Here is a 115,343-nt window from a genome sequence, read left to right as displayed (position 1 = left end):
TTTTGGAAAGTGGGCTGGACAGTGCACTGACTGCGGTGAATGGAACAGTCTGGTTGAAGCGCCAAATGTCAGTATGCCACATCATAATAAAAATACGACTAAACCTAATGCTAGCCGTGCTACGCCTCGTGGCACTAGCGCGCCAGCTGGAAATTACTCTGGTACTCATAGTGCCGTCATGCCTCTCAATGCGGTCAGTGTCACGTTAGATACTCGCTTGCCAACAGGTATCAGCGAGTTTGATCGTGTGCTTGGTGGCGGTCTGGTTGCAGGTTCCGTCGTATTGATCGGGGGCGACCCTGGTATTGGTAAGTCAACAATCTTGTTACAGACAGCGACCAATATGGCGCGTGCCGATTCACTGGCAGGTAGTGCGTTATATGTCACTGGTGAAGAATCACTAGCGCAGGTTGCTATGCGGGCTAAGCGTTTAGATTTGCCTGCTGACAGATTACGAGTATTGGCTGAAACCAATGTTGAAACCATTTGCGCCGCACTGACACAAGAACAGCCTGCCATCGCTATTATTGACTCTATTCAGACTATCTATACTGACGCGATCAATTCAGCACCAGGAGGCGTCAGCCAAATTCGAGAGTCGGCTGCGATTTTGACGCGCTATGCTAAGCAAACTGGTACAGCGCTATTTTTAGTGGGTCATGTGACTAAAGAGGGTACGCTAGCAGGGCCACGCGTACTTGAGCATATGGTTGACACGGTATTGTACTTTGAAGGTCAGTCTGATTCACGCTTTCGAATGATTCGGGCGGTCAAAAACCGTTTTGGTGCAGTCAATGAGCTAGGTATCTTCGGTATGACTGACATGGGGCTCAAAGAAGTTGCCAATCCATCGGCAATATTTTTAAGCCGCTATGATAAACCTGTCGCAGGCTCTGTGGTTATGGTGAGTCGTGAAGGCACAAGACCGTTGCTGGTGGAGGTGCAGGCATTGGTTGATGATTCGCAAGGACAACCGAGACGTATGGCTCTAGGCTTAGATTTTCAGCGATTGTCTATGCTATTGGCTGTCATGCACCGTCATGGCGGTATTCATACTAGCGGACAAGACGTATATGTCAACGTGGTTGGTGGGGTCAAAGTGATCGAGACAGGGTCAGATTTGGCGGTGTTGTTGGCTTGTGCGTCTAGTATCAAGGAAAGAGCATTGCCATCTTCACTGGCTGTATTTGGTGAGGTAGGGTTATCTGGAGAGATTCGCCCAGTACCCAACGGACAAGAGCGTTTAAAAGAAGCCATGAAACATGGTTTTAAACACGCCATTATTCCGAAGGCCAATGCACCTGCCAAGGATGCTCCACAATTTAAAGGTATTAATGTAATTGCTGTAGAGCGTCTGGATGATGCGATTGAAAGTGCCTTTGAGTTGTAAGCTCATCCATAGTGAGTTCAATATAAAAACGATATAGCGTGACGGGATCTTATCTTTAAACGAGAAGTTTTGCAGCCTGTGTCTGCGAAACCACAGCAAGCAAGAAAAATTTATACCAGTTCAGCGTTGGCATACCCAGCATTACAATACCATGTATCTGTTTTATTTAGAATCGACTACACTTATTTTTATGATAAGCATCAGTCATAAAAAGAGCACCTAACTACCAATGAAGTTAGGCGCTCTTTTTTTGCTCTGGTTTATAACCATGAACCTGAAACGATAAACTATGGACCTGAAACACGCTCGATAGCAACGTTACCAACACCTTTGCTCGTGATACCTAGACGTTTAGCAGCACCATAAGACAAATCCATTACACGGTTACCGTGAAATGGACCACGATCATTGACTTTTACCACGACGCTTTTGCCGTTTGTCTTATTGGTCACTTTAACGTAACAGTTAAGTGGCAATGAGCGATGAGCCGCTGTCAAAGCATTCATATCAAAGGTTTCGCCACTGGCTGTTTTACGACCATGGAACTTACGACCGTACCAAGACGCCAAGCCAGTTTGCTTAAATTTACTCACTGAGTTAGAAGCTACCGCGGTAAGACGTTCCAGTACATCTTCATCATTACTGGCCAGCGTAGTATCGCTTGCTAATAGAGAGCTGTTGAGTGCTAGTGAAGTGGGTTGACGCGCTGATTTAACCAAACTTGATGCACCATCATGTTGACGGCTAAGCTCACCAAGTACACGATCAATGTGGGAGGCGTTATCTTGTGAAATCATCGCAAGAGAGGTTTTTGCTTCTACCGCATTTGCATTGGTAGCGACTGCAGAGCCAGCAAATAAAACAGCTGACATAGTAAGTAGACCAGATAAACGCTTGTTCATAGATACCTCTATAACTTATACATCAAAACCTAGCTCTAATCATTGTTAGATTGAGTGCACAAGTAATAGACCAATCTAATACTCACACAAGCTCTAAAGCCTTACCATCAATCCGCTGTTCATATAATCGTTGATGTCAAATTGCGGCTTTTATAGGTCTTAATATATGGTAATTTTCATTTCATTATAATAAGTGGATAACGGCAACATAACCGATAATACTTATAAAACGCTCAAATGATAGTTAGTAATACGGGTAAGCTCATAATTTACAATAAGAATCTGGGTGCTAATACCACTATATGCCAAATTTACAAAATTTCTTTCTTTGCTAAATTAATATGTTTTTTTAAAAGGTATTACGTATTACTTTGTTATTAAAACGTTAATTAAGTAGTGTATTTGAAATTCATAAATCTATAAGCTGCTAACTATACGTAAGGGCTATAACCAAACTATAATTAAATGCAAAGTTTATTAGCAGCTCTGTACGGGTTATGTATCAAGCTGCAATAAAACGAGGTTAACGCAATTATTTGTAAAAAACAAGGATTAAGTTCTTTCGAACTTGAGTGTCAAACTGCTTAATTGTGAAGAAATCCTTATAAAGTGCATACTAAAAGCACTAAATTTATAGTAAACAATAATAAATTTTTTGTAACTACTGCTATAAAATCAGAACGTCTGACTATATTTAAGCTAGTTTAAGGATGTACATCACTACCAATATGACTGATTACATTTTTGGGTTAGTAAGATCAGCAACAGATGAATAGGGCGTTTATCTGCACAAAGCGATTACAACATCTCTTTGTTTAAACTAAGATAAGACGGGCGTTAGCAAGAAAGATAGAATAGGAGTGCCAGTTGAAAGGGTATAAATCGCCACGCCTACGTATCTAATAACGATTGAATAATTACTTTGCACTATATTGATTATAGCGAGAAGGCTTATGTGGTGGGTTTACTGACACATTTCAAGGGCGCAATAGGATGAAAGTGACAGCAAACCATTGATTCATATATAGTTTGGTAGTATTAAGGCTAGTTGCTTTTGTGAGTGTGAATAGACATTAGCAGTCCGAACCCAGCCATCAGGGTGACGATAGCTGTACCGCCATAGCTAATGAAAGGTAAAGGTACACCCACGACAGGTAAAAGACCGCTGACCATCCCAACATTAACGAATACATAAACAAAGAAAGACATAGCAATAGCGCCTGCTAATAATCTGCTATAGACGTCAGGATGTGTAAATGCAATATACAAAGCGCGCATAAGCAAACAAGAATAAATAAACATCAAGAGCATGACGCCTAACAGACCAAACTCCTCGGAAAAAGCGGCGATGATAAAGTCAGTATGTCCTTCTGGTAAAAAGTGCAAATGAGATTGTGTGCCTTCCAAATAGCCTTTACCTGTCAGACCACCTGCGCCGATAGCTGTTTTTGACTGAATGATATTCCAGCCAGCTCCTTGTACATCGGCTTCTGGATTAAGTAGGGTCAGTACACGTGTACGCTGATAGTCATGTAATAAAAAATTCCATGCAAAAGCAATAAAAGGTACAGCTAAGATGGCAGCGGCTGAAATCAATCGCCAAGATAACCCTGCTAAAAACAGTACAAATATGCCACTACCTGCTACTAACAGCGACGTACCAAGATCAGGTTCTTTAGCAATCAGTAATACGGGAACAACGATTAAAGTTAAGGTAATCGCAATACTCGAAAAAGAAGGTGGCAGGTCACGTTTGGATAAAAACCAAGCACACATCATTGGCATACCCAGTTTCATAAATTCAGATGGTTGTACACTGCCAAATCCGGGTAAATTAATCCAGCGCTGGGCACCCATACGTACTTCGCCGATGATATCGACCAAAATTAACAGCACTAGGCCAAGCACATAAAAGATAGGCGTGAAGGTGCGATAGATACTGGGTGGTATCTGCGCCATGGTAAACATAACCGAAAAAGCCACTCCATAGCTGACCATTTGGCGTAGGACCATATTCACTTCTTGACCAGAAGCGCTGTATAAAATCGTCAGACCAATACAGCAAACCGTTAACAAGAGAAGGGTCAACCAAGGATCTATATGTATACGTTGCCATAGTGTCGGTGCATGACCTTGACCTAAGTGATGGCTTTGACGTGAAAAACGATACTGCAGGTTAGAAGACATAGGCAAAGAGTGACTAGCAATTGATGTAGGAGGAAGTTTTTGCTTAAAAAGAAGGCTTAAAATGTGACGATACTGTGTCTATTCTAATTGGATGTCAACAATAAGGTAACGCGCAAGTACCAAAATCACGTAATTATAAAAACTGTGAGGATAAGTGTTAATTACGAATATCACCTCTATAATTAGAGACGATAGTTTAGCCTGCTTATCAAAAATTTGATAGTATCGATAAAACCTTTTTATTGGTAGTTTCTTGCAATGACCAACACAAAAAATTCTGCTTACAAACAGATTCAAAAACCGCTTGTTGTACTATTTATTTGTGCCAGTAGCCTCTCTGCTCATGCAGCTTTGTTGAGTGACAGCAGTGAGCGCCGTATTCAAATACGTCATGGTAATAGTGCCGATAATGGTAATGCTTATATCAGCTCTTCTACAAACGCTTCAAATCACAGTCCTGGTGTCACAATACTAAGCGGTGCAAATACTGGTGATAGTATGCAAGGATTAATCGCTCAAAAACAGCGTGATTTTACTCCCAATGCAAGCATATCGATTCAAGAGAATAAACAGGTGAATATCAATCGCCGTACGCCTGTATATAGCACCACTTATAATAAATACAGTACCGCAAATAATACTTACAACAGCACCAATAGTGACTCTAGCAATATAGGTTTTAATGCGTGGCTAAACAGCAATAGCTATCGTGCTCAGCAAGTCGCAGAGTATCAACGATATCTGACTACAAGAGTAGGGGCACGAAATGTACCACCTTTGTCTCAATTGCTTACTACAGCTCGTAGCTGGGACAAATGTGGTTATGAGCCTTATCAGTTACCCCCGCAAGAATTATGGGCAAATATAGTACCGACTTTGCGTTTGTATACTGAACTCAAAAACCAAGGCATTATTCCAGCCACCAGTGAGATACGCTCAGTATATCGTAGTCCTGGCTTAAATAATTGTGCAGGTGGTGCAGATAGTAGTAAGCATATGAATGGTAGCGCTATGGATATTTGGGTGCCAGAGTACGAAGATAATTTGTGGCAACGCAGCACCATGCAAGATGGGTTGTGTCAGTTTTGGCAATATCAAGGAAAAGAGCATAATTTTGGTTTGGGATTGTATGCTACGGGCGCCATTCATTTAGATACGGATGGCTATCGCAAATGGGGCTTTAACCATGCTAGTAGTAGCTCTTCTTGCCGTTATTAACTGATCCGCTTTATAAACCATTCAATCATCAAATGAATATTTTATAAAGCGATAGAAAGTACAATCATGTTGATAAAATCGGTATGGAAAGTTAAATATCGTAAGTTTAAAAGATAGACGGCTAAGTCATCATAAATTTTCTAACGCTCATAAATTGTGCTTTAATAGTAGGTTTTATTCACTTTATATTCTTTGATTTATAAAGTAAAAAACAGCACTTATTATGAGCAGGATTTATGAAAAAACGGTATTCAATAATACCCAAAGATGATGATTCTGGTAAACCAAAAAGGACTTTTCTACGACCAAACAATATAGCCGTGGCTGTGTTTGGTCTGATTTTTCTATTCTTGGTATTTGTGAGTGCTTGTAGTCCAGAGACTTCTTCTGAGGACCAATCGTTGACGGGAGATAAGTCTGCCAAGCTTGATAGAAAGGCACAAAATGCGGAAGAGGTTGAAGAGAGTATCAGAAATTCTTACGCCAGATTGGCTGCTGAACGTACCGATCTTTGTCCAAAACTGATACAAGAAGAAGTGGGCAGTCAGGTCATTGAACGTACTGAAGAAGTTATGATAGACAACTATTGCGATTATTTTTTGTATCCACGTAGCGGTCAGAGCATCTCAGTCAAAGTCAATAACAGTCAAATCGAAGCGCTATTGGTAGTACCTATGATGCATAATTTTGCCAATGGCGACTATAAAGTCGATTCTTATGACAAACATGTGATTCGGTTGGCATACAACGGGGCAACTTATAAACCTAAAAATCTTATGTATGATGTGGCGGTAACGGTTTCTGATTGATTGTTAGATTTTAGATTGGATTAAATATAAATATTAGTGGCATTTATAGTGAATAAGGAGCAATACATAAAGCATTGCCCCTTATTTACATGTCTTTTGCAGCAGGTTTTGTGATTATGGTTTTTTAGCCTTTTTAGCCTTTTTAGCCTTTTTGTCCTTCCAAGGATCGTCTTGTCCAACGGTGACAATTAAGAAGTCTTCAGGCTTTAGTATGTCGCGCATCGCTTGATTAACGCCCGCCAGCTTCACTTGATCAATACGATTGATATAATTACTTAAATAGTCACTGGGTAATTGATAAAAATTCATCATACCGAGCAAGTTATTAATGCCTGCATTGCTGGCAAAACCCATCGGAAAGCTGTTTTTAAGATTGTCTGTTGTAAGACGCATCTCGCTATTGGTAATGCCTTTATCCAAAGTGTCATTAATGACCGCTAAGCTGGCATCAATAGCATCACGCGCTTTATCATTTCGGGTTGAAAAACCAATCTGATAAGGGCCTTTGGCCAACATCGGATTCATTGAGCCTGTGATTCCATAGGTATAACCAAGATTTTGCCTAACTTCAGTCATCAATCGCGCATTAAAACTGCTACCGGCCAGCACCTCATTACCTACCGCAAAATTGGTTTGTTGTTGCTGATCCTTTGGATTGGTTGCGCGTTTACTGCCCAATTGACCCATCAATATGGTGGTTTGAGTACTTGGAAACGGAATATGAATGTGTTTTGTTTGATTGAGCAGTTTTGGCTCAGGTAAGGTCGCTGCGGATTGACCAGCGGGTAATCCAGCAGTAATACCTTCTGCCAGCTTTTTCGCTTGTTCCAAGGTCAGATTACCTGTCATCGCAATAGAAGCATTGGCAGCAACCAAATAACGGTTTTTGAAGTCAATCAATTGTTGTCGGTCAATATTAGGCACAGTGTCTAAAGTGCCAGCTGACGGATGGGCATAAGGATGATCGCCATATAAGGCTTGGTTAAAAGCGTCACTTGCCAAACTGTTTGGGTCTTGCTTTTGCTGCTGCAAGCCGACCAAAAGTCGTGCTTTGTTGCGTGCTAATGTTTGATCGTCAAAAGCAGGGTCATTGAGCATTTGGGTCATCAAATCGATGCCAGGTAATAAATGTTTATCATCAGATAAGCTACGCAGCGAGACGATAAACATATCCTTATAAGCACTACTATTTAGATTAATCCCCAACGTTTCACCTGCTCGGGTAAATTCATCTTCGTTGAGCTTTTTTGTGCCTTGTGTCAACATCGTCGCAGTCATATTGGCAATGCCAAAACCGTCCTTACGTATGCTGGCATCACGGGCGCTACCAGCGTTAAAACGCAAATCGATGTCGACAATTGGTAGGGTCGTTGTTTGTACAAAGAGTACGGGCACGCCAGCTTTCGTTTTAAACTGTTGAATCGTGGGTGCGGTAACCTTTAATGGCTTGGCATCGTCAATGCTCGTCAATGTTGATAAGGCAGCAATTGGCGCGTTGGTATCAACCAATGTAGCTGATCCACGAGGCTCTTCAACCCCCGCTGTGTCTGCTTGTGCGGTCACGGTCAACGTTGCAAGACCTAAGAGTACGCCAACGCTCAGACTGGACAACTTCTTGAGCGTAGACGTAGCTGCCGGTGTTGAGGAGTATGCGTTATTCAACGACTTTTTTCTGATTTGATATAAATCACTGGGTTGAGTCATGGTTTTCTTCTTATTAATGAAGCCTTTTTAGTGGGCTTTTTGATTGGATAAAGGAGTCATACGTTGTCACTATTTGTCTTTTTTAGCGGCGTTGTCAGTGGGCGGTATGATATGCATCACCGTTAAGTTATCCTTTACCAAATACTTTTTACTTGCTGTTTGGATATCAGCAATCGTTACTTTATCGAGTTTGGTTGGTAGTTCGGCAAGCAGTCTGTCATCAAGACCAATAGACTGTAGTGAACCAATCATACGTGCTTGACCCTCCATACTATCTTGAGCGTAGACAAGACCTGTTACTGTATTGGTTTTGGCACGACTGATTTCATCTGCATTGATGGGATCGGTCTTTAGTTTTTCTATTTCAGCGATAATGGCTTGTTGCGCTTGATCGAGACTGACACCTTCACGTGGTGTTGCCTGAATCAAAAATAGACCATCGCCGCGATCCAGTAAGTCGTAAGACGTACCTACTGTCGTCAAAAGGCCTTTCTCACGTATCAATCGACTCTCCAACCGTGCAGACAAACCGCCATCTAATACATCCTGAGCCAGTGACAGTGCGTAAGCTTGGTTTTCATTGCTGGCGCCTGCTGTTACTAGACTTGGTACGTTGTAACCCATCAGTAGCACTGGAACTTGTACGGCTTGCTCAGAATCAACTTGCTGATAACCACGAAAACCTTTTTGATTGACAGCAGGGCGGTTTGGCAGCTCGCTTGGAGACAACTCACCAAAGTAACGTTTGACTTGCGCCAATACCTCTGTTGGCTCCACGTCACCCACAATGACTAAGGTGGCATTGTTTGGGGCATACCATGTTTTGTACCAGTCTTTTACGTCTGAGAGCTTGATTGATTCCAGCTCATTCATAGGCCCAATGATAGACTCGCCTTTAGGACTGTTAGGTAAGGCTAGCAAACGGAAAGATTCGTAGGCTTTAGCCAATGGGTTATCATCGGTGCGCTGACGACGCTCTTCCATGACAACTTGATGCTCTTTAGCAAAAGCGTCATCATTAAACATTAAGTTTTTCATGCGATCTGCTTCAAGCTCTAACGCTAAAGGGAAGCGATTGGCAGGAAACAATTCGTAGTAGCCGGTATAGTCATAGCTGGTAAAGGCATTGTTGACGCCGCCGAATTTGGCAATCAAACGCTCATAATCATCACTTGAAACATTAGACGTGCCTTTAAACATCATATGTTCAAGCAAATGAGAAATACCGCCTTTATCAGCTGGCTCATCCGTTGAACCAACCCGATACCAAATCTGTGTCATAACCACTGGTGCGCGATGATCTTCTTTTACCACTACTTTTAGGCCATTTTCTAACTGATATTCATGTCGACCTGACGTATTCATGGTCAGCTCAGATGATATATCTGCTTGCGAGTTTTTATCTTGAGCTGCTGTGTTTTGACCTGAAGGGTTCTGGCTCAAGGTATTTTTATTTGAAACAGCTTGAGTGGCTTGATTGTTGTCAGTAGAAGATAAACTAGAGCCAATAGTAGTGGTTTGGCAAGCAGCAAGCGTAGCGGTTATGGCCAACGCACAGGCGATACGCAGCGAAAGAGTAGATAAAGGTAAAGACGATGACATGGTATGTTCTACTTATATAAATGACAAGTTGTAGAGGAAGGGATGGATGCACCACATCCAAATATAACCATAAGCGGTTTTATAATGATTTGTGTGCCCCAACCATTACGCTAGCCGTCGGTTTAAACTCTTGCGTGGTCGTACAACCTGAAACAGCTGATAGAGCAAATGTCGCGAATAATAAGGTGGCGCTAATGGCCGCTGTTTTTTTGCTTTGTTTTTTACAAAGAGTGGATAATGATGTCATAGGTAATTCCTATAAATTAAGTATAAAGTGACAAGAAAATGATGAAGTAAAGCTTGTTAGAGTAGGCGAAGTTCGGCTGACAACAGGTCGGATTTTTGTGTCCGAATCTTAAGCGAAACTTTCTCAAATCATCCGTTGGTCTTTTAAACTTGTAAATTTTGATGATAGTCTACGATGGTAAGGTCTGAGCACCACTCGAACTATGCTAAACTAGACTAAAAATTGTCTGTCATAAGGCAGTACGCTTATGACGATATATAAATCTACTTAAAATAAACGAATAATTGATAGTGATAACTTTTAGGGCAAGCTTATGAACAATCCAAATAATAGCAATCGTGTGGTCATCAATCTTGACGGCGATCTTGATGACTTAGATGACGATGATATTACCTTACCCAGTCTGCCGACGCAATCTGTCCCCATTATTGATGAGACTGAAGATACCGTCGCAACCAAAACGCCCAATAATAAAAGCATACCAGAACAACAAGTAAATGATACAAGCGATCAAGGTATCGTCAATACGGATGAATCTAATAGTATCGCTTTGGGTACTCCCGTTGGTATGACAGAAGGACAGAGTGCACCCTACAATACATTTGAAAGTTTTTCAGATACCAAGTCAGATACTCAAGAAACAAATGTAGCAGTAAACGCTAATGTTAATGCTATGCCTTCTATCCCAGCTATGCCGTTACAAGAGCAGTTAGGGGATACGCCAAGCGTTGCGCCTATGGACAACCAACCAAAAGCGCCAGAACTAGAAAACCCTGCTGTAGAATCACAAGAGACTCAAGAAAATAAAAAATCAGGCAGCTGGTTTAATCGTATGAAAACGGGGCTTAGTAAGTCACGTAAGAATTTGGCTGAAGGTATGGTCAGTATTCTTATCGGTGGTAAAGAGATCGATGATGAGCTTTTAGAAGAAGTTGAAGATCAGTTGTTGGTTGCCGATATTGGTGTCAATGCCACCAATCGCATTATCAAAAGCTTAACTGAGCAGACGGCCCGTGGCGATCTGATCTATGCCCATTCATTGTATAAAGCATTACAAAGTGAGTTGGTTGATATCTTAACCCCCAAAGTTGAGCCGCTCGTGATTGATACCAGCAAAAAACCATTTGTTATCTTGATGGTGGGGGTCAATGGGGTGGGGAAAACCACGACTATCGGCAAGCTTGCCAAGCGTTTACAAGGTGAAGGCAAATCAGTCATGCTGGCGGCAGGTGATACATTCCGCGCGGCGGCCACCGAGCAGCTACAGATTTGGGGTGAGCGCAACAACATCCCAGTTGTAGCGCAAGGTCATGGTTCTGATAGTGCTTCTGTTATCTTTGATGCCATGCAGTCTGCCAAAGCAAAGAATATCGATGTGCTAATCGCAGACACGGCAGGACGTCTGCAAAACAAAACGCATCTGATGGCTGAGCTGGAGAAAGTGGTACGAGTCATGCGTAAAGCGGATCCAAGCGCACCGCACGAAGGTATGATTGTTCTTGATGCTGGCACAGGTCAAAATGCAATTAACCAAGTTGAATTGTTTAATAAAGCGGTACCATTGACGGGTATTACCATCACCAAACTAGATGGTACGGCTAAAGGTGGGGTGGTCTTCAATATTGCTGAGACGACCGATGTACCTATTCGTTATATTGGAGTGGGCGAATCGATTGATGATTTACGTGCCTTTAGTCCAAAACAGTTCGTCGCCGCATTGTTTGAAACAGACGATAAAGAGTAATTAGCGAAACTGCCAGCAACCAAATAATAGGACAGGAGTCAGTATATGATCGTTACTAGCGTTGTATTAACCGATATCGTTCACAATAATAGCTCATCACCTAAGGCTGCTTTGTTGCTGGCAAGCCATGTCATCAACAATACGGCAAAGCTGATTTGGTGTAATTGGCTTGCGCTTGATGAGCACTGGCAAGATAAAATCAAACTCAAAGCTTTATCAAAGCATTATAAATTTGATGTCGATGAGGTGACATTTATCGCTGCTGATCAGTTAGAGTCCAATGACAAAGAACAAGAGGTATTGCTGGCAAGCATTGCTCAGATACAGAATTATATGCAAGGACAGCGTAGTGACTTTGACTTGCCAATTGATACCAGTGCGGGTACAGCATTTCAGCAGCGAGTTTGGGGTGCACTGCAAGAGATTGGATATGGCGAGACTATTAGTTATGCCACTCTTGCTCAGCGTGTAGATAATCCCAAAGGCTTTCGTGCAGTAGCGCAAGCCAATGGTAAAAATCCCTTCAGCGTGATTATTCCCTGTCATCGAGTCATCAGCAGTGATGGTAAACTTGGTGGTTATACAGGTGGACTGGATAAGAAAGAGTACTTATTAGCGCTAGAAGGAATTACCTGCAAAGTCTAGTTTGAGTTGAGTTATCACCAACAGCTATCAGTCGTAAAATACAAAGAGGCCGAACGTTTATGGCGTTTGGCCTCTTTTGTGAGTAACAACCAATGATTGAATAAACTTATTGCTCAAGCTGTGCCATTACATCAGCAGAGAAGTTAACGTTAGTATAAACTTCTTGCACATCATCAGCATCTTCTAACATATCGATCATTTTTAGGATTTTTTCGGCATCTTCCACATTGTCTATTTCAGCTGTGGTTGAGGGTGACATAGTCACTTCTGCATTGTCAGAGACAAGACCAGCAGCATTAAGCGCGTCTTGAACTTGACCAAAACTTTCCCATTCAGTGATGACCATCAATGTTTCGCCATCATTTTCGATATCGAGCGCGCCAGCCTCTAGTGCAACCAGCATGACGTCTTCTTCTAAGTTGGTATCATTAAAACTGATTTCACCACGTTTGGTAAATAGGTAAGCCACTGATCCTGATGTGCCCAAATTACCATCATTTTTTGTAAATGCATGACGTACTTCGCTAACGGTACGATTAAGATTGTCAGTCATAGTCTCAACCAATACTGCCACACCGCCAACCCCATAACCCTCATAGCTGACTTCTTCCATGTTTTCGTTATCACCGCCACCAGTACCACGATCGACAGCGCGATTGATGGTGTCTCGGGTCATATTGACTGACAATGCTTTTTCGATGACAGCACGCAAGCGTGGGTTCTTATCCGGATCAGGATCACCTTGCTTGGCAGCAGAAACAATTTCACGAATAATTTTGGTAAATATTTTACCTTTTACCGCATCCTGACGGGCTTTACGGTGTTTGATATTTGCCCATTTTGAATGGCCTGCCATATAACATCCTTAATTTTTGCGTATTATTTTTTATGCTTAAAAAACCGATTAATAACACTTATAAATACTCAAACGCGCGTTTCCTACTCGGAATATCCGTGTATTTAACGTAATAGAGCTACCTATGTGTTAACGATTTGTATGTTGTTAGAAGTGCTTTTTTGCTACACTGTGGCAACTTATAAACTATATTAACGGCGATAAGTCAGTAATATTATAAACCAGTTTCGTGTATTTTAACTAACTTGGCCTTATTCATCATATTTTAAGTCATTGCTTATTATCAAGCCATTGATTTTACGACGTACGGATTCTATGAAACAACCAACTGCTGAAGCCATCACACACTTACGTAACCGCATTCATATCATTATTGAAGGTACGGATACCCGCTTGGGCAAGCTTTTCGATATTGTGTTGCTCATTGCAATTTTAGCCAGTGTGGGCGTGGTCATGTTAGACAGTGTGTTGTTTGTACGTTTGCAATATGGGACGATATTTTTTTATGCAGAATGGTTTTTTACTATTTTGTTCACGATTGAATATATATTAAGGCTGTTTTCGGCACCCAATCGCTTTCGATACGTATTTAGTTTTTTTGGCGTTGTAGATTTACTGTCCATTTTACCCAGTTATTTGAGCCTTGTCTTTGGTGGCGTGCAGTATCTTATCGTCATACGTATTTTGCGTCTTTTACGCGTGTTTCGAGTCCTCAAACTCAAAGCTTATATGCAGCAAGCAGGTTTTTTGGCTTCAGCACTGAGAACCAGTCAGCAAAAGATAACGGTATTTTTCTTATCGCTTGTTCTCTTGGTGACTATTTATGGCTCTATCGTGTACGTGGTAGAAGGACCAGAAAACGGCTTTACAAGTATTCCAATCTCTATTTATTGGGCAGTTGTGACGTTAACCACAGTGGGATATGGTGATATTTCACCGAAAACGCCACTTGGTCAGGCCATTGCAACGATGGTCATGATTACAGGTTATGCTGTCATTGCGGTACCAACCGGTATCTTTACCTCAGAGTTGACGCGTAACATGCGTCCGCAGCTCGATCCAGTTACTTGTCCAAACTGTGGTAAGTTTGGGCATGCTATAGGGGCAGAGTTTTGTGATCGCTGTGGTCATGCATTACATGTCTAGATAGGGGCACTAGTATTCGTCTAACGTTTAGAGGCGCAATTATCGTTTATACGTCAATATACTCATCAACGAATGGCGATAGGTCAATCTTAACCCCTAGATTAACTAAGTTCCAATACTGTCCTGATATGGTGCGATCTAACATCATAGTGGTTGCAGAAGGTTGAAATTGTCCAAAGTATTTTAAAGAGGTACGCATTTGTGCAATGGCTTCGTGATGTATCTGACTGCTACCAAAATCAAAATCGCCCTCATGATAAGGCTTAATAGACAAAGGTTTTAGACCAATAGATAACCATTTTTCATAAAATTCTCCCGGTATGTTTTTATCATCATCACGGCGGATATCTAAGGCAATCAAGTCCTGCTCAAGTGCCGTTACATCACCTTTGATGGCATGTTTGGCGAATCGACGAAACAGTTGAACTTCGCTATCACTATAGCTACGAATCCCACCAAAATCATAAGCCACGACGCTGCCATCTTCTCGAAAAGCAAAGTTACCTGGGTGTGGGTCACAATGCATACGATACAACCCAAATAGTTGCCCTGCGGTAAAGTGGAACAATCGCTCAGCTATCTTTTGTTTAATGTCGTTATTCCAAGTTGCAGCAACTGTCAGAGTTTCGCCCATCTCTTCAGTCAAAGTCAAAATGCGCTTGGATGAGTGACTGGTAATAACTTTAGGGATGATAAGTCCTTCATCATCTGCATGAAAAGCCCCAAACACTCGTAAATTATGGGCTTCTTTAATATAGTCCAACTCGTCATGCAAGCTTTGGCGAATTTCATTAAATAGTTGTTCTTGTAGCTGTTTGCTCATGTTGAGCACACCAGCGATTTTCAATGCCATACGGACTTGTTTTAGGTCGCTATCGCAGTTTTCATCCACATCAGGATACTGAACTTTTACCACCACTTTTTGTCCAGATGGCAAAATGGCTTTATGCACTTGTCCAATAGATGCGGCGGCAAAGGGCACTTCTTCAAATTCGCTGAACAGCTCTTTTATGGGTGCTTTTAGTTCCCGCTCTACTTGTACGCGTATTTGCGCATAAGGCATGGGCGGTGCATCTTTTTGCAGTTTTTCTAGTGCAGTAGCCACTTCCGGGGGGAACACATCTTTATATTGTGATGCAATTTGTCCCACCTTCATGACTGCGCCTTTCATTTCTCCCAAGGTTTCGGCTATCTGAATACCCACGTCTTGCATTAGCTCTGAGCGCGCTTGTAAGCGTTTTTCTTCGTCACTTGAGAGATGCTTAAATGAGTTTTTAGCTGCTTTACCGGCAATACTTGCTGTCATGCCAGCGAGTTTCATAAAGCGCTTTCCAGACGATTTTGCCATTCATATCACCATATAGTGGATTGTTTGCTCAGCCGTAATTCTAATACTTTAACCAGATGATTGCTGTTTAACTAATGTGCTGATAAAAAAGTTATCTAATGCAAGCTCTAATCTTTTACTGATATCAGTCGTTACGATTGAAGTTATGAGTATCTATATCGTTCATATCCACAGAGTAAAGATTATCAAGCCAATACGTTAATGCCATTTGATACCCCAAATGTCCCAAGCCGCAGATAACACCAACAGCGACATTGCTCAAATAAGAATGATGACGAAAAGGCTCGCGCGCATGAACATTAGATAGATGTACTTCTATAAAGGGTTTTTGTGTGGCTAGCAATGCATCGCGTAGCGCCACCGAGGTATGAGTAAAGGCGGCAGGATTAATAATTATCGCATCCACTTGCTCGGTTGCATTGGCCAGTAATCCATAATGCTGTATTTCATCAACCAGCTGGCCTTCATGATTTGATTGTATACAAATCAACTCAATACCGTACTCAGCAGCGCGAGCTATCAAACGTTTCTCAATGTCTACAAGCGTTGTATGACCATAAATCTCAGGCTCGCGCTTACCCAGCAAATTCAAATTGACGCCATTAATAAGCAGTAATTTGTGGGTAAGGCGTTTAGTGGTGTGTTGATCCGAGGTTTCTGTACTTGATGCAGATTGAGAAGGGGTTGTCATAATGTTCTCTATAACAGTTGCGCAGTGGGGGTAAATTATAATGCATTGTGAAATATATCGATGATAAAAAAGTAAAAAGAGGTAATTTAATAGTATGTCTCTTTATGATAACAGCTTGCTCATAAGGTTATAAAAAAATTATGGCGTAAATGAAATAAAGAATAAAAAACAGATTAAAAGTCTTTATGTTGCTAAAAACCCGTGCTATGATATTTTTTACGCAATATTTATTGCAAGTTTGTTACTATCATTATGATGAGCTTTTGAAGAAGAGAGTTTTTGGTTATAAGAACAACTCTTTAAGACGACGGCTTTATGCAAATAATGATGGTAAAAGTAGTACTCTTAAGTTTTTGATTTTATAATCTTAGATCCCGTTTGTATGCAATGTTGCAAAGGAATTTGGGGCTAAGCGGACTTTTTTAGGAAGCAATATTATGTCAGCTCGTGAGCAAGGTATCGTTAAGTGGTTTAATGACTCAAAAGGCTTTGGTTTCATTCAACGTGACAGCGGAGAAGACATTTTTGTCCATTTCCGTGCGATTCAAGGTGATGGCTATCGTTCTTTGAAAGACGGTGAAAAGGTTGAGTTTAGCGTAGTTGAAGGCGATAAAGGCCTTCAAGCTGAAGAAGTCAGAAAAGTAGGAGAGTAATCTATTCAGTCATTACAGCGGTTTCGCTATATTGTCTGTATACACTACTGATATACTACTGAGTCAAGCCCAGCTTATCTTACCTGTGTTGAGTAAAATCAATGTACTCGGTAGAATAAGGTATTGGGTTTGACTTTTTTATGCTCCTATGTTTGTCAATGATGTGCAGATCAAATGGTGTTTTCATCATTGTTCCTGTTGCAAAGTAAGACAACCGATTATTCAACACCTATTTATAATCAATAATAAGTAGCCATTCATTTAAAAGGACATTTTTTTGAGTAATTTTACGACCTTTACTGACTTGCCACTGTCAGCTGCAACGTTACGTGCCATCAATGACTTGGGGTTTACGGCATTGACCCCTATTCAGGCAAAAATACTGCCTCATACTTTGGCAAACCAAGATGCTATTGGGCAGGCACAGACGGGTACTGGTAAGACGGCAACGTTTTTATTGACTATTATGGAAGCACTACTTAAGCGTCCTTTTGGTAGCGATGAAGAACGCTACTTAGGAGAGCCACGTGCCGTGGTCATGGCACCCACTCGTGAACTTGCTCAGCAAATATTTGAAGATTGTCTTGCCTTGACTAAGTACACATCACTTCATAGTGTGTGCATCATGGGTGGAACCAATTATGAAAATCAGCAGCATGAGCTTGATCGTCAATATGTTGATATTCTAGTAGCAACGCCTGGCCGTCTCATTGATCTTGCCAATAAAGGCATGGTTTTTTTAGATCGTGTGGAAGTGCTGGTATTAGATGAAGCTGATCGCATGCTCGACATGGGATTTATCCCAGATATCAAACGCCTAGTAGGCCGAATGCCAGCTAATACGGATCGTCAAAGTTTATTATTTTCGGCGACTTTCAACCAAGACGTGATGAATTTAGCTTACCGCTGGTTACATGAACCCCAGTTTGTTGAGATTGAACCTGAGCACAAAACCAGTGAGTTGGTCGATCAGCATTTTTACTTATTAACGGAAGATCAAAAGCTAACAGCGTTGCAGCGCATTATTAATGATGCTACGGTAGAAAAAGTGATTATCTTTGCCAATCGCAAAGATCAAGTCAAACGTCTTTATCATAAGCTGCGCCAAGCCCATAAAATTGTCATGTTATCGGGTGACGTCATTCAACAAAAACGTGAAAAATATCTACAGCGTTTTAAAGATGGTCATGCCTCAGTTTTAGTGGCGACGGACGTAGCAGGTCGCGGTATTCATGTCGATGATATCAGTCATGTGATCAATTATACTTTGCCTGACCAACCAGACGATTATGTGCATCGCATTGGACGTACTGGTCGCGCTGGACAAAAAGGCATTAGTATCAGCTTTGTGAGTGAAGATGATGCTTTTAATATACCAGCGTTAGAAGATCACTTAGAGACTAAGTTTGCGCTTGAGCAGTGGCAAGAGTAATTTTTATAAAATAACGGTACTCAATAAAAAAGTTCCTACTATCAGAAGCGAGAGTAGGAACTTTTTTATTATTCATAGAAAAAATTGACGTTATAGACACTCTCTAAAAATCAATGAGCATGATGCATCGTCTCAGTGTCATCACTCATATCATGCATGCTATGATCCATCTCTGGGTTCATATCGTGATTCATTTGACTCATATCAGAATGGCTACTGTGATCCATAGTTGTATGGCTGCCACCGTGACTATGTCCACCATGCATACTAGACATGACGATGGGCGTAAATACAACTGCTAAGCCAGATATCACTAGCACAGCACCATTGAGTTGTCTTAAACGGAAACGTCCAATTTTATCACGCAACCAGCCAACGGTTTCATGAGTGGCTACAAGCATCGGCACTGTTCCCAAACCGAAAACAAACATGAGTGCCGCACCGCTTATAGGATTATGAGCAACCACAGCGATAAGTAATGCACCATATACCAAACCACAAGGTAAAAATCCCCAAAGCAGACCCGCAGTCAAAGCACGTGGAAAGGTGTTTAATGGGAATACTTTTTGACGAAGGGGGCTTAGGTACTGCCAAAAACGCATACCAAACCGTTCAAGTTTATTCAAAAACGGCGCACCAAGCATGGTTACGCCAACAAAGGCCAGTACTAAGCCCAATAAAATACGTGGCAGATTGTTACCAGTCATCAATGGCTCTAGCACAGTCGTACCAATCAAGCCTGCGATCAAACCTAAAAATGCATAACTGCCCAAACGCCCAATATGATAAGTGGCAACCAGCGCACGACGTTTGGCTGGGCTTGAATCTTTCATCGATAACCCGAATGCGGTTACAAGACCGCCGCACATACCTAGGCAATGCGGAGAGCCAAAAAACCCCATGAGTAACGCGGCAACAAGTAAAGCTGTGGTCATAGAGGGCATCTCCTAAAAAAGAAAACCTAATAATGTCTTTGAGAGTTAGTCAAAAAGTATGATAAGTAGCTCAATGAAAGAGGGGGACAGATTACAGTCAAAGTTTTGATATTTTTTCTTTATCAGCGTGATCGGCGAGTTCTGTACCGGTACTGTCTGATTCTGGGTTATTGATGTTCGTCACAGTCAGCTCGCTCTTCTGGGAAGTAGGCTCTACATGCGTATGAGCTTGCATGGTTTGCCTGCGCTCTTGGCGGTCGTCCAAGATGATACGTTGTGAGGCGTTGTCCAAATCTTCGAACTGATTTGACTTGACGGCATATCGTACGGCCCAAATGGCAACCACAAACAGCATGAGACTTAATGGAATTAGTAAAAATATACTGAGCATGGTAACTCTCTTAAATAGCGGTTTCCCTGATCATTATACACCCATTGTCAGTGTGGTGATGAATGTGAGGCAAATGAGTATTATAAAATATGCTTTTGTAGACCAACGTTTGCCACTATTCAGCCGTTGTCTTTTCAGCATCACCTCTTGGCGTTAGCAACTGTTGTGAAGTCACGTCTCTAGCCTGACGGCAATCTACCTGCGGTCGTATCACATCACGCAAATAGGCGGCAACTTCATAAACAGCACGTCTTGAATGGCTCAGGTTTTGTGCAGGTTTCATCCAATCACGATTGACAGGTAAAGGAGCACTAAGCGGCGTACTATTGATACCATTTAAAGCAAATTGTCTACGTGCGCGTGCCATATGGTAGCTATCGGTAATGAGGTACACATGATGCAGAGGAATACGTTTGGCAGTAAAGCGCGCGTTTTCGCAAGTATTCATACTGGCATTTTCGCTAATCAGTCCATCGATGCCATGCTCAATAAGCCATTGACCGAGCCATGGTGCTTCAGCACCGCTCAACACAATCGGCAAAGGCAAGTCATGGTAGGCGCTAGCAGCCGTACGAGCACGATTGAGACTGTAGTTATTGAGGATGATTTGATTGTTATTATTATTGGTTAATCCTCCTCCTAATACTACGTAAGCAGTCGGTGGCGAAGTCATCGCCATGCCAGACACTTTAGGTAACGGTAGCAGAGTAAATAGATAAACAATCGTTTGAGAAAACAACGGTGTGAATAAACTGATAATCACTAAAATAACCGTCGTTGAACCAAGCACAAAAGTAATATTGATAATACGAAACAGCTTCATCATACGTTCAGCTGAACGCAAATAATATCGCCACAGTCTTTTAGATAACGGTTGCTCAGATGACCGTCTTTTGGATCTTGACGATTTACGCCACATACTCATCATATCCAACTGAGCCATCCGTATTTACCCAAACTGGCTCACGTGATAATTGAATGGCAAATTTTTCAAAAACAACCGTGGCGATATATTTTTGAGAGGTTGCCACGTCATATTGGGTTGCTTGATAAGGCGTATGATTAGTCAGTACTAAGGCTTGATGTTGATGAGTAACGATGGGTGCAATGCCGCCACCTTTTAATCCTGCTTGCTCAATAAGCCATCCTGCTGCAACTTTGACCATGTCATCAGGCATGGGGTAGCCAACGATAGTAGGGTAGGTGGTTTGTAATTGGGTGAATTGCTTTTGAGGTATGATAGGGTTTTGGAAAAAGCTACCGCAATTCGGTAGGTGTTTAGGGTCGGGCAGTTTTTGCTGACGGATATCTATGATAGCCTGCATCACATCTACAGGAGTCACTTGCGTACGGTCTTGCTGCTCAGCATAGCGCTGTGCAACTGTTTTTACATCTCCATAACTGGCTAAGACTTTGTTGACATCAGTATGCAATCTAAACCCAACGCAACTGATTAACCACGTATTGGGTGCACGTTTAAAGATACTATCACGATAGCCGAACTCGCAATCAGCTGTGCTTAACTGATGCCATGTTTTGGTTGGTAAATGATAAGCGCGTACATACTCTAAGCAATCTTCTAGCTGAACACCATAAGCACCGATATTCTGTACAGGAGCCGCTCCAGTAAGACCAGGTATCAGTGCAAGATTTTCAAGTCCATACCAGCCTTGGTTTACCGTATGTACCACCAAGTCATGCCAGTTTTCGCCTGCCATGACCTCAATGTCTACGTACTCATCGATTTGCGCTACCAAAGTAATACCGCACATTTTCGGCTGTAAGACGATTGCGTCTAGCTGCGCTGGCAATAAGACATTGCTGCCACCAGAAAGTACAAATAATGACTTTTGACTTATAATGTCTTCATAACTTGCCATAAAAACGTCAAGCTGCGATTCATCTGTTAATTCTACGACCGACCCAGCTGCACAAGCCAATGCCATTGTATTACTATGCGATAAATCCACCGATGACTCAGAAAGTAATCTGTTTGGAAAATCAATGTCTATGGTAGGCTGAGCGCTACTATCGAGATGTAAAGTTGAGGTCATAACAGAGCCTATGTGGCGAATAAATGGCAAACCATGCGGCACTTATTATAAAGGATACAAAACATAAAAGGCGCATAAATTAATACTCAAGCCTAGCAAGCTTTCCAACTCTCAATCCAAGCTTGAGCACTTGACTCAATACGTTCAATTACTTCTTCGAAGTCATCGTTATCGCCTTTATAAGGGTCTGGAACATCGTCACCGCTATATGTAGGATCTTCTTCACTAAACAAAGCAAGCTTAGCCAAATCATCTTCTGAACCTTCCAAACGCTCTTTCATGGCTTGTAAATCAGCTAAGTTTTGCGCATCCATTGCCAAAATTAAATCAAAATTTCGAAAGTCATCATCACTTACTTGACGCGCGACCAATTTATTGATTTTATAACCGTGCGACTTTGCATGTCGTTGTGAGCGCTCGTCAGGTGCAGAGCCTACATGACCATCACTTGTGCCTGCTGAATCTACTTTAATCGATAAGCCAGCAATGGCTGCTTGCTGACGAAAAATCTCCTCAGCAGTGGGAGACCGGCAAATATTTCCTAAGCAAACCAACAGTACCGACGATGGCGTACAAGTTTTTAGCAGCATAATATGACCTTTCATAACAAAAAAAACATGCCATAAGAAACCCACGTAACGTATGTGGCCCTTATTAACATGCAATCGATTAAAAACAGCTATCAGCGTAACGTGTAATGCCTTGAATGGCAAGGGCAGAGGCTGAACAATAGGGTCATCTGATAGCGTGATGTAAGTTTTTGATGGTTTTAATCTTGCTTACTTTTAAACCGTTGAATGTCACGGCGCTCTTTTTTATTGGGTTTATTGTCGGGCCTGGCAAGGTTGGCAAGTTTGCGCTGCTCGGCATAATAAGCGCGGCGCGTTTCACTTTCCTCAGTCTCTGAATATAAGACTTGAGCCGCATCGGCATTACCACGTTGGGCAGATAGCGCCTCAACGATGACGGTTTTTTCGGTCATCGCAGTGGCTGAACCTTGACGAATCGTTAATTCATCACCGACCGCAATCTCTTTACTGGTTTTCACCCGGCTACCACCATAGTGCACCCGTCCACTTTCGATGGCCTGTTTAGCAAGCGTACGCGTCCGATAAAAACGTGCTGCCCAAAGCCATTTATCAAGACGAATTCTAGCAAGTGCTTGATTTTTATCATCAATGTTGTTTTTCATAATAATTACTCTGTATTGATTTCTATTTCTATTTAAAACAAGACAATACTAATAATATTAGGGCGAATTTTGTATTTGCAAATAGATCTTGTCATTGAGCATAGTAAAGTTTGCATGATCATTGAAATAAAAAAAGACGTGGAAGAGGACCTTATTAAGATGATCTCTTCCTTCTGTATTCTGATAAAAAGGGTACGTTTTTAGTAGGTGTAATATGGAAAACTAGTTACACCATTGCTGCTCACAAGGCACACCGTCATGGTTACCATCCATTTTGGTATTGGGACAGTTATTACTAAAATAGGTGGCTTCTGCGCAAGAGGTCATCTGCGAGCAATGTTGTCTGCCATCACACGTAAAGCTTGGTGCAGCTGGTTTTGTACTTAATACTGGCTCTGCTATTGGGGCTGATGCTGTAGATGGGTTAGAATCAACGTACGTTGGTGGTATGTCGTTAAAATCGGTAGATGGAGAATTAGTGGCAGTTGGTATATCGATTACAGCATCAACTGTAGACCCACTTATGGATGTTTTAGGTTGAAGGGTCTTATAAGCTAAGAGCGCTAAAGTTAATAAAACTATGACCATTATTATGTTTTTCATAACTGCCCAATATCAATATGTCTAATATAAATGAGAGAGGGCTAAAAACTAGTACTCTCTATCAATTCATCAAAGTCAGTTCTTTAATCCATTAAAAAACTGACTTGCTAGATGATCGTTTGTACTTATTTCAAAAACAGCTGATATCCGATATTGTCATTTAGCATGGTACAGTCATAACCAATATCGAGTAGGGCATCTTGTAGTTGGCGCGAGTTGCTTTCAGTGGCTTGCAAGCCGACCAAAACGCGCCCTTCAGCAGCGCCATGATTGCGATAATGAAACAAGGTGATATTAAAGTCATCGCCCAATTTTTCTAAGAACGTCAGCAAAGCGCCCGGACGCTCTGGGAACTCTACTTTTAGCAGCTGTTCGTTTTCGATATGAGCATGACCACCAATCAAATGACGGATATGCGATTTGGCAATATCATCATCTGTTAAGTCATGAGCTTCATAGCCGTCAACTGCCAATTGATTACTAATGGTTTGTCGTTCTTTTTCGCCTTCTTTTAAGGCAATACCGACAAAGATTGCTGCTGGCTCCATAGAATCAGGTGATTTTTTGCTATTAGCACGGTAATTAAACTCAGTAATGTTGCGTCCATGTAGACTGCGGCAGAAGTTCAAGAAAGCACCCGTTTGTTCAGGAATGGCCACGCCAAAAATGGCTTCTTTTTTCTCGCCAATTTCGGTACGCTCAGCGATATAACGCAAACGATCGAAGTTCATATTGGCACCGCAGACGATGCCAACGCAGTTTTTGCCTTGTAGATTGTTCGCTTTGATATATTTTTTCATGCCAGCCACAGACAAGGCACCAGCAGGTTCGACAATGCTACGGTTTTCTTCAAAAATGTCTTTGACGGCGGCGCAAACTTCATCATTGGTACAAGTAACGACTTCAGGCTCGACCACAGGACCTGAGCGATCACTTTTTTGCATACGTACCACGTCAAAAGGTAGCTCGCCTATCTGCGCGACTGCCACACCATCTACAAACAATCCGACTTGCTCAAGTTTAACGCGCTCACCTGTTTCAAGTGCTGCCTTCAAGCAGGCAGATTGATCCGCTTCTACCGCAATGACTTTGACATGCGGCGCGACTTCCCCTAAGAACGCAGCAACCCCTGAGATTAGACCGCCACCGCCTACCGCTACAAAGACATAATCCATATTACGCCACTGCTGAGTCAGCTCTAAACCAATAGTGCCTTGTCCAGCAATGACCAGCTCATCGTCATAGGGCGGGATAAAAGTAAGACCTTCGCGCTCGGCACGCTCAATTGCGTAACGATTGGCTTGATCAAAACTATCGCCATGTAAATCGACATTACCGCCCAGTGCTTTCACCGCATCTACTTTGATATCTGGTGTGGTGGTTGGCATGACGATGATGTTATTAAGCGATAACTTGCGAGCAGAATAGGCGACCCCTTGCGCGTGGTTGCCAGCCGAGGCACAAATCACACCACGTGCTTTTTGCTCGTCGCTCAATTGGCTAATACGGTTATAAGCGCCGCGCAATTTGAAGGATTTTACGGGTTGCAAGTCTTCACGTTTGAAGCGAATATCGTTGGCAAAACGTTGAGTCAACTTGGGTGCCGCTTCAAGTGGTGTTTGAATAGCAACGTCATAGACGGTGGCTTGCAAAATGGCTCTTACCCAACGTGACAGCATAGTAATTCCTAAACAAAATGTAGATGAATATAAGAAGTATGAATGAATATAAAAAATGAAATAGATTAGCCTATGCTGATTTTGATTGTCTTGCAAGACACAATTGCATTTTTTGCTATGATTGACGGCTTTAAGAATGAACCAGTAAAAATGAGCGGCGCAACTTAATAAAATTCCGTGTTAGACACTTGACGTATTTCAATATGTCTGTATTATTGGACATATGGAAATGACTACTGCTATCGCCAGCTTTGCTGCGCTCTCTCAAGACACTCGTTTAAAAGCCTTTCGGTTACTTGTCAATCAAGAGCCGAGTGGCTTACCTGCGGGTGAAATAGCCCGTCAATTGGACGTGCCTCACAATACTATGTCAACGCACTTGTCTGTGCTGGCACGAGCTGGATGGGTCGTCTCAAAAAGACACAGCCGTCAAATAGTGTATCGTGCTTCTTTATCGCATATGGAAGCGGTCGTTCAGTTTTTATTGCAAGACTGCTGTGCAGGACATCCGGAATTGTGCGCATCGCTTGTCAGTAGCTTGAGTGGGTGCGAAGTGGTTAAAGCAGACCATTAAGATGATTACTGACATATATTTTGATAAATACACCCACAAACCAGATGAGGTTGCTATGAAGCCATTGATTTTTCATAATCCTAACTGCGGTACTTCACGTAATACCTTAGCTATTATCAAAGCCTCAGGTGAGGAGCCAGAAGTGGTGGAGTACCTAAAAACACCACCAACGCGTGACTACTTGGTTGAGCTTTTGGCAAAAATGAACCTTTCTCCGCGCGAGCTGCTACGTAGCAAGGAGCCAATCTGTAAGGAGCTGGGTTTAGATAATGCTAGTGTCTCTGATGATCAGTTGATTGATGCGATGATTGCTCATCCTATTTTAATCAATCGTCCTATTGTGGTTACGGATAAAGGCGCGGCATTGTGCCGCCCTTCAGAGCGAGTGTTTGGTCTATTGGACACGCCAGTGAGTAGTTTTACTAAAGAGGATGGAGAGGTTATTCATCATGGACAACCTTAATAACCAAGCAGAAAAAGCAAACCTTGGATCGGCTGACTTAGAGTCGATAGCGTTAGAGAGTATCAATTTTGACGAGTTGCCCAATATTGATCCAAATCACATACAACCGATTGATATTGAATCTTTGCTTGGTGCAAGTGATCCGCGTCATCCACCCAAGATATTAGTATTGTATGGGTCTTTACGCACACGCTCATTTTCTAAACTGGCAGCCGAAGAAGCCAGTCGTTTATTGCGTTGGTATGGCTGTGAGGTCAAAATGTTTGACCCATCAGGTTTACCATTGCCAGATGATGCAGATGCCGAGCATCCCAAGGTGCAAGAATTACGAGAGCTGGCACAGTGGTCAGAAGGCATGCTTTGGGTAAGTCCTGAACGTCACGGCAGTATGACCAGTATTATGAAAGCACAGATCGATTGGATACCATTATCACTTGGTGGCGTACGCCCGACCCAAGGAAAAACGCTGGCAGTGATGCAAGTGAGTGGTGGCAGTCAAAGCTTCAATACGGTCAATCAGCTACGGATTCTTGGTCGTTGGATGCGCATGATTACTATCCCTAATCAGTCTTCTATTCCCAAAGCTTTTTTAGAATTTAACAATGACAATCGCATGGACATGTCTCCTTTATATCTGCGTCTTGTGGATGTTTGCGAAGAATTGGTGAAGTTTACTTGGCTCACACGTGGGCGCTCAGAGTATCTAACGGATCGCTATTCAGAACGCGTAGAAAGTGCTGAGGAACTCTCACGCCGCGTGAATCAAAAATCAATTTAACCTCATTACTAAATTAATGGTTCTAAATTGAGTCTACTTAAATAAGGCTGTTCAATGCTTGCACTCATTATTTTTATTGTGACTTTGGTTTTGGTGATTTGGCAGCCTAAAGGGTTGGGCATTGGTTGGAGTGCATTAGGCGGAGCGTTGATTGCCTTGGCTTTTGGGGTGGTGCAATGGTCTGATGTGAGCGTGGTTTGGGATATTGTCTGGGATGCGACCTTTACCTTTGTAGCACTTATCATTATCTCGCTTATCTTAGATAAGGCAGGGTTTTTTGGGTGGGCAGCGCTGCATGTGGCAAGATTGGGCAATGGGCAAGGGCGTTTGCTATTTCCTATGATTGTTATCTTGGGTGCGTTTATATCGGCATTTTTTGCCAATGACGGTGCCGCGTTACTCTTGACACCGATTGTTATCGCTATTCTACTACGTTTGAATTTTTCACCACCCTCTGCACTGGCTTTTATCATCGCGACGGGCTTTATTGCCGATACAGCAAGTCTGCCACTGGTGACGTCTAATTTGGTCAATATTGTCAGTGCCAATTATTTTGATATTGGTTTTGGGCGTTATGCAGCGGTTATGGTGCCCGTCAATATCGTCTCTGTGATAGCAACATTAGCAGTGTTGTGGATTGCATATTATCGCCATATTCCAACGCATTATTCAATTGCCAATCTGAGCAAGCCTGAGTCCGCTATCGAAGATCCTTTAGTGTTCAAAGCCGCTTTCCCATTGCTGGCATTATTATTGATGGCTTATTTTGCAACTGAGTCATTGGGATTACATATCTCACTCGTCACTGGCGCGGCGGCCTTACTCCTGATGGCAATTGCAAGTCGCTTTTGGCAAGGTGGTCGCGGGGCAGTGGTGTCCGTGCGTGATGTTGTGCGTAATGCACCTTGGCAAATTGTACTGTTTTCGATCGGCATGTATTTGGTTGTTTATGGCTTAGGAAATGCAGGACTCACCGATTATGGCGCTCAAATTTTAAGTTGGCTGGGGCAGCAGGGCGCAATGACAGCAACGTTAGGCACAGGATTTTTGTCTGCCATTGTGGCGTCTATTATGAATAATATGCCATCCACACTGGTTGGCGCATTGGCCATTGATAGCGCACAAGTACCGGCAGCGACTCGAGAGTTGATGATATATGCCAATGTGATTGGTAATGATTTGGGGCCAAAATTCACACCCATCGGTAGTCTGGCGACTTTATTATGGTTGCATGTATTGGCAGAAAAAGATTATAAGATCAGCTGGGGCCAGTATATGAAAATTGGACTACTTATCACGCCGCCTGTACTATTAGCGACGTTACTGGCTTTGGTCTTTTGGTTGCCTTATTTGTCAAATGTTTAAACTTAATCCAAAAAAACAGTATGAGCTGAAACTGTGGTCGGTTTAAAATTTAGAAAAAGGATTACGCTGACATTCAATAAAGTCATCGGTTATAATAGCCGCGCATTTTATCTCTTTTAGCTTTCTACTTCTTTTAAGACGATACGTTTATTTTACCAAGGATTTATAATGAGTGATCAGCAAGCACAAAAACAAGCCGCAGCCAAGGCTGCTCTAAGTTACATTGAAGACAATATGATACTTGGGGTAGGAACAGGTAGTACGGTCAACTGTTTGATTGAGCTGTTGCCGACGCTAAAGCTTGCCGGAGCTGTTGCAAGCTCGAAGGTGACGGAAGACAAATTACGTGCGCTTGGTATAGAAATCGTAGATTTAAACTTTGCGGGTACGCTTGATGTTTATATTGATGGCGCTGATGAAGTCAATGAGCATCTGCAACTGATAAAGGGCGGCGGCGGGGCACTCACTCGCGAAAAAATCGTTGCGGCGGCTTCAAATAAGTTTGTATGCATGGTTGATGCGAGCAAAAGTGTCGAAACACTAGGCCGCGCGTTTCCGGTACCGATTGAAGTATTACCACAAGCACGCTCGTATGTGGCGCGCCAGTTGGCTAAACTGGGCGGTGAGCCAGTCTACCGTGAAGACTTTGTCACTGACTATGGCAATGTGATTCTTGATACGTATGATTTAGACGTCAGTGATCCAGTAGCGCTTGAAAAAGAGTTAAACAATATCGTTGGTGTCGTCTGTAATGGCATTTTTGCCGCCAATCAAGCAGATGTGCTGCTAAAAGCTAGTAGTAACGGGGTTGAGACGCTAATCCGTTAAACACTGCTTCGTTAATTGAGCGTTAACGCTTGGATAAACACAAAAAAGGCAGACCACTATCAAGGTGATCTGCCTTTTTTATATGCGTTATTTTATAAATGATTTGCGCAGAGGCTTTATTAAGACAGTTTGATTTTGTCTTTTAATAAAAACTCCATCAAGGCTTTTTGCGCATGTAAGCGGTTTTCTGCCTCGTCCCACACCACTGAACGAGGGTCATCAAGCATATCGTGAGAAATCTCTTCACCACGATGTGCAGGCAAACAATGCATAAACACCACTTCAGGATCAGCTTTATCTAATAATGAAGGCGTCACTTGATATGGTGCAAAACGGCGGGCACGGGTGTTTTGTTCAGATTCTTGTCCCATACTCGCCCATACATCGGTGACGATTAAGTGAGAATCTTTTGCCGCATCTTGTACATTTTCGACCAAGCTCACACAATGAGAAAAGCGTTCCATCAGTTTTGGATCTGGCTCAAAGCCATAGGGCGCAGCCACTCGTAGCTCAAAGCCAAACTGATTGGCGGCTTGCATAAAGGACGAGCACATATTGTTGCCATCACCGACCCATGTCACGATTTTGTTTTCGATACTTCCGCGATGCTCATAGTAAGTCTGCATGTCAGCAAGCAACTGGCAAGGATGAAACTCATCAGTCAGCGCATTAATAATAGGCACACTAGAGTATTCAGCAAAGGTTTCGACCTTTTCGTGACCAAAGGTACGAATCATAATGATATCGACCATACTGGAGATGACACGGGCTGAATCTTCTAATGGCTCACCGCGCCCAAGTTGGGTATCGTTTGGCGATAAAAAGATAGCATTACCGCCAAATTGACCCATACCAGTCTCAAAAGATATGCGCGTGCGGGTAGAAGATTTCTCAAAAATCATACCAAGCGTACGACCAACAAAGGGCTGATATATCTCGCCCGCATGTTGCATCTTACGCAGTTCGCTCGCGCGTTTGATCAGGGTTTCTAGTTCTTGTTTGGTTAAATCAGATAAGGTCAAAAAATGGCGCAAACTCATAGTAATCCTAGCAGTCGATCGCAGTCAGTGAAACGTTATCAGTCTTCAATAGCATCGCATTAGTGCATATGCTGGGGTGACAACAAACTTTTAGTATAGCGTAATTACTTCCAATGTAAATGTTCAATTTACGCTGAATGATAAGTCACTTAAGTAGACCATTCATTTGTCATTTCCTTGCGACCATTATGCTTGTATGCGTCTTGGTCGCATTGTTACACGGCACAATAACTCATAGCTGATGGTGTCAGCATGTACGGCTACTTCATCAATGTGCGGCGCATCTCCCCACAGCAATACCTGACTATCTAACAAATGGGCGTCCTCTGGTACAGTGCTGACATCAATGACGATCATGTCCATGGCCACACGTCCAATCACAGCGCACCGGTAGCTTTGGTTATTTGTACTATCAATAACAGACACATAAGCATCGTCACTGACCACACGTGGATACCCATCTCCATAGCCCACGCTTACTAGCGCTGTTCTAGTATCTTGCTGTGCCACCCAGCGACTACCATAACCTATTGCATCATTGGCATTGACAGTTTGCAGCGCTATGATTTGGGCACTAAAACTCATAGCAGGTTGTAAGTCTAATTCTTGCACGCTTTTATCAATGACGGGTGAGCTGCCATATAAGATGATACCCGGACGTACCCAATCATGATGATGCTCTGAAAAATTGACGGTACCAGCTGAGTTGCATAATGAGCCTTTAATATCAGCACTAATGCTCTCTCGTAAAGCATTTAGGACATCGGTAAAACGCTGTATTTGTAACGCATTTAGCGGATGGTCGCGGTTATCAGCATTGGCAAAATGCGTGGTCAATATCAGCTGGTATCCTGCTTCATGCAGACGCTTAGCTGCTGCCATAACCCCTTCGGCATTGAAACCTAAGCGGTTCATGCCAGTATTGTATTTTAGCCACACCACTCTGGTCGCGCTTTCAACTGGCGGGATATTGTCCAATGCCCACGTCAGTTGCGGTACATGATGAATCACGCAGCTGATGTCATGTTCAATCGCCTGCTGCCACTCATCGGCGGTAAACGCCCCTTCTACCAAACCAATGGTTTTGTTCCAGCCCAATTGTCTCGCTTCTAACGCCTCGGTAAAGGTAGCAACGCCAATACCATCTGCTTGCGTTAACGCTGGTAGTACTGCTGCCACCCCGTGACCATAGGCATTGGATTTAACCATTGCAAGGACTTTAGATTGTGGCGCCAGTTTTTTGACCTGATTGAGGTTGTGAGTAATGGCTTTTGGTTTGATGGTAATGGTACGCATAATCACCTTCTTTATTAGCAAAATGTCGAAATTAGCAGAGCTATGGAATGATAGTAGGAAAGCATAAAGCCAGTGGCGCATCAATCATGTTGATGCACCACTGGCTGTGTTTATAACTTATGTCTTATAGATGTTCTTGGCTACAATCAGACGAGAGTGTTGCCGCTGACTAGGTATATATTGAGCATATTATTCATCATTCTCAAAACTAACACCTTGATAATATTCTGGTGTCAGATTGATGAAGCGCGTGAATTGCCCCTCAAAACCCAATCGCACGGTACCAATCGGGCCGTTACGCTGTTTACCAATGATGATTTCAGCCACCCCTTTGTGGTCGGAGTTCTCATTATAAACCTCATCACGATAGATGAACATAATCAAATCGGCATCCTGCTCAATCGCACCAGATTCTCGCAGATCCGACATGATAGGGCGTTTATTCGGACGGTTTTCTAGACTACGGTTAAGCTGAGATAGGGCAATAACGGGACATTCAAGCTCACGTGCCAGCGCTTTTAAACTACGAGAAATCTCAGAGATCTCGCCCACACGGTTGCCGTCTAGACTTGGTACTTTCATCAACTGTAGATAATCGACGACGATAGCGCCCAAACGTCCATCATGGTTTTTGGCGATACGTCGGCAGCGAGAGCGCATCTCAGATGGCGGCAGTGCCGTACTATCATCAATGTATAAATGCTTAGATTGCAAATGTTGAATGGCATTCATCATTTTTGCCCATTCATCCTCGTTCATTTGCCCAGAGCGCAGATGCGTCTGGTTAATCGCCCCCCATGAGGACAGCAAACGCATGACGATGGATTCGGCTGGCATTTCCATCGAAAATACCACGACCGGCAGATCTTCATTGAATAAAACACCTTCTGCTAAGTTCATGGCAAAAGTGGTTTTACCCATAGAAGGACGGGCAGCCACAATGATCAAATCACCTGCTTGCAAACCTTGTGTTTTGTTGTTCAATTCGACAAATGGCGTTTGTAGACCAATCATGCCATCAGGGTTTGATTTTAGCTCTTGTATTTTATCAATAACGTTGGTCAGTACAGAGGTGATCCCAACAGGCCCACGCTGCTCAGCACGTTTGTTGTGCTGCTCATTAATGCTAAATATCTTGCCCTCAACACTGTCTAAAATATCGCTGACGGTTTGATCTTTTGGGTTATAAGCAAGCGTTAGCATCTCATTGCCCGTAGTAATGAGCTGGCGTAGTGTTGATAGCTCACGTACACGCTGAGCATAAGCGGTCAGGTTAAACAACGTCGCAGGACTTTGGCTCAAAATATCTGCCAAATAACTGTCACCGCCAGCACCTTTTAAGAGTTTCTGTGCTTCTAACCAGTCATGCACCATGACCGTATCATAAGGTTCATTGACGGCTGCAAGGTGAGCAATGGCATCGAAAATATACTGATGTCGCCCTGCATAAAAGTCATCTTTGGTGACGATATCGGCAATCTTGTCGTACGCCTCTTCAATACTCATCAAAGACGCAAGTAATGCCTTTTCGATATCGATATTATGTGGCGGTGTCTGATTGAGTAGTTCGTCGGTTTTTTCGGTGTCTGCCATGAGTGCCTAATGTGTTAAAAGTCGGTATAAAACAGGTTTGTGACTAGAATGGGTCGATAATAGCGCACAACCCACAAGTTTGATTATTACAACAGAAGTATCAAAATGGAGTCTCAGCATGCCTGAGTAAATGCTACAATCAGAAGCGAAATTCTATCACATTATAAACATCTTGATGGTTCTGATGACAAAATTCTCTGGATTTGGTGTCGTCAAATAATGGCTCAAAGCAGTAGACATGACAATGATACTACGACTAAAAATACAATAAAATCGGTGACTTATATGAAAAAAAAACATAATGATAGTCAGGAAAAACGACCGCTCTTGTTGACCACAGGTGAACCTGCTGGTATTGGTATGGATGTTGTGTTGCTACTGGCAGCTGAAAATAAGTTGCAAGATTTTTTGCGTCCAATATGGGTCACTGCTGATGCGAACGCCATGGAAAAGCGTGCGGACGCACTTATCGCTGCTGGTGTGCTCAAAATCTGTCCTACTTGGCAAACCTTTGATATAGATGATTTAAAAGAGGAAGCTTTAACAAAGCAGATATCGCAACAAAGCACTGATACTGACCAGGCTTTTGTGCTACTCAATATACCTTGTGACGCGCCTGTAACGTCTGGGCAAATTAATATTGATAACTCAGCGATGGTGGCAAAACAATTAGAGATTGCGCATAAGCTTGCGACAAATCAAACTGTGGCGGCAATTGTCACAGGACCATTACAAAAATCAGCGTTGATAGATGCGGGTATCAAACTGCCGGATGGCACGATGTTTAGCGGTCATACCGAGTTTTTTATGCAGCAAAGCGGCTGTGAAAAAGTGGTCATGATGCTGGCCAATCAAGCCATGAAAGTCGCGCTTGTGACTACCCATTTACCGCTCAAAGACATTCCTGCTGCTATCACTGCAGAAAACGTACGCCAAACGGTACAAATTGTCATCGATGACTTGCGTGAAAAATTTGGCTTGACGCAGCCACGCATTTTGGTCTGCGGTCTCAATCCACATGCAGGCGAGGGCGGTCATCTGGGGAGTGAGGAGATTGAGATTATCAATCCTGTGCTACGTGAGTTTATCAATGCTGGCGTAGATATATCAGAGGCAATGCCTGCTGATACCTTATTTACGTCCAGACACTTGGCAAACTGTGATACAGTGATTGCTATGTATCATGATCAAGGATTGCCTGTACTCAAGTCGCATGGATTTGGCGATACGGTCAACTTAACCTTAGGTCTGCCTTATATCCGCACCTCGGTCGATCATGGCACGGCGCTTGATTTGGCAGGACGTGGCGGTGCGAGTGCCACCAGCTTATACCAAGCATTAATAATGGCAAATGAGATGGCAGACAGATCTATTGTCAATATACCTCTTGCATAAGTTGGTCGGTGCCTTAGCAAGGTTTGTTTCGCAGGATTAGACAATACTGGTATCAGCAATTCCCATTTATAAATTATCAAACGTGACCTAATATAGGTGGTTTCTTATGGCAGTATATTTTGAGTAGTCTATTAATAGGTTTGAAGGGGCGAAATGTCTAGTTCCCTTGGGGTATACCTATGGCGAACCATTCAGGGATCTTAACTGGTTCGGTTTCCTAGTTAGGACTTGAAATTTTTGCTATAAGCTAATGATTGCGAAGGCTTTGCTCACTGAAATAGTCAAATTGTACGAGGCGGTGTACCTGCCGTACATATTTTATTCATGACCGATGCGCTATACAGGCATCAAATTATTCATGTTGTATAAGGATTGTATGATTACTAACTCGATTAGACAGTAAGTAAGAAATTCAGCTAATCATCCTAATCAAATTAGTACGTGCTCGTTCATCTTCTATGATTACAGTAAATGCTACTGCATCTGACTCCACATCTCATGTTTAAGTGCCTCTAAAAAGACAGTAACCCTGACTGGTAAATACTTGGTTGTTGGAAAAACAGCCCAGACAGCCAGATTCTGCGGACTGACGTCCTCAAGTTGTAATGATACCAGCTCTCCTGACCTTAACTCTTCACGAACATCCCACTCTGTCAGCTGTGCAAGCCCAGCGCCAGATTTACACAGCGTTCTAACACCTTCAACATGGCTACTACTAAAGCGACCATCAATAGTGACACTGGTTGGCTGGCCATCTGTCATAAAAGTCCATTGAAAAACACTCGTTAAGCGAAGGCAGCTGTGATTTGCAAGATCTGCCATACATTTTGGAGTACCACAGCGCTGTAAATATTCGGGAGAGGCACATAATACACGCTGATTATCGGATAACTTATGTGCGATAAGCCGTGAATCACGCAGTGGCGCGATGCGAATAGCCACATCAAAACCTAGTCCTACAATATCAGTGATGTTATCACTAAGATGCAGCTCAACATTCAAATCGGGATTGTCATCCAACAGCGTAGAAAGCACTGGCATAATGGTTCGTCGCCCAAACCCTGAAGGCGACGTAATGCGAAGCTGACCCACTGCACCTTTTCTTTCTGGAGAAAATAGACTGAGTGCGCCACGTTCGGCTTCTGCCATCGCTTGAGCATACGGAAGAAACTCTTCGCCTTCATCAGTCAGCGCCACAGCTCTCGTGGTGCGATGCAATAGACGCTTACCAAGCTCTTTCTCAAGAGAAGCCAAACGACGAGAAATCGTCATCGGTGTGGTATTTAGCCGTCTAGCAGTTTGTGTGAGGCTATGAGTCTGTGATGTCATCAGAAAAGCATTAATATCTTTTAAATTCATTTATAACGAAATCCGTTATACAGGCGTATCGTCTTAGCCTGTTTTTAAGCGGGTGTACACCTATTATAATCATTTTATAAACTAATAACTGAAAAAAGGATTCTTATTATGTCTGACTTACTTGCTTTTAAATCCGGTCGTATCAATCAGCTTGCCCTTGAAAATCGCCTGGTAGTTGCCCCAATGACGCGTATATCAGCTTCTAAGACTGGTGTGCCTGGTGAGAGGATGCAGCGTTATTACACGCGTTTTGCTAAAGGAGGCTTTGGCGCAGTGATTACTGAAGGTATTTATATTGACGATGAGTGGTCACAGACTTATGACTGTCAGGCTGGCCTTATCAATGATGAGCAAGTGCAAGGATGGCGTACGATCACTGAAAGCTTGCACATGAACGGAAGTAAAGTTATCGCTCAGATTCAACATTCTGGTGCACTTTCTCAAGGAAATATCTACCGTTCGCATACAGTCGCGCCTTCTGCCATTCAACCGAAAGGTAAGCAGCTAGAATTTTATCACGGTAAAGGTGATTACAATGTGCCATTAGAATTGTCAGAAAACAATATTCAGGACATTATCCGCAGTTTCGCAGTGGCGGCATCACGCGCTGTCAATGAAGCTGGATTTGATGGCGTTGAGATTCATGGTGCCAACGGCTATCTACTTGACCAGTTCTTCACGGACTATACCAATCAACGCAGTGACCACTGGGGAGGTGATATTGCTTCACGCTTATCACTGATTCTTGAGGTCATTCAGGCTGTACGTCAGTCTGTTGGACCAAGTGCTGTTGTGGGTATTCGAATTTCACAGGCAAAAGTGAATGACTTCCACCATAAATGGAAAGAAGGAAAAGAAGGCGCTGAAAAAGTATTTTCACTTTTGGCTATCTCAGGTGTGGATTATGTTCACATTACAGAGTACGAGGCTTGGCGACCGGCATTTGAAGATAGTCCGTACTCACTGGTAGAAATTGCTCGTAACGTAGCACCTAAACTGATTATTATAGCCAATGGCGGTACGGATGATGCGGAAAAGGCAGATAAGGTACTAAAACTAGGCGCAGATTATATCGCTATCGGCAAAAGCGCTCTTGCAAATCCTGACTGGCCTGAGAGAGTTAAAAGTGGCAAAACGCTACGTGAGTTTGATAGTGGTATTCTTGCACCCTTCGCTGATGTCAAAGAAAGCGAACTGGCTCAATAGAAAATAATAAGGCCCTGACGGGCCTTTCGATTTAATGAAATAGTTCTATTAGTGTATACGTTAGTTACATCATCCGTTTAAGCTTGATTAGAGCAGTTGAGCTAAAGTTGCGCGTAAAATATTGTCATGACATGAATTTAGAAGATCAGCACATCCGTGAGTAGCTACACCGTACTATCCATGATTATAAAGGCACTGAAGGGTATGAGAGAGGTTAAAGTCAGACTTTTTGGACAGCACTTTCTTAACTGCTTCGGACGGAATCTACCCTCCAGGTAACTTTCTATAGGTTGGCTTAATTGATGTATACGCAGGTAAGGTTGCTCCAATACAAGCGACACTAATGGCTAAAATCCCCGTCCATTGAATGGAACTTAACGCTTCACCTAGTATTATCCAACCAGCTATTGCACTAACCGCTGGTGAAGCACTCATTAATATACCAAAGAGGCTTTTTGGCAGTCTTTTGAGCGCATACATATCTAGCAGAAACGGTAAAGCACTCGATAAAATCGCAATAATTAATCCTACGGCTAAAATTTCAGGCTTGAGCAGAGCTAGACCAGCCTGAGTAAAACCAATAGGGACAACAAATATAGAAGCGATACTTACTCCTATTGCTACTCCGTTGGCTCCTAAATTAGAAACTTTGCTGGCACAACTGATATAAATACCCCAGCTAATAGCCGCTAAAGCAGCATAGAAAACGCCCATCGCATTCAGGGTAAAACCAGACTGTCCGTATGGCAGCAGAAATACGCCGATTAAAGCAATTAGCACCCACATAACATCTGACTTGCGCTTTTTTGAAAGTAACGCCGCACCCAATGGACCAAGTACTTCTATCGATATCGCTATGCCAATGGGAATATAAAGAAAGGCACGGTAAATCAGAATGTTCATTATTCCAATCATTGCTCCATACATGACTATACTGGGCCAGTATGAACGTTCAACCTTCAATGACCAAGGTCGAAACATTAGGCAGAGAATCAGCGCGGTGATACCAATGCGCAATGCCGCAACACCTTCAGGGCCAACCGAAGGAAAAATAGTCTTGGCAAATGCTGCGCCAATCTGTAGAGACATTAGAGACGCAAACGCTGCTGTCATGGACAATCTAGATATAGGTTGCATCGTACTGTGTAATCCTTATGAAAGTGCAAATCTTCTAGAAAGGTATTTTACAGTAAGAGCATTAACGAAATCGTTTGTTATCACTAGCCTATTAGCAATATACTAGACGTATCCGTCAATAAAATAGAGAATAGTAGAGAATGAGTGCAAAGAAGCTAGATAGAATAGATAAAAAAATTCTAAAAGCACTAGTTGAGGATGGCAGAAAATCTACCATCGAAGTGGCAGACCAAGTCGGGCTTTCTGCAACCGCTTGTGGTAGACGTATCCGTCAATTAGAAGATGATGGATTCATTACTGGATACTCAGCAAATATTAGTCCTAAAGAATTGGGACTTAATATATGTGTTCTTATTACCGTTAAGTTGAATAGACACACTCCTGACGGCCATGAACAATTCATTCATGAGATTGAAAGTCATCCTGAAGTATCTGAGTTTCTACTGGTCGCTGGAAACTACGATTATTTGCTGCGAGTGTGGGTTGCGGATACAGATGCACTAACTCTCTTTGTCGCAAACGTGCTCCAAGGGATACCATCTGTATTAGAGACATCCACGATGTTGGTTTTAAAACAAAGTGGCGATTTAGTAAATTTACCTTGGTAAGAGAATGTAGGACAAAATGGAGATAATATCTAGTGAGTTATGTTGAAAAAATGGTATAAATTAACTTAGGACATTTTAAAAAAATCATCCATTGTGTCGGTCTTACGATCATTAAGTCCTTACCTGCCATTAGCAGTTCGATGCCTGTATAGGGAACCGAACATATCCTGATAAACTTTTTATTGAATAAACATACTATTTTGAGAATAGGTTTAGAGACTGAACTGCATTGGAATTGTCAAAGGCTTAACATATCGAGAGACTATAATGATCTCAAAATATTCGAAATGCTCGCGTTAATTTTACAATCGCCCTGCGAACTTGACTTCAGGAAGTCCTGTGTAAGCAAGTATTTCCGACTTCATTAGCGCACCATCACTATCTGTCGGTGTATCTAGGCCCACTTTAGCACTTGTGCAATAAAGCGTTTCATAACTGGGTCCTGCAAATACTGGACAGGTCATTTGAACACTGGATGACTCGATTATACGGTCAATTGTTCCATCTTGTGTATACCGAAAGACTCTGCTACCGCCCCATTCTGCATTCCATAGAAATCCTTCTTCATCAATACCAGAACCATCTGGCGCACCCAGACCGTCGATTTTTGCGAATAAGCGCTGGTTCTGTAGAGAAGGGTAATCACAGCAAAAAATACATCCTTGCATTGAGTCCGCGTAGTACATGGTTGAGCCGTCCAGACTGAAACAGATACTATTGGCGATCGTCACTTCAGGAAGATCTAGTGTCTCTATCTCAAGCGTTACCGCATTGAGCCGGTGGAATCTGCCAACTGGCTGCACTGGGTCACCTGCATACATCGTGCTGAACACAAAGTTGCCCGCACGGTCGCAACGACCGTCATTGATGCGGGTACTAGTTACTCCAGGCGAGGCTGCAATTTTGGTAAAATGACCGTTGGTCAAGTTGTAGTATCCTAGACCAGAGGCCAGTCCCATTAGCAGTACATTTTTATCTGCTGTAAGGGCAAATGAGCCCAGTGATTCAGATAGTGACCAGTGGCGAACATCACCGCTGATAGGATCAAGAGCTCGCAACTGACAGCCTGGAATATCAGTCCAAAACAGCTGATTTGTCCTGTCACACCAGATAGGACACTCACCTAAAAGGCTGATAGTATCGTTTATAGGTTCAAACATAATCATTCCTTAAGTCACATGGAATAAGATAAAAATATCGCATGCAAGGTCATTGAAACTTGCATTCGTTTGATTAAGGACTACTATCGCAGCGTATAAGTAAGCGATGCGACTACTCGTAGCAGTTAGCTAGAGAAAAATGCTGATAATTTGTCATCTAATAAAGCAACAGCTAGGCCTGCTAGCATCACTATCAAGCCACCCAGCTTGATGAGGGAGACTGGTCTCTCAGTAGCTCCCAGCAATCCGAAATGATCGATAAACAATGAGGAGATAATTTGTCCAGCAATAGCGAGCCCGAGCAGTGCTGATAAACCCACTTTGGGTGCCAGCACTACGTAACTGAGCAGTGCACTCGCCCCTAGCAGGCCACCGAGTAGACTCCACCAAGGCTGGGCAGGAATCGCTATTAGTGAAGCGACTATTCCGCCTCGAATTAAGGAATAAATACCAAGACACAGCGCACCAGCAGTAAAGGAGAATAACGCTGCCGCTACAGAATCGCCTCCAACGCCTTTAGCCAGTTGGGCGTTCAGCGTGGTCTGCAAGGTAATCCCCAAACCCGCACAGAGTGCCATGAGATAATATATTAAATTCATCTTGCGCTTCCTTACTGAGCTGATTCAAGCGGCAAAAACGCCTCAGCAAAGATGTCAGGCACGTAACCTGCGGCAGCAAAAAGATGCTCACGAGACTCATCGATTGCCGCACGCAGACGCACATTATCCACGCCTAGCACTTTGCCACCACGTTTGACAATGCGTCCGCCAATCATGACCGTATCAATATTGCTACGGTCAGCTGCATGTACCACGGTGCTAAAGGCATTGCCTGATGGATAAAGATTCATGTCCTCAGCATTGATAAGGACAATGTCGGCCTGTTTTCCTGGTGTTAGGCTACCGATTTTATCCTGCAACCCTGCACAGACGGCACCGTCAATCGTGGCCGCTTTGAGTAGACTATTAGACTGTAACGTCAGTGGATGCTGTTCTGATCCGCAGCAATTCTTATGTTGCATGCCCGTGGCGCGCTGTGAATAAAAGGCGACTTTCATTTCCATAAACATATCGCCGCTATAGGATGTTTCATTATCCACGCTAAGCCCTGGGCTAATACCGTGGCGTAAGGCGGCCTGCATAGCAAACACGCCATCTTCGATACCGTAGTGCGCATCTGAACGTGGACATACATTCACTCGAACGCCAGCCTCACGTAAAATCTCCCAGCCAGAATCCGGAAGCGCCGTACAGTGGTTAAAGATATTATCAGGGCCCAGCAGTCCCTTTTGATGTAGTCCTTCGAGCTCATCTGCCATTTCTCCACCGAAAAACTCAGTGATAATCGGCACATTTAATCGACGAGCTTCAGCCCATAGTTCAGGTTCCAGCTGTGCCATGATCGCGAGCGAAATTAGGCTATTTTCTCCATCTTTAAAGTATTTCTCTTGAAGACGTTCAATATTACCCGGCCAATGGGCAGTGTCCCATTCTCCACTTACGGGCGCGCCAGTGGCATGGATGGAGCGAATACCTGAATCAAGTAGCGCTTCGATGGCAGCATCGGAATGTGCACCTGTACGGCTGTTGTGTGAGTTATCGATAACGGTAGTGATACCTGCATCGATGCAGCTCAGTACGGTCATTAAGTTGCCGATATACATGTCAGAGGGACGATAATATTTGGCAAAAGAAAAGTGCGTGGCATGGCTATAGTCTTCAAGCGTTTCGGCATGTGAATTGAGACGGCGCATTTGTCCTTCCCAAGAGTGGCGATGCGAATCGACCATGCCGGGCATGGCAATCATGCCAGATGCGTCAATAATATTGGCATCATCAGCCTCGATATTTTCATTGATCTGTATTATCGTGCTGCCTTCGATAAGAATATCGGCACTCACCAAATTACCGACATCATTATCCATACTAAGCACAGTAGCACCACGGATAAGCGTTCGAGTTGCCTCTGACTCAGTATTTTGTACGATATTGCGATTATAGTCAGTCATGTTAGGTTTACCTTTTTATCATGTTGTGAAGAGATGATACGCAGAGTGACACGTCTGAAAAAGAGGGTTAAACTGTTTTCATTATCCCGTAATCACGAACAATGCTGACCCATTATGTTGGCTCAAGGAAAAAAGTATGGATCGTATCCAAGCAATGCAGGTTTTTGTGCGTGTGGCAGAGGCGGGGAGTTTTATTCACGCAGCACAAACACTTTCCTTACCAGCGTCAACCGTCAGTAGCACGATCAAAAATCTTGAAAAACATTTACAGGTACGCTTGCTGAACAGAACCACGCGGCGAGTCAGTCTAACGCCAGAAGGCGCGCAGTATCTGGCGCAATGTCAGGAGATACTCAAGTTGATTGAGTATACAGAGTCTAGTCTCACTGATTCAGTTAAGCGGCCGCAGGGTCGTCTGCGAGTGGATATGCCTGGCGGTATTGCACATTTTATCGTTATGCCAAATCTGAAAGATTTTTATAAGCGCTATCCAGATATTTATTTGATGATCGGCGTTAATGATCGGCAGGTTGATCTCGTTCAGGAAGGTGTAGACTGTGTCATTCGGACAGGGGAACTTACTGACTCAACGCTCGTTGCGCGTTCGCTTGGTCGGTTTCGCTGGGTAACATGTGCTTCTCCAGCGTATCTCAAAAAAAACGGTATTCCGCAGAGCTTAGAGGTATTGTCTCAGCATCGAGCTATCCATTATTTTTCAGGAAATATCAGACGAACGGGTGAGATGTACTTTGTCAAAGACAATGAAAAGGTATCAGTCCCAGTTAGTGGTACAGCCGCCGTCAATGAGACCGGACTCTACATCAAAATGTGTCTTGAAGGATTCGGGCTGGCGCAGGTTGCTGAAAACGTGGTAGCAGACCATTTAGCAGAAGGGAGACTGATTGAAGTATTGTCGGACTGGCAACCTGCGTCCGTGCCGGTTAGTTTACTCTATCCACATCAGCGTTTTCTATCACCAGCCGTTCGCGCTTTCGCTGACTGGATAACCGAGCTTGTCCGCGATGGCAACTCGGTAACCTAAGGTTAAATAGGAAACATTACTTTTATAGCATTGCAGTAGCGGTGCAAAATATGTCTCTACAGCGGTGTCCACCATTATAATTATGAGTAAAAAGCTACAGTACTACTGCTATCAATTTTTTGTAGCCTCTGTCTGCGTAGGAACAGCAAGCAAGAAAAATTGATAGCAGCCGTGCGTAATGTGTCGATATTACTTTTTACTGACTGTAATAAGTAAAAGGTTGCTTCTCATTTATCTAAAAATGCGCGTTCAACTCAGCTATTAGTCGGTTCAAGATAAGCATTGCGCCCAGCCATCATGCCACTACAGGCACCCGCAATAGAAATTGCAGCGGTTATTAACAGTGGTACAGTCCAACCTCCGGTCCAATCGTGCAGCTGACCCAGTAGCAAAGGACCTGCTGCTGCCATTAGATAACCGACACACTGTGCCATGCCTGATAAAGCAGAGGCATCGTCGCCATTGGTTGTACGCAGACCCACAAACGTCAGACCGAGCATCATGCTAGCGCCAGAGCCAAAACCTAGGCACGCAGCCCACAACATAGCAAGGTCTGGTAAGTAAATGAATCCGATCAGAGAGAGTGCAACCAACAAACTGACCGTGACGGCTGCTAATTTCTGATCTTTTAAGCGGCGAAGCGTGGCTGCCAGTATCAGCCCTGGAATGGCGGTAGCCAATTGTAACGTCCCATGCACTGATCCTGCTTGTGCAGCCGATATACCATTATCTATCAAAATAGTAGGCAAAAACCCTACAGCGACATAAAAAGGCATGGCATTTAGTCCCATAAACAGGGTGACCTGCCATGCTAAAGGTGACTTCCAAACGTTCACACTGGCCGATTGTTTGTGACTTGCCATCACCACTGGATTGTGTTTTTTCAGCTGTGGTATCCAAAGGATAAGGGCAAACAGCGGAGCTGCGATTAGCAAGTCTAAAGCAATAGGCCAATCCCAGATCTGCGCTAGGGGAGTAATTATGACAGATCCTAATGCGCCTGCTGCGCCCATCGTAATAGAATAAGCACCCGTCATAGAAGCAATGTTTGCTGAAAAATCACGCTTAATTAGGCCAGGCAATAGTACATTGCCAAAAGCAATCCCTGTACCTATTAGTACTGTACCTAGATACAGGGCACCAACACTTCCTGTAGAGCGCAGCAAAATGCCTAACGAAATAATGATTAGTGCCAAAAAAAGTGTGCGCTCTATTCCGAATCGACGGGCAAAAGAAGCGCTCAAGGGTGAAAATACAGCAAATGCAAGTAATGGCAATGAAGTCAGCAAACCCACAGAGGAGGAATTCAGACTGAAATCACTCTGAATGAGTGGCAGAACTGGTGCTATTGCGGTAAAAGGAACGCGCAGGTTTGCGGCTATAAAAAGAATTCCCACTACAAGTGCAATGGCATGCCACTTGTTTTTAATCTTATTGAACATATTCTCTAACTTACTTCAAAAAAAGAAGCACTTTAGAATATCTCATGTGTATATAATATAGATAACATGACAATTTATATCTATATTATGCCAAACACTAAAAAAACAGTATCATCACCAGAAGATTTTGATTCTGATATTTTTGAGCAGGCCGCAGTAGCTCTTCAACTTGCATCAGTAACGAATGATTCAGAAGTTCATAAACATCATCATCGCAAAGGACAGCTGATTCTATCAGTGCATGGTGCGGTCAGTTGTGAGGTACCCAATGCGCTTTGGTTAGTCCCACCTCAGCATGCGGTTTGGATCCCTAGTGGGACACCTCATAGCTGCCGTGTTACCCAAAATGCTCGCACTTGTTTTTTATTTGTCGAGCCCAGTGCGGCGTCTATGCCTGAATACTGCTGCACAATTGCCATCACGCCACTCGTCCGAGAGTTGATACTGTATCTTGCTGAACAGGAACCTTCATATTCTTCTGAAAGCAAAACAGCGCGTCTGGTTACCGTGCTGCTCGAGCAGCTATCTGATGCACCGATCGAAGAGCTTCATTTGCCGATATCAGAGCATCCAAAAATTAGACATATCAGTGATACGCTTTTTGCAGACCCAAGCGACCGTACTACACTGAGACAATGGGCAGAGCAACTGGCAACGAGTGAACGAACACTGGCCAGATTGGTGAAAAACGATACAGGACTGAGCTTCGGACGCTGGCGTCAGCAGTTGCATCTGATGATTGCACTGAGCAAGCTGGCGGAAGGAGAGTCTGTGCAAAACGTAGCAGGCATGTTGGGATATGATTCTGTTAATGCATTTATCACGATGTTTAAAAAATCCTTGGGTAAATCGCCAACCCAATATTTTTCATCGCTACATTAACAATTACGTTATGATCGCTTAAATAATATTAGTTGTTAATAAAAATAAAGCATAGCCAAAGATTCAAGTTCTCACTAGGGCACCCAATTGAATTGACGGCTATTTGCGTTACCGTTAGGATTTTTCAAGTACGTAAAGCTTGATTATTCGTCTCATTTAGTACGAATGTCTAGATGGTTAGGCCATGGTAAATCACTTCTGCCGTACTAGCCGCCTTGGTTACCATAGTAAACGAGGCATTTATTCTGAGGTAAAAAACATCAAAGGTATTTTCCTCCTTGCGACTGACTAAAAACTCTAAACGAATATTGTTATCAAATATCATAGCTATATCCAGAGTATTTACGACTGTAATGTCGATCAACCTCCCAAAACTAATTTGCTGCAGTAGGCTATCTGTCTCTTTATAGTTATCAAAGTCATTTTGGCCTTCAAGGATAATTTGATTGTCACTAAGAACTCTCCACAGTTTGTGGTAACAGCCAAAACTCCATTCACCATAGAAAGGGTCTACCATTTTAGGTTTATTGTGAAATATGCCGTATTTAGTTCAAATATGAGAAAAATCGAATATAGCTCTAAGTGCAGCCCATTGTTTCGATGACAGGCGTTATAGCAAATGGTTTAAAAACAAAAATCTGCTATGTCGGTTGCGCTAAATTGTGGATGGTTTATAGATAAAATGTCTCGAAAATACGCCCTAATTATGAGCTGTGGTATAATTCGACATTATAAAATAGCACCTTATTGCTACAGCGCTATTGCCCATTTATCCTTTATACATTAAGAATCTTTTATGTCCAACTCTACGTTCGATGCTCAATCTATTTCTAACAGCTTAAAAGCTGCCAAACACCAACCGCGTAAACGCTTTGGTCAAAACTTCTTGCATGATACCAGTGTCATTCGTCAAATTGTCGATAGTATTCATCTGGAACGTGATGATAATTTGATTGAGATTGGACCAGGTATGGGCGCGCTGACTGAGCCACTGTTGGCAGAAGTGGATGGCATGACAGTGGTGGAACTGGATCGAGATTTGGCAGACAGCTTGCGTATTCGGATTGGCGCCAATAGTCATCCAAACTTTACCATTATCAAAGACAATGCGATGCATGTTGATTACCGTGAGCTATATAGTGAAGAGCGCGGTAAGCTTCGTGTGGTGGGTAATTTGCCTTACAATATTTCTACGCCGATCTTGTTTCATTTGCTGAGCTTCGCCGATGTGATTCAAGACATGCATTTTATGCTGCAAAAAGAAGTAGTTGAGCGTATCACGGCCGACGTTGGTAGCAAAACCTATGGTCGCTTGTCTGTCATCATGCAGTATCATTGCGATACCGATTATCTGCTGACCGTACCACGCGGCGCATTTAATCCGCCACCAAAAGTGACCAGTGCGGTTTTTCGATTGACGCCGCATATTGATAAGCCAGTCGTGGCAGAAGATGAGGATTATTTTGCCATTGTGGTACGTGAGACCTTTAACCATCGCCGCAAAACACTACGAGCAATTTTTAAAAATTCGACCCTATTGCCGACGCTGAGCGAAGAAGACTTTGCTGCTTGCGATATCAATCCACAAGCCCGTCCTGAGACCTTAAGCGTTAAAGACTTTGTGACGCTAAGCAATCGTGCAAAGCAGATAGAAGCGTAAATAGTCGTTAATAACGACAAGGTGCTTCTCTTATAAATTGTGTATTATTGCTAATTGCATCTGAGCTTAAGTTTATTGTGCTTAACTTTGATGCTCGTTTTTTATTATTTCTAAACCTGTGAGGTAGTATGAGTTTTCGACATCAGTATGTCATCGGTGACTTGCAAGGTTGCTATGCTGCCTATTGTCAATTACTTGAAACACTGGATTTTGATCCCAGTCAAGATAAGCTGTGGTTTGCTGGCGACTTGGTGGCACGCGGAGAGGACTCATTGAATACCTTGCGTGATGTTAAGGAACTATGTGAGCAAGGAGCCGCTGCAACGGTACTTGGCAATCACGATCTCAATTTGATTGCTGTGTGGCGTGGTGCGACCAAACTCAAGAAAAAAGATAAAACGGCACCGATTTTTGCGGCTGATGATTGTGATGAGCTACTTGAGTGGTTAAGACATCAGCCATTGCTGGCTTATCCAGATGAGCAGACGGTATTGGTGCATGCTGGTATACCACCCCACTGGAGTATTGAGGCTGCCGCTGGCTATGCAAAAGAGTTAGAGGCGCAGCTACAAGGCAGTTTAGAGCAGCTTGATGAATTGTTGCCCAACTTATATAGTAAAAAAGCGGATAACTGGGATTCAGGCATCACAGGTTTCACCAGAATGCGAGCCATTGCCAATTATTTTACCCGCATGCGCCTGTGCAAACAGGATGGGACGCTTGAGTTTGGCTTCTCAGGTACCTTGAGTGAACCTATGCCAGAAGATTTTTTACCGTGGTTTGAATGGCAGGTGCCGCGCTCGCGTAAGATACTGTTTGGTCACTGGGCAGCGTTGCAAGGTGAGGTTGATTTGCCTTATGCGCGAGCGCTTGATGGTGGCTGCGTCTGGGGCAACTACCTATTGGCTTATAGACTGGGTGATGAAGAAGTCATAACGTCAAGTGCGCAGTGTGAAAACCATAACGGCTCATTCAAAATTAATGGCTAGATCTTTTTAAGAGCTAACCATCATTCTATGTAAACCACCAAAGCTACCCCTTTAACTGGGCAACTTTGGTGGTTTTTTAGGTTTTGGCAATGGCGTTTTGGCATCGCCTGTCACCTTACTGTCAAGACTAGTTGGTTCTACCTCATCACCAGTCAATTCAGGATTGTCACTGTTAGAAGTGTTTAGCGTTTTGGTCGCTTTGTCATACTGAATATCATCAGTATAAGGTGAACTGTTCAATTCTTCATCTACCAAGCCGTCATCAAGATCGACAACTTTTGTGGGCGAGGTGTGCGGCTGTACAGCGTCGCCTTTGGGTTGATTGTCATAATGTATGTCTGTATTCGTCTGCGAACCTTGCGAGCTAGCTTGCTGAGACTTAGGAATGACTCTGACATCAGACAATCGTCGTACCACATAGTTACTAGGTATCGCCTTGCTACCTTTTTGTACGGCGGTACTATCATCAAATATCATATGACCTTGGCTATCAATACGCGCGTACTTCATCGGTTTGTCACGTGGCCAAAAAAAGTCAGAAGGATGACTGATAATGTGACCAAAAATGAGTTTTGTGAGGCGTCCCCATTCGAAGAAACGAACCTCTTTAGAGCGTAACGCAACAAACAGTGCCAGCGAAAAACTGACAATAAGGTTGACCATACCAATAAGCGCTACGCCAAGTATCGATAATAAAATAACATTCCAGCTTACTTGATCAGCAGAAAGGTTAAATAGGCCATGTGCCAAGTTCGCTGAAGCAAATGCAATGTGGCGAATATCAATTGGTAAGCCAAATATAAAGCCAATAGTGGCAGTACTACCCAAGAATACCCCGAATAAGAAGTTGCCCATAATGGCGCCTAAGTTGGCTTCTACAAACCCACCTAAGCGTTTAAGCCATGGCTCGGGTAGTATGGCTTTAAGTAATCTGTGGCGCTGAATACGCGCACCTACATGGTTATAAACAGCCAAATTGTCATAATAACCAGCTATCAGACCAGCCAAAAATAAATACACGCCAGCAATAGCAGCATGAGGGAGCGCTAGTGAATGAAACGGGTCAAGGTCATGAAGGAGGTGTCCTGCTTTTTCGGACCCAATCATCGGCGCGCCTGTATATTGCAACCACGCAAAAGAGATGATGAGCGCGACGGGTATCGCTAGCATGACGTTACCCATAATTGCAATAAACTGAGTACGCAAAATATCGACGATTAACTCTGACAGTTTGGTCAATTGATGAGACTTCTTGCCAGAGCTTTCAGATATGGTAGAGGCAATGGCTGCTGCTGTCATCGCTGGCTGTTTGGTCGCCACCGTACCTCGAATGACATGGATAAATACGAAACCCAATCCATAAATCATACTATTAAGGAAGGCACGACCCATGGGTGCAAGCGCCAACTGGTACGTGATTATTTTCAAGGTAGCCATAAACGCGATGACAAACCCGCCGATAGAGGCCTTTTTGAACATTTGGCGATAACCAGCTCTATCGGTACTGATATAGTGTTCACCAACGCGACTGGCATTTTCAGTGACTTTACGTGAGAGCAGTTTGGTATTGTTATCGATCAAATAGCCAATACTGTAGCGGCGATTGGAAGTCGTAATCAGGGTTTGAATCAGCTCAATCACTGCACGATCACGGTTTTGATGACTTTCTGTCAGTAGCGCCGTCAAGATGCGCATGCGTTGTAAGCTTTGATCCAATCGCAGCATCATATTAGTCAGGCGAATAGAGATGCCTGTCTTGTAGATGCGTTTTCGGACAGTGGCAACAATATCTTCACACTGCTCAACCATCACTAATAAAGGAGCAGGATCGACAGCCTGCTCAGGTGTAATATCCGTCAAGCTATCGAGTTCATGTGCTTGTCTATATTGGTTGACGAACAGCACCGCTTCTTGATTTTGAGCCACAAAAGATGCAGAGTAATTCAATATTTGCGGATAAGACTCCATCAAATCAGGATGTAAACCAATACCGCTGATTCGATAAGATAAGATAATAATCGCATTTAAAATGCTGTTTTTTGCCGTGGCAACTAAGTCTAAGTGCTTTTCTTCTACTCTGATTAATGAAACCAGCTCATCCCACTTTTCTTTCTCGATATTGGCAAGCCACTTCTCATCAGAGCGCTTATTGAACAAGTAACCGGCCAGTTCGACAACGGAGTCATCTTGAGGTAATAGCGGTAAAAATCGATGACCAATTAAGCGACGTAAGCTGTTAAAAAACCCCTGATCTGACATAATGCCAGTATCAGTATAGAGTGAGATTTGACGGTATTGAATGATTAATTTTAAAACAAAACTTGATAACCCATCTCCATATTCTGGATGTTGACGAAGAATATCAATCAAAGACTGAATTTTTTCATTGGCTAACGCGGTTTCTTTTTCACTCACCCGCAGCTCATCTATTAAGCGTTTGAGTACCGCAGGATCGGGCACATCACTCAGGGCTGTAATCTGCTGTAAAATGCGTTTTAATTCTGACACGTCGCATCCTTTATTATGATTATTTCAGTAGTTTTTATAACGAAGTGTTGACCATTATATAATGTGTTGCAATGGCAAACATTGCTAAAAACTCGGTAATATTTACATTTGAACTGAACCATGTAATCTACGCGACACTTTTACTTGCGTTATTTTAATCATAACCATGCATCGATGGTTAATTATTTTGTTAGCAGTTATTTTTTCGTAACCAATCTAAAAATCCTTCTGACAAAAAAAAGGACAGTAGCGTCACTGTCCTTTTGATTAGGGTACTATAAATCGATGATAATAACTACTTAGCTAGCAGGAACATCGAAATAATCAAGATCAAAATTCATCATTGGATCACTACCAGCCTGCACCATTTTTGCATGCGCATCGATACGTGGCAAAATACGGCCAACGAAGTAATCAGCAAGTTTGGCTTTATTGGTATAAAAATCACCTTCTTTACCGTTGGCTGCCTCTACCATCAACGCAAACATGTACGAATAAGCAAGGTAACCAAAGGCATGCATATAATCAACTGCACAACCATTGATCTCGTTTTTACGTTCACTAATATTGCTAAGAACCGTTTTGGTTAGAGCTTCAATCGTATCTGCAGCCTCAAGTGTGGCTTGTTTGATACCATGATCGGCTTGCATATTATTCACAAAATCACGAATTTCACCTAAGAAATGCATGACATATTTACCGTTGTTTTTTGCCACTTTACGACCCAGCAAATCAAGTGCTTGGATACCGTTTGTGCCTTCATAAATCTGGGCAATGCGGGTATCACGAACGATTTGCTCCATACCCCATTCGCGTATATAGCCGTGCCCACCAAAGACTTGCTGGCAATCTACGGTGGCTTCAAGTGCTTTGTCTGTTAAGAAGGCTTTAGCCACTGGTGTGAGTAGGGCAACGCGCGCAGCAGCAGCTTGAGCAGCTTCAGGGTCAGTACTAAATTTTTCTTCATCAAGGCTTTTGGCCACATACATCGCAAAACAACGTGATGCTTCGGTGTTGGCTTTAGCGTTTAATAGCATACGGCGAACGTCAGCATGATGAATAATCGCATCGGCTGGTTTTTCTGGGCTTTGTAGCTGAGTATCACTGCGTCCTTGACCACGGTCATTGGCATATAAAGCTGCATTTTGATAAGCCAGCTCTGAGCCACCAAGACCTTGCAAGCCCATGGTGACACGTTCATAGTTCATCATAATGAACATTGATGACAGACCTGTGTTTTCTTCACCAACCATCCAGCCTTTAGCGTTGTCGAAATTCATGACACACGTAGCAGAGGCTTTGATGCCCATTTTATGCTCGATAGAACCGACGGCTAACGTATTGCGCGCGCCTAAGCTACCGTCTTCGTTTACCAAAAATTTTGGTACAACAAAAAGTGAGATGCCTTTTGATCCTTCTGGCGCATTGGGTGTTTTTGCCAGTACCAAATGAATGATATTGTCAGTCAGATCGTGCTCACCGCCTGTGATAAAAATTTTGGTACCAGAAATATCGTAGCTACCATCATCGTTTGGGACGGCTTTGGTTTTGATGATACCTAGATCCGTACCTGCATGTGGTTCTGTCAAACACATAGTGCCAGACCATTCGCCACTGTACATTTTTTCTAGATAAGTCTGTTTTTGTTCTTCAGAAGCGGCTGCATTGAGACAAAGCGTGGCCCCAACTGTCAAATTTGGATAAAGCGCAAACGATTGGTTGGCCGTGAATACCATCTCTTCGGTCAACATGGTGACCATTTTGGGGAAACCTTGACCGCCATATTCAGCATTACCACTTAAACCAACCCAGCCTGAGTCTGCATATTGCTTATAGGCTTCTTTAAATCCAGTAGGGGTGGTGACCACGCCATTACCTTCAAAAGTTGCGCCTTCTTCGTCGCCGCTACGATTGATAGGTAATAAAATGTTTTTTGACAGTTTTGCCATTTCTTCCAAAATCATATCGACCGTTTCCATGTCAACATGCGCTAAGTTTTCGTTGTTTTGCCAAAATTCTGGCGCTTTAAAGACGTCCTTTAACATAAAGCGCATGTCATTCAGAGGGGCATTATAAACAGCCATAAACATTCCTTTGGTTCAAATGAATAAAATTGGAGTCACTAAAGTTATCAACTGAGCTGATTATCAACTGTTTTCTTGAAGTAATCTTAGCGATTAACAATCAAAGTTTAGCAAATAAGCATGTAGGCGGGTGTATTTCTTCGTGAATTATGCGTGCACCAAAAGTTGGCAGTGGCTATTGTAGTAATAAAATATATTTTGATGAATAGAGTTACTCTCAGAAGTATTCTGCTTTTTCAAAAATAAAAATAACCAATAGAGTGAGAGACACTAGAACTATTGCTGTTTTAAAGAGATGCCTAAAATAAATCGGCAGCACACCGAAGTATGTTGCCGATAAAATATAGTATGAAAAGTGTCTAACGCTTCATTAAAAAACAAACTGATCCACGTCCATACTCATGTATGGCTCAACACCCGTACTGATACGCTGTACATGTGTTGTGGTGCGTGGCAATAACTTAGCGAAGTAGAACTGCGCTGTTTTAATCTTGGCATCATAAAATGCTTTTTCGCCAGTCCCATCTGCGATAGCCGTTTGAGCAACGAGTGCCATACGCGCCCATAGGTAAGCAAGAGTCACATAACCACTGAAGTACATATAGTCAACTGCAGCGCCGCCGACAGCATCTGGGTTTTCAGTGGCTTGCATACCGATACGTGACGTTAGATCGCCCCATTCTTTGATATGCTTGGCAAGTGGACGAATGAATTGACCCATCTCATCATTGTCTTTGTTTTCTTGACAGAATTTTTGAATGATTTGTACAAAATTTGCGAGTAGCTTGCCTTGTGAGCCCAAGACTTTACGGCCTAATAGATCCAGTGCTTGGATTTCAGTCGTACCTTCGTACAGACAAGCAATGCGAGTATCACGGACGTTTTGTTCCATACCCCATTCACTGATAAACCCATGACCACCGTATACTTGCACGCCATGGTTTGCCGCTTCTAGTCCAGTTTCTGTTAAGAACGCTTTGGCAATGGGGGTTAATAATGACAACATTTGGTCAGCGAACTTAAGCGCATCGCCTTCGCCTTTTGCCACAGTATCAGCAAAGTGTGAGAGGTAATAAACCAATGCACGACCACCTTCTGCAAAGGCTTTTTCCGTCAATAGCATGTTGCGAACGGCAGGGTGAACGATGATAGGATCTGCTACTTTGTCTGGCGCTTTTGCACCTGAAAGTGAGCGCATCGCTAAACGATCTTTTGCATAAGTCAGTGAACCTTGGAATGCATACTCTGCAGCCGTAAGACCTTGAACGGCTGTACCAATACGAGCAACGTTCATAAAGGTGAACATGCACTGTAAACCACGGTTTTCTGGTCCAATCAAATACCCCGTTGCGCCATCGAAATTCATGACACAAGTAGCAGAGGCTTTGATGCCCATTTTATGCTCAATAGAGCCACAAACCACGCTATTGTTTTCGCCTAAGCTGTTGTCTTCATTGACCATGACTTTGGGTACGATAAACAGTGAGATACCTTTTGTGCCGGCAGGTGCGCCTGGTAGACGAGCCAATACAATATGAATGATGTTGTCTGTTAAATCATGCTCACCTGCTGAAATAAAGATTTTTTGACCAGTGATGCTATAGGTGCCATCTTCTTTAGGCTCAGCTTTGGTACGAATAATACCTAAGTCAGAACCTGCATGGGCTTCAGTCAAACACATGGTGCCTGACCATTCGCCAGTGACCATTTTTTCTAAATACGTTTGTTTTTGCTCATCAGTACCATGATGCTCGATGGTTTGAATAGCGCCATGCGATAGGCCAGGGTACATAGAAAATGACCAGTTAGCGGTGCCAACCATCTCATTGATGACTGTAGATAATGAAAATGGCATGTTTTGACCACCAAATTCTTCTTCAGCAGACAAAGCTGGGAACCCAAGCTCACAAAACGCTTTATATGCTTCTTTAAAACCTTTTGGGGTAGTCACGACGCCATTATTAAATTGACAACCTTCAGCATCACCGCTTTGGTTCAATGGTGACAGCTCGTTTTCAGCGAAGCTTGCCGCCATCTCAAATAAGCTGTCCATCAATTCACGGTCAGCTTCTTGAAACGCGGGCAAGGTTTTATAATGGCTTTCACTATCAAGTAGTTCATGCATAACGAATTGAATATCACGTAAGGGTGCTTTGTATTGCATAACTTCCTGTCCTTTTTAGAATATAACTGATACCAGTCAATAGTAGGTACATAACTGCACAATCATTTAGTATGCAGATGTTGCCCACTTCAGTCTAGCGAGCCTAAATGAAAAATAGGCAGTAACGCTGAGTGATGCAGTTATCAATTATTTACAGTATTTATCGAAGAGAATGGTAATTGTCAGAGTCGGCGTATGACTTGATTCAATCTAACAAATTCATCATAAAAGATAGGCTTTCATAGGCGATTATACAAGTTTGGTCACAGCACTGATAAGTCATGAACCTATCTTGCATCGATTGGGCAATCAACGGTAAGGGGAAAAATTATAGATGTATAAATGACTGAAATTATTAGAATTATTGAAAAATTATAAAGGAGATGACGTGAGTGGATTAAGAAGCGTATTGCTTAACCAGCATTTCAGTTGCCACGTTCGCCGCCACAGGTTTGCCAAACCAATAGCCTTGTCCTTGTTGACAACCCATGTCTAACAAAACATCACGCTGTTCTTCAGCCTCGATACCTTCGGCAATTACTTGCATGTCAAGGGCAGTAGCCAAGTCTAAGATGGCTTTTACAATTGCACGCTGGATATGATCAGTTGTGATATTAGAGATAAAACTCTTATCAATTTTGATAAAATCAAATGGATATTCTTGAAGATAGCTTAAAGAGGCATAGCCCGTACCAAAGTCATCTAAGGCCAAAAAAACGCCCAGCTCTTTGAGCAGATTAAGTTTTTGTCTGATATTAGAGTGGCGCTGAATCAAAGAGGATTCAGTGACTTCAATATGAAATTGATGAGAAGAAATGGCGTACTCTTTGAGCAAACGATTTACCATGTCAAAAAAATCAGGATGACTAAATTCGGCGGCATCAGCATTGACGCAAATGTGCTGACAAAAGCCTTTTTGTCGCCAGATAGCGAGCTGTTTAGCAATTTGAATGGCCATCTGTGAGAACAGCTCAAACGATAGCCGATTATTGATAATGGCATTGATAAAATGGTGGGGTTTTAGCAGTCCACGCGTTGGATGCTGCCAACGTACAAGGGCTTCAAAACCTGTAATGATACCTGTTTTTAGTTCAAACTTTGGTTGATAATAAGGGATAAACTGACCTTCATTAAAAGCATCTCTTAGCTCTGCTTCTAGTCGTAAACCGTCATCAGTTGCCTCATTGATAGTTGCTTCATACCAGCAAATGTCATCACCACCTTGCTGTTTGACATAGTGCAGCGCTTTTTCGGCTTTGGCCAGCAGCTCTTTTAAGTCGTCGCCGTTTTCAGGAAAATAACTGACTCCGACAGAAATATGACAGTAGATATTGGTATCAGTCGTAGTATTTCCGTTTAATGAAAAAGGGCGTTCACACATTTGCATTAAGCTGTCTAGCTGATGCCGTATCAAATTGGCGTCAGTACACTCAAACAATAAAGCAAAATCATCACCACCAAAGTGAGAAAAACAGTGTAAGTTGTCCAATTTAAGATCTTTGACACGACTGACAAAATCTTCAACCAAGGTGTTAATGTCATCGGGACCCAGTAAGCTGGCAAGGTTGCGATAGCGGTCGATGTTTAGACGAACAATGACCACTTCTTGATAGCTGTCTAACAATAGATCGCTGGTTTGACTCAAAAATACTTTGCGGTTTGGTAAGCCAGTAATCTGGTCATAATTGAGCAAGTGTGCGACTTGTTTTCGGTCTTTAACGATTGAAGACATATCACGTACCATGCAAGCATAATACACTCTCTGCTCAATACAGATTTTACGATACGTCATATGACATTCAATGACCTGTCCGTAACGGTTTGGTATTGAGAAGTCATTTTCATAAAAACCATTGATATCTAATTGCTGGATAATGTCTTTTAAGACAACTCTTTCTTCTTCTGATAAAAATTCTGCTGCGTAAATACCCAGTGGCCGCCCTAGTATAAACGTCTCACTATAACCAATAATCATCTCATAGCTGGCATTAACGGCCAGATAACGCAAATCTGCATCTAAAATAAAAACAGCATCTTCTAGTTGCTCGCACAATGTGGCGAGTAGTTGCTGCTTGTCTGCGATAGAAATAGGCGTGAAATCAGTCATAATGGAACTCATAACGTCAAAGGTGAATCAGAAATGGATTTACATGTATGAGACGCTGGCATGTTAAAGACTTAAAGCATGCATCGTTGCAAGGGCAACGACTGGAGCTGTCTCAGTACGTAAAACTCTTGTACCAATTTGCCAAGGTTCAAAACCTTTTTCAAGAGCTTGCTTGCATTCATCATTACTAAGTCCACCCTCAGGACCAATCAATAGCTGAATATAAGACGCCTGTTGTTTCAAAATCTTAGGCAACGACTCAGGCATATCAGGTTGTCCTGCGGCAGGTACACTGAGCTGCATCCGCAAATCTGCTGAGTGTTGTAGCACTTGATAATAAGGATCTTGGCTGAGCGCAGCGACAATAGGGCTGACAGCCGACGCTAAATTCGAAGAATGGATAGATAGATTGCTCAGCCAATCCCCAATCGATAAAGGTGATATGACAAGGGGCGGACGATTGAGTCCACATTGCTCGCAAGCAGCAATCGCCACTTGTTGCCAATGCGCCAACTTTTTTTCTACTTGTGCTGGCTTGAGATTGACTTCGCCGTGATGGCTACTAAGTAGCTGAATGGCAGTAACACCAAGCTCAGTGGATTTTTGGATGGCGTAGTCCATTCTCTCACCACGACTCATGACTAAGCCGATTTGGGTCATGACAGAGCTGCTTCGATCATCAGCCAAATGCGAAAGTAAGGTCGCAGTGGCGTGTTTTTTACTGATGGTCTGCAACTGCACCTGGTATTCACCACCAAAGCCATCAAATAGGATGCCTTGGTCGCCAACATTGGCTCTCAATACACGGCACCAGTGGTGAACAATACTGTCTGTTAATTCAATACTGGCACCTATAGATAAAGCATCCAGCCGAGAGTAGGGGGTGTCTTTATCGGTATTGATGTCATCACTAATGGCATAAAAAAAACGTCGCACAGTCACTTAGTCCTATATTTTAAATAATAGTATGCTCAAATATCTTAGCAGAATATCATTACAGAAGGTAAAGGTATTATTGTTGGTAGGTGATATCCTACATTTATTATTTTTTCTGTCGCCAATGGATAAAAATAATAACGGCAACAAAAAACTGGCGCTCCTAAGAGCGCCAGTCATTAAGGTATCAATATATTGCAAGCTTACGTAGTCAACCCTAAGGCTTCTACCAAGCGTTTATTTGGCTCAACTTTATTCATGCTATAAAAATGCATGGCTGGCACGCCTTCGCTAATCAAGCGCTCGCACAGACGGTAGACCACGTCAAAACCAAACTCACGGATGGCTTTACTGTCATCACCATAATCAAATAACTGCTTACGTACATAGCGGGGGATATCAGCGCCACAGCTATCAGCAAAGCGTATGAGGTTGCTAGAATTGGTGATTGGCATAATACCAGCGACCAAAGGCTGGTCAATGGTATTGATACCACGTTTTTCTAACGTATCGCGCAGATACAGATAACTATCAGCATTATAAAAAAACTGCGTAATAGCTGCATTCGCGCCTGCTTGAAACTTATTTACTAAGTTGTCAACATCAAACTCAAAGCTTCGTGCTTGTGGATGCATTTCAGGGTAAGCCGCTACTTCAATGCGAAAATGATCACCTGAATGCTCACGAATGAACTTCACTAAATCTAACGCAAACGGCAGCTCGCCCATACCAACTTGACCCGATGGCAAATCACCACGGAGTGCAACAAGGCGGTTGATACCTAAGCTTTTATAATGCTCAAGTAACTCAGCAATTTCGCTTTTATCGTCACCGATACACGACATATGCGGTGCAATATCAGTGTCACCACGCGTGCTTAGTGCTTGCACAATGTCTAAGGTGCGGCTACGAGTAGAGCCACCAGCACCATAGGTCACTGAAAAGTAAGTTGGTGACAATGTATTTAGCTCATCAAAAGTACTCAGTAATTTCTCACGTCCCTGATCAGTTTTGGCAGGGAAAAATTCAAATGAGAAAGCAGGCTTACTCATAGTCATGCTCCTCAGTACTTTGATTAGTATTTATAAGCGTCAGGTTTGAATGGACCTTCAACTGGTACACCTAAGTACTCAGCTTGTTTTTCAGTCAGCTTAGTCAGTGTACCATTGAAGCCTACAACCATCGCTGCTGCTACTTCTTCGTCCAGCTTCTTTGGTAGTACTTTGACGTATAAGTTATCAAAACGCTCATCAACTGGCAGCTCAGCGAATTTTTCTTCAAACAGATACATTTGTGCCAATACTTGGTTAGCAAATGAGCCGTCCATCACGCGTGATGGGTGACCGGTTGCATTACCTAAATTCACCAAACGACCTTCGGCAAGTAAAATTAGATAATCGTTTTCATCATCTGAGCGGAAGATTTGATGAACTTGCGGCTTGATCTCAACCCAGCGCCAGTTGTCACGCATAAACTGAGTGTCAATTTCGGTATCGAAATGACCAATATTACAAACCACAGCACCAGGCTTCAATGCTGCTAGCATGTGTCTGTCACAAACATGATAGTTGCCAGTGGTGGTGACGATCATATCTGTATCTTCAAGCAAGCGCTTGTTGATGTTTTCTGCACCGCCAGTATTGTCGCCATTGATGTATGGTGATAATACTTCAAAGCCATCCATACAAGCCTGCATAGCACAGATAGGATCGACTTCTGATACACGTACAATCATGCCTTCTTGACGTAAGCTTTGCGTAGAGCCTTTACCTACATCGCCATAACCGATAACTAAGGCGCGGCGACCCGCAAGGAACATGTCTGTTGCACGTTTAATGGCATCATTTAAGCTATGACGGCAACCGTATTTGTTGTCGTTTTTAGATTTTGTGACCGCGTCATTGACGTTGATAGCTGGTACTTTTAGTGTACCTTTATTCAACATGTCAACCAAACGGTGTACACCAGTGGTGGTTTCTTCTGAGATACCATGAATATTATCAAGAAGCTCAGCATACTCATCATGAATCAGAGCGGTCAAATCGCCGCCATCATCCAAGATTAAGTTGGCATCCCAAAGCTGACCTGATGCTTCGCCGCCAACGTGTACTTGCTGACGTAAGCACCACTCATACTCTTCTTCTGTCTCACCTTTCCAAGCATAAACAGAGATACCAGCCGCAGCAATGGCCGCCGCTGCGTGATCTTGAGTTGAGAAGATATTGCATGAGGTCCAGCGTACTTCAGCACCTAGCGCAACTAGCGTTTCGATAAGCACGGCAGTCTGAATCGTCATGTGGATACAGCCAGCGATTTTAGCGCCTTTGAGCGGTTGCTCTGCTTCGTAACGACGACGCAAACCCATTAGGGCAGGCATTTCAGTTTCAGCAAGCGTGATTTCACGGCGGCCGTAATCAGCAAGGCTGATGTCAGCGACTTTATAGTCAGTGAAAGAGGGATCGATTGTATGGGCAGATGGGGTGTTAGACACTGCGTCCATAATATGCTCCTATCAGTGGTTGATTTATGATAAAAAGAATAAAAACGCAGGTGCCGTTATTTGCGCTGTCGATGACCTAAAATAGATAACCAACAGTTAACCGAGCCTAACATAAGGGTTGAATAGCAAGTGCTTCAATATAAACACCGCCATCAATAATTATGGCGCAACACCTCTCGGAGGTCGTTATTGTAATAGATGAGGCCTAGCTTGTCACCTATTGGATAAGGTAAATGATAGGCAATAATGGCATATGTGGTATGTGATTTTAATTATCATAAAAAAGGCCACCAATTGGTGACCTATTTATTCTTAGTGGTTTTGTGCGGTTAAGTGTTCAGGATTAGAACCAGTTATAGGTTAGTGAGGTAAAGTAGTTGATGCCATCCGTTGCATACTCTGTGCCGAACTGATTAGATAAAGTATAGTCTTCATCCGTTAAGTTATCGACACGTAAGTTAGCACGTAAGTTGGGTGCAAGATAAACACTACCACTTAAGTTCACCAGAGTGTAACTGTCTAGCTTAGTTTGATTGGCTACATCTGAGAATCTATCATCCGTGTGCTTAGCTTCAAGGCGTACATTGAAGGTAGGCTGTTGATAGCCAATATATATTAAACCACTGTTCTGCGGGCGGTAAACAAGATCATTATTATAATTAGAGCTGCTGGCTGTTTTGTTTTTAGCATCTAAGTAGTCATATCCTAAACCAAATAAGAACGAGTCCATACGCCAGTCTGAAGTAAGGCTTATTCCCTTAATTTTTGCTTCACCTGTATTGGTATTTCCGCCAATTAAATCTTCGACATCTGTGTGATAGCCAGTAAGGCGTGAGATTTGATTTCCTTTATTGTACTCTACGAATACTTCAGTGTTTTTGCTGGTTTCAGGCTTTAAGTCGGGATTGCTATAGCCAGGGTAGTATAGGTCATTAAAAGTTGGTGCGCGAAAGCCTGTCGCATAGCTTGCGCCGATTCGCATACCGTCCAATGGACGCACAGCAGCGCCTACGTTATAAGTACTTTCATTACCATATTGAGAGTTATCATCAACGCGATAATTGGCTTGTAAATCATAATAAGTATCTGCTAATTGATAACCAACAAAAGCACTTTTAACGGTTCTATCGTCAGGGCGATAAGCAGTTTGAGCAGCAGAGCCGCTAGAAAAATCTAATACATCTGATGCATCTAGCTTTTGAGACAACCATTCAGCGCCGACAGTCACAGTTCCCGGTTGCGCATTAATCTGACTCTCTAAACGTGCTTGTTCTTGAGTGGTATCAAATTTACTGCCTTCTTGATAATTAATAGAATTATTATCGTGAGAGGTCAGTTTATCGATGCTCTGACCATAGCTAAGCTTCGTTATGGTCAGTGGCGTTTGATGTTGAATGAAAGCATTGGCACTACCATTCTTTTGATCCGAATAAGCATTTGGGAATAAAATACCAGCAGAATCGATATCAGTTGTAGAATCAGAATATAATGCACTGAGTCCTGTGCTTAAAGAATCCGAAAGCTTATGCTGTAAGCCCAAACTGGCATTGGTAGATTCAAAACCATCATCATCAGCGTTGTAGTCAAAAGCATTACTATTAGCAATCGCGTTAAAACCATCCGTTTTATTACGGCTGACACCTAAGCTCAACGATGACGTATCGTTTTTAAGTTGCCCAGTTACGCCAACTTGATAATGATTGTGACTACCATAACCAATAGTGGTAGAAACGTTAGATTGATCGACACGGCTACCCTTGGTAAAAATCTGAATGACGCCGCCCATGGCATCAGAGCCATAAATGCTAGAACCTGAAGCACCGTATAAAATTTCAATACGGTCAATTTGGTCGGCCGACAATAGGTTTAATGAAGGTGTTCCTGTAGAAATAGAGCTATAGCGAATGCCATCGATTAGTACAAGGACTTGCTTACTGTCATAACCACGCATATAAAAATTGCTGATAGTCCCCATACCACCACTTTGAGAGATATTAATACCAGATTGACTTTTTAGCACGTCAACTACTGTCTGACCTTGATAGCGTTGCAACTCTTCGCTATCAATGACTCTAGTTTGGGCAATGATGTTGCTGGTTTTAGTAGGCGTACGCGTAGCAGTGACAACAATTTTATCAAGCTCGACTTTCGGTAGCTCATCATCGTTGATAACGTTTGCATCGTTGGTTGCTGCGGTGGCATTTATAGTAAGTACGCCAAGGGCACTTAAGATACATAACCGAAGATAGGCAGTAGAAGATGAGCGTGATAAAACCATTTTTAATTCCAAATTAATCAAATAAAGAAGTTACAAAAGTGAAAGTCAAGAAGGTAAAAATTACAAAAAGTAATAATTAGTTTACAGGCCGCCATTATCTACAAAACCACTTCATTTATAAACCACTTTAATCTAATATTTATTCACGCTAAGCTGAATAATTTTCAAGAGAGAGTTTTATCTGACGATTTTGGCTTCTATTTTGTTAATTATTTAGAGGATTTTTCACATTTATGGATATAAGAAAAAGCGAATTATAGAGTAATCATATATAGAGTTATGTAAATGCGTAATCAAAAGCATTGCTGTTATAAATAATTGCTATCATAAGCAACCGTTTTATCCATTTCAGTTGTAGTGCCTATCAAGCTAAGAGGTTTGTTTTGTCTATTGAACGTAATTTGATTGTCAATACTGGGTTGTCTCTATCGTATCTGACCAAAAAAATATCCTTAGCGGTAAGTGTATTTTTGCTTGCGATGGTGATGAGTTTATTATCGATTAGCATGACCTTTGCTGCTGAGCCTAGCGCTCTTGGTATCAGTGGAAGTAGCAGTGAGGAGTCGTCGACCAGTACACCGCTACCAGACTCTTTTGGACGCGATACGCCACGACATGCGGTACAAGGGTTTATTAGTGCGCTGAGTGAGAATGATTATTTGCTGGCGAGTAATTATCTCAACTTGTCAAAGTCTGACAATCCAACCACGATTGTCAGACAATTTAAGCAGGCGTTAGATGCTGGCGGGCGTTTTCAGCCAGATTTACAGATTAATAATAATCCTGAAGGCAATTTAACTGACCAATTACCCCCGAGCCAAGAGAATGTCGGCGTCATCAGTGTTGGTGATAAAAGCGTTTCACTAATACTAGAGAGAGTGGTATCTAAAGAAGGTGAGCAGTATTGGCAGTTTTCGAGTGAGACTCTTAGCTCCATACCCGAAGTCATAGAAAATACTGAACCAACCTTGGTATCTCGTTATACCTTAGGGTCATTAGAAGGCAAAAAGCTTTTTGGTTATGAAATGGCTGATTTGGTTGCAGCTTTAACCATGATTGTCAGTAGTTTTGTGCTTACTTATATCTTGGTCTGGTTGTTATATCATCTATTGAGAATTGCGTATCCTCGCGTACGTGGTGTACCTTTACCGCTGCCTGACAAAGTGATCTTGCCAATGGCCGTGGTCACTATGGCGATGATATTGTCTGAGGTTATGGTTTACGCTGGCGTATCCGTTACGTTACGTGAGCCTATCAACCGCTTTACTCAGATTGCCTCTTGGCTTGCGCTGACTTGGTTGCTGCTTCGAGTTATCGATGCCATATTTACTCGAGCGGTGAATTTAAGTTATAAGAAAAACTATACTGAACGTGTCTCGATTTTGGGTTTACTGCGTAAAGTCGTCAAAGCGTTACTGCTGATATTCGCTGTTATCGTCATTTTTGGCAATTTAGGTTTTGATTTGACGACCGGTATTGCCGCATTAGGTGTGGGTGGTTTAGCGTTGGCACTTGGTGCACAAAAGACCATTGAAAACCTAGTTGGTAGTGTCGTTGTCGTAGCAGATTCACCCGTAAGAATAGGGGACTATTGTAAGTTTGGAACTTACGAAGGTACTGTCATTGACATTGGAATTCGATCATCGCGTGTGCGTACCTTGACACGTACGGTAGTTACTGTACCAAACGGCGACTTTTCATCAATGCAGATTGAAAATTTTACCTCACGTGATATGTTCCGCTTCTTTCATCAGCTATATATCAAGCGTACGGCCAATATCGATGTAGTCTTTAAAATGGTCAAAGAGCTAGATGAATATTTAAATGAGCATTATTTAACCAATCAAGAATGGAACCAGGTCAATATTTTAGAGTTACGACAAGACTGTTATGTCATTCAATTACAGGCTTACATTAATGCCAATGGAATTGGAGAGTTCTATGACAAGCAAAACGTTTTGTTTGTCGATCTGTTGACCCAAGTGGCCAAGTATAAAGTCGAGCATGCGCTACCAACACAGCAGCTTATTGTCAATCAAAATGAGTTTGATCCAACTTCAGAAGATGACGATATAGATGATGGTGAAGAGACAACTAATGGTAACAATATAAATGATAGCGAGGTCATTTCTACTGATGATAAGAGTGACCGTTACAACTTTGTATTGGATAAAGAGAGCGATGATACTCAAAGTAATGACAAAACTGATCAAAAAACGAAAAAATCGGAAGCTGGCAAACACAGCCATCCCTTTAGATCATTGAGAAATAAAAGCCGATTATTGAGGAAAAGCACCTTTAGACATGCCAACAAGCAAGAAAAAAGAAAATTGGGTTTTTCTATATGGAATCAGTTCTAAGCATATAGTTTGAGTAGACTTGCTAGTAATTCTGATAAAAGGATTTATGGTTTATAAGGGGATGGCGGTCTTGTTACGCAACAAGCCATAATATGACCATAGTAATAGGCTGGCTGCACTGCGATGGGGCGCCCAGTCTTGAGTCAGATTTGTTAATTGTTTCGGCGTTGGACGTTCAGACAGTTCTAGTATCTCCATTGCCGCAACTTTAATTGCCAAATCGTCTGCAGCAAGTATGTCTGCGCGTTTTAATGAAAATAGCAAGTACATCTCTGCGGTCCAGCGTCCAATGCCAGTCACAGCAGTCAATGTTTTGATGACTGATTCATCTGGCATCATCGCTAATGCCTTAAAATCAATATTATGTTCAACTAATGAGCGAACGTAGCGCGTTTTTTGTTTAGACAACCCTTGTATACGTAACGTCTCATCTGTGGCTTTATCAATTGCTTGCGGAGTCGTCAAACCTGCATCTATTAGTCGTTGCCAAATACTCGCTGCCGCTGCTACAGACAGCTGTTGACCTACCATGGCTCTCATCAGTTGCTCAAACCCACCAGCATTATGTCTTAGGCTTGGTGTACCAACTTGCCTGTAGACAGAGGCGAATTTTGGTTCAATAGCGATCAACGCTGTAATATGCTCATCTAGCGCTTGTGTATTTTCAATCGTATTTACGCTCATACTGCATGCTCCTTAACAACGAAAAAGATATCTGCATTAAGATAATATAAAACCTTGCTTAAAGGTAGGTGGTATATGATGCACGGTACTAGCGACATAAAAAAGACTGCTTATTTGCAGTCCTTTTTTATGTTTGAGTGCTATAACTTACTCGCCATCAACTTTGGGTTTTTTTAGCAATACCAATACCGCACCGTTACCACCATCTTTTGGCGGTGCTGAACAAAATGCCAATACTTCTGGCAATTGACGTAACCAACCATTGACACAAGTTTTTAGAATGGCTTCGCTACCTTTACCATGAACGATTTTTACCATGGTTTCATTGTTTTGCTTGGCTTGGCTCAATAATTGCGTCATTGCATCGCGTGCTTCTTCGATGGTGCAACCATGAATGTCGACCGCATCATACCAACGTAACTTGCCTTTTTTAAGCTGGTCAAAAATCTTGTTTTGCAAGGTTGGCTGCTTATAAGAAAGATATGCTTCACCTGCCACAGGGTTCAATAGTGCTTGCATGTCTGATAAGCCAGCGCCTAGATCGATTGTGTCACTGCCTTGCGCAGCCGCACGTTTCGACAAAGTTGCCGCATCAGGTTTGCGTGCTCTTGCCGTACTTGTAGGTGAGCGCACGTTTTTGTCTTCAAGTTGATTAACACCATGCATAGCTTGCATAAACAGCACTTTATCGTCATCGACATGCTCGCTGTCTAGCTGTTTTACGGTTTTTTTGACCTGCTTTTGGGTGAGTAATGACACAGGTTCGGTGGGCTTCTGATTTTCGCCTTCAGGAGCATTGGTATCACGCCCTTTACTCAATTGGCCTTTTAATTCTTTGAGCTGGTCTTGCATTTCTTTTGAAAATAGAGAGTTTGACATAAAAGTTAACGTATCGTTGATTGATGAATGAAGAGGCTCATACTACGTATGATAGCCAATACTGTGTAAAAATAATCGATTAGCTTTAATAAAGATTTAATCTTCTCAAAGCTTAAAATAGCTGATTCAGGTTACTTCTTACAGTCACTTTACCCGTCTGCTGCAACGCCCGCAAGTAAGGATTGTAACGCTTGGCCAGGGTGATCAGTTTTCATAAATTGCTCACCGATTAAAAAGTGCTGAATATCGTGATCTAGCATCAAGCGAATATCGTCACTGCTGTGAATGCCACTTTCTGTGACAATCAGCGGTTTTGGCGCTTTGTTATCAAGGTCTGTATTTAGCGCTTCAACCAACAAGTTTTTCAGATCAAGAGTGGTTTGTAGGCTGACATCAAAGGTATTTAAATCTCGGTTGTTAATACCATAAATATTATGCTGTGAGCGAGGTAATTGTAGGGCGCGTTCAAGTTCAGCTTGGGTGTGTACTTCTATCAGTACATCCATCCCCAGCTCAATACTCAATGCATGCAGCTCCCGTACTTGCGCGTCATCAAGGCATGCCATGATCAGCAAGATACAATCTGCTCCCATCAAGTAAGATTGGTAGATTTGATACGTATCAATCATAAAATCTTTACGTAATACCGGCAAGCTTGCAGCATTAGAGGCTTGGATGAGATAGGTATCATCACCTTGAAAGTAGTCACGATCCGTTAATACCGATAAGCAGCTGGCACCAGCGCGCTCGTACTGCTCTGCAAATAAAGCTGGTGTAAAATTGTGATTGATGATTCCTTTAGAAGGAGAGGCTTTTTTGATCTCAGCAATAATCCCAATGTCAGCAGCTCGTAGCGCGGCTGCAAAGCCTCGACGCGGCTTTGTCTCTGCTGCGACTTTCGCTTTTAAATCTTCAAGCGATAAGGCCTCACGGGCAGCTTTTACTTCTTCTACTTTGGTTGCGACAATACGCTGTAGTACGGTGGGGATCTGTGTATGAGTTGTGGTCATGCTGGTATCCGAATAGTGTTAAATGTCAATAAAGAGTAAGGGCTAAGCTCATATACTGATAGCAATTCTTGTTTAATCTTTGGCTGCCAACTGCTGTGTATATGTGGCTAACGACTCAAGTTTAATCAGCGCATCACCATTTTGAATAATGCTTTGAGCTCGGCTAACGCCATTAGGATAGTTGCTGGCAAGACCGGCGGTATATATCGCTGCGCCAGCATTTAAGGCAATCATGTCACGGGCTTTTAGGACAGAGCGATCAGTGGTCTCTACTCCTGATAAAGCCGCACGAATCAGCTCAAGACTTTGTTTCGGAGAGTCAACATCGAGACCGATTAGCGTTTGTGATTCGATACCTGCATCTTCTGGCATCATCTCATAAACGCTCACTTCTCCATCTTTTAGCTCAGCGACAGTGGTAGAGGTGGCAAGGCTGATTTCATCTAGACCATCTTTTGCGCCAACGACCATCACATGACGGGCGCCTAAGTTTTTCATGACTTTAGCAATGGGCTCACAAAGCTGAGCAGTAAAGACACCAATGACTAAGTTTGGCGTGCCAGCAGGATTGGTCAATGGCCCCAAAATATTAAAAATCGTACGAGCTTTCAATTCACGACGTACTGGATTGGCGTAGCGCATGGCACTATGGTGATTGGGAGCAAACAAAAAGCCGACGCCTTGATTTTCGATACAGTCTTTGGTTTGTTCAGGCGTGAGAGCCAGACTGATACCAGCTTCTTCAAGTAAGTCTGAGCTACCAGATTTGGTCGAGACGCCGCGGTTACCATGTTTGGCAACTTGTGCGCCTGCCGCCGCCACCACAAAGGCCGATGCAGTGGAGACATTAAATAAGTTTGCACCATCGCCACCTGTACCTACGATATCTACCAGATAGTCACAATTTTTTGGCGTGATGTTCGCTGCCAAATCACGCATGGCGCTGGCTGAGGCAGTGATCTCATCAATAGACTCTCCCTTCATGCGCAGACCCGTCAAAATCGCACCCATCACGGCATCGCTACATCTGCCTTGCATGATGATGAGCATCACTTGATACATCTCATCAAAAGTTAAGTCGATATGCTGAAATATTCTTGCTAATGCTGTGGTCAAAAGCTTATGAGTATCTTCATCAGACAGCTGCGCAATATCAGTCGGGCTAGTATTTTCTGTCGTTTTAGATGTATTCATTATTGTCTCTCTTACTATTTTTTATAAATGACTTTTATTATTAATACTGATTTTATTTGGTAATTAGCCAACTTGGGGCAAATCGTCTGCGGCTAATACTGCCAACTGATGGGTTTGCAAAAAGCGATTGAGCAGGTGATATCCTGATTCACTTAGGATAGACTCAGGATGGAACTGCACACCTTCGATAGCAAACGTTTTATGACGAATGCCCATGATTTCCTCAATACTGCCATCGCTGTTTTGTGTCCAAGCAGTCAGCTCTAGACAATCGGGCAGGCTGGTTTTGTCAATGACAAGGGAGTGGTAGCGAGTAGCCTGCGATGGATTTGGCAGTCCTGCAAAGATGCCTTTATTATTATGATAAATGGCTGATAAGCGTCCATGCATGACTTTACCAGCTTTAACGATCTGGGCACCAAAGGCTTGGCCAATCGCTTGGTGTCCTAAGCAAATCCCTAATATGGGTATGACGCCCTTAAAGGTTTCGATGATTTCTAAAGATATTCCCGCACGATCAGGGTCACAAGGGCCTGGGCCAATGACAATCACATCAGGTACTAAAGCGCTCACTTGCTCGATAGTGATCTGATCGTTACGCCAAACGGTGATTTCCTGCTTTAATTCACCGAAGTACTGTACGATGTTGTACGTAAAGCTGTCGTAATTGTCGATCATTAGAATCATTAGGTTTTCAACTTATAGGTAGAGACACATATTTATCTACAGAATCTTTATATTGTAGCGTCTTACCACAACCCGTACTTTACCAAAATAAGCAATACTGCTAAATCGTTTTGATAAGACGCGGTTATCTTACCACTATTTTGTTCTCTATCAAATGTGGCGTAAAGACGACTCACGATCCATGTCATAAGCTCAAAGACATTTATTCTATGTATTTTAGGTTTGAATTGTCCAAGGCTTAAAAGTTTAAATCATCATGTCGCACTAAAAACACACAAATCGCGTGATGATGGCGCTTATGTATGCACCATAATTGTGCGTTAATCAGAAAGCCAGTGAGCAATTTGATATAGAAGGTGAGTAAGGACTTTTTTTTAAAAGTAAAAAATATTTTTCAAGAATATAAATGTTTGAAAAATATAGTAATAAATTTATTCTTACTCTGTTCTATTACTATCAGAAAAATATTGGCACAGCGTTTGCAACACTAATGTTATGGTGATTGATGGTTATGATGCCGCTGAAAAATGATGATTGACACGTGCCGCAAGAGTTCGGCATGATGGGTCACAGATTATTAGGATAAGATGAGAACTGATTTGGCAGGTTTTGAGAAAATCAGTAGTCTGATCATCACAATGCTCTAAATGAGTCTCTTGACTAATAATATTAATAGTGCTGATAATGACACGCATAATATTAAAGGCACCACGCTATTAAGCTGTTAAAAACACGATGTCACTTTTAATGCACACATAACCTTTATTCTTAAACCAGAAAAGTGCAGTAATGCTTTTAAACAACCAAATCTTTAAATAACTGAATCGCAATAATGTGATCTACACAATGGAGACTATTTATGTCAAACAAACTACTAGACCTTATCAAATCCTCTAATGCAAAATGGGTCGACTTCCGCTTTACTGATACACGTGGCAAAGAGCAACACATCAGTTTCCCAGCGCATAGCGTTGATGAAGAAGTCATGGAAGACGGTAAAATGTTTGACGGCTCATCTATTGCAGGCTGGAAAGGTATCGAGGCATCAGATATGATCTTGCGTCCTGATCCTGAGACTGCTTTTATTGACCCGTTCTTTGACGCTGTGACTGTGGTAGTAACTTGCGATATTATTGAACCATCAACACTGCAAGGTTATGATCGTGACCCACGCTCTATCGCGCGCCGTGCTGAAGAGTATTTGAAGTCTACTGGTATTGGCGACACTGCGTACTTTGGTCCTGAGCCTGAATTCTTTGTATTCGACGATGTAAAATGGTCAGTCGATATGTCAGGTGTAAGCCATAAGATTACCGCTGAAGAAGCCGCTTGGTCGACAGGCGAGACTTACGAGTGGGGCAACATGGCGCATCGTCCACGCGTAAAAGGCGGTTATTTCCCAGTACCACCAATCGACAGCTCACATGATATGCGTGCAGTAATGTGTGAACGTATTGAAGAAATTATTGGTGAAGGCAGCGTAGAAGTACACCATCATGAAGTGGCTTCTTGCCAGTCTGAGATTGGTGTTGCATTCAATACCATGGTTCGTAAAGCAGATGAAGTTCAGCAACTAAAATATGTTGTGCACAATGTAGCGCATCAGTTTGGTAAAACTGCAACCTTCATGCCTAAGCCAATCGTTGGTGATAATGGTTCAGGTATGCATGTGCATATGTCTATCTCAAAAGATGGCGTTAACACCTTCTCTGGTGATGAGTATGCAGGCCTTTCTGAAACAGCCTTGTACTTCATCGGCGGTGTAATCAAGCATGCTCGTGCCTTGAACGCAATTACCAATCCATCAACGAACAGCTATAAGCGTTTGGTGCCACATTATGAAGCGCCAATCAAACTGGCTTATTCAGCCTCTAACCGCTCAGCCTCTATCCGTATTCCACATGTCAGCAGCCCTAAAGCGGTTCGTGTTGAAGCACGTTTCCCTGATCCAACAGCAAACCCATACTTAGCGTTTGCAGCGCTATTGATGGCTGGCCTTGACGGTATCCAGAACAAAATGCATCCAGGCGAAGCGGCTGATAAGAACTTGTATGACTTACCACCAGAAGAAGAAGCACAAATCCCAACGGTTGCTGAGAGCTTAGATGTAGCTCTACAAGCTTTGCGTGATGACCATGAGTTCTTGTTAAAAGGTGATGTATTCACAAAAGATATGCTAGAAGCATTTATTGCCTTGAAAGAAGAAGAGGTACAACGTCTCAATGTCACTGTGCACCCTGTTGAATTTGACATGTACTACAGCTGCTAATTTTTGGCTCAAAAGTAAAACCGACGTAATAAATAAAACCAGCTAAGTGAATCTTAGCTGGTTTTTTTATATTTTTAACCAACCATATATAGTTAGTGAAAAGTAATATCGATACATCACGCTTTGCTGATATTAATTTTTCTTGCTTGCTGTACCTACGCAGCTCGATGCTGCAAAAATTGATATCAGTATTGCCGTAGCGTTTTTATAGTATTTTGACTGTATATTTTAAATCAATCATAGTATAAATGGACAAGGGCATTTTCTGTACATTTACTACTGATTTAACCGAAAAAGTACCGCATAATATCGGTCATGCTATTCATAACAAATATCAGTAAGGTGAACTGACCATGACTTTTTTAATAAAAAACACAGTTTTGAATAATAAATTGCCACACATTTTATTATCCAGTTTGATGATTAGCGCCGCCAGTTTTTGTATGACCATGGCCACTGCTGCACCTATTTATAAGATTGTTGATGAAAATACAGGGCAAGTAACGTTTACTGACCGTCCGCAAAACCATGAGCAGCAAGTAGGCAAAAAAGTGACTGAGATGGCCATCACGACAGGGAGTGAGAGCAGTCGATCGAATAGTAATAATCCAAGCAGTAGTAATGATATGAGTAACAATGGTACAAGTGGTCAGCTGTCTGATACTCAGCAAGTCACTACTAAGCCGGAGGTACAAGTGAACTATCAGCTTGCCATCGCTGAACCGAGCGAAGAGCGTGCCTACCGTCGTCCAGCACAAAATATCAATGTGAATGTGCAAATCAAGCCAGCCCTACAAACAGGCGATACAGTCAGCATATATTTTGATAATAAGGAAGTCGCTCAAGGCTTGAGTGCCTCGATTGCAACCGTCGATATTCTACCAGGTGCGCATAGTATAAAAGCGGTGGTAAAAAATCAGAAGGGTGGGATTCTCCAGCAAGTAACGCGTACCGTCTATGTGATTCAAAACAATACAACATTACAAAATAATAAGAAAATTGCCAAACAGCTTCTGGCCTATCAAAACTTACCATGGCATCAAAAGGTTATGTTAAAAATGCGTCAAAAAGGAACCGCCAATCCTTAAGTTAACTGCAATTTATCTCATTTTTATCACTATTTTTAAAACGAGAACACGGTCTAGCTATATCCTGAATAAACTTAAAAAAGATAAGGCAAGCACTTTTGATAGCGCTTGCCTTTTTAGTATAAAAATCTTGGTTTACTTTAGATAAAGAGTGACTTATTTAGTCAACTCAATCGTACCATTGGCGGTCACAGAAATGGTGCTGTTACCAGACTCAAAGTTTTGTCTTGGTACAGCATCAGCAGATTCAGCTTTCATTGCCATCGCACTGTACATTGGACGTGGGTAGTTGCTACCTGTATTTAGATTGACATTGACCACGCGGTAACCGCGAGCATCCCATGCACGCGTTAGGTTTTTGGCCTGCTGTTGAAATGCGCGAGAGGCGTCAGTCATCAGTTTTTGCTCTAGAGCCTCTTTTTTAGTATCGGAAACCCCAAACGTTAAATTGTCCATGACTAGCGTTTCTTGCAAGTCTGCAATAAGTTGGCTTGTCGCTGCAAAGTCTGTGCTTTTCAAATCGATATTTGCTTGTCCTGTCCAGCCAATGATTTTGTCATTTTTGTCATAGCGAGGATAGGTACTTTGTTGACCTGTACTGACCGTAACACTAGGATAGCGTTTAGCGATTCTCATTGCGTTGTTGATGGTTGTATTGAGAGTGCTGGCTAGCGTCTTAGAATCGGTTGCTTGGGCTTTTTTGTATAAGCTAGCACGTACTTCATCATTTTGGACTTCTTCTTTTACTTCTGCTTGAAAAGTAAGCTGGTCATAACCAGTAGTTTCTGCATGCGCGCCGCCCATCATGGCAGTTAATAGAAGGGCTGTACCAGTAGTCAGTGCTGCTTGTTTAAGTAAAGTTGTTTTCATAAATATCTCCTAAGTTAATATCAATATAAGTTTTAGTCAGATAAAACTTATGTACCTATTGAAAGCTGTTCATTTTATTTGTTAGATGGCCATTTATTATATAGACCATGTGTGCCCAGCTTCCTGACTAAAATAACAAAATTTTAGAATGCTGCTGTTAGAATTTTGTCACTTATGGTTACTATTTATTTTGGGTAATAGAACAAATAGTTTGGTAAAGGGGGTTGCAATGCTAAAAAATTCTTGTATAATTTGCGACTGGTGGCTCCATTGGTAGCCTCGCAACATTGTTCTATGAATCCCGCCAGGACCGGAAGGTAGCAACGGTAATAGTCACAATGTGTGCCGAGGATGTGCTGATGGAGTCGCTTTTTTTTGCTTAAAATTTGATGCTTGTGTCAAAAAAAAGAACAATCCCTATATATTGTATTAAGCCCTTCATTGTAAAGGGCTTTTTTTTGCAAAAATTTTTGCCTAATACCAAGATGATATCGACTAAGATGGGTTAAAATAAAAGATGCTAACTTTTGTTAACCCTAAACGTTTTGGAATCTGACTATGAAGATGTTTGCTTGGTTGTTTATCGCCCTTGTTGTGCTGATAGTGGTGTTTGGGGTTGCGATTTTTAATAAGTTGGTACGTGCGCGTAATCAAGCAAAAAATGGTTTTGCCCAAATTGATGTTCAACTTAAACGCCGCCATGATTTGATCCCAAACTTGGTTGAGACAGCCAAACGTTATTTGACTCACGAACAAGAGACCCTTACTCGCGTCATTGCAGCGCGTAACCATGCCCAGAGTTTGCAAGAGTCAAGTAAGCATCAGCCAGATTCGCTTGAGCACATGGCTTTATTTGCCAAAGCAGAAGATATGTTGTCCAAAGCCTTGGGGCAGTTTTCTGCTGTTGTGGAAGCCTATCCTGAGCTAAAAGCTGACAGCATGATCAAAGAGCTGATGGATGAGTTGACCAATACTGAGAACCGTATTGGTTTTGCGCGTCAGCATTACAATGATAGTGTCATGTTTTACAATAATGATCGCGAGGTCTTCCCAAATAATCTGGTCAGCACAACCTTTGGGTTTCGTCCTTTGAGTCCATTGGTCTTCGAAGATAGAAAGACCATTGCTCAAGCACCAGTTGTCAATATGGGCTGATATCAAATGTATTTGGTTATTTTTAGGTCGGACAAATAAATGGATTTTTTTGGTGCCCAGCGAACACGTACTAAACGCAGCTTATTACTGTATGGGCTGTTTTTTATTATTGTGTTTGCTCATATGGCAGTAGCGCTTGCTGTTATGGTGCTACTGTTGACGCTATTTACGGATGGTATTTATCATTGGGTATTGGTGCTGGTCACGATATGGATCTTAGGTACTTTTATTGGTGGTAGTTTTTTAGAGTATCGTCGTCTAAAATCAGGTGGCCGCGCTATCGCTCAAAGAGTAGGGGCGGTGAGACTATTTATTGATCGTAGTCAAGATGAGTGGGAGCAAAGCCGCGGGATTGCTCATCAGCATATACCTATACAAAAAGTGCGTTACAGCTCCCGTCATATAGCGGTACGAGATGAGCGCGATTTGCCATCTGTGTATCGTCGTTATTATGAGATTGCCCAGCAGTTAGCCATTGCTTCAGGTGTGCATATGCCTATCCTTTATGTACTGCCTCATGAACAAGGTATCAATGGTTTTGTCGCTGGTCGTCATCATCAGGATATGGTGCTTGTCGTGACGCAAGGGGCACTGGATAAGTTGTCTGATGAGGGGTTGTATGGACTCATTGGGCATGAATACGGTCATATACTACATGGGGATGCTGGGTTCAATCTGAAGCTGATGGTCGTGCTTGCAGGCTTACAGATATTATATGATTGGAGCGATCCTTTTGATAATAAGGGCTTTCGTTCTCGCAACAACCCAAGTGACTACTTTGAGAATGCAGGCAGTCGCCACATGCCTTTATCAAAAATGTCGCAAAGCACTGTGGACAGTCATGCAAGGCGTACTGAGGCGCAGACTGGCAACTTTAAGAACCATAGTGATTGGATTGCCTACTGGCAAACACAGTTACAAAGACAGCAATCACAAGCTAAAAAGCAGTCGAGGTGGTTACCCAATCGAGCGGCTAGTGATTGGTCAACATCGCGCAGTGTGTGGACATTGTTATTACACACGTTTAGCTTCTCAAGTATGGCCAGTGCTCAGCTGATTAAACACAGTTTTAACCGTGAGCGTGAGCTACTGGCGGATGCAACCAGTGTGCAGCTGACGCGTTCACCTGACATTATAGAAACCTTAAAAGCCATTCACCAAGATGCAGTTGGCTCGCGTTTGACTGGCATCGGCAATCTCAATGGACTCAGTCATTTCTTCTTTGCCAGTAGCGGTGCAGACTTGGGCGATGTGTCATGGTTTGCGACTCATCCTAGTCTAGCCGAACGTATGACGGCGATCAATACCAGTGCTTACCACAGTTTTGCCATAAAAATTGCTAAAGAAAAACAGCTCAATCAGCAGAAAATAAAGCAAATATATGAACAGCGTCGATTGGGCAATTGGGAAACAACAGAAAAAAATAGCCTAAGCAGTAGCTATCAAGAAAAAACAACCTTTCGATCGCAAATATTATCTAGTAATCAAAAAATCAAAACTCCAGCTGACGAACAATTGCTCCAAACCCCAAACAATAATAATGATAGTGGCTCAGTCATGTCTTTTGGTACTCTCATGGACAATGAGTCAGAACTCGAGTTCATCACAGAAACCGATATCATCATAGATGGACGCTTGCAAGTAAGCGCGTCAGATACTGATAGCCAAAAGTTGCTAAAGCCTTGGCAAGCAAAATCGCATAGCGAATTGCATAGTACAAAGCTGGTTATTAGTGAAGACGTAAAAAGAGCCGCGTTACCGCAATATATAATCGATCATCGTCATCATCCGCTGGGAGCGCAGGCACTGATTGAGGCGGCTATGTTGTGTCATCAGGGTCAGACGTTATCGACAGCGGTAAGCTATGACTTGACAGTGATTTGGCATGGATCACCTACGATACCTATTGCTACGGATAATAATGCTATAGAGGCGACGGTGAACACTTCAAAAATATTACCGCATAAGATAGATAATGAGCTACTAGAAAAAATTGCCAGCCTTGATCGCCGCTTGGACAGTGCGCTGATCACATCATGTATAAAACAATTAAGCAACTACGATTTATCTAAAGCCGCCATTGGCGCGCTGCGATTGAAATATGAAAGCCAGCATGATGACCGTAGCTATCAGTATTATATGCAGCAAAAAAAATATCGTACCATGCTTGAGCGCTATCAGGAGGGCATGTTAGCCTTAATCAAAAGACAACTTGTCACTGATTTGAGCGAGACATTTGCTCATCAGGTATTAAGCGATAAATCTGTTAGCGACACGCCTCAGCCAACGCGCACTTTTCCAGAAAACAATACTCCATCTATTCTATCCTTATGGCAAGCACTACATATGCAATTGTTATTGCCTGCCTTGTTTAGTGTTTTAAACCATGAGCAGCCTGTCGCACAAGCGGCATGGCAACAAGAGTTGCAGGCGGGTAAAAGCAGTATTTTGACCCAGCTTGATCCTTCTGGTCAGATATTCGAGAATCTATGTGTTGCTAGGCAGTCGATCTTGATATTATTGGCTTACCGCTTATCAAAAGATATCAAAGGTCAGATGATATCGGCATGGGATAGCTCGACCCTTCACTTTAACCATGCCAGCGTGGCGCACTATACTGTAGATTTAAGACGTCATGCACGCTTGATTGATATTGAGCTAGCAACGGTCAGTGATGCCAACTTACAGTGGTTGTTATTGACAGCCCAAAGCCTAAATGGTGTACAATTATTGGCGTTAATAGAGGCTGTGCCTATTTTTATAGCGCCTGCTAATGCGCGTCGGCAGTATGATAATGACCAAGAGAAACCACAGAATGGTTATCAAATAGATTATAATGAGCATACTGATAGCACTGCTCATCCTTATGTCTACCATGATTATAGGCAGTGGCTAAGTACATTGCATACGATGATGTTACACGATACGATAGTCAGCCAAGATGAGTACGACTGCTTGGTCTTGTTGTCAGAGCATTGGCTAGGCGTTCGACAGCTTTTTTGAGTGATATAGCGCATGATTGATACAATAAATGTTGAGCTGCCAAAACGCTGCAAGTGTTAGATCTTCTTCAAAATAAAAACCCATTTAATATTAGCAGGATAGTAAAGACGCATGAGTGATACCCAAGACCCGCTAATTGTATTGCAACATCGTATGCAGCAGCGTCAGATTTTGGCAATGATGGGTATCAATCAATGGGTGCAATCAGGCTCAGATACTATCAATGTTGCCAATATTTCTGCACCTGTCATCGTTGATACAGTAGATCAGTCAGTATCTTCTCATACAGCCATTGAATCACTCAATGTTAAACAATCAAATATCGATGATGACGCAAATGACAATGTATCAGCTATGGATGCTGCAGAGAGCGCCGCTTTAAAGAATAGCGCTTTGAACAGTATGTCGATAAGCGATGCGCCTATTAACAGTGATTACTTTGATGATAATGACACAACGTTAAGCCCATCATCTGAACCAAATTCAGTTACGTATCGTTTTGACACGACGAACACTGATACCGTCACTCCCGATATAGTTAATCCTAATACAGCTGTCAAACCTCTTGTCGATAGGACAGAACGGCCAGCAGCCGCTTTTGATAAACAAGTCCAGTCAACTGACCGTTACTCTGACAATAGCCTCAAAGTCGCGCCATTTAATCTACAAGGTGGTCGCTATGGCAATTGGGTGGTTTTGGTTGATATTCAAGCACTGAATAAAGACACCCAAAAGCTATGGGGCAACATCACACAAGCGCTATCGATAACCTGCGAGACCACCTCATTTCCAATCTGTGAAGGTATGGACACAGCTGAGCTTGCCAATGCCAGTCTGGCAGGCTATGTCTTTAAAATAGGAAGAAGTGAGGACGTACAAGTGGCTGCATTGACTGTGCTACCTGACGGACTTGAGCATTCGAACCTGACTGCCGTGCCTACATTGGATGAGATGCTCGCTGATAGCGGTTTAAAACGTCAATTTTGGGAGCAGCTCTCTGATTCCTAATAAAAACATAAGCGCTTTTTTAAGGTAGTTTGATCATTACGTTTGAGTGCCAACCCACAACGATTAACCTTTTTATATCTAGGATGATAGCCATGTCTACAAACTCAATGCCTACGAATACAACAGCGACACCAGAAGCGGATGCTGCTCCTCACCGTGTACCTAATTTTTCTGCAGGTCCAGCCACAATGCCGACTGCAGTATTATCACGTGCCCAAAAAGAGCTGCTTGATTGGCAAGGTAGTGGCGTGTCAGTGATGGAAGTCAGTCATCGTAGCAAAGAGTACATTGAGATTACGGATAAGGCTGAAGCCAAACTGCGCTCATTGATGGACATTCCAGACAATTATAAGGTATTGTTTTTACAAGGTGGTGCCAGCTTACAGTTTTCAGCGATTCCCTTGAATTTACTAAATGGTAAGCGTGCCGACTATCTAACGACAGGAGCATGGTCAGGTAAAGCCATCAAAGAAGCCACACGTTATGCCAATCTTGGTCTTGGTGAGGTAAATCTTGTGGCAACGGGTACAGACAGCAATTTCACTGATGTACCAGCTCAGAGTGATTGGAATCTTAGTGAAGATGCTGTTTATTTCCATTACTGTGCCAACGAAACCATTCACGGGTTACAGATATTTGAGCCACCGACAGTGGATGCGCCAATCATTGCTGATATGTCGTCTTGTATCTTGTCACAGCCGATTGATGTGTCTAAGTTTGGGATGATTTATGCGGGTGCGCAAAAGAATATTGGCCCTGCAGGATTGATCCTTGTTATTATCCGCGAAGATTTATTGGGCCAGGCAAGCGAGTGGTGCCCTATGCTGCTAAACTATGAGCATCAGGCCGAAAAAGAATCCATGTCGAACACGCCAGCCACTTATTCTTGGTATTTGGCAGGATTGGTTTTCGATTGGCTAGAAGAGCAGGGCGGTGTCGCTGCTATTGGCAAAGTCAATCAACAAAAAGCAGATTTATTGTATAAAACCATCGACGACAGCAGCTTTTACAACAATCCAGTTGCCCCTCAATATCGCTCTATTATGAATGTGCCATTTACGTTGGCTGATAGCAGTCTCGATAAAATATTTTTGGAGGAGTCAAAGGCAGCAGGGCTACTTAATTTAAAAGGTCATCGTGATGTTGGCGGTATGCGTGCCAGTATTTACAATGCAGTGCCTCTAGAGTGGGTACAGCAGTTGGTTGATTTCATGATAGCGTTTGAAAAAAAGTATGCTTAAAAATGTATAAGCCGTAAAACAAAAAAGACGCATCTCTTATGGATTGCGTCTTTTTTATTGAGTTTGCGCACATCTTTTAGAGAATTGGTGTCTTGGAGTCTACACTTAGCATGGCAAACCATTAGGTGAAAAAACCTAAGTTTGTTATGATGAATTTTTATGGTGCTGCTCTTTTTTACTCACTTTTAATAAGCTTTTAATTTTTCAATACATTCATTGGTATCGTTTGGAGGCTGGTGGTAACGCTATGATGACTAAAAATGCCCTGCTAAAAACCGCCATACTCACCATTGCGATGAGCTGGATACCCGTCAGTTTGGCTGCGCCAATTACCACCACCGCACTTGGGCACAATAGTCCGACTGAGTATATCAATGCGCCTTATATGCCTTATGCCAATCCGGATGCGCCAACAGGCGGTACGCTTTCATTGGATGCACGTGGTACTTTCAACAGTGCGAATAAATGGATGACCACTGGTGTGGCCATGATCGGTACGGATTATCTCTATGATACCTTGATGACTGGATCATTAAACGAAGCGTTTACCATGTATCCGCAGCTGGCAAACAAGGTAACCTATGACCCAGAAGACACCAGTTGGATTATTTATCATGTCAATCCTAAAGCGCGGTTTTGGGATGGCTCGCCTGTCACCAGTAGCGATGTCAAAGCGACTTTTGATGCCTTACTAACCAAAGGGCCGATGTATATTCGAAGTTACTTGGGCGATATTCGCGATGTGCAAATTATTAATAAACAACAAGTGAAGTTTGTTTTTGCCTCAAGCGATAATAAAGAAATTCTACTCACAGTAGGACAGTTTCCTATATTTGCCAAGTCTTCTATCGATAAAGATTTTGAAAAAATAACGTTGACGCCATTAATGGGGAGTGGACCATACAAAATTGGGCGCATCGATGCAGGTCGAGCAGTCAGTTATGTGCGTGATCCTAACTACTGGGGACGAGATTTGATGGTCAATCGCGGTCGCTATAACTTTGACATGATTAAGTTTGTCTATTATCAGAGTGATGAGATCGCTTTTGAAGGGTTTAAGTCTGGTCAATATCGCTTTCGTCCTGAAAACAAAGCTTCCAACTGGGCGACAGGCTATAATTTTCCAGCAGTCGAGGCTGGCATGATTAAAAAAGAAACCATCAGCAGTGAAAATCCAGTCCCCATGCAAGCGCTGGTCATGAATATGCGTCAGCCAATTTTTCAAGACATTCGTGTGCGGCAAGCATTGAGTGCTGCGTATGATTTTGAGTGGATGAATAAGACGTTATTTCATGGTCAGTATGAACGTTTGCAAAGCTTCTTTCATGGTTCCGAGCTTGCTGCCACAGGCACGCCATCGAGCGAAGAGATGAAAGTGCTTAGCCCATTATTATCTAAGCTTGAGCCAATACAACGTCAGGCTGTATTAGCAAAATGGCAGATGCCAACCAGTGACGGTAGTGGTTTTAATCGTGAAGGGCTGCTGGCTGCGCGGCAATTGTTATTGAATGCTGGGTTTTACTATGAGGATATGAAGCTGTATCAACCAAGTGGTCAACCTGCCAAAATTGAGATCTTGATGACAGGCGAAACAATGGGGCGTGTACTGCTGCCTTACATTCGTCATTTGAAGCGCTTAGGATTTGATGCGACGCTACGCCAAGTCGATGGCCCGCAGTACTATGAGCGTACGCGTCGTTTTGATTATGACATGATAGTTGACGTCTTCGCGCAAAGCTTGTCCCCTGGCGCAGAACAAGCTGGCTTTTGGGGTAGCGAGGCGGCTGACCAAGTAGGTAATAGTAATACAGCAGGTATCAAAAATGCAGTGATTGATACGGTTATTAAAAAACTTGGTAATGCTCATAACCGTGATGAGATTGTTCTTTATACGCATGTGCTTGATCGCCTATTAAGAGCAGGTCATTATATAGTGCCCTTATACGGCAAGTCTGGCACCAATGTCGCTTACTGGGATCAGTACCGTCATACTAAAAAGCTGCCGACCAATGCGGTTGGTATTGATTACTGGTGGACGGACAAAGCGGCAGAAGCACGCGTCAACAATTACTTGAAGCAGTAAATCAGGGCTGAGCTTGAAAAGCATATCGCGTTTGACATTCAACGACTATACATAAGTGTTTGTATAAAAAAATATGAGCAATAATAATAACGACTGGTAAGGATTTAATATGAGTATCCGTATTCACCCTATTAAGGCTTTTAATGATAACTACATTTGGACCTTAATCAATGAAAACAATAAACAAGCGATCGTTATTGATCCGGGTCAAGCGGCACCTGTCATTGCTTATTTAGAAGAAAATGAGCTGGAGCTGACGTCAATTTGGACCACGCACCACCACCATGATCATATCGGCGGCGTCGCAGAGCTACAAGAGTCTTATCCTATGACTCACTTGGTTGCCCATACGGAGCACAATGTCGATGAAGACCAGACAATAAAAGATGGTAGCACGGTGAGCGCCTGGGGCTGTGCTGCTCAAGTATGGGAGGTGCCTGGTCATACCGCAAGCCACGTGGCCTATATTTTAGATATCGAAGGACGTCATTATTGCTTCTGCGGTGATACGTTATTTAGCGCTGGCTGTGGACGTGTTTTTACTGGTACGATTGAGCAATTGCATGACAGCTTTAAGCGTTTAGACAGCCTGTCAGATGAGACGCTACTATATCCAGCCCATGAGTATACTGCCAGCAACTTACGCTTTGGTTTGTCTATCGAGCCTACTAATGAGGCAATGGAGCAGGCACTGGTACAAACAGAAAATAAGACCGCTCAAGGGCTACCGAGTTTACCCGTCACATTAGAGCATGAGCGAGCGGTAAATGTGTTTTTGCGAGCACAAGAGCCGAATGTAATAGCAGGTGTGAAGTCTAAAATAGATATTGCTGATGAAAAATCTTTGACTGTATTTGCCGCCCTGCGTGAGCTTAAAAATAACTTTTAGTCGTCATGCAGACTTGGTAAAAGCGAGCCACCCATTTTCTCTGTTATTGTATGTTTACTTTAGGAAGCCGCATTATGGGTCGTTATATCTTAAAAAGGTTACTGCTAATATTGCCGACGCTTTTTTTGATATTGCTGGCAAATTTTGTGATTGTGCAAGCAGCGCCTGGTGGCCCTGTAGAGCAACAACTGGCACTCATTGAGCAAAGCGGAAAAGATAGCGCTTTAAGTGGAAATATCGGTGCGGGTAGTTCAGGCAGCAACAGCACATATCAGGGCACTCGCGGCTTATCTGAAGACATGGTTGCGGCGATCAATGCACAGTATGGTTTTGACAAGTCCGCTCCTGAACGATTTTGGCTCATGCTAAAAAACTATGCTCAGCTTGATTTTGGGGAGTCATTTTTTAAGGGACAATCTGTAACAGATCTTATTATAGAGAAGCTACCAGTCTCAATCTCGCTTGGGCTTTGGAGTACGCTGCTCATTTATATGATTGCCATTCCACTTGGTGTTTATAAAGCCATGCATCATGGTTCAGGTATTGACAAAATCACTGCTATGCTCCTCGCCATTGGTCATGCGGTTCCTGTGTTTGTATTTGCCGTTATACTCTTGGTGTTCTTTGCGGGCGGTAGTTACTGGAATATTTTTCCTCTCCAAGGGCTAACGTCTGAGAATTTTGATCAATTGAGTACATTGGGTAAGATAAAAGATTATTTTTGGCATCTGGCGTTACCGCTTTTAGCAAGTACGGTCGGAGGTTTTGCAGGCTTGACTTATTTAACCAAGTTTAGCTTTTTAGAAGAATTGGGTAAGCAATATGTGCTTACCGCTCGTGCCAAAGGCTTAAATGAGCGCCAAGTTCTCTATGGACATGTATTTCGTAATGCAATGTTGATTATTATTGCCGGTATTCCAGCCGCTATCGTTGGTATTTTCTTTGCAGGTAATTTTCTGATAGAGATTATTTTTAAACTTGATGGTTTAGGTTTGCTTGGTTTTGAAGCCATTCAGCAGCGTGATTATCCTGTGATATTTGGTACGCTGTTTATTTTTACGTTGGTGGGGCTGCTATTACAATTGATCAGTGATTTAAGCTACCATTTGATTGATCCTCGTATCGATTTTGAGGGGCGCTAATGTCAAGTCATCCGCCAACCTCAATAACATCTTCTGTCATTACACAAAAGAAACACCGTCTGAATCCTATCTGGCAAGCGCGTCTGAATCGCTTTCGCCGCAATCGTCTAGGAATGATATCGCTATTCGTTTTTTCACTGATATTTGTGATTTGTATGGCAGCCAATGTGATTGCCAATGACAAACCAGTATTGGTGCAATATCAAGGTGATTACTATTTCCCAATATTGAAAGCCTACCCTGAAACCACTTTTGGGGGCGTTTTTGAGACTGAAACCAACTATAAAGATCCGGCCGTACAAGCCCTGATTAATGATCAGGGTTACTATGTCATGCCGCCGATTCCTTTTGCGGATCAGACGCCAAATGTCGAGCTTGGTCTACCGTATCCAGCAGCGCCCAATAGTCAGAACTGGTTAGGTACGGATGACTTGGGCCGTGATGTACTGGCGCGAATACTTTATGGGTTGCGGGTGTCACTACTGTTTGGTTTGGCATTGACGCTTGCGGGCGCACTAATTGGTATTATCGTTGGAGCCATACAAGGGTATTACGGAGGCTGGGTGGATTTGGCGGGTCAGCGATTTATGGAAGTATGGGGCGGTATGCCGCAGCTTTTTATGATTATTATCTTGGTCAGTTTGTTTAGCCCCAGTATCACAATGCTATTTACCATGATGCTGTTGTTTGGTTGGATGGGCTTGGTTGGCTTGGTCAGGGCAGAGTTTTTGCGAGCGCGTAATTTCGATTATGTGCGTGCTGCCCGAAATCTTGGCGTGTCAGATAGCCAAATTATGCTAAGACATATTTTGCCAAATGCGCTGGCGTCGAGCTTGTCGCAATTGCCATTTATCCTAACGGCCAATATTATTGCGTTGACCGCGCTGGATTTTTTGGGATATGGATTGCCACCTGGCTCACCATCGCTCGGTGAGCTGATGGTACAAGGAAAAAACAACCTTGATGCGCCTTGGTTGGCATTGTCAGGCTTTTTTAGCTTAACTTTTATCTTATCATTGCTTATCTTCGTTGGCGAAGCGCTGCGTGATGCGTTTGATCCAAGGCGTTCTTAATATGACAACGACTACCGCAAAAAATAACAGCGCTAAAAAAAACCACAGCAATGAACAAAATCGGCTTGTGCTCATCGTAGACAAGCTCAGTATTGTCACGCCTACCAACGCAACGCTAGTCGATCAACTGTCTTATGAGCTCAGACAAAGACAAACCTTGGCAATCGTTGGTGAATCTGGCTCTGGTAAATCGATTGCCAATCTTGCGTTATTAGGTTTATTGCCAGAAAATTTGACGATTCGTGGTGAAGTGCAGCTGGCAAGTTATTCAGGCATGGCTGCATTGCCGATAGCAAATAGCAGCGAGCGTAATGCCTCACTGCGTGCTGTTCGCGGACAACGCATCGGCATGGTCTTTCAAGAGCCGATGACGGCATTAAATCCATTGCATACCGTTGCCAAGCAAATCGCTGAATCACTGCGATTAAGCGGTGTACCCAGAAAGTCATGGCGAGACCAAAGCATTGCTTTGTTAGATGATGTCAATATCACTGATCCTGCTGATAAGCTCAAACGCTATCCACATGAGCTATCAGGCGGCCAGCGGCAACGCGTGATGATTGCCATGGCATTGGCCCAGCAGCCTGATATATTAATTGCTGATGAACCAACCACTGCGCTTGATGTTACGTTGCAACATGAAATACTTGAGCTATTAGATGATCTTAAGCATCAGCATAATATGGCAATGGTGCTCATCAGTCACGATTTAAATTTGGTCAGACGTTATAGTGATGAGGTTATTGTCATGCGTCAAGGACAGACGATTGAGCAGGGGCTAACGGCCACTGTGTTTAATCAGCCTCAGGCAGAATATACGCGTACGCTTATCCAGCAAGATTTTGGGCAGGCATTGATGTTACGTACTAATGAGCAGAGCCAGCGTGCGACAGTATTGCAAGTCAATCATTTACAAGTACAGTTCCCAATCGAAAAAGGCTTGTTTGGCGGTACGAAACGCTGGTTTGATGCAGTCAAAGACGTAAATATGAGTCTAAAAAAAGGACAGGCGCTAGGTATTGTTGGTGAATCGGGCTCTGGGAAAACAACCATCGCCCTTGCACTCAGTCAGTTACTCAGTAATCAAGCACGTGTGAGCGGTCAAATACAGATTAATGGACAAGAGATTTCAACCTTGTCTAAAAAAGCGCTGCGCACCTTTCGCTCCCAGATTCAAATGGTGTTTCAAGATCCATTTGCCAGTATCAATCCTCGTATGACCGTATTGCAAATAGTCGAAGAAGGACTACTGGTCCAAGGGGTTGATAAAGCGGCTCGTCAGCAGGCGGTGATGGACAGTCTTGCCACTGTACATCTACCTGTAGAATTTGCGCAGCGGTATCCTCATGAGCTATCAGGGGGGCAGCGTCAGCGTGTGGCTTTGGCGCGAGCACTCATCATGAAGCCAAGCTTATTGATATTGGATGAACCCACGTCTGCGCTTGATAGTACAACGCAGGTGACCGTGGTCAAATTATTGCGAGAAATTCAGGAAAAATTGCATATCAGCTATGTGTTTATCAGTCATGATTTAAAGGTCGTACGTGCGTTATGTCAGCAGGTGATGGTATTAAAAGATGGTACATGCGTTGAGTCTGGCGATACCGAAAATATTTTTAATAAACCACAACACCCCTATGCAAAAAAGTTATTACAGGCAGGTATTATTTAGCCTAAGCAGAGTTTTTATCTTAATGAAAAATGTCTTAGTCAAGATGATTAGCAATGGTTGGTAAAATAGGATTGAAACATCTTTACAAATAATTTACCTAAACCACGGATTCATAGTGAATTAGAATCTTACAAGATATCAGCACATAGCCGTTCATAATAATAGCGGCACACTCAAAATGGCAGTGTTACAATGAGTTGAAGCCGTTACTCGATTATATAGATGATTGCGCTAACGTTATTGTTGGTTCAATCGAAAGCATAAATGGTTGATTAAACAATCGCCATTGCTATGGTTAATATTATTAAAAAGGATTTTGTACCCATGAAAAAACAAAACAGTATGGCTAAGTTGGTAAGTATGAATGGGTTACAGCACGCTGGTTATTTGGCAGTTGCTAAGACTCGTGCCAAAGTATTAAAAGCGTTTTCTTACGTCATACCTATCAGAAGACCAATGTTATTTGTTGGCGAAACTTCTTGTGATGAGCTGTGCGATATGCTTATCAATGAAGGCAATACCCATGTCTTTATCGTCACTGATGCAGTGCTCAATAAACTGGGTGTGCCGGCGAGAGTCACTAATTATTTAGATAAACACAATATCAGTTATACAGTCTATGATGGTGTGACGCCAGACCCTACATTTAAGGTGGTTGAAGAAGGACTACGTCAATCATTAGAAGCCAAGTGTGACTCGATAATAGCTATTGGCGGTGGGTCAGTGATTGACGCGGCTAAGATGATTGCGATGGCACAAGGCAATGATTGCGCTCCTCAGAAGCTTATCGGTATTCTCAAAGCAAGAAAACCTGCAACCCCTTTATATTGTATCCCTACAACGGCGGGCACAGGCTCAGAGGCGACATTAGGTGCGGTAGTATCAGATGATGAGACCCATCAAAAAGCCCTATCTATTGACCCAAGAATGGTGCCATTAGCAGCTGCTATTGATCCTATCATTATGAAGGGCATGCCAGCACATATCACAGCAGACACTGGGATTGATGTGCTGACACATGCATTAGAAGCGTGGATGAGCGTGAATGCGAGTGTGGAAACAGATTATTATGCCGCCTCTGCTGTCAAATCTGTGATGCACTATCTACCATTGGTTTATAAAGACGGTAGCGATTTAAAAGCCAGAGAAGAGATGGGAATAGCAGCACACTACGGTGGCATCGCATTTAACAAGGCTGGTCTTGGTTATGTACATGCCATTGCTCACCAGTTGGGCGCGCACTATAGTATTCCTCATGGTCGTGCTAACGCTATCGTGTTGCCTTATATACTTGATGTAAACCGTAATGCCAGCAAAAAGAGATTGGCGGCACTGGCCAAAAGAACCGGTATCGTTAAAGATAGTCATACGAATGATAGTAACCTAGCTGACTATCTTATCACACAAGTACGTGATTTGATTCAAACCGTAGGGATCAATCCAACTGTCAAAGGGATGCAGGTCAGCGACTTTGATAAGATTGCTAAAGCGGCTGCTAAAGAGGTCAGTGATACCTATGCGGTTCCGACTTATATGTCGGCATCTGAGATAAAAGATATTTTAATGAAAATTAAGCAGGCGAGTGATGGGCTGGTGAATGATGAAAAGACAAGCGACAAAGTTGCTTAAGAGTAGGTAGGGATTAAAGGACATAGTATCGCTTAGATACTATGTCCTTTTTAGCAGAATAATGATTTGTTTGATTCGATTATTTTGGGCGAAATCAAACCCAGTCATTTAAAACGCTGGTTGACGTCTAGGTATCGCTGTCAAAAACTCCATTCGTGCTTGATTGTCATGAACAAATTCACCCAGCATTGAAGTGGTACGGGTAGTAGATTGTTGTTTGTTCACACCACGCATCATCATACACATATGCGAGGCATCCATCACAACAGCCACACCGCGACAACCTGTTACGTCCATAATGGTTTGCGCTATTTGATCGCTTAGGTTTTCTTGAACCTGAAGACGGCGGGCGAACATATCAACAATACGAGCAAATTTTGACAAACCCAATACCTGACCATTGGGCAAATAGCCTATATGTGCGATGCCATGAAAAGGCAACATATGATGTTCGCATAAGGAATAGAATTCAATATTTTGTACCAATACTAACTCACGATTGCTCGATGGAAACAGGGCATCGTTGACAACCTCGTCCAAGCTTTGATGATAGCCTTGTGTTAAGTGGGCAAAGGCTTTTGCGGCACGCATTGGTGTCTCTTCAAGACCCGGACGTTCTAAGTCCTCGCCAGTTGAGCCAATCAGTTGACGATATGATTCAACGCTTTCTTGGTAATCTGATGTTATAGTTGGGGTGTTACTCATAAGTTTGGCAGCCATCCAAAATGTGGGTGTAGCTTAACGCTAAATCCTATTATGTAAAGGATTTTTATAAAAATTGTGCAAGCTGGGGAGGGTTGTGATTATACTTGAAATCTGACTAACTTCATACTGCTGTGGTGGCAGTTAAATTTTTAAAGAATATTTATCAACATCGTAAGTTATAATAGTTTACGAATGTACACTTAAAATATTTTATGTATAATGTAAAAGATTTTGCTTTCTTACACTGTAGCGAACTTACAGTTATATTAAAACACATTAATTAAACAACTTTTATCGACTAAAAAGGGAATACTATGTTGCTACAAGGCCAAAGATTTGTTGTGACCGGCATTGCAAGTAAACTGTCTATCGCTTGGGCTATCGCAGAAGCACTACATCGTGAAGGCGCGTCTCTTATCTTGACGTATCCAAACGACAAGATTAAAAAGCGCGTCGATATGGCAGCGGAACAATTCGAAGCAGACTTGGTATTAGAGTGTGATGTGGCATCAGATGATTCTATCGCTGCTTGCTTTGAACAAGTGAATGCGCATTGGGGCGACGGCATTGACGGTGTCGTTCATGCGATTGGTTTTGCACCCATGGATCAGCTAGACGGTGATTTTGTGAATGCGACCACTCGTGAGGGCAGTCATATTGCTCATGATATCTCAAGCTATAGCTTTGTTGCATTAGCCAAAGCAGCACGTGAGTTATTGGCAATGCGTCATGGTTCTATGTTGACGTTGACTTATGAAGGTAGTATCTCGGTGTTACCAAACTACAATGTCATGGGTATGGCAAAAGCCAGTCTTGAAGCCAGCGTTCGTTATCTTGCTACTTCTATGGGCGGCGAAGGTATTCGTGTAAATGCTATTTCAGCAGGTCCTATCCGTACGCTTGCTGCCAGCGGTATAAAGTCATTTCGTAAGATGCTCGATATCAGCGAAAAGATTGCACCATTACAACGCAATGTCACTCAGAATGAGGTAGGTAACGCTGCACTATTTTTATTGTCACCTTGGGCATCTGGGGTTACTGGTGAAATTATGTTTGTTGATGCAGGTTTTAACACCGTTGCCATCAGTGAACAATTGATGTTGCTCGACGAGCCAAAACAATAACCATTTAAACCCCATTTGGTTATTGTAAATGTTTAACTTAATTTAATATAAAAGGCAACTGTGTTGCCTTTTTGGCCAAATGATAAATGGTTTGGCACTGATTTTTGGACAACAAATATGATAACTAAATTACCAAAATGGATAATGTGGGGTGGGGCGCTACTGGCATTGAGTGCAGGTTGCGTAAATACAATTGCATTAATGGGATTCACTACTTTGTCAGTCTCTCACGTGACTGGGAATGTAAGTTTATTTGCAACTGCTATTGCTTCTTTAGATATGCGCAGTGTTTTATTTATTGGTGCAACATTGCTGACTTTTTTAATAGGGGCGGTATTGAGCGGTGTGATCATTGGTCAAACGTCATTAAAGCTGGGAAAGCGCTATAGTCTTGCGCTTTGTATTGAAGCGGTATTACTGGTGCTCAGTTATTGGCTATATCAGCAGGAGAATAATATAGGGCAGCTAACGGCAGCCATGGCTTGCGGATTACAAAATGTGATGGTGGCAACCTATAGTGCATCTGCTATCAGAACCACACATCTAACAGGTTTGACCTCAGATGTGGGTCATGCCATTGGTAACTGGATCGCTGGTCGATCTATAGATAAGCCAAAACTTACCTTTCAATTAATTATTTGGCAATGTTTTTGCGGTGGTAGTGTCTTAGGCGCACTTCTGTACAGCCAATTTCAATATAGAGCATTATTTTTGCCCATTACAATTGTATCAACAACAGCTGTCTTATATAGTGCTATGGTGCAAAAGTTACCAGAAAGAAGACAGCCAGTTAAAATATAAGAAGCGTATTTTTTATTTAAAGGTACTCTTAATAATGCTTTTTAAAAGTGTACTATCAATTATAGAGCATTAAAACAATGTTTAATGCTCTAACTGCTTACTTGACCATTCTCTATTTACCTACACTATTCTTTATCTTCTTGCTCATGATCTTCATGTTCGTGCATACCTTGCATCATATCCAGCGCTGAATCATCCGTGCGTTGTTGATCTTTTTTGGCAAGGCCATCTTGATTGATATCTTTTGGCGCCATTTTGGTTGTCGAATCTGTTTGGTTAGCGTTTGGCATGAAATACTCCTAGTCATTTTTATTAGTGTTTTTGCTTAACCTTATGATTATGTGACATTGGTTTTGGCTTGTATAGCGCTGAATGATGAATGTTTGAAGGCTTTATGTAATTTTGATACGTTAATCATCACAAATAAAAATGCGAAGATAAAAAGTAGTCAGAAACAAAAATTAACACTAGTGAAATATAAAAGAGATCTTTATAAAGCCAGATAGTGTGGACAATCGTACGAAATGTAATCAGATCATATTCGACTACAAATAATTCTGATATTATGGCAACGCCCAAATAGTTACCGAGCTAATGCAACGACAGTTTATGACTGGCGCGTATTGTCGTAAGTCTCAATTTCACGACCACTCTGAATACAATAAGGACAATTCATGTCAGAGCAAAAACTAGATAGCCATCTTCCAAAAGATGGTAATGAGTATTTATTTACTGATACCTTTCCAAAGGGTACAGGCAAAGGATTGATAGTCGTTGCTATTGCAGCGATTGTTGCTATGATTATTTATAATGTACTGCCATTTGATATTAATGCCAACAAAGGCTTGGCGCTGTTATTCTTTATTGGTGCGCTTTGGCTAACGGAAGCACTACACGTTACGATTACTGCATTGTTAGTCGTGGTGTTGGGTGCTTTGATTGGCATACCGGACTTTGATGCTGAGATTGGCTTACAGAGCTTTGCCAATCCGACTATTTATTTGTTCTTCGGAGGGTTTGCTTTAGCAGCCGCGCTACATGTGCAACAATTGGATAGAAAAATTGCGCTAAAGATTTTATCACTGTCTGGTGGCAAACTGAGTACCGCTGTATTTTTGATATTTGGTGTAACAGCGTTTCTGTCAATGTGGATATCGAATACCGCCACAGCAGCGATGATGCTGCCATTGGCACTCGGTATTTTGACGCAAGTTGACCGTGAAAAAGATCGTGGTACCTTCGTTTTCGTACTACTGGGTATTGCTTATTCAGCGAGTCTAGGTGGTTTGGGTACTATCGTTGGTTCACCGCCAAACGCGATTGCTGCAAAAGCACTCGATATTGCCTTTGTTGATTGGATGAAATTTGGTATTCCAATGATGTTGGTGCTATTGCCACTATTATTAGGTGCAATGTATTTATATCTAAAACCGAACCTGAATCGTACCATCACATTGAATGAAGACGAACCAATCGCTTGGAACAAACCTCGCATCGTGACTATCATCGTCTTTATTGTTACTGCGTTGAGTTGGATACTTTCCAAACAAATCGGAGCAGCCTTAGATATTACGGATACTGATGCGGTCGTTGCTTTATCAGCAGCCGTAGCAGTGGTCAGTCTCGGTCTGGTGTCATGGAAGCAAGTATCTGACAACACTGATTGGGGCGTTCTCATGTTGTTCGGTGGTGGTATCGCACTATCGACGATTTTGAAGGTTTCAGGCGCTTCGCTGGTGCTGGGTGAAACGGTGGCAAACGCACTGTCTTCTGCACCACTTATCGTGGTCATGATTGCCGTGTCGGCCTTTATTATCTTCTTGACAGAATTTGCCTCTAACACTGCATCGGCAGCACTACTAGTACCAGTATTTGCGGCTATTGCTGAGCAGATGGGCTTACCACATGAAGTCTTAGTATTGGTCATCGGTATTGGCGCCTCTTGTGCCTTTATGCTACCAGTTGCCACGCCTCCAAATGCTATCGTATTTGGTACTGGCCTGATAAAACAGACAGAAATGGTGCGTACAGGTGTTATTCTCAATATTATCGCGACCCTTGTTGTCGGTTTATGGGCATACTTCTTCTTAATATAGCCTAGCGATTTTCAACGCTGCAATAGTAATGAATAGAAACCCAATGTCTCCATGCTCATGGAACATTGGGTTTTTTATTCACTTTTATTCTTAAAGGCCGTGTAAAATAATGCTTTGGAAAAAAGTTGGAAAAAGTGACTTATTTTAATAAGAATTTGAGCACAATTGCTGCCATCTCAGACATTCATAGCAATGTATTTGCGCTTGAAGCAGTACTTGCTGATATTCAACATCGCAATGTCGATCAAATCGTCAATCTTGGTGATATCTTATACGGGCCTATTGCTCCTAAGGCGACATATGATTTACTAATGACGCATCAAAATAAGATCGTTACCATTCGTGGCAATCAAGACAGACAAATTTATGAGGCGACTGAAGCAGACATTGCTGACAATTTGACACTGGATTTTATTGTCAAAGATTTGCCGAAAAATGCGATAGAGTGGATGCGCTCGTTACCATTTGATTGTCATTTAAGTGAGGATATCTATTTGTGCCATGGGTCACCAACCAACGACATGATATATTTACTTGAAGATATCACCACAGGGGCGCCAATGGTACGTGATGATGCAATTATTTTGTCATTGCTAAGTGACATTGAAAGCAAAATTATTGTCTGTGGTCATACCCATATCCCACGTACTGTCACATTGTCATCAGGGCAGCTTGTTATTAATACAGGTAGTGTAGGTTATCCAGCCTATGAAGATGATTTACCAATCGTTCATAAGATGCAAACTTATTCACCTCACGCGAATTATGTACTGATCAAATGTGTTGAGACCGAGCAGAGAAAACATTGGCAGACCGAGCATATAAAGGTAACTTATGACCACGAAGCAGCAGCAAGATTGGCTCTAAAAAATGGTCGTAAAGACTGGGCTTTTGCCTTAAAGACAGGGCGAGTATTATCAATATAATTAGATTGGTATATCGGTTGGTGTCAAACCATAAAACTATTCATAAACGATTATTTAAAAATCATTATTTAACAAGGACTACACAACATGCTGACTCTATATATGGTTCAACTAGGCGGTCGTCCCAAAGGCCGCTTGATTGAACAGCATGATATGTTTTTTGGTGTGGCAGGTCAGCTACCTGAGTTGATAACCGATATTAACAATCATTGGCCGGAAGTAAAAAATAAATGGCATATTGACTCGTATCGTGCCATTACTAAAGTTGATAACTATACAATTAAATTGATTGAGACAAACGAGCAAGTAGAAAACAACTCTGATTTAAAGCTATTTTTTATAAACTTGGGCGGCTATCAGCAGGGGAGTTTTGAAGAGTTTCATTATAAACTACTTGTTGTAGCTTCCAGTCAAGCGGACGCAATTAAACAAGCGAAACAGAGTGAGTTTTATAAAACGTTTACCTTTAAAGATAAAAACTCATTCTTTGATGCTGCTTCGCATATTGATGATAAATTTGAGGTAGATATAGACGATATATATAACGTTGGTGATCTTGTTTCAAACATTCAGCTTTTGATTGAGCCTATCGTTGAGATGGGTATGAGTGATATTGAAATGAAAGAAGATAAAGAATATGTCGGTTATTTAAGTATTAAGAATTTAAGGAAACTATCATAATATGTCTCTAGATATGTACTACAAAAGCGGTATGATCCGCAAAACGCGCTGCGAAATCTCTGATGATATGCTGCCCACGTTGTACCAGATCCATGATAATGCTAACTTTCCACAATTGACGTGGTTAATTGACACTCTTTATGACAATCCGCAGATTCAACCTGAAACTGCTAAAGCTTTAGCGAATGAGATGGAGGCGCTAGAAAAATTAATACTTTCCCTACACCTGCCTTTTCCTAGGTTGCCCTTACAGCAAATACATACCTTTTTTATGGGCGCTGCTACTAATCAGCAGACAATTTATACTGTTAGTGATTAATTTTAGTATCCATACTCAATAAGTCACTCACTCATAAAGATAAGGCTCATAGGTTTGAAAAACTTGATCAAAGAATTTATTAAGTGGGTTATTGTCGGTATTTGTATTGGGATAGTACTTTTCATCGTTTTAGTGTCTATATAACGTTAGGGCAGCAAAAACACATAAGAAGCCTGGGTTAATATTGCAAAGGTATTTCTAGCTTTAACCAAACACTATGTTCAACTTGAATCACACCTAGAATACCCCCATAATCTAATCACTTCTACATAATAAATAGCCTAAGTAAATATGCCCAATACTCCAAAAAATACAACTTTAGACGCCTCTACTATAAATAATCATCAAGAAGAAAAAGAATTGGTAATGCCAAACAATGAAGATTCAACTATCGTACCAGATAGTAAGAAACCATCTCCAATCGTTGATAGCACTGATTTGCCAGTACTTGCCAAAGACAGCTATTATTTAAGCCGTCTAGAGCGAGAGTTGGCGCGTGCGGCAGTGAACAGTAAAAAGTCCAAGAGTACGAATAACGATAAAACCGACGACGCTCTCTCTAAAAAACGTACCCAATATGACAAAATAAAAAGCCGCTCACAGCAAATGGTGCAGGCTCGTATAGACAGTATTCCTGATGATTTACCTAACAAGTTAAACCTCGATTTACCCGTTAGTCAACGGGCTGAAGATTTGGTACAAGCCATTATTGATAATCAAGTCATTATTGTGGCAGGTGAGACGGGTTCTGGTAAAACAACACAGCTGCCTAAGCTTGCGATGCTGGCAGGTCGCGGCATTACAGGACAGATAGGGCACACGCAGCCACGAAGATTGGCAGCCCGCAGTGTGGCAAATCGTATCGCTGAAGAGTTGGGTGAGCAGTTAGGTAATACCGTTAGTTTTAAGATTCGGTTTAATGAGCAAGGATCAGCCCAATCAGTCATTAAGTTGATGACCGATGGTATTTTGCTTGCGGAATTAGGGCATGATCGCTTCTTAAGTAAATACGATACTATTATTATTGATGAAGCACATGAACGCAGTTTAAATATTGACTTCATTATGGGTTATCTCAAAAAGATGCTGCCCAAGCGCCCTGATTTAAAAGTCATTATCACGTCAGCAACGCTCGATACCAAACGTTTTAGTGAATATTTTAGTCACTACGATGCCAAGCTGAAGCGCCAAGTCCCTGCACCAATTTTTAATGTCGAAGGACGTAGTTTTCCAGTAGAGGTTCGTTATCGTCCGCTCACAGATGAGCCTGTTACTAGCTCTGACGATGACAGCTATGATGACTTTGAAGACAACCTGCCACGTGCTGTAGTAGCAGCGGTCGATGAGTGCTTTAGTGATGCTCAAAACAAAGGCCATGCCGATCAAGCTGATATTTTGATCTTTGCTGCCACTGAAGCTGAGATTCGTGAGTTACAAGAAGTGCTTGTACGACATGGGCCCAAACACACTGAAGTGCTGCCACTATTTGCGCGGCAAACTTATGAAGAGCAGCAGCGTATTTTTCAACCATCAGGTCGTGGTCGTCGTATCGTCATCGCCACTAACGTTGCCGAAACGGCATTGACGGTTCCCGGTATTCGTTATGTGATTGATTTGGGTTTCGCACGAATTTCGCGTTACTCGTATCGCTCGCGCGTGCAGCGTCTGCCGATTGAAGCGATTTCGCAAGCCGCTGCCAATCAGCGTAAAGGTCGCTGTGGTCGTGTTGCACCTGGTGTCTGTATCCGACTGTATAGTGAAGAAGATTTTAGTGGTCGTCCGGAGTTTACAGAGCCGGAGATTCTGCGAACCAACTTAGCATCTGTTATTTTACAGATGGCAAACCTGCGTCTGGGTAGCGTGGATGATTTTGCTTTTATCGAACCACCTGATAGTCGTCTAGTCACTGATGGTCATAAGCTACTTGATGAATTGGGTGCAATCACTGCCAAAAGTGAATCTGCTACCAATCAAACCAGTAAGCCAAAAGCCAAAAAAGGCATGGACCATCTCAATCTGACTCGTATCGGTCAGCATATGGCACGTATGCCAATTGATCCAAGGCTAGCACGTATGTTAGTCGCTGGTTCTGATTTTGACTGTATTCGTGAGATGCTGATCGTGGTTGCCGCGCTCGCTGTACAAGATCCGCGCGAACGTCCTGCGAATAAACGCACGCAGGCTGATCAGAAGCATGCGGTTTTCCGTCAAGATGATTCTGATTTCTTGTTCTATTTGAGTCTATGGAAGGCTTTGTTTGAAAAAGATGAGGACGGCAATAAGCTGTCTGGTAATCAGCGTAAGCAATTTGCGAAGAAAAACTATCTTAGCTTCCCGCGTGTGCGCGAATGGCATCAGACGCATCGTCAGCTGGTGCAAATGGTGACTGAGCTTAAGCTGACCGATGTGAGTGACGCAAAAACTGCGGATCAAAACAATGCTAAAAGCACATCAATTGAAGCTGTTACCAGTGATCCCACTGCGATTGAGGATGAAGAACTCAAAGCGGTCAAATACGCCAACTTGCACCGAGCGCTATTAACGGGCTTATTGTCCATTATCGCCCATAAAACTGAAAATCGCGGTGAGTATCTAGCGGCGCGTCAACAAAAAGCCAAAATTTTCCCAGCCAGTACTGTGTTTAAACAAGTACCACCTTGGGTTATGGCATTTGAGATGGTAGAAACCTCCCAAGTCTTTATGCGTACGGTCGCTAAAATCGAGCCTGAGTGGATTATCTCAGCGGCAGGCAACTTGTTAAAATATCACTACTTTGAGCCGCATTGGTCGAAAAAGACAGGGCGTGTCAAAGCATATGCGCAGATCAGCTTGTTTGGTCTCATTATTATTAGCAAGCAGTTGACTAATTATGAGCAAGTCAATCTGAGCGAGTCGCGAGAAATTTTTATCCGTGATGGTCTGGTGACCGGTAACTTGGGTCGCGCTGCCCCATTTTTGCAACACAATATGGATAAAATCGCAGATATCGAGCGCATTGAAGATAAGTTGCGCCGCCGTGATTTGTTGGTTGATGAAGAGTCGCTTTATCAATTTTATGATAAAAAAATCCCAGCTCACATTGCCAGCCGTAAAGCTTTTGAAGACTGGCGTGCAGAGGTCGAAAAAACCGATAGCAAGCATCTGTTCTTCACTGATGACGACGTGCTAAATAGCCAAGCCCCAACGACGGGCGACTTTCCAGAAGTATGGAAATTGGGTGATTTAAAACTGCCACTGCGCTACGTCTTTGATCCAGCGAGCGATGACGATGGGGTCACCATTCGTGTGCCACTTGCAGCGTTGCCGCAGCTCGATGCTATTGAGCTACTGTGGGGTGTGCCTGGCTGGCGCTTTGAATTGGTATTGCAGTTATTGAAGTCATTACCAAAAGATATTCGCCGTCAAATTGTACCCATTCCGGATACGGCTGACAGTCTATTTGATGAATTGCAGCCTACGGGTGGTCAAGGGCTGTTAAAGCAATTGTGCCAAGCGCTAAACCGTCGCGGCATCATGTCAGTGACGCCAGAGAGCTTCAATCCGTCGTCGATTGATCGTTATTTGCAGCCACAAATCAGTGTGGTCGATGATAAAAACCGTATCATCGAAAAGGGTCGCGATCTGCAAACGCTACAGATTCGTCATGCATCTGAGACCAGCCAAGCAGTAACCGAGCAGCAGGGCGTCCATACAGAGTTTCCGGCGCACTTTGCCTTTAGTAAGAATCATCACAGTGCAGGCGTGGTGATGAAGCAGTTTTCGGCATTGGTTGCTGATGAGGCAGGAGAAGCTGTATCGATTCATCAATATACAGACGTCAATGCAGCATTGCAGGCGCACCGCATCGGTGTTTTGACGTTAATAAAAGGTAAGCTTGGCGCAAAGAAAAAACAGCTAACCAGTCAAATAGATAAAATATTTAAACTGGCTTTTGCCCCGCTTGGCGACATGGAGAATCTCAAAACCATTATTGTTGATGCTGCACTAGACGCCGCGCTCGAAGAGCACTATGTGTTGTTTGATCATAGTACAGATATACCTGAAAGTGCCGATAGCATCGCTGTCGGTCTGAGTGAGGAGCTGCCGTTTACATCAGAAGAGTATCAAAAAACGCTAGATGTGGTGACAAGTAATTTTTTATTGACGGGTCAAAGCGTGATAAAAACCCTCAAAAATGTCTATACTCGTTGGCAGCGCATTCGTCAGGGGTTGTTGATGCTAGATCGTGAGATATTTGGAGAGTCTATCGAAGATATTGAAGATCAGTTAGAAGATCTGCACTTGGCTGATTTTGTTTACCGGATGGATTATAGTCATTGGCAGCAGTACCCACGCTATCTTGAAGCCCTAGAGATTCGACTTGAGCGACTCGAGCACAATCTGGATGCTGATCTGGATGGGGTTTATGCATTAGATCTACACATGGAGCGCTTGGCAGGACGTGCGGATAAGGAAGCTATTAGCGAATATCGCTGGATGGTGGAGGAGTATCGTATCCAGCTATTTGCTCAGCCGATGAAAACCCGTGTGGCAGTATCGCCGAAGCGCCTGAGCAAAATGTGGGATAAGGTGGGTTAAAAGCAGAAAGTATTTCCAATGTTTAGGCGGGATTAGCAATTGTTAGTCCCGCCTTTTTATTTGAAAATATTAATGCCTGATATGCTCTGTAATTACACCCACGCTATAGCATATAAAGGCAATCACAGTTAATGCCACAATAAATGGTGTAAATACCCAAATAATAATATTAATCAACATCGAAAGTAATAAGCCGTCGAATAATACATTCTTTGATGTAAAAAAATCTGTAATCACATCGATAGCGCGCTTAGCAATAGGAAATAGTAAAGTGCTAAGCGCCAGCATATAAAGATATTTGCTAAAGCTTGGGTCACTCATAACCACCATGAAGTAAAAAACTAAGAAAAAAGTGACACCTAATGCCCAGCATTTGAGAGTGTAGCTTAAATACATCATGGCGGTCCCTCCGTAGTTCTTCTTATGAGCGTTCATAGAGAAAAGAGTACCTCTTTATATTCTGAGTAATGAATATAATATATGTTATATTATGAATTTATATATAGAGTCAATCGCTTTTGGATAGAAGATGGAAGATAGGAGATAGAAGGTAATATCGAAGCATATTGAAATAGCCTGTACCTGTTGTATCAGTGGGTTAAAAATATGTTGCATCATTAATTGTACTTTTAATGCCAACAGGGTTTACCACTGTGATACCGATATACTTAAGAAAGACAATAAAAAATCCAGTGTTAGCGTTCTGAGTTAAACGCTTAACACTGGATTTATACACTTAAAATGTGCTTAAGGTAGGTTTCTAACTAGCTTTCTAATTGATCAATCATACCTTGGTATTTTTCTTTTTTCTCAACGATCTTCTGACGTTCTTCTTTGCTATTGGCATCTGACTGCTCAGAGTCTTCAGCTTTCTTATCGAACGCTTCTAATTCAGCATCTACGCCGTCTACAAGTTTGTTCAGTAGCATAGCAACTGCTTTTTCAGAAACACCATATGTCATACCAGAAGCTTCAGACTTAAGATCATCTTTAAGTTTTGACGCCCATTGGTAGATATTTGCGACAGTTGCACTGTACTTGTCGTCTTTATCTGATTTATCACTGTCTGATTTATTGTCTTCTGATGTGTCATCGTCTGATTTTTTGTCACTTGACTTTTTATCATCTGACTTACTTTTGTCCGACATAAAGTCATCTTTAAGCTTGGTAGCCCACTGATAAATATTAGCTATCGTTGTATTCTTATCATCTTCACTAGATTTGTCATCTTGGCTAGATTTGTCATCTTGGCTAGATTTGTCATCTTGGCTAGATTTGTCATCTTCGCTAGATTTGTCATCTTCGCTAGATTTGTCATCTTCGCTAGATTTGTCATCTTCGCTAGATTTATCATCTTTGTTAGATGTGTCATCTTTGTTAGATGTGTCATCTTTGTTAGATGTGTCATCTTTGTTAGATTTATCATCTTTACTAGACTTGTCATCTTTACTAGACTTGTCATCTTTACTAGACTTGTCATCTTGGCTAGATTTATCGTCTTTGCTAGACTTATCGTCTTCCCTAGATTTGTCATCCTTATCAGACTTGCTGTCTTTGTTAGACGTATAATCTTTATCAAATAAATTATCTTTACTAGATTTATCGTCTTGATCAGAATGGTGGTCTTCTGAGATAACGTCGTCTCCTTTTAAAACCTCTACAGAGGTTACTGCATTGTTTGTAGGCGTATCTTCTGACTTATTCTCTACATTATTATTATGTGATTTGTTTGACATGATTTTTAGTCCTATTTATATTAATTATTGGAAGATTTGACACTTGATACTAAGCCAGTGAGTTTTTTTATTCAGTATATTAATGTAAATTTTTAGTATGAAATTTTACTTTTATTCCATAAACACTTATAAAACTGTTTCTCTAAACAACAGAATTGGCTTATAAGAAGCGTTATATCATAATTGCTAAAAACTCAGGATCCTATAATGTATAGGGGATAGCAGTAAATAATGATGGCCAATAATGCATTATAAGAGTGGCGTTTGACTCATGATAGGTGAATGACGTTTCTTAACAGGACTCAATAAAAACCCAACGTTCTCTATGCTAGTATTTTCTGATTATGAATAACAATGAGGTGCTACATGAAAAAAATAACGAGTAATTTGAGAAAGCTGTCTGGTTTAACGTTGTTATCTGTCGGTCTGTTTGCTACGGCGCAAGCATCAGCTGCTAGTGCCTGTGATAATGCCAATACTCAGGCAGATATCAATAAATGCACGGCAACTGAGTTATCAACGGAAGACAGGAAATTGAATAAATCCTATAGTGATTTACAACGTCTGTTAGACGCTAGTGAAAAAAAGCAATTAAAGACAGCGCAGCTTGCATGGATTGACTTTAGAGATAAGGCCTGCAAGTTCTCAGCTCGTGGTTTTAGTGGCGGCAGTGCTTATCCAATGGCAAGCAATGGTTGCTTAGCAACTTATACGAAGCAGCGACGTGTACAGCTTGATGATGAAATTGCCAATATCAATAACAGATAATATAAACTAAAAAGGATGAACCGCAACGGCTCATCCTTTTTAGTTTGGCTATTGTCAGTATTAGCGCAAAAATCCAATAATCACAAGCAATCAATAAAAAATAATTAGAACATTATGACTCGATGTACCATGCTTTTTTTGGATTGACTATAACACCAATCATCTTATAATTAGCACTTAACAAAGGGTAACTAAGCAGCTTTAGGTTCAGACTTATTACTAGAATAAATAAAATAAAGTGCAATTGCCAAACAAACCAAAGCAGCAATTCGACTACCCGAGAGTGTGATTACTTCATTACCTAACCAACCAAAATTATCGATTAGCACGCTCATACTAAGCTGACCGAAAATGACAGCTACCGTTGCGACGGCAGTACCGATACGTTGTACTGCAACTACCATAATGACGATATAAGGCACACCGCAAAGCGCACCAAGTAACTGCCATTTGGGCACGTCCATTAACGTGACTGAGTGGTTTGGTTCAAAGAAGAAAATAAGTAAAGCAGTAACTAGCGCGCCCACAGAAAAAGTGAGAAATGCGCTTTTAAAGACGCCAACATTACCACCCAGACGACCATTTAAAGCCGCTTGAACACTTAAGGCAGCCCCGCCAATTATTGCCAATACGATCATTAATATAAGCATCATCTATTTTACCCCTTCGCCATAAAGAACAGTGCAGCAATGATAAAAACCAAGGCTATGATTCTTTTATTGTCTATTTTTCTTTCTGTGGTTCCAAATAGTCCATAATGATCGATGATCAGACTTTTTGAGATTTGGCCAGCAAGTATGCCAATCATTGTCATTGCAACGCCGATGACTGGTGTGACGACGGTTAAGACCACCACGTAAATAGGACCTAAAATTCCGCCAACGAGTAACAAAGGGGGTTGCGAGAAAAATGAAGGGCTATTGCGTGGACTAAAAAATAACATAAGAAAAAAAGTCAATGCTGCACCAACACCGAAAATACTCAATGTCGCCCACAATTCACCAACTTGACCCCCTAAAGGGCCCAGTAATCCCGCTTCAACGGATAACCCCATGCCGCCTAACACAACGATAAGTATCAATAATATTTGCATGAAAAAAATCCTTAATAAGCAATGGCGGTATTCTACAGGAGCTTATATTCATGAAAAACGCTATAATGTGGAAATGACCTTTGCATAAGTTGCACAAATGAATAACGTCGACAATATCAGCATAAAGACTTTGCATTTCTATATCAGTGTCTATAAAGCTCAGAGTTTTTCGGTGGTGGCTCGAAAAGAAGGGGTGTCTGCGTCTAAGGTCTCTCGTATTATCAAACAATTAGAAGATTCGTTGGGGCAACAGCTTTTTTATCGCAATACCCGTGCCGTCATTCCTACCGAAGCAGGACGCGTGTTTATGACCTACGCCCATGCTATGACAGAAAGTATGAGCATGGCACAAGAAGAGCTTCAGGATAGGACATTAGAACCAGGCGGCTTACTCAGAATCAATGCGCCAGTATTTTTTGGACAACGACACATCGCTCCCTGGTTGCCACAATTTAGCGCTCACTATCCTAAAGTACAAATAGATCTGACGTTAACTGATGACTTTATCGATCCTCATCATTATCCAACGGACGTTATTTTTAGAATTGGGACATTAAACGATTCGACTTTTCATGCGCGGATTTTTGGTGAGCAAACATATCATCTGGCAGCCACTCCTGAGTACATAAACCAGTACGGAAAGCTGCAATCGCCAACAGAGTTAATTCATCATAAAGGGTTGGTTTATAAAGGGTCGTCGGGGCCGAATCGCTGGCTTTTCAAGACCAAGGGTGAGGATTGGACTTCTTGTTTAGCACCTGCTTTACTCATGTCCAATAACGCAGAATCCTTATTGGTAACCGCATTAAAAGGCATGGGGATCGTGCTTTTTCCTGACTGGCTGATTGGTGAGCATTTAAAGAGTGGTCAGTTGGTAAAGTTGTTGCCTGAATACACTGCTGCTGTGAAGACCACCACTCAGCACATTGCCGCTATTTATCCCAATACTCGTCATGTTTCTTTAAACGTGAGAACGTTAATCGATTACTTTGCAGAGGTCTACGGTGATCCCTTTTATTGGCAACTCAACTAATGATAAAAGTGAGTAAGTAAGCTAAAGACAAATCATGAATAGTGATATTGATGCCTTTAGCTTGATATTTTTGATGTCTTTTTACTTAAAGTAAATGTTAAAACGGCGCCTAAAATGACAGTGCTTGCTACCACGAATGGTAAGCTTAGCTGCTCAGATAAAAAGACCACACCCAGTATGGCTGCCAGTATCGGTACACATAATTGTACAATGGCTGCTTGTGTGTGTTTCAATAGTGGCATGGCTGTATACCAGATGCTATAGCCGATCCCAGATGCAATTGCGCCTGATGCGCCTGCCAGTAGTATTCCTTTGGTCGTGACATTGTTCAAATTGACAGTAGCGAGTCCCATATTGTCCAAGTAATACAGGCTTACCAATAATAGTATTGGAACCGCGATAAGGCTTCTGATGAAATTAAAACCAGTGGCTCGTAGTGGTGATACGCAAGTTTTGCCACGTATACTATATATACCCCAAGCGATACCACTGATCGTCATAAGTATGGCTGCCAATGGAGATGGTATTGCTGCTGACGGCAACATTAAATAAATAAATCCTGCTACTGCCACAATAAATGCTGTCCATTGCAATACGCTTAACTGCTCTTTTTTATAAATACCCCAACCAATCATGGTGAGCTGAACCGCTGAAAATAAAATCAGTGCGCCAGTACCTGTATCTAATTCTACATAAGCAATTGAAAAACATAACGCATAAATGACAAGGGTGAAACTGCTTAACCAGCTGCCTTTATCGCTTAACACGAGAAGTGTGCCATTAGAAGTGTCATTCATCTTACGCACTTGACGTTGTAAGTGAGAGGCGTGCAGTATCATAATGATACCCAAACAACCAGCAGCACTCACTAAACGAACGATAGTAAAGCTCCACGCATCTATATAGTCATCCGCTAACGCCATTCTACAAAACAAAGAATTCGCCGCAAATGCGATTAATGCAACAGTGGTATAAATCGTGGCTTTCAAAATAATTCCTACAATGATTAAGTTGTTTTTCTAATAAAATAGCGAGTAGAGGGCGTGGTCGCTCTGTCTTGTTTGAGCTGCGTTATTGATTGTCTCACGATCTATTTGATCTTGCGGTGCTTACTGCAAATAAGTCGCTTGAATGGTACAGGTGACTATTAAATTCATTGGCTCTATCAGTAAGTAGCTGATTGGAACTAATGACAATATTCAACTTAATGCATTAAAAAAATGATAAATAGGAAAGAGATATATGGATTGGGCAAGTATTTTTATTCATGACACCACTTGGGTGTTTGCCATTGAGATTTTAATACGTGTCGTAGTGATGTTTACACTGATTATTTCGTTTTTACGATTTACAGGTAAGCGCGGTGTTCGTCAGCTTTCTATTTTTGAGTTGACCATTATTTTGTCACTTGGTTCTATTGCAGGTGATCCCATGTTTACTGAAGACTTGCCTATTATTCAAGCAGTACTGATTATGAGTACGGTTATCCTACTCTATCGCTTGTGTACTTGGGCAATGATGAAGTTTAATCCTGTTGAAAATTTTTTGGAAGGCAAATCACTTTATATTGTAGAAGATGGTGTGCTAGTACTTGATAAGATTAAGAAAGGCAAGATGTCACATGATGAGTTTTTTGCAGAAATGCGTCAGCAAGGCGTTGAGCATTTAGGGCAGGTGCGGACAGGACTGCTAGAGACAGACGGTAACTTTAGCATATTGCTATATCAGCCCGAAAAAACAAGGTATGGTATGCCGCTTTTTCCCAAAGAGTATCAAGCGGTCGAGCAAATAGAAGCAGGGACGTCTTATGCTTGTATGCATTGTGGTCATGTTGACCACATTACTGATGAAAACCAGCTGTGCGAGCGCTGTGAAAACAGTAGTAAAAACTGGGCCAAAGCTCTGAATTGCGAGATTGTTAGATAGTAACCTTATCGGGCAGTTCTAGGTGCGCTAATTGATTGACGCCAACGTAGAACTGCCCGATATGTCATTGTATTAGTATGTCCTCATTGTATTAGGCAATTTTATACCAATCGATTTTACGAGTCATTACCATCACGCAGGCAAGGATGGCAAAGCAAAAAACAGCACCCAATAGTAGATTCATATCTTCTGTGGTTAAGATGCCAAAAAACGCTGCATATAATCCTGCCAACGTCCCTGTAAATATTGCTGCTCGTTTTATACCACCTAAAACATAGTAGGTATACCAACCAATAAGCCCAACACAAGCACTAGCAGCAATGGCATAGGCTTTCCAAAATATGATTTGTTCTGCAAGTGGTAGTAGCAAGACATAAAAAACAAATAATGCGCAACCGACCAACAGATATTGGATAGGGTGAATACGGCTCGATTTGATCACTTCAAATAAGAAAAACGTGCCGAATGAGACGAGGATCAATAATAAGGCATATTTCATTGCTCGTTCTGTTTGTAAATACACATCATTCGGCTCAGCAAAACTCACACCAAAGCTGTTTAAACTCACATCCCTAAAGCTATTAGGTACGGTGTCTGCGTCTGATATGGCAAGGTTTTCCTGCATTGTCATACTGGTATCAGGATTCATTGACGGGTGAGTACTATCAAACGTTGCCCGACTTGTAATAGTACATTGGCTATTAGCAATGCTGGCACACTGCGATAAATTTTGATTATTGGCAATAGTCAGGTACTGATTTTGCCAGCTGGCCTCAAAACCTTTGGAGGTCAGTTTTTTGGTATTTGGCAACGCTTTACCGATAAAATTTGGCGTCAGCCAGTTACTACGCATTGTCAGGCCAAAGTTCTGTCCAGTCGGCACAGTATTTAGGTTGCTGATACCCGCTAATGGAAGATCGACCATAATATCAATGATCTGATTACGCTTTTCTGTGACGCTTTTTTCTGAGCGAATCAAAACCTCTTGCGGAATAGCTACTTCCACGTAGGTTATATTTTTTATAATGGATATTTGCGGATAAGTCGCTTTGATTGGTTTTTTATCAATCGTCACTGTTGGCAAAGTAGCAAGGCCACGCAGATCTGATATGGGAATGATTAATTTTGCTTTATCCCAGTGAACCGTAGTTTTCTCTGGTTTTATTTTACTTTCAGTGTTATCAGTGCTGGTTTGATCTAATTCTTGATTGGCTACGCTTGTCGATTCGCTCAAGTTTGTGATGGCTTCATCAAAAGTATGGTTTTGAAAAGTATAGTTTTGATCAAATGTCAGTGCCCCATTATAGCTGGTTGCATGATAAATACCGCGTTGGTAAGTATCAGTGCTAACGTCAAGATCTTGTGTCGCTTGGGTTTGATTAGCAAAAATGGTCTCGATCTTTGTATAAGAAGCCGCGCACTTACGATTCGTATCTGACGTTTCAGTCTGGCATTCGGGGGTGACCGTGGTAGGAATGGCAATGAATGGGGTAATGACTTCTTGCGGATTGACGTGCTGTTGCGCAATCTCTCTCACTACTGATTCTGCATAGGTTTGTCGCTCGTAAATAACGGAGCCAATCATACTAAGACCGATGGCAAAGATAAGGCAAAGCCCAGCGATAATAGCTAATTTGGTAAATAGTGTTTTTTGCATAAAAGCTCCTCATATGACTCTTTATTCCAAGACTGTCAATAAGGCAGTCGATAGGGTTAAAGAAATCATAGAGGGGCTATAAAGAAAAAAGATGTAAGAAGAGTGGAGAGTGTATGGAAAAATAAGCGCTAGTGTTTGCTAGTGCTTATTGGTATCGCCAACAATTTTGTCCATAATCGCAAACAGTAATCCGGACAAAACGAATGTCATATGAATAATGACTTTCCACATAAGCTTGTCTGCATCGCCTTCGCTCATACCACTTGTTATATCCATAAAAGATTTGAGAAGATCAATAGCAGAAATGGCGACAATAGCGCCGATGACTTTGAGCTTTAGCCCAGAAAAATCAACTTTTCCCATCCAACTAGGACGGTCATCGTGATCATTGGTATCGATTTTGGAGACAAAAATCTCATAACCGCTGAATATGATAATGAGTAATAAGCTTGCCACCAGTGAAATATCGACCAACACTAGTATGTCAACAATCACATTTGCTTCAGAAGCAACCAGAATATCTGCAAACATCCCCCAAAGCTTTTGGATGAATTTGATGAATAATAAAATAATTCCAAAAACTAAGCCTAAGTAAAAGGGTGCCAATATCCAGCGACTGTTAAAGATGGTTTTTTCTAAGTAACGTTCAATATTTTTTAGCATCGATATCTCTTAAGGTGCTTATAGATAAAATTACCAATTGTTTATGGGATAAAAAAACTTCTAATCATTGATTTCAGAAAGCCATGCTGCTACTTGCCGAACTCGTTCCTCTCTATCGCCACCAATATGGCGATAGGGCTTTTGATGACGAATTAACTGATTTTCAAAAAACGTACTTATTTTTTCGCGCTGATACGGGCTATCCCGCAAATCATCTGCTACCCACGGAACGTCCACGCTTGTGAGTAATATCAGATCATAATGATGTGCCAGTGCTGCTGTCGTTAACGCTTCAGGACAATCACCATAATACCAGTTGGAATAGACCATCAGTTCAAACAAACTGGTATCGCAAAATAAGTACCTAAGCTTGTCTGATGTGTACGCAGTTTGCTTGGCCAGTGTGTTTTCTAGTTTGATCTGACCTTGCGCAATAGGAAGCAAATCTTCCCATGTGCAAGTCAATTGCTCATCATTCCATTTTTTTTGTAGATAGGTGCGCATATACTCAGGTACCCACAGGCTACCAAAGTGCTCTGCCAAGTCACGGCATAACGTGGTCTTACCCGTACTTTCTGCCCCTAATATGGCGATGTTAATGACGGATTTAGGCGTATGCTGTGTGAGGTTGCATGCGATAGCGGCGCTGCCATTCATAGTAAGCCCAGATTGCGATGAGAGTGAAAACCACGTATTGGAACGCAGTGAAAGTAAGCCCTTTATAGAAGTATAAAGGTATTGAGATAGCGTCGGCCACTATCCACAGTAACCAGTGCTCAATCTTGCGTCGTGCCATCAGCCACATCGCCATCAAAAACAGCGCAGTGGTGAGCATATCGGTATAATCGACCCACGTAAATAAATGCAAACCAAGCATGGCACCATCGAACCTAAAGCCATTATTAATGACAGGACGGAAGTAATAAACCAACGCCACAAAAGCGATGGTAATGGCGGCTAATGCTGCCAATATAGGCACGTCTTTGATAGTTAAATGCTCGACTTGGATACTATGATTGGTATCAGTATTTTTTATTGACGCATCTTGTTGGCTCGTAGGATTTATGTGATCCTGCTTAGATTCTTTATTCTTTGTCCAATTTATCCAGCCATAAATACTCATGACGCTATAGTAAGCATTGATAAACATATCGCCAAACAACTGCCATTTCCATAACAAATAAACAAATATGGCTGTACTCACAAGACCAATAGGAAATACCAATATATTGGTTTTGCTGGCAAGTAGAACGCTTGCAATGCCGAATACAACAGCAATTAGCTCAAGCGCTATGAATACTGTAGAGTAGTCAGCATATTGACCAAATAACCAGCTTAAAAGTTCTACCATTAATCTTTCCAAAGATAAGTATCGAATGTCTTGAGTCGTTTTTGATGCGGTTAAATTGCGATCAGCGTATAATCAAACGGCGCTGATTATATCGTAGCTATAATAAACTAAAAGTAATCTTTGCTTATTTTTCTCCACAACCAGATTATTTGTAACAAAGTATTAGAAATATAATAATATTCAGGCATAATAAGGGCACTGATTTTAAGTTTACATTTATTCACTGAAATCGAAAGACTGTGGTTTTTTTCACCTTTATACTTATACCAATCCCTAAAGTAGTAGACAAGGAAGCTTATCATGACGACTTGTATCACAGGCACGGGCCTGTATATTCCGCCGTATAGCATTAGCAATGAAGAGTTAGTAAATACATTTAACCAGTATGTTGATAATTATAATGCAAAGCATGCTGATGAGATAGCAGCAGAGACTGTTACAGCACTTCAGCATTCTTCAGCTGAGTTTATCGAAAAAGTATCTGGTATCAAATCGCGTTATGTGATGGAAAAAGAGGGTATTTTGAACCCTGAAATCATGGCACCAGTGATCGCTTATCGTAATTTAGGCGAAGAGTTGTCTGTGATGGCAGAAATGGGTGCGGCAGCCTTAAAAGACGCGCTTGCTGACGCTGGGTTAGAAGCGAATGACCTAGATGGTATCATCCTTGCTTGTTCGAGCTTTCAGCGCACTTATCCTGCTGTTGCCATCGAGATCCAAAATGAGATTGGTATGGTAGGCGGTTTCGCTTATGATATGAATGTGGCTTGTAGTGCTGCGACTTTTGGTCTCTCACAAGCACATGGTTCTATTGTCTCTGGTCTTGCCAAACGCGTCGCTGTGGTCAACGTTGAGATTACCTCAGCGCATTTGAACTGGCGTAACCGTGATAGCCACTTTATCTTTGGTGATGTTGCCACTGCTTCTATCGTTGAAGATTTGGATACACCGAAAGGGTATGAGATCCTTAACGCAAAGCTGTTTACAGAATTCTCGACCAATATTACCAATGAATATGGTTTTATGGATCGATCAGAGTATTTGGCAGCGCAAACAGAGATGTATCCAGATATCAAAGATCCTGTAACGCCCAAGCTATTTTTGCAAAATGGTCGCAAAGTATTTCGTGAAGTCTGTCCAAAGGTTTCGGAGATTATTACTGAGCATTTAAAAGAAAACAACTTGCCAACGTCTGATGTTAAGATGATGTGGTTACATCAAGCCAATGCCAATATGCTTGATCTTATCCTGAGAACTGTGATGGGTAAAGAGGCAGACAAATCTATAGTGCCAAGCGTCATTGCTGAATTCGCCAACACCAGCTCAGCCAGTCCTATGGTTGTATTCCATCGCTATAAAGATGAATTGGCATCAGGTGATTTGGGTGTTATTTGCTCATTTGGCGCAGGTTATTCAATCGGTTCGGTATTGGTTCGTAAAGTTTAATCTGTCATTCTGAATGTTTTTCTTGATAAAAATAGCTAAGAGTGCTCTTAGCTATTTTTTTATGCCTACGTTTTTGGCTTGGTATTTTTATAAACTACAAGATCAAAAATAGCGTCAGTATTCCAGTTTTTATAAAGCCATATTGTCAATGTTACGGCAAGATTGTCTAGAATAAGGCCAAGATTTCTGAGAGGTTTTAATTTACCCCAAAAAATTTGCTATAATCACGATCTTATTCCTCTCATCTAACTAAAAGTCCTTTTATGAAAGAATCCTTACGCCTGCGTTTAGACCAGATGGTAGACCGTTATGAAGAGGTCACCGCCTTATTATCAGATCCTAGCATCATCAGCGATAATAATAAGTTTCGTGAGCTATCTGTTGAGCATAGTGACTTGATGGATATCACTACTTTATGGCAAAACTATGTGCGTGCAGAAACCGATCAGGCTGACGCCGAGGCTATGCTAAAAGAAGCCTCAGATCCTGATATGAAAGAGATGATGCAAGAAGAGATTGATAGTGCACGTGAAACCATTATAGAAATGGAAGAAGCACTCAATCTGATGATGCTGCCGAAAGATCCCAATGATAAAGTGCCAGCGTTCTTAGAGATTCGTGCTGGTACAGGTGGTGACGAAGCTGCTATTTTCTCTGGTGATTTGTTCCGTATGTACCAAAAATACGCACAGACGCAAGGTTGGACAGTAGAAGTATTGTCAGCCAATGAAGGCGAACACGGTGGTTATAAAGAAATCATTACTCGTGTATCTGGCAATAGCGTTTATGGTCGTTTGAAGTTTGAGTCTGGCGCTCACCGTGTACAACGTGTACCAGAGACCGAAAGCCAGGGCCGCGTGCATACGTCAGCTTGTACCGTTGCAGTCATGCCAGAAGTTGAAATTGATGATACCGTTGATATCAATCCTGCTGATATTAAAATGGATACTTTTCGCTCAAGTGGCGCGGGTGGTCAGCACGTTAACACCACCGACTCAGCTGTACGTTTGACGCATATTCCTACCGGTACCGTGGTAGAGTGTCAACAGGAGCGTAGCCAGCACAAAAACCGTGCACACGCGATGAAGATGCTGGTCTCTAAAATCCAGCAAGCCAAAGTACAAGCGCAGGTCGATGTGGCGGATTCTATACGTCGTGATTTGGTCGGTAGTGGCGATCGCTCGGAGCGTATCCGTACCTATAATTTTCCACAAGGCCGTATGACGGATCATCGTATCAACTTGACCTTGTATAAGCTTGATTCGATTATGGAAGGTGATTTAGATGAAATTCTTGATGCACTGTTACGTGAGCATCAAGCGGACTTGATGGCCAGTATTGGTGGCGAGCAATAGCGTTTTATAGTCAGTTTATTTTACATAAATTTTTTAGTAGATTGCCTATAATAGTAAGCAACTATGCCAAACTTGATTTTCCTATAAACAGATCCATATTTTAAATGTGAGAAAAATTATGAATAATCGCTTAGCTTTATTTTTTATGGGTTTGTTTTCTTTATTGTTTATATCTGCCTGTCAGACACCAGCAATGACAGAAGAACAAAATAATGCCAATTCTGCATCCAAAAGCGTAGAGATGCTGGCAAAAGAATGCCTTGCAAAAGGTGGTGAATACACCAAAGAAGGTCGCCTACAAGCATATCGATGCGTACAGCAGTTTTCAGATGCAGGAAAATCTTGTAGCGACAGCTCTGAGTGTCAAGGCAAATGTACCAATTCGGATACTGCTATTGAGGCTGGCAAGACAAACGTAAAAGGAACATGTGCCGCCAATGATACCCCTTTTGGTTGCCGTCAAACCATTGAAGGTGGCGTTGCTAAAGGATTTTTGTGTGTAGATTAATCTTATAAATTTTTAAATATAAAAACTAACTTATCAAAATTTGAGAGTGTTATGTCAAAAGCCAATAATCAAAATCAAGACCAAACCCCAGTACAAGATACCAATGAGCTGATTGCACAGCTGCAAGCCAAGCTAGACGATATCAGCGCGTCAGGTAAACAGCCGTATCCGAATACATTTAAACGCACGGATTATGCACAAGATTTACAAACGGCTTTTGATGGCGTCTCAAAACAAGAAATCGAAGAAAAGGCTGCTAATGGCGAAAAAACACAAGTAAACGTAGCGGGTCGCGTCATGCTAAATCGTGGATCGTTTATTGTGATACAAGACATGACGAGTCGTATTCAGCTGTACGTCGCACGTAAAGAGCTTGATGATGAAACACGTGCGAGTATCAAGTCGCTAGATTTGGGTGATATCGTTGGGGTGTCAGGTTATATCGGCCGCTCAGGAAAAGGCGACCTATATGTGCATATTGAAACGCTTGAGCTGTTAACTAAGTCATTGCGCCCGATGCCAAACAAATTTCACGGTTTAGCAGATGTAGAAGCCCGTTATCGCAATCGTCATCTTGATTTAATGACCAACGAGACAACTCGCGATACTTTTATGATTCGCAGCCAAGTCATCAGTGGCATCCGTAAGTTTATGCTGAATGAGCGCTTCATGGAAGTAGAAACGCCAATGATGCATCCTATTCCAGGCGGTGCAGTGGCGCGTCCGTTCGTAACGCATCATAATGCTTTAGACATGCCACTTTACTTGCGTATCGCTCCTGAGCTGTACTTAAAACGTTTGGTTGTTGGTGGTTTTGAGAGAGTGTTTGAGATCAATCGCAGTTTCCGTAACGAGGGTGTATCCACTCGTCACAATCCTGAATTTACGATGATTGAGTTTTATCAGGCTTATGCTGACCACCATGACTTAATGGATTTGACGGAACGCTTATTTAATGAATTAGCAATAGACATCTTAGGTACGACTGAGATTACATATCAAGAAGAAGCCATCAGTCTAAAAGCACCTTTTGCGCGTCTTTCTATGCCAGACGCCATTGCAAAATACGCAGAAAATTTTGATACAGCACGCATGAGTGATCGTGAGTATCTTGCTGAATACACCTCAACGGTTTTGAAGCAGCAAGTCAAAGAAGGTTTTGGTGTAGGCAAATTGCAAACGATTATCTTTGAAGAAACGGCTGAGCATCAATTGCGTCAGCCAACCTTTATCACACAGTACCCAGCAGAAACATCGCCATTGGCACGCCGTAATGATGACAATCCTGAAATTACAGATCGTTTTGAGTTGTTTATCGGTGGCCGTGAATTGGCAAATGGCTTTAGTGAGCTTAATGATCCAGCTGATCAGGCAGAGCGTTTCCGCGGTCAGGTTGCTGAAAAAGACGCGGGTGATGACGAAGCTATGCATTTTGATGAAGAGTATATCGAAGCCTTGTCTTATGGTTTACCACCAACAGCAGGTGAAGGCATTGGTATTGATCGCTTGGTGATGTTATTGACAGATTCTGCCAGTATTCGCGATGTGATTTTATTCCCACATATGCGCCGCAAAGTTGATTAATAATAACTATCTTTCTTTTTAATCAAGATCGGTTATTGAACATCTGATAAGCCTTTATTGAATCAGTAAGAAGCCAGACGTATGCGCTGGCTTTTTGCTATAATGAGCATTCAAAAATACATTTAAAACAAGAACATTCACTACTTGGCACAATGGATCGCTATGTCGCAGCAATATCAAGTTTTAGCGCGCAAATACCGCCCCAAAAACTTTCATGAGTTGATTGG

General features: G+C 42.3%; 99 protein-coding genes, 1 other RNA gene and 1 pseudogene (2 of these 101 running past the window's edge). 50 read left to right on the top strand and 51 right to left on the bottom strand.

The features are described from left to right. Nucleotides 1-1,390: the 3' portion of a DNA repair protein RadA gene (radA, locus tag A3K91_RS07525; protein ID WP_062844705.1), read on the top strand. Its footprint begins 47 nt before the window's first position; only the last 1,390 of its 1,437 coding nucleotides appear in the window; its start codon lies off the left edge, out of view; its stop codon occupies nt 1,388-1,390. Nucleotides 1,391-1,677: 287 nt separating this feature from the next. Here radA and A3K91_RS07520 read toward each other — a convergent pair whose 3' ends face one another. Together A3K91_RS07520 and rodA are read right to left on the bottom strand one after the other, a co-directional pair. Next, nucleotides 1,678-2,292, bottom strand: a complete 615-nt coding sequence (locus tag A3K91_RS07520; protein WP_062844704.1) for a septal ring lytic transglycosylase RlpA family protein — start codon at nt 2,290-2,292, stop codon at nt 1,678-1,680. Between the two features lie 1,044 nt (nt 2,293-3,336). Further along, nucleotides 3,337-4,479: a rod shape-determining protein RodA gene (gene rodA, locus A3K91_RS07515; protein ID WP_062845930.1), complete on the bottom strand. Its 1,143-nt coding sequence runs from the start codon at nt 4,477-4,479 to the stop codon at nt 3,337-3,339. A gap of 258 nt (nt 4,480-4,737) precedes the next feature. Between rodA and A3K91_RS07510 the strand changes: the two genes are divergently transcribed. Beyond that, nucleotides 4,738-5,697 (top strand): D-Ala-D-Ala carboxypeptidase family metallohydrolase, encoded by a 960-nt coding sequence (locus tag A3K91_RS07510; RefSeq protein WP_062844703.1) that lies wholly within the window; start codon nt 4,738-4,740, stop codon nt 5,695-5,697. Nucleotides 5,698-5,933: 236 nt separating this feature from the next. Continuing rightward, entirely contained in the window at nt 5,934-6,506 is a 573-nt protein-coding gene (locus A3K91_RS07505; protein ID WP_062844702.1) for a hypothetical protein, read from the top strand. Nucleotides 6,507-6,620: 114 nt separating this feature from the next. Here A3K91_RS07505 and A3K91_RS07500 read toward each other — a convergent pair whose 3' ends face one another. The 3 genes from A3K91_RS07500 to A3K91_RS14075 form a co-directional block, all read right to left on the bottom strand. Beyond that, a complete protein-coding gene (locus tag A3K91_RS07500) occupies nt 6,621-8,210 on the bottom strand; it encodes a M16 family metallopeptidase (RefSeq protein ID WP_062844701.1) in 1,590 nt (529 codons plus the stop codon). Between the two features lie 69 nt (nt 8,211-8,279). Continuing rightward, nucleotides 8,280-9,812 carry a M16 family metallopeptidase gene (locus tag A3K91_RS07495; RefSeq protein WP_062844700.1) on the bottom strand — a complete coding sequence of 511 codons (1,533 nt, stop codon included), beginning with the start codon at nt 9,810-9,812 and terminating at the stop codon, nt 8,280-8,282. Between the two features lie 79 nt (nt 9,813-9,891). Next, a complete protein-coding gene (locus A3K91_RS14075; RefSeq protein WP_157769649.1) occupies nt 9,892-10,059 on the bottom strand; it encodes a hypothetical protein in 168 nt (55 codons plus the stop codon). Between the two features lie 673 nt (nt 10,060-10,732). On the opposite strand from A3K91_RS14075, the gene ftsY reads away from it, so the two are divergent. Both ftsY and A3K91_RS07485 read left to right on the top strand, forming a co-directional pair. After that, the gene (gene ftsY, locus A3K91_RS07490; protein WP_084387389.1) at nt 10,733-11,803 is read left to right on the top strand and encodes a signal recognition particle-docking protein FtsY; all 1,071 of its coding nucleotides are present in this window, start codon (nt 10,733-10,735) and stop codon (nt 11,801-11,803) included. A gap of 45 nt (nt 11,804-11,848) precedes the next feature. Continuing rightward, entirely contained in the window at nt 11,849-12,448 is a 600-nt protein-coding gene (locus A3K91_RS07485) for a methylated-DNA--[protein]-cysteine S-methyltransferase (protein WP_084387301.1), read from the top strand. 106 nt (nt 12,449-12,554) lie between these two features. Here the strand turns inward: A3K91_RS07485 and A3K91_RS07480 are convergent, their stop codons facing one another. Then, nucleotides 12,555-13,304 (bottom strand): YebC/PmpR family DNA-binding transcriptional regulator, encoded by a 750-nt coding sequence (locus A3K91_RS07480; protein WP_062844698.1) that lies wholly within the window; start codon nt 13,302-13,304, stop codon nt 12,555-12,557. 315 nt (nt 13,305-13,619) lie between these two features. Here A3K91_RS07480 and A3K91_RS07475 point away from each other — a divergent pair, with 315 nt between their 5' ends. Beyond that, the gene (locus A3K91_RS07475; RefSeq protein WP_062844697.1) at nt 13,620-14,450 is read left to right on the top strand and encodes an ion transporter; all 831 of its coding nucleotides are present in this window, start codon (nt 13,620-13,622) and stop codon (nt 14,448-14,450) included. A gap of 46 nt (nt 14,451-14,496) precedes the next feature. Here A3K91_RS07475 and A3K91_RS07470 read toward each other — a convergent pair whose 3' ends face one another. Together A3K91_RS07470 and aroQ are read right to left on the bottom strand one after the other, a co-directional pair. Continuing rightward, nucleotides 14,497-15,798, bottom strand: a complete 1,302-nt coding sequence (locus A3K91_RS07470; RefSeq protein ID WP_062844696.1) for an ABC1 kinase family protein — start codon at nt 15,796-15,798, stop codon at nt 14,497-14,499. A gap of 124 nt (nt 15,799-15,922) precedes the next feature. After that, nucleotides 15,923-16,489, bottom strand: coding sequence for a type II 3-dehydroquinate dehydratase (gene aroQ, locus A3K91_RS07465; protein ID WP_062844695.1), 567 nt, complete (start codon nt 16,487-16,489; stop codon nt 15,923-15,925). 437 nt (nt 16,490-16,926) lie between these two features. Here aroQ and A3K91_RS07460 point away from each other — a divergent pair, with 437 nt between their 5' ends. Together A3K91_RS07460 and A3K91_RS07455 are read left to right on the top strand one after the other, a co-directional pair. After that, entirely contained in the window at nt 16,927-17,142 is a 216-nt protein-coding gene (locus A3K91_RS07460) for a cold-shock protein (RefSeq protein WP_062844694.1), read from the top strand. A gap of 277 nt (nt 17,143-17,419) precedes the next feature. Beyond that, nucleotides 17,420-18,574 carry a DEAD/DEAH box helicase gene (locus A3K91_RS07455; RefSeq protein ID WP_062844693.1) on the top strand — a complete coding sequence of 385 codons (1,155 nt, stop codon included), beginning with the start codon at nt 17,420-17,422 and terminating at the stop codon, nt 18,572-18,574. 110 nt (nt 18,575-18,684) lie between these two features. Here the strand turns inward: A3K91_RS07455 and A3K91_RS07450 are convergent, their stop codons facing one another. From A3K91_RS07450 to A3K91_RS14215, 7 genes and pseudogenes are all read right to left on the bottom strand, one after another. Beyond that, complete coding sequence (locus A3K91_RS07450) at nt 18,685-19,509, bottom strand: sulfite exporter TauE/SafE family protein (protein ID WP_062844692.1); 825 nt, start codon at nt 19,507-19,509, stop codon at nt 18,685-18,687. 97 nt (nt 19,510-19,606) lie between these two features. After that, the gene (gene ccoS, locus A3K91_RS14220; RefSeq protein ID WP_062844691.1) at nt 19,607-19,900 is read right to left on the bottom strand and encodes a cbb3-type cytochrome oxidase assembly protein CcoS; all 294 of its coding nucleotides are present in this window, start codon (nt 19,898-19,900) and stop codon (nt 19,607-19,609) included. A gap of 115 nt (nt 19,901-20,015) precedes the next feature. Next, nucleotides 20,016-20,744 carry a YdcF family protein gene (locus tag A3K91_RS07440; RefSeq protein WP_416231977.1) on the bottom strand — a complete coding sequence of 243 codons (729 nt, stop codon included), beginning with the start codon at nt 20,742-20,744 and terminating at the stop codon, nt 20,016-20,018. A gap of 64 nt (nt 20,745-20,808) precedes the next feature. Further along, the gene (gene murB / locus A3K91_RS07435) at nt 20,809-21,846 is read right to left on the bottom strand and encodes a UDP-N-acetylmuramate dehydrogenase (protein WP_237182769.1); all 1,038 of its coding nucleotides are present in this window, start codon (nt 21,844-21,846) and stop codon (nt 20,809-20,811) included. 200 nt (nt 21,847-22,046) lie between these two features. Further along, nucleotides 22,047-22,544, bottom strand: a complete 498-nt coding sequence (locus A3K91_RS07430; RefSeq protein WP_062844690.1) for a low molecular weight protein-tyrosine-phosphatase — start codon at nt 22,542-22,544, stop codon at nt 22,047-22,049. A 179-nt stretch (nt 22,545-22,723) separates the two neighbouring features. Beyond that, nucleotides 22,724-23,146, bottom strand: coding sequence for an RNA-binding S4 domain-containing protein (locus A3K91_RS07425; protein WP_062844689.1), 423 nt, complete (start codon nt 23,144-23,146; stop codon nt 22,724-22,726). 222 nt (nt 23,147-23,368) lie between these two features. Continuing rightward, nucleotides 23,369-23,506: pseudogene (locus A3K91_RS14215) on the bottom strand (excalibur calcium-binding domain-containing protein); the annotation flags it as partial. Here A3K91_RS14215 and A3K91_RS14210 point away from each other — a divergent pair. Further along, nucleotides 23,451-23,687, top strand: coding sequence for a hypothetical protein (locus A3K91_RS14210; RefSeq protein WP_062844688.1), 237 nt, complete (start codon nt 23,451-23,453; stop codon nt 23,685-23,687). The pseudogene A3K91_RS14215 and the gene A3K91_RS14210 overlap by 56 nt on opposite strands. A gap of 187 nt (nt 23,688-23,874) precedes the next feature. Here the strand turns inward: A3K91_RS14210 and ilvA are convergent, their stop codons facing one another. Continuing rightward, nucleotides 23,875-25,428, bottom strand: a complete 1,554-nt coding sequence (gene ilvA, locus A3K91_RS07415; RefSeq protein ID WP_062844687.1) for a threonine ammonia-lyase, biosynthetic — start codon at nt 25,426-25,428, stop codon at nt 23,875-23,877. A gap of 229 nt (nt 25,429-25,657) precedes the next feature. Between ilvA and A3K91_RS07410 the strand changes: the two genes are divergently transcribed. The 5 genes from A3K91_RS07410 (at nt 25,658) to rpiA (ending at nt 29,436) form a co-directional block, all read left to right on the top strand. Continuing rightward, the gene (locus A3K91_RS07410; RefSeq protein WP_228139832.1) at nt 25,658-26,002 is read left to right on the top strand and encodes an ArsR/SmtB family transcription factor; all 345 of its coding nucleotides are present in this window, start codon (nt 25,658-25,660) and stop codon (nt 26,000-26,002) included. A 55-nt stretch (nt 26,003-26,057) separates the two neighbouring features. Then, the gene (gene arsC / locus A3K91_RS07405) at nt 26,058-26,465 is read left to right on the top strand and encodes an arsenate reductase (glutaredoxin) (protein WP_062845926.1); all 408 of its coding nucleotides are present in this window, start codon (nt 26,058-26,060) and stop codon (nt 26,463-26,465) included. Further along, on the top strand, nt 26,452-27,243 hold the full coding sequence (gene arsH / locus A3K91_RS07400; protein ID WP_416231978.1) for an arsenical resistance protein ArsH: 792 nt from the start codon (nt 26,452-26,454) through the stop codon (nt 27,241-27,243). The genes arsC and arsH overlap by 14 nt, the downstream gene beginning before the upstream one ends. Before the next feature lie 54 nt (nt 27,244-27,297). After that, nucleotides 27,298-28,608 carry an arsenic transporter gene (locus tag A3K91_RS07395; RefSeq protein WP_062844685.1) on the top strand — a complete coding sequence of 437 codons (1,311 nt, stop codon included), beginning with the start codon at nt 27,298-27,300 and terminating at the stop codon, nt 28,606-28,608. A gap of 168 nt (nt 28,609-28,776) precedes the next feature. Next, nucleotides 28,777-29,436 carry a ribose-5-phosphate isomerase RpiA gene (gene rpiA / locus A3K91_RS07390; protein ID WP_062844684.1) on the top strand — a complete coding sequence of 220 codons (660 nt, stop codon included), beginning with the start codon at nt 28,777-28,779 and terminating at the stop codon, nt 29,434-29,436. A gap of 119 nt (nt 29,437-29,555) precedes the next feature. Here the strand turns inward: rpiA and argF are convergent, their stop codons facing one another. The 3 genes from argF to dnaB all read right to left on the bottom strand — a co-directional run bounded on the left by argF (nt 29,556) and on the right by dnaB (nt 33,365). After that, nucleotides 29,556-30,476 (bottom strand): ornithine carbamoyltransferase, encoded by a 921-nt coding sequence (gene argF, locus A3K91_RS07385; protein WP_062844683.1) that lies wholly within the window; start codon nt 30,474-30,476, stop codon nt 29,556-29,558. A gap of 186 nt (nt 30,477-30,662) precedes the next feature. Then, the gene (gene alr, locus A3K91_RS07380; protein WP_062844682.1) at nt 30,663-31,772 is read right to left on the bottom strand and encodes an alanine racemase; all 1,110 of its coding nucleotides are present in this window, start codon (nt 31,770-31,772) and stop codon (nt 30,663-30,665) included. A 189-nt stretch (nt 31,773-31,961) separates the two neighbouring features. Continuing rightward, nucleotides 31,962-33,365: a replicative DNA helicase gene (dnaB, locus tag A3K91_RS07375; protein ID WP_062844681.1), complete on the bottom strand. Its 1,404-nt coding sequence runs from the start codon at nt 33,363-33,365 to the stop codon at nt 31,962-31,964. A 285-nt stretch (nt 33,366-33,650) separates the two neighbouring features. Here dnaB and pdxA point away from each other — a divergent pair, with 285 nt between their 5' ends. Beyond that, a complete protein-coding gene (gene pdxA, locus A3K91_RS07370) occupies nt 33,651-34,760 on the top strand; it encodes a 4-hydroxythreonine-4-phosphate dehydrogenase PdxA (RefSeq protein ID WP_062845924.1) in 1,110 nt (369 codons plus the stop codon). Between the two features lie 474 nt (nt 34,761-35,234). Here pdxA and A3K91_RS07365 read toward each other — a convergent pair whose 3' ends face one another. Then, nucleotides 35,235-36,119: a LysR family transcriptional regulator gene (locus A3K91_RS07365; protein WP_062844680.1), complete on the bottom strand. Its 885-nt coding sequence runs from the start codon at nt 36,117-36,119 to the stop codon at nt 35,235-35,237. 108 nt (nt 36,120-36,227) lie between these two features. Here A3K91_RS07365 and A3K91_RS07360 point away from each other — a divergent pair, with 108 nt between their 5' ends. After that, nucleotides 36,228-37,325, top strand: a complete 1,098-nt coding sequence (locus tag A3K91_RS07360) for an NADH:flavin oxidoreductase (protein WP_062844679.1) — start codon at nt 36,228-36,230, stop codon at nt 37,323-37,325. A 264-nt stretch (nt 37,326-37,589) separates the two neighbouring features. On the opposite strand, the gene A3K91_RS07355 is transcribed toward A3K91_RS07360, so the two are convergent. After that, nucleotides 37,590-38,438, bottom strand: a complete 849-nt coding sequence (locus tag A3K91_RS07355) for an EamA family transporter (protein WP_228139831.1) — start codon at nt 38,436-38,438, stop codon at nt 37,590-37,592. A gap of 164 nt (nt 38,439-38,602) precedes the next feature. On the opposite strand from A3K91_RS07355, the gene A3K91_RS07350 reads away from it, so the two are divergent. Further along, complete coding sequence (locus tag A3K91_RS07350) at nt 38,603-39,070, top strand: Lrp/AsnC family transcriptional regulator (protein WP_062844677.1); 468 nt, start codon at nt 38,603-38,605, stop codon at nt 39,068-39,070. Nucleotides 39,071-39,372: 302 nt separating this feature from the next. On the opposite strand, the gene A3K91_RS07345 is transcribed toward A3K91_RS07350, so the two are convergent. The 3 genes from A3K91_RS07345 to A3K91_RS07335 form a co-directional block, all read right to left on the bottom strand. Further along, a complete protein-coding gene (locus A3K91_RS07345; protein WP_062844676.1) occupies nt 39,373-40,230 on the bottom strand; it encodes an SMP-30/gluconolactonase/LRE family protein in 858 nt (285 codons plus the stop codon). Nucleotides 40,231-40,355: 125 nt separating this feature from the next. After that, on the bottom strand, nt 40,356-40,829 hold the full coding sequence (locus A3K91_RS07340) for a DMT family transporter (protein WP_062844675.1): 474 nt from the start codon (nt 40,827-40,829) through the stop codon (nt 40,356-40,358). An 11-nt stretch (nt 40,830-40,840) separates the two neighbouring features. Then, complete coding sequence (locus tag A3K91_RS07335) at nt 40,841-42,238, bottom strand: amidohydrolase family protein (RefSeq protein WP_062844674.1); 1,398 nt, start codon at nt 42,236-42,238, stop codon at nt 40,841-40,843. A gap of 136 nt (nt 42,239-42,374) precedes the next feature. On the opposite strand from A3K91_RS07335, the gene A3K91_RS07330 reads away from it, so the two are divergent. Further along, nucleotides 42,375-43,280 (top strand): LysR family transcriptional regulator, encoded by a 906-nt coding sequence (locus tag A3K91_RS07330; RefSeq protein ID WP_062844673.1) that lies wholly within the window; start codon nt 42,375-42,377, stop codon nt 43,278-43,280. A gap of 254 nt (nt 43,281-43,534) precedes the next feature. On the opposite strand, the gene A3K91_RS07325 is transcribed toward A3K91_RS07330, so the two are convergent. Next, entirely contained in the window at nt 43,535-44,722 is a 1,188-nt protein-coding gene (locus tag A3K91_RS07325; RefSeq protein ID WP_062844672.1) for an MFS transporter, read from the bottom strand. A gap of 66 nt (nt 44,723-44,788) precedes the next feature. On the opposite strand from A3K91_RS07325, the gene A3K91_RS07320 reads away from it, so the two are divergent. After that, the gene (locus tag A3K91_RS07320; RefSeq protein ID WP_228139830.1) at nt 44,789-45,604 is read left to right on the top strand and encodes an AraC family transcriptional regulator; all 816 of its coding nucleotides are present in this window, start codon (nt 44,789-44,791) and stop codon (nt 45,602-45,604) included. A gap of 169 nt (nt 45,605-45,773) precedes the next feature. Here A3K91_RS07320 and A3K91_RS07315 read toward each other — a convergent pair whose 3' ends face one another. Next, nucleotides 45,774-46,121, bottom strand: coding sequence for a hypothetical protein (locus A3K91_RS07315; protein ID WP_062844671.1), 348 nt, complete (start codon nt 46,119-46,121; stop codon nt 45,774-45,776). 279 nt (nt 46,122-46,400) lie between these two features. Here A3K91_RS07315 and rsmA point away from each other — a divergent pair, with 279 nt between their 5' ends. Then, nucleotides 46,401-47,264 (top strand): 16S rRNA (adenine(1518)-N(6)/adenine(1519)-N(6))-dimethyltransferase RsmA, encoded by an 864-nt coding sequence (rsmA, locus tag A3K91_RS07310; RefSeq protein ID WP_062844670.1) that lies wholly within the window; start codon nt 46,401-46,403, stop codon nt 47,262-47,264. A gap of 128 nt (nt 47,265-47,392) precedes the next feature. Then, complete coding sequence (locus A3K91_RS07305; protein WP_062844669.1) at nt 47,393-48,253, top strand: symmetrical bis(5'-nucleosyl)-tetraphosphatase; 861 nt, start codon at nt 47,393-47,395, stop codon at nt 48,251-48,253. Between the two features lie 51 nt (nt 48,254-48,304). On the opposite strand, the gene A3K91_RS07300 is transcribed toward A3K91_RS07305, so the two are convergent. From A3K91_RS07300 to A3K91_RS07265, 8 genes are all read right to left on the bottom strand, one after another. Next, on the bottom strand, nt 48,305-50,761 hold the full coding sequence (locus A3K91_RS07300; protein ID WP_062844668.1) for a site-specific recombinase: 2,457 nt from the start codon (nt 50,759-50,761) through the stop codon (nt 48,305-48,307). 299 nt (nt 50,762-51,060) lie between these two features. Next, nucleotides 51,061-52,845 carry an acyl-CoA dehydrogenase C-terminal domain-containing protein gene (locus A3K91_RS07295; RefSeq protein WP_062844667.1) on the bottom strand — a complete coding sequence of 595 codons (1,785 nt, stop codon included), beginning with the start codon at nt 52,843-52,845 and terminating at the stop codon, nt 51,061-51,063. 370 nt (nt 52,846-53,215) lie between these two features. Further along, nucleotides 53,216-55,009 (bottom strand): acyl-CoA dehydrogenase C-terminal domain-containing protein, encoded by a 1,794-nt coding sequence (locus A3K91_RS07290; RefSeq protein WP_062844666.1) that lies wholly within the window; start codon nt 55,007-55,009, stop codon nt 53,216-53,218. Nucleotides 55,010-55,406: 397 nt separating this feature from the next. Continuing rightward, entirely contained in the window at nt 55,407-57,116 is a 1,710-nt protein-coding gene (locus tag A3K91_RS07285; protein WP_228139829.1) for a putative bifunctional diguanylate cyclase/phosphodiesterase, read from the bottom strand. A 63-nt stretch (nt 57,117-57,179) separates the two neighbouring features. Further along, the gene (locus tag A3K91_RS07280; protein WP_062845922.1) at nt 57,180-58,052 is read right to left on the bottom strand and encodes a 16S rRNA (uracil(1498)-N(3))-methyltransferase; all 873 of its coding nucleotides are present in this window, start codon (nt 58,050-58,052) and stop codon (nt 57,180-57,182) included. A gap of 203 nt (nt 58,053-58,255) precedes the next feature. Further along, nucleotides 58,256-59,104 carry a methylenetetrahydrofolate reductase [NAD(P)H] gene (gene metF, locus A3K91_RS07275; RefSeq protein ID WP_084387297.1) on the bottom strand — a complete coding sequence of 283 codons (849 nt, stop codon included), beginning with the start codon at nt 59,102-59,104 and terminating at the stop codon, nt 58,256-58,258. Nucleotides 59,105-59,127: 23 nt separating this feature from the next. Then, nucleotides 59,128-60,552 (bottom strand): adenosylhomocysteinase, encoded by a 1,425-nt coding sequence (gene ahcY, locus A3K91_RS07270; RefSeq protein WP_062844663.1) that lies wholly within the window; start codon nt 60,550-60,552, stop codon nt 59,128-59,130. Between the two features lie 343 nt (nt 60,553-60,895). Further along, entirely contained in the window at nt 60,896-62,830 is a 1,935-nt protein-coding gene (locus tag A3K91_RS07265; protein ID WP_062844662.1) for a TonB-dependent receptor plug domain-containing protein, read from the bottom strand. Nucleotides 62,831-63,213: 383 nt separating this feature from the next. Between A3K91_RS07265 and A3K91_RS07260 the strand changes: the two genes are divergently transcribed. Further along, nucleotides 63,214-65,190, top strand: coding sequence for a mechanosensitive ion channel family protein (locus A3K91_RS07260; RefSeq protein WP_228139828.1), 1,977 nt, complete (start codon nt 63,214-63,216; stop codon nt 65,188-65,190). Between the two features lie 51 nt (nt 65,191-65,241). Here the strand turns inward: A3K91_RS07260 and A3K91_RS07255 are convergent, their stop codons facing one another. The 5 genes from A3K91_RS07255 to A3K91_RS07235 form a co-directional block, all read right to left on the bottom strand. Beyond that, entirely contained in the window at nt 65,242-65,874 is a 633-nt protein-coding gene (locus tag A3K91_RS07255; RefSeq protein WP_062844661.1) for a DNA-3-methyladenine glycosylase family protein, read from the bottom strand. 147 nt (nt 65,875-66,021) lie between these two features. Then, nucleotides 66,022-66,753, bottom strand: a complete 732-nt coding sequence (locus A3K91_RS07250) for a Smr/MutS family protein (RefSeq protein WP_062844660.1) — start codon at nt 66,751-66,753, stop codon at nt 66,022-66,024. A gap of 149 nt (nt 66,754-66,902) precedes the next feature. Continuing rightward, the gene (gene trpC / locus A3K91_RS07245) at nt 66,903-67,763 is read right to left on the bottom strand and encodes an indole-3-glycerol phosphate synthase TrpC (protein ID WP_062844659.1); all 861 of its coding nucleotides are present in this window, start codon (nt 67,761-67,763) and stop codon (nt 66,903-66,905) included. Between the two features lie 72 nt (nt 67,764-67,835). Beyond that, a complete protein-coding gene (gene trpD / locus A3K91_RS07240) occupies nt 67,836-68,957 on the bottom strand; it encodes an anthranilate phosphoribosyltransferase (RefSeq protein ID WP_062844658.1) in 1,122 nt (373 codons plus the stop codon). A 63-nt stretch (nt 68,958-69,020) separates the two neighbouring features. After that, complete coding sequence (locus A3K91_RS07235) at nt 69,021-69,644, bottom strand: anthranilate synthase component II (RefSeq protein WP_062844657.1); 624 nt, start codon at nt 69,642-69,644, stop codon at nt 69,021-69,023. Between the two features lie 859 nt (nt 69,645-70,503). Here A3K91_RS07235 and glnA point away from each other — a divergent pair. Further along, entirely contained in the window at nt 70,504-71,913 is a 1,410-nt protein-coding gene (glnA, locus tag A3K91_RS07230) for a type I glutamate--ammonia ligase (protein WP_062844656.1), read from the top strand. 353 nt (nt 71,914-72,266) lie between these two features. Next, entirely contained in the window at nt 72,267-73,001 is a 735-nt protein-coding gene (locus tag A3K91_RS07225; protein WP_062844655.1) for a DUF4124 domain-containing protein, read from the top strand. 156 nt (nt 73,002-73,157) lie between these two features. On the opposite strand, the gene A3K91_RS07220 is transcribed toward A3K91_RS07225, so the two are convergent. Further along, nucleotides 73,158-73,871, bottom strand: a complete 714-nt coding sequence (locus A3K91_RS07220) for an SIMPL domain-containing protein (RefSeq protein WP_062844654.1) — start codon at nt 73,869-73,871, stop codon at nt 73,158-73,160. Between the two features lie 268 nt (nt 73,872-74,139). Between A3K91_RS07220 and ffs the strand changes: the two genes are divergently transcribed. The 11 genes from ffs to A3K91_RS07165 all read left to right on the top strand — a co-directional run bounded on the left by ffs (nt 74,140) and on the right by A3K91_RS07165 (nt 88,766). Then, nucleotides 74,140-74,236: signal recognition particle sRNA small type (gene ffs / locus A3K91_RS07215), an RNA gene on the top strand. A gap of 193 nt (nt 74,237-74,429) precedes the next feature. Further along, nucleotides 74,430-75,026 carry a LemA family protein gene (locus A3K91_RS07210; protein WP_084387295.1) on the top strand — a complete coding sequence of 199 codons (597 nt, stop codon included), beginning with the start codon at nt 74,430-74,432 and terminating at the stop codon, nt 75,024-75,026. A gap of 39 nt (nt 75,027-75,065) precedes the next feature. Continuing rightward, nucleotides 75,066-78,029, top strand: a complete 2,964-nt coding sequence (locus A3K91_RS07205; RefSeq protein ID WP_062844653.1) for a M48 family metalloprotease — start codon at nt 75,066-75,068, stop codon at nt 78,027-78,029. 111 nt (nt 78,030-78,140) lie between these two features. Then, nucleotides 78,141-79,037: a hypothetical protein gene (locus A3K91_RS07200; protein WP_062844652.1), complete on the top strand. Its 897-nt coding sequence runs from the start codon at nt 78,141-78,143 to the stop codon at nt 79,035-79,037. Nucleotides 79,038-79,144: 107 nt separating this feature from the next. Then, a complete protein-coding gene (gene serC, locus A3K91_RS07195) occupies nt 79,145-80,278 on the top strand; it encodes a 3-phosphoserine/phosphohydroxythreonine transaminase (RefSeq protein WP_062845919.1) in 1,134 nt (377 codons plus the stop codon). A gap of 250 nt (nt 80,279-80,528) precedes the next feature. After that, nucleotides 80,529-82,361, top strand: a complete 1,833-nt coding sequence (locus A3K91_RS07190) for an extracellular solute-binding protein (RefSeq protein WP_062845918.1) — start codon at nt 80,529-80,531, stop codon at nt 82,359-82,361. Nucleotides 82,362-82,470: 109 nt separating this feature from the next. Then, entirely contained in the window at nt 82,471-83,250 is a 780-nt protein-coding gene (gloB, locus tag A3K91_RS07185) for a hydroxyacylglutathione hydrolase (protein WP_062844651.1), read from the top strand. Between the two features lie 74 nt (nt 83,251-83,324). Next, nucleotides 83,325-84,392, top strand: coding sequence for a microcin C ABC transporter permease YejB (yejB, locus tag A3K91_RS07180; RefSeq protein ID WP_062844650.1), 1,068 nt, complete (start codon nt 83,325-83,327; stop codon nt 84,390-84,392). Further along, nucleotides 84,392-85,465, top strand: coding sequence for an ABC transporter permease (locus A3K91_RS07175; protein ID WP_062844649.1), 1,074 nt, complete (start codon nt 84,392-84,394; stop codon nt 85,463-85,465). The genes yejB and A3K91_RS07175 overlap by 1 nt, the downstream gene beginning before the upstream one ends. Nucleotide 85,466: 1 nt before the next feature. Beyond that, nucleotides 85,467-87,137, top strand: coding sequence for an ABC transporter ATP-binding protein (locus A3K91_RS07170; protein WP_062844648.1), 1,671 nt, complete (start codon nt 85,467-85,469; stop codon nt 87,135-87,137). A 324-nt stretch (nt 87,138-87,461) separates the two neighbouring features. Continuing rightward, a complete protein-coding gene (locus tag A3K91_RS07165; protein WP_062844647.1) occupies nt 87,462-88,766 on the top strand; it encodes an iron-containing alcohol dehydrogenase in 1,305 nt (434 codons plus the stop codon). A 108-nt stretch (nt 88,767-88,874) separates the two neighbouring features. Here A3K91_RS07165 and folE read toward each other — a convergent pair whose 3' ends face one another. Beyond that, nucleotides 88,875-89,471 (bottom strand): GTP cyclohydrolase I FolE, encoded by a 597-nt coding sequence (gene folE, locus A3K91_RS07160; protein ID WP_179207247.1) that lies wholly within the window; start codon nt 89,469-89,471, stop codon nt 88,875-88,877. A 314-nt stretch (nt 89,472-89,785) separates the two neighbouring features. Here folE and A3K91_RS07155 point away from each other — a divergent pair, with 314 nt between their 5' ends. Next, nucleotides 89,786-90,595 carry an enoyl-ACP reductase FabI gene (locus A3K91_RS07155; protein WP_062844645.1) on the top strand — a complete coding sequence of 270 codons (810 nt, stop codon included), beginning with the start codon at nt 89,786-89,788 and terminating at the stop codon, nt 90,593-90,595. Between the two features lie 117 nt (nt 90,596-90,712). Further along, the gene (locus A3K91_RS07150) at nt 90,713-91,396 is read left to right on the top strand and encodes a YoaK family protein (RefSeq protein ID WP_062845917.1); all 684 of its coding nucleotides are present in this window, start codon (nt 90,713-90,715) and stop codon (nt 91,394-91,396) included. Nucleotides 91,397-91,521: 125 nt separating this feature from the next. Here A3K91_RS07150 and A3K91_RS14110 read toward each other — a convergent pair whose 3' ends face one another. Further along, nucleotides 91,522-91,686: a hypothetical protein gene (locus A3K91_RS14110; RefSeq protein ID WP_167541797.1), complete on the bottom strand. Its 165-nt coding sequence runs from the start codon at nt 91,684-91,686 to the stop codon at nt 91,522-91,524. 384 nt (nt 91,687-92,070) lie between these two features. Between A3K91_RS14110 and A3K91_RS07145 the strand changes: the two genes are divergently transcribed. The 5 genes from A3K91_RS07145 to hrpA all read left to right on the top strand — a co-directional run bounded on the left by A3K91_RS07145 (nt 92,071) and on the right by hrpA (nt 99,996). Further along, nucleotides 92,071-93,492 (top strand): SLC13 family permease, encoded by a 1,422-nt coding sequence (locus tag A3K91_RS07145; RefSeq protein ID WP_062844644.1) that lies wholly within the window; start codon nt 92,071-92,073, stop codon nt 93,490-93,492. A gap of 134 nt (nt 93,493-93,626) precedes the next feature. After that, on the top strand, nt 93,627-94,418 hold the full coding sequence (locus A3K91_RS07140; protein ID WP_208855380.1) for a metallophosphoesterase family protein: 792 nt from the start codon (nt 93,627-93,629) through the stop codon (nt 94,416-94,418). A gap of 87 nt (nt 94,419-94,505) precedes the next feature. Beyond that, nucleotides 94,506-95,099 carry a DUF1543 domain-containing protein gene (locus tag A3K91_RS07135; protein WP_062844643.1) on the top strand — a complete coding sequence of 198 codons (594 nt, stop codon included), beginning with the start codon at nt 94,506-94,508 and terminating at the stop codon, nt 95,097-95,099. A gap of 1 nt (nt 95,100) precedes the next feature. Further along, complete coding sequence (locus A3K91_RS07130) at nt 95,101-95,418, top strand: hypothetical protein (protein ID WP_062844642.1); 318 nt, start codon at nt 95,101-95,103, stop codon at nt 95,416-95,418. Between the two features lie 291 nt (nt 95,419-95,709). Then, nucleotides 95,710-99,996, top strand: a complete 4,287-nt coding sequence (gene hrpA, locus A3K91_RS07125; protein WP_416231979.1) for an ATP-dependent RNA helicase HrpA — start codon at nt 95,710-95,712, stop codon at nt 99,994-99,996. Between the two features lie 69 nt (nt 99,997-100,065). On the opposite strand, the gene A3K91_RS07120 is transcribed toward hrpA, so the two are convergent. Beyond that, nucleotides 100,066-100,431, bottom strand: a complete 366-nt coding sequence (locus A3K91_RS07120; protein ID WP_136139160.1) for a hypothetical protein — start codon at nt 100,429-100,431, stop codon at nt 100,066-100,068. A 329-nt stretch (nt 100,432-100,760) separates the two neighbouring features. Then, nucleotides 100,761-101,732 (bottom strand): hypothetical protein, encoded by a 972-nt coding sequence (locus A3K91_RS07115; RefSeq protein WP_208855341.1) that lies wholly within the window; start codon nt 101,730-101,732, stop codon nt 100,761-100,763. Nucleotides 101,733-102,098: 366 nt separating this feature from the next. Here A3K91_RS07115 and A3K91_RS07110 point away from each other — a divergent pair, with 366 nt between their 5' ends. Further along, nucleotides 102,099-102,500: a lysozyme inhibitor LprI family protein gene (locus A3K91_RS07110; protein WP_062844640.1), complete on the top strand. Its 402-nt coding sequence runs from the start codon at nt 102,099-102,101 to the stop codon at nt 102,498-102,500. Nucleotides 102,501-102,691: 191 nt separating this feature from the next. Here the strand turns inward: A3K91_RS07110 and A3K91_RS07105 are convergent, their stop codons facing one another. Beyond that, complete coding sequence (locus A3K91_RS07105; RefSeq protein ID WP_062845914.1) at nt 102,692-103,150, bottom strand: DMT family transporter; 459 nt, start codon at nt 103,148-103,150, stop codon at nt 102,692-102,694. An 8-nt stretch (nt 103,151-103,158) separates the two neighbouring features. Beyond that, the gene (locus tag A3K91_RS07100; RefSeq protein WP_062844639.1) at nt 103,159-103,593 is read right to left on the bottom strand and encodes a DMT family transporter; all 435 of its coding nucleotides are present in this window, start codon (nt 103,591-103,593) and stop codon (nt 103,159-103,161) included. A gap of 97 nt (nt 103,594-103,690) precedes the next feature. On the opposite strand from A3K91_RS07100, the gene A3K91_RS07095 reads away from it, so the two are divergent. Then, nucleotides 103,691-104,626 (top strand): LysR family transcriptional regulator, encoded by a 936-nt coding sequence (locus A3K91_RS07095; protein WP_062844638.1) that lies wholly within the window; start codon nt 103,691-103,693, stop codon nt 104,624-104,626. Between the two features lie 56 nt (nt 104,627-104,682). Here the strand turns inward: A3K91_RS07095 and A3K91_RS07090 are convergent, their stop codons facing one another. Then, entirely contained in the window at nt 104,683-105,615 is a 933-nt protein-coding gene (locus A3K91_RS07090) for a DMT family transporter (protein ID WP_062844637.1), read from the bottom strand. Nucleotides 105,616-105,868: 253 nt separating this feature from the next. Here A3K91_RS07090 and A3K91_RS07085 point away from each other — a divergent pair, with 253 nt between their 5' ends. Beyond that, nucleotides 105,869-106,552: a DUF421 domain-containing protein gene (locus A3K91_RS07085; RefSeq protein WP_062844636.1), complete on the top strand. Its 684-nt coding sequence runs from the start codon at nt 105,869-105,871 to the stop codon at nt 106,550-106,552. A gap of 91 nt (nt 106,553-106,643) precedes the next feature. Here A3K91_RS07085 and creD read toward each other — a convergent pair whose 3' ends face one another. The 4 genes from creD to pnuC form a co-directional block, all read right to left on the bottom strand. Continuing rightward, nucleotides 106,644-108,209, bottom strand: a complete 1,566-nt coding sequence (gene creD, locus A3K91_RS07080) for a cell envelope integrity protein CreD (RefSeq protein WP_062844635.1) — start codon at nt 108,207-108,209, stop codon at nt 106,644-106,646. Nucleotides 108,210-108,347: 138 nt separating this feature from the next. Next, nucleotides 108,348-108,872: a TIGR00645 family protein gene (locus A3K91_RS07075; RefSeq protein ID WP_062844634.1), complete on the bottom strand. Its 525-nt coding sequence runs from the start codon at nt 108,870-108,872 to the stop codon at nt 108,348-108,350. A 60-nt stretch (nt 108,873-108,932) separates the two neighbouring features. Next, nucleotides 108,933-109,529 carry an AAA family ATPase gene (locus A3K91_RS07070; RefSeq protein ID WP_062844633.1) on the bottom strand — a complete coding sequence of 199 codons (597 nt, stop codon included), beginning with the start codon at nt 109,527-109,529 and terminating at the stop codon, nt 108,933-108,935. Further along, on the bottom strand, nt 109,480-110,223 hold the full coding sequence (gene pnuC, locus A3K91_RS07065; protein WP_062844632.1) for a nicotinamide riboside transporter PnuC: 744 nt from the start codon (nt 110,221-110,223) through the stop codon (nt 109,480-109,482). Before pnuC ends, A3K91_RS07070 begins: the two co-directional genes overlap by 50 nt. Before the next feature lie 300 nt (nt 110,224-110,523). Between pnuC and A3K91_RS07060 the strand changes: the two genes are divergently transcribed. From A3K91_RS07060 to dnaX, 5 genes are all read left to right on the top strand, one after another. Further along, nucleotides 110,524-111,669, top strand: coding sequence for a beta-ketoacyl-ACP synthase III (locus A3K91_RS07060; RefSeq protein ID WP_062844631.1), 1,146 nt, complete (start codon nt 110,524-110,526; stop codon nt 111,667-111,669). A gap of 263 nt (nt 111,670-111,932) precedes the next feature. Continuing rightward, nucleotides 111,933-113,024: a peptide chain release factor 1 gene (gene prfA / locus A3K91_RS07055; RefSeq protein WP_062844630.1), complete on the top strand. Its 1,092-nt coding sequence runs from the start codon at nt 111,933-111,935 to the stop codon at nt 113,022-113,024. Nucleotides 113,025-113,142: 118 nt separating this feature from the next. Continuing rightward, entirely contained in the window at nt 113,143-113,532 is a 390-nt protein-coding gene (locus tag A3K91_RS07050) for a hypothetical protein (protein WP_062844629.1), read from the top strand. Nucleotides 113,533-113,583: 51 nt separating this feature from the next. Further along, nucleotides 113,584-115,116: a lysine--tRNA ligase gene (gene lysS, locus A3K91_RS07045; RefSeq protein WP_062844628.1), complete on the top strand. Its 1,533-nt coding sequence runs from the start codon at nt 113,584-113,586 to the stop codon at nt 115,114-115,116. A 162-nt stretch (nt 115,117-115,278) separates the two neighbouring features. Beyond that, nucleotides 115,279-115,343, top strand: the 5' end (the start) of a protein-coding gene (dnaX, locus tag A3K91_RS07040) for a DNA polymerase III subunit gamma/tau (RefSeq protein WP_062844627.1). It continues 1,915 nt past the right edge of the window; 65 of the gene's 1,980 nt are visible here — the first part of the coding sequence; it begins with the start codon at nt 115,279-115,281; the stop codon falls past the right edge of the window.

It is taken from the genome of Psychrobacter alimentarius (assembly GCF_001606025.1).
In the GTDB taxonomy this organism is placed as follows: Bacteria; Pseudomonadota; Gammaproteobacteria; order Pseudomonadales; family Moraxellaceae; genus Psychrobacter; species Psychrobacter alimentarius.
The sequence above is the reverse complement of the archived record's forward strand: the minus strand, read 5'-3'. Positions and strand labels throughout refer to the sequence as shown.

Bases quoted from the DNA above. Each gene is read 5' to 3' on its own strand.
- A3K91_RS07520 (WP_062844704.1), bottom strand. From the start codon at position 2,292: ATGAACAAGCGTTTATCTGGTCTACTTACTATGTCAGCTGTTTTATTT.
- rodA (WP_062845930.1), bottom strand. From the start codon at position 4,479: ATGTCTTCTAACCTGCAGTATCGTTTTTCACGTCAAAGCCATCACTTA.
- A3K91_RS07510 (WP_062844703.1), top strand. From the start codon at position 4,738: ATGACCAACACAAAAAATTCTGCTTACAAACAGATTCAAAAACCGCTT.
- A3K91_RS07505 (WP_062844702.1), top strand. From the start codon at position 5,934: ATGAAAAAACGGTATTCAATAATACCCAAAGATGATGATTCTGGTAAA.
- A3K91_RS07500 (WP_062844701.1), bottom strand. From the start codon at position 8,210: ATGACTCAACCCAGTGATTTATATCAAATCAGAAAAAAGTCGTTGAAT.
- A3K91_RS07495 (WP_062844700.1), bottom strand. From the start codon at position 9,812: ATGTCATCGTCTTTACCTTTATCTACTCTTTCGCTGCGTATCGCCTGT.
- A3K91_RS14075 (WP_157769649.1), bottom strand. From the start codon at position 10,059: ATGACATCATTATCCACTCTTTGTAAAAAACAAAGCAAAAAAACAGCG.
- ftsY (WP_084387389.1), top strand. From the start codon at position 10,733: ATGCCTTCTATCCCAGCTATGCCGTTACAAGAGCAGTTAGGGGATACG.
- A3K91_RS07485 (WP_084387301.1), top strand. From the start codon at position 11,849: ATGATCGTTACTAGCGTTGTATTAACCGATATCGTTCACAATAATAGC.
- A3K91_RS07480 (WP_062844698.1), bottom strand. From the start codon at position 13,304: ATGGCAGGCCATTCAAAATGGGCAAATATCAAACACCGTAAAGCCCGT.
- A3K91_RS07475 (WP_062844697.1), top strand. From the start codon at position 13,620: ATGAAACAACCAACTGCTGAAGCCATCACACACTTACGTAACCGCATT.
- A3K91_RS07470 (WP_062844696.1), bottom strand. From the start codon at position 15,798: ATGGCAAAATCGTCTGGAAAGCGCTTTATGAAACTCGCTGGCATGACA.
- aroQ (WP_062844695.1), bottom strand. From the start codon at position 16,489: ATGACAACCCCTTCTCAATCTGCATCAAGTACAGAAACCTCGGATCAA.
- A3K91_RS07460 (WP_062844694.1), top strand. From the start codon at position 16,927: ATGTCAGCTCGTGAGCAAGGTATCGTTAAGTGGTTTAATGACTCAAAA.
- A3K91_RS07450 (WP_062844692.1), bottom strand. From the start codon at position 19,509: ATGACCACAGCTTTACTTGTTGCCGCGTTACTCATGGGGTTTTTTGGC.
- ccoS (WP_062844691.1), bottom strand. From the start codon at position 19,900: ATGCTCAGTATATTTTTACTAATTCCATTAAGTCTCATGCTGTTTGTG.
- murB (WP_237182769.1), bottom strand. From the start codon at position 21,846: ATGGCATTGGCTTGTGCAGCTGGGTCGGTCGTAGAATTAACAGATGAA.
- A3K91_RS07430 (WP_062844690.1), bottom strand. From the start codon at position 22,544: ATGCTGCTAAAAACTTGTACGCCATCGTCGGTACTGTTGGTTTGCTTA.
- A3K91_RS07425 (WP_062844689.1), bottom strand. From the start codon at position 23,146: ATGAAAAACAACATTGATGATAAAAATCAAGCACTTGCTAGAATTCGT.
- ilvA (WP_062844687.1), bottom strand. From the start codon at position 25,428: ATGCTGTCACGTTGGGTAAGAGCCATTTTGCAAGCCACCGTCTATGAC.
- A3K91_RS07410 (WP_228139832.1), top strand. From the start codon at position 25,658: ATGACTACTGCTATCGCCAGCTTTGCTGCGCTCTCTCAAGACACTCGT.
- arsC (WP_062845926.1), top strand. From the start codon at position 26,058: ATGAAGCCATTGATTTTTCATAATCCTAACTGCGGTACTTCACGTAAT.
- arsH (WP_416231978.1), top strand. From the start codon at position 26,452: ATGGACAACCTTAATAACCAAGCAGAAAAAGCAAACCTTGGATCGGCT.
- A3K91_RS07395 (WP_062844685.1), top strand. From the start codon at position 27,298: ATGCTTGCACTCATTATTTTTATTGTGACTTTGGTTTTGGTGATTTGG.
- rpiA (WP_062844684.1), top strand. From the start codon at position 28,777: ATGAGTGATCAGCAAGCACAAAAACAAGCCGCAGCCAAGGCTGCTCTA.
- argF (WP_062844683.1), bottom strand. From the start codon at position 30,476: ATGAGTTTGCGCCATTTTTTGACCTTATCTGATTTAACCAAACAAGAA.
- alr (WP_062844682.1), bottom strand. From the start codon at position 31,772: ATGCGTACCATTACCATCAAACCAAAAGCCATTACTCACAACCTCAAT.
- dnaB (WP_062844681.1), bottom strand. From the start codon at position 33,365: ATGGCAGACACCGAAAAAACCGACGAACTACTCAATCAGACACCGCCA.
- pdxA (WP_062845924.1), top strand. From the start codon at position 33,651: ATGAAAAAAAAACATAATGATAGTCAGGAAAAACGACCGCTCTTGTTG.
- A3K91_RS07365 (WP_062844680.1), bottom strand. From the start codon at position 36,119: ATGAATTTAAAAGATATTAATGCTTTTCTGATGACATCACAGACTCAT.
- A3K91_RS07360 (WP_062844679.1), top strand. From the start codon at position 36,228: ATGTCTGACTTACTTGCTTTTAAATCCGGTCGTATCAATCAGCTTGCC.
- A3K91_RS07355 (WP_228139831.1), bottom strand. From the start codon at position 38,438: ATGACAGCAGCGTTTGCGTCTCTAATGTCTCTACAGATTGGCGCAGCA.
- A3K91_RS07350 (WP_062844677.1), top strand. From the start codon at position 38,603: ATGAGTGCAAAGAAGCTAGATAGAATAGATAAAAAAATTCTAAAAGCA.
- A3K91_RS07345 (WP_062844676.1), bottom strand. From the start codon at position 40,230: ATGTTTGAACCTATAAACGATACTATCAGCCTTTTAGGTGAGTGTCCT.
- A3K91_RS07340 (WP_062844675.1), bottom strand. From the start codon at position 40,829: ATGAATTTAATATATTATCTCATGGCACTCTGTGCGGGTTTGGGGATT.
- A3K91_RS07335 (WP_062844674.1), bottom strand. From the start codon at position 42,238: ATGACTGACTATAATCGCAATATCGTACAAAATACTGAGTCAGAGGCA.
- A3K91_RS07330 (WP_062844673.1), top strand. From the start codon at position 42,375: ATGGATCGTATCCAAGCAATGCAGGTTTTTGTGCGTGTGGCAGAGGCG.
- A3K91_RS07325 (WP_062844672.1), bottom strand. From the start codon at position 44,722: ATGTTCAATAAGATTAAAAACAAGTGGCATGCCATTGCACTTGTAGTG.
- A3K91_RS07320 (WP_228139830.1), top strand. From the start codon at position 44,789: ATGACAATTTATATCTATATTATGCCAAACACTAAAAAAACAGTATCA.
- A3K91_RS07315 (WP_062844671.1), bottom strand. From the start codon at position 46,121: ATGGTAGACCCTTTCTATGGTGAATGGAGTTTTGGCTGTTACCACAAA.
- rsmA (WP_062844670.1), top strand. From the start codon at position 46,401: ATGTCCAACTCTACGTTCGATGCTCAATCTATTTCTAACAGCTTAAAA.
- A3K91_RS07305 (WP_062844669.1), top strand. From the start codon at position 47,393: ATGAGTTTTCGACATCAGTATGTCATCGGTGACTTGCAAGGTTGCTAT.
- A3K91_RS07295 (WP_062844667.1), bottom strand. From the start codon at position 52,845: ATGGCTGTTTATAATGCCCCTCTGAATGACATGCGCTTTATGTTAAAG.
- A3K91_RS07290 (WP_062844666.1), bottom strand. From the start codon at position 55,009: ATGCAATACAAAGCACCCTTACGTGATATTCAATTCGTTATGCATGAA.
- A3K91_RS07285 (WP_228139829.1), bottom strand. From the start codon at position 57,116: ATGACTGATTTCACGCCTATTTCTATCGCAGACAAGCAGCAACTACTC.
- metF (WP_084387297.1), bottom strand. From the start codon at position 59,104: ATGAGTAAGCCTGCTTTCTCATTTGAATTTTTCCCTGCCAAAACTGAT.
- ahcY (WP_062844663.1), bottom strand. From the start codon at position 60,552: ATGGACGCAGTGTCTAACACCCCATCTGCCCATACAATCGATCCCTCT.
- A3K91_RS07265 (WP_062844662.1), bottom strand. From the start codon at position 62,830: ATGGTTTTATCACGCTCATCTTCTACTGCCTATCTTCGGTTATGTATC.
- A3K91_RS07255 (WP_062844661.1), bottom strand. From the start codon at position 65,874: ATGAGCGTAAATACGATTGAAAATACACAAGCGCTAGATGAGCATATT.
- A3K91_RS07250 (WP_062844660.1), bottom strand. From the start codon at position 66,753: ATGTCAAACTCTCTATTTTCAAAAGAAATGCAAGACCAGCTCAAAGAA.
- trpC (WP_062844659.1), bottom strand. From the start codon at position 67,763: ATGACCACAACTCATACACAGATCCCCACCGTACTACAGCGTATTGTC.
- trpD (WP_062844658.1), bottom strand. From the start codon at position 68,957: ATGAATACATCTAAAACGACAGAAAATACTAGCCCGACTGATATTGCG.
- A3K91_RS07235 (WP_062844657.1), bottom strand. From the start codon at position 69,644: ATGATTCTAATGATCGACAATTACGACAGCTTTACGTACAACATCGTA.
- glnA (WP_062844656.1), top strand. From the start codon at position 70,504: ATGTCAAACAAACTACTAGACCTTATCAAATCCTCTAATGCAAAATGG.
- A3K91_RS07225 (WP_062844655.1), top strand. From the start codon at position 72,267: ATGACTTTTTTAATAAAAAACACAGTTTTGAATAATAAATTGCCACAC.
- A3K91_RS07220 (WP_062844654.1), bottom strand. From the start codon at position 73,871: ATGAAAACAACTTTACTTAAACAAGCAGCACTGACTACTGGTACAGCC.
- A3K91_RS07210 (WP_084387295.1), top strand. From the start codon at position 74,430: ATGAAGATGTTTGCTTGGTTGTTTATCGCCCTTGTTGTGCTGATAGTG.
- A3K91_RS07205 (WP_062844653.1), top strand. From the start codon at position 75,066: ATGGATTTTTTTGGTGCCCAGCGAACACGTACTAAACGCAGCTTATTA.
- A3K91_RS07200 (WP_062844652.1), top strand. From the start codon at position 78,141: ATGAGTGATACCCAAGACCCGCTAATTGTATTGCAACATCGTATGCAG.
- serC (WP_062845919.1), top strand. From the start codon at position 79,145: ATGCCTACGAATACAACAGCGACACCAGAAGCGGATGCTGCTCCTCAC.
- A3K91_RS07190 (WP_062845918.1), top strand. From the start codon at position 80,529: ATGACTAAAAATGCCCTGCTAAAAACCGCCATACTCACCATTGCGATG.
- gloB (WP_062844651.1), top strand. From the start codon at position 82,471: ATGAGTATCCGTATTCACCCTATTAAGGCTTTTAATGATAACTACATT.
- yejB (WP_062844650.1), top strand. From the start codon at position 83,325: ATGGGTCGTTATATCTTAAAAAGGTTACTGCTAATATTGCCGACGCTT.
- A3K91_RS07175 (WP_062844649.1), top strand. From the start codon at position 84,392: ATGTCAAGTCATCCGCCAACCTCAATAACATCTTCTGTCATTACACAA.
- A3K91_RS07170 (WP_062844648.1), top strand. From the start codon at position 85,467: ATGACAACGACTACCGCAAAAAATAACAGCGCTAAAAAAAACCACAGC.
- A3K91_RS07165 (WP_062844647.1), top strand. From the start codon at position 87,462: ATGAAAAAACAAAACAGTATGGCTAAGTTGGTAAGTATGAATGGGTTA.
- folE (WP_179207247.1), bottom strand. From the start codon at position 89,471: ATGAGTAACACCCCAACTATAACATCAGATTACCAAGAAAGCGTTGAA.
- A3K91_RS07155 (WP_062844645.1), top strand. From the start codon at position 89,786: ATGTTGCTACAAGGCCAAAGATTTGTTGTGACCGGCATTGCAAGTAAA.
- A3K91_RS07150 (WP_062845917.1), top strand. From the start codon at position 90,713: ATGATAACTAAATTACCAAAATGGATAATGTGGGGTGGGGCGCTACTG.
- A3K91_RS14110 (WP_167541797.1), bottom strand. From the start codon at position 91,686: ATGCCAAACGCTAACCAAACAGATTCGACAACCAAAATGGCGCCAAAA.
- A3K91_RS07145 (WP_062844644.1), top strand. From the start codon at position 92,071: ATGTCAGAGCAAAAACTAGATAGCCATCTTCCAAAAGATGGTAATGAG.
- A3K91_RS07135 (WP_062844643.1), top strand. From the start codon at position 94,506: ATGCTGACTCTATATATGGTTCAACTAGGCGGTCGTCCCAAAGGCCGC.
- A3K91_RS07130 (WP_062844642.1), top strand. From the start codon at position 95,101: ATGTCTCTAGATATGTACTACAAAAGCGGTATGATCCGCAAAACGCGC.
- hrpA (WP_416231979.1), top strand. From the start codon at position 95,710: ATGCCCAATACTCCAAAAAATACAACTTTAGACGCCTCTACTATAAAT.
- A3K91_RS07120 (WP_136139160.1), bottom strand. From the start codon at position 100,431: ATGAACGCTCATAAGAAGAACTACGGAGGGACCGCCATGATGTATTTA.
- A3K91_RS07115 (WP_208855341.1), bottom strand. From the start codon at position 101,732: ATGTCAAACAAATCACATAATAATAATGTAGAGAATAAGTCAGAAGAT.
- A3K91_RS07110 (WP_062844640.1), top strand. From the start codon at position 102,099: ATGAAAAAAATAACGAGTAATTTGAGAAAGCTGTCTGGTTTAACGTTG.
- A3K91_RS07105 (WP_062845914.1), bottom strand. From the start codon at position 103,150: ATGCTTATATTAATGATCGTATTGGCAATAATTGGCGGGGCTGCCTTA.
- A3K91_RS07100 (WP_062844639.1), bottom strand. From the start codon at position 103,593: ATGCAAATATTATTGATACTTATCGTTGTGTTAGGCGGCATGGGGTTA.
- A3K91_RS07095 (WP_062844638.1), top strand. From the start codon at position 103,691: ATGAATAACGTCGACAATATCAGCATAAAGACTTTGCATTTCTATATC.
- A3K91_RS07085 (WP_062844636.1), top strand. From the start codon at position 105,869: ATGGATTGGGCAAGTATTTTTATTCATGACACCACTTGGGTGTTTGCC.
- creD (WP_062844635.1), bottom strand. From the start codon at position 108,209: ATGCAAAAAACACTATTTACCAAATTAGCTATTATCGCTGGGCTTTGC.
- A3K91_RS07075 (WP_062844634.1), bottom strand. From the start codon at position 108,872: ATGCTAAAAAATATTGAACGTTACTTAGAAAAAACCATCTTTAACAGT.
- A3K91_RS07070 (WP_062844633.1), bottom strand. From the start codon at position 109,529: ATGAATGGCAGCGCCGCTATCGCATGCAACCTCACACAGCATACGCCT.
- pnuC (WP_062844632.1), bottom strand. From the start codon at position 110,223: ATGGTAGAACTTTTAAGCTGGTTATTTGGTCAATATGCTGACTACTCT.
- A3K91_RS07060 (WP_062844631.1), top strand. From the start codon at position 110,524: ATGACGACTTGTATCACAGGCACGGGCCTGTATATTCCGCCGTATAGC.
- prfA (WP_062844630.1), top strand. From the start codon at position 111,933: ATGAAAGAATCCTTACGCCTGCGTTTAGACCAGATGGTAGACCGTTAT.
- A3K91_RS07050 (WP_062844629.1), top strand. From the start codon at position 113,143: ATGAATAATCGCTTAGCTTTATTTTTTATGGGTTTGTTTTCTTTATTG.
- lysS (WP_062844628.1), top strand. From the start codon at position 113,584: ATGTCAAAAGCCAATAATCAAAATCAAGACCAAACCCCAGTACAAGAT.